A 115,343-nucleotide genomic window follows, 5' to 3' on the forward strand; every position below is an offset into this window, starting at 1 on the left:
AGCTTTACCTGCCGTCCACCATTGAACACAGGTGCACCTCATCTGATCTGCGTCTCGTGAATGTGCAGCACTCACAGGGATTATCGGTTGCCTGAGGGCTTCTCAGCGCCGATACTGTATATGAATACAGTATCGAAAGGAGACCCCACCCATGACCGTATCTGCCGCTCAACCGTCCCACGCCTCGCTGGCTCGCCCTCATCCAGCGCCGGAACCCTGTGCGCTGCCGCACCCTCACATCACGGGGCGCGCTGGCATTTCCGGCTTCCCCTCGCCGGCCGAGGATTACGCGGGGCGCACGCTGGACCTCAACGAGCGGCTGATCAAGCGTCCGGCAGCGACCTTCTTCATGACGGTGGCGGGTGACAGCATGGAAGGCTTCGGCATCTATGAGGGCGACACCCTGGTGGTAGACCGCTCCATCGATGCCCGTCCCGGGCATATCGTGGTGGCGCTGGTCGAGGGTGAGGTGGTGGTCAAGCGTTATGAACTGATCGGTCAGCGCCCCTACCTGAGTTCCGGCAATGCTCTGTATCCGCCGGTCGCGATCTTCGACCTCGAATGCCAGGTCTGGGGGGTGGTGCGTTCCGTCATCCACGAATACGCGGTATGAATACGCCGATGATCGGACTGGTGGACTGCAACAACTTCTACGCCAGCTGCGAGCGAGTGTTCGACCCGCGCCTGGAGGGCCGCCCTGTCGGCGTGATGTCCAATAATGACGGCTGCGTGATCGCGCGCTCCAACGAACTCAAGGCGCTGGGCGTGGAGATGGGCACCCCCGCCTTCCAGCTACAGCCACTCGTCCGTGAGGGGCGCATCCACCTGCTCTCCTCCAACTACGAGCTGTATGGCGACATGTCGGCGCGCGTGCGTGAGGTGCTGGAGGAATATTCCGCCGGGGTCGAGCCCTACTCCATCGATGAGATGTTCGTGCGTTTCGATGGCTTTGATCGCAACTCGATGCTGACATTGAGCCGCACCCTGCACCGCAATGTTCGCAAGTTCACCGGCATTCCCGTGTGTGTCGGGGTCGCACCAACTCGAACGCTGGCCAAGTTGGCCAATCGCGCTGCCAAGAAGCGTCCGGAATTCGGCGGTGTATGCGTGCTGGAACCCGATGAAGTCGGCACCCAGCGCCTGCTGGCCGATACGCCACTAGGCGATGTCTGGGGCGTGGGCCGACGACTGGTCGAACGCCTGGCACTGCAAGGCCTGCACACTGCCTGGGACCTGCGCTGCGCCGACCCGCGCGCCATCGGCCAGCGGTATTCCGTGGTACTGGAACGCACCGCGCGCGAACTGCAAGGCACGCCCTGCTTCGAGATGAATGATGCCGATGACGCCCGCCAGCGCATCATGACCTCGCGCTCCTTCGGACGCATGACCGGTGACTTGAATGAACTCAGAGATGCCATCCGCCAGCATGCCCAACGCGGCGCCGAGAAGCTGCGCCATCAAGGCAGCCTGACACGCGCCGTGCTGGTCTTCCTCAAGAGCAATCGCCACCGACCCGACCTGCCGCAATACTCACCCAGCACCATCATCGAGCTGCCCGCCCCCACCAATGACAGCCGCGAGATACTCGCCGCCGCGCAACAGGCGCTGGAGCATATCTACCTGCGCGGCTATCGCTTCATGAAGGCTGGCGTGATGCTGCTCGACCTCATCGACCAGCCACGCGAGCAACTCTCATTGCTCGACAACGAAGCGGATATCGCCAAGCGTGAACGCAGTCAGCAGCTGATGGCGACACTGGACGCCATGAATCAGAAGATGGGCCGCGGTACCGTGCGCCTCGGCGTCGCACGCCCCGACGCCGCCTGGCAACTGCGCTGCGCCCACCGCAGCGCCCGCTACACCACCAACTGGCAGGAATTGAAGCAGTTGCGTTAGTGAGCTTGGCCGAAAGCTCTGAGCGCAATTCCGACCGCCACAACCATCAGCAATACAATCCCTTTCCTGGGTGCTCATACCGCAGAAGGCATGAAGGGAGTGAATGCGTAGATATCGCGCGCAATCTGATCGGATTGTTGCACCCACAGCAAAGGTGTTTTACGCCAGCGCCGCTTTATCAATGACTTGCGAACGCTCATGCTGTGCGCCATTGCTGAAAAGCCAACAGTTGTGGAGTACCCGGCATGAAGATTCTACTGATCAACGGCGGCAAGGCCTTTGCCCATTCCAATGGCGAGCTGAACGCGACGCTGCATGAACTGGCGCGCGGTGAGCTGGCCGAGCTGGGTCATGAGGTGCGTGAAACCGTCATCGAGGAAGGCTTCGAGGCTAAGGCAGAAATCGAGAAGCAGCTGTGGGCGGACCTGATCATCTATCAGACCCCTGGTTGGTGGATGGGCCTGCCGTGGACCGTGAAGAAGTATCTCGATGACATCCTGACTGAGGGCCACGGCTCGCTGTACGCCAGCGATGGCCGTCATCGCACCAGTCCGACCCAGGGCTACGGCACTGGCGGCTTGATGCAGGGCCGCCAGTACATGCTGTCACTGACCTGGAATGCGCCACTTGAGGCCTTTGATGAAGAAGGCAACTTCTTCGAGGGTAAGGGCATCGATGGCGTCTACTTCCCGGTGCACAAGGCGATGGAATTCCTCGGCATGACGGCCCTGCCGACCTACCTGGCCACTGATGTGATCAAGAACCCTGACCTGGCAGCCTACACCCAGGCCTACCGCACGCACCTACGCGAGCACGTCGGCCGCGCCTGAAGGTTCGAGAGATGAGTTGCGAGCGCTGAAAGCACTCGAGCTCGCTCGTAATACAAGAAGCCCGCCACCGGTGACATGACCGATGGCGGGCTTCTTGCGTTCTAACGAATAACGGCGAACAGCGCTCACTATTGAGAGGGTGCGGGTCTTAGAAACTCCAGCTGGCGTGCGTCCAGAAAATACGCCCCGGCTCATTGACCTGTACATCGCCCTGCAACGGATCGTCGTAGAAGCGATTGACGTGGTAAGCGTAGGCCTTGTCGAACGACCGGTGCGAGCATGGCAGGCCCACTGGCGAAGACGGTAAACGTGCCCGCCAGTGGAGAGGTGTGCCCGTTTACACCTTGGCCTCCTGCAGGTCATCCCCACGCTTGTGCGTGGCGCGAATCCACAGCCAATCCAGCAGCCCCATCACGATCAGCGAGAGGCCGACCAGCGGGAAGATGACACCGATTATCATCATCAAGCCCCAGACACCGGCGATACGCTTGCGCTCCTTGGGCAGCGGCGGGATACCGATACCGCCCACCGGACGACGCTTCCACCACATCACGCCCGCACCGACGCTCATCATCACCATCGCGATACAGGCCAGTACCAGCACCAGCTGGTTGATCAGCCCGTACTGCTGCCCCAGGTGGACATTGATACCCCACTCCAGCGCTCGGCCCAGCGGGCCGTAATCGGCGTAATGCATGTCCAGCAGCACATCGCCGGAATAGCGATCCACATGCACCACCTGCTGACGCTCCAGCGCATCCGGATAGATGGAGCCGGTGTAGACGCCTTGCGGCGAGCCCGGCAGATTGATGGCATAGCCCGGTGCCAGGCCTTCGCGAGCGAAGATGCGCTCAGCCTGATCGAGGCCGATATCGGCATGGGCAATCGCGGCGGCGCTCAGCGGCACGCCCGCAGCGCCGGATGACTTCTCGGCACCAGACTTGGTGCCCCCATCGCCATGCCCGGCATGCTCTCCCTCGTCCACGACGTGGCTTGTCGCTGCAGCCGGCAAGGAAGATAACGGGATAACGGCCTGTTCGAGCGACCAGGTCGTCCGCTCCTGGTCCACCAGACGGGTATCCGACATCGGCGTATTCACGCGCACGCCATCGGGATACCCGAAGTTATGCCCGTTGGCCAACTCGTTGACCTTGGCACCCCACACCATTGACCACGGCATGCCAGTCACGGCGAGAAACAGGATGAAACCAGCGGCGAAGATGCCACACACGGCATGCAGGTCGCGCCACCACAGACGGCGCGCAGGCGTGGTACGCAGCGTGACGACGCCACCCTTCTGGCCCCGCGGCCACCACAGATACAGGCCGCTGAGTACCAGCAGGATGCTCCAGCCGGCGGCGATCTCGATCGCGGCATTGCCGATGGGGCCGGTGATGGCGAGGCTGTGCAGATTGCGCACCGTCCACATGATGCTGTCACGGTAGGCCATCTGCCCCTGCACTTCACCGCTGTAGGGATTGACGTAGACCGCCTGCTTGCCACTGCCATCGGCTGCCACGATATCGACTTCCGTGGTCAAGTCACTGGCCGCAGGCGGCACGACACGCACGGCCTTGCCGGGCAGACTTTGCACGGCGACACGCACCTGCTCGCTCAGCGGGACACTCGCCTGTGCCTGGCCATTGGCCTGTTGCACCACCGGCGTGTTGACCTTCATCAGGTCGGCATGCACGAAGTGGTCGATCTCTTCACGGAACAGATAAAGACCGCCGGTGACGGCCAGCAAGGTCAGGAAAGGCAGCACCAGCAGGCCGGCATAAAAATGCCAGCGCCACACGGCACGGTAGATATCGCTGAAACCGCGAGCGGCGCGACCCGCGGTGTCGGTATTGGTCGTTGAACTCATCTCGATTACCCATCGACAGGTGCCACGACGCTCGACGGATACTTTGTCCGCCGGTCAACGTGAGGTCACCGAACACTATGGAGAGCCACTGCGAGGTGGCCCAGCAATTCATGGCGCGAGGGAATCGTGAGGTGGCGCGCGCCCGGGCGGACGCAGATAGACATTGATGTCGCGAAACGCGACAAGGCAGGGACGCGGGGCCGCGTCGCGAGACAACCGCCCCAACGCCAGCAACAGGGCAACGGCGACCAATGCCAGCGTGAAGGCCGCCATGCTGGCCAACGGACAATCCGAGGCAGCGGAACTGTGGGTGATCTGCGCCTGCGAACCGCTTTCGCGAGCGGTACGCGTTATCCAGTCGCTATCGGCACTCACCCAACGCCCGGCACCGACGCTCTCGAAGACGGCATGGTCGTTGACCATCACCACACGCGGGGCCGCCAGCGGCATGACCAGCATGGCGGCCAACGCGATCAGCATCACGAAGACGACATGCCCATTGGCCGCGGTCAGTCGCGACAGGGCGCGATGATAGGAGACGGATTGACGCCTGGCGTGGCGAGTCGAGGGACAAGTCACTGTCATGCGCCCCCCGTGACCGGAGCATCAGCGTTCGTATCTGCGCTCGTGTTGACGGTCGCAACACCGGCAGAGGACGGCGCTGCGGCCACGGACTGGAGCAGGAACGTCAGGCGATCAGCAAGCTGCGCAGGCGTCTGACTGAGCGGCAGGGTGTCACGCAGCCGGCCCTGCTCGTCGATCACGAAGATCGCCACGCTGTGGTCGATCATGTAATCGGCCTCACCGACCGACGCCTGCGCTTGCGCGTGTTCAGGGGGATGACTCTGCTCGGGTTCTCGCCGCTGAAACTGGATACCGAGGCGCTGGGTAAATTCCTCCAGACGCGTGTCGTCCTGTGACGAGAGGCGAAGGCCGGTCACCGGCAGGCTGAAGGCAGACAGATAACGTGACAGCACGGGCAGGGTGTCGCGCGCCGGATCCAGCGTCAGAAACATCGGATGCAGATGCGCGCGTGAAGTCTCGTCAAGGCGTTGCCAGGCCATCTGCAGCCGGGCAAGCGACAACGGACAGATATCCGGACAATGCGTAAAGCCGGGGATCAGCACGCTCAGGTGACCCGCTTCCCCCCGAGACAGGGTGTCCGCGTGCAGCAGCCCCCGCGTGGAAGGCAGCTCGAGGGTCGTCGGCCACGCATCACGCGGTTGATGCGAGGCAGAAAGCCCCGTGATCAACGCGATAATGACGAGGGCAAAAGCACTGAGTCCCATCAGGATCAGCTTGCGCGGCGACATGAACACTCCAGCGTGGCGTGCAGAGAAGGTAAAGGCAGCAGGGTCAATGACAGGGATGCTAACCATTCACACCCGTGAAACCACTAATGCGACAAGTTGCCACAGCGATTGCCCCGGGCCTTCGCGAGCGCGACAAGGCCCCAGATAGCGTAAAGCCATCACCACCATCATCAGATTCAAAGTGCGTCTCACCCGGACGGACACGACACTGTCTCCATGCTCACGCAATTGAGCCAGTCCCCCATCCCTTCTTCCCCTCACGCCATGAGGCTTCGCCATGATTCAGCGCCTTTCCCTGCACCCAGCCATCCTTGAAGTGCGCGACCTCGATGCCGCTTGCCGTTTCTTCACCGAAACACTCGCCCTGCCCATCCTGTTGCGCAACGCCACCAGCGCGACCCTGGAGCTGAACCATCGCCGAGACAAGCAGACCAGCGTATTGCTGTTGCAGCGCAGTGCCGAGCAACCCGACAGCCGCCAGCTGACGCTTGAGATCGAGCGAACGGACTTTGCCCGCTTCCGCGAACAATGGCAGGCCCAGGGAGCGCATCTGATCGAGAGTCACGGCAGCAGCGCCCCCGGCTGTGCCTGGCAGGTGCTCGATTGCGTGCTCCCCGATGGGCATCGCCTACGCGTGGTCAGCATCAACCCCGAGCGCTGCGCCCCGACGATCAGCCGAGGCATGGGCATGGCACCCTGAGATTCCAGCACACCAGATGGCTCGAGAGTCTCCGCAGGGGCCGGCGCATGATAAAAGCGCCGGCCCCGCTATCAAGTGCGCCATCATGGCGAGAAATGACGTACCGATGAGGCGTGCAAGGAGATGGCTTGAATGCCCATCACGGCAGACACGTCAGTAATTGACCAGCAAGTCATCGATGACCGGGTTCATCTTGGTTTCGACTCCGGCAAACTTGGAGAACGTCAGGCCACCCCCTGCGACAAGATGATATTGCGCATAGGCAATTTCATCGCCATACGGATCATTGAGCCAGAGCTCTGCGTGTGACAGATAAGTCGTGACGTCCCAGGAGCGCAAAGCGGTATACGTCAATATCACTTCACAATGGCCGGGGACCGGAGCGTCATAGACTCGCGTATTCAAGCCATTGCGACTGAAGCCCCGTTTGATCACACTCAGGAACCCCGGCACGATCACGGCCTCATTGCGCTCGATGCACACGGTATCCAGATAGGACATGCGCTCCAGAGGCTGAACCTGCACCGAGGTACAGCCTGCCATCACGAAGGTGATGGAAGCTGCCAATAACGCCTTCGTCATCCCTGTCATTCTTGACTCCCTGTCATTGAACAAGAGGCTTTATCGCGAGATATGCCATAGAAGGCATTCTTGCCCGCAGGGTATTAGTGAAAACAAATAAATGCGAGGAATCTGCCCGTGATCAAGCGTAATTCCCCATGCAAGCGCGAGTCTCCTTCAGCGACACCGACATATGATGACAGGCGTGGCAAACATGAGTCCCCTTTATCACGCCGAGCCAATAATGACCCACTGACAGCGTGCGCGGATGTCCGCATTGCCGCACTCTTGCCCGACGCAGCATTAAGTATTGCTCAGCGACAGAATCGCCAGCCCCGCGTGCCGAGGTGGAAGTGATCACGATGGGCGGCGTTGTAATCCGGCCCCAGCACGGTACCGAAACTCTCACAGGCGGCGTCCTGCACTGCACGCAGGAAGCGGCCCGGGGCATCTTCATCCTCGGGCGCCGTCCAGTCGCGCGGCAGGCGAACCTGACGGCCGTCCGCCAGCGTGAAGCCTGTGACATCCAGCGCATCCGCAGTGGCATGTTCACTGCGACGTGCGTTCTCTCGTCCGTAGATGTTGCGGCAGGCGTAGCTGCCCACATGGGACACTTGCGTCACTTCGCTCCCCATGACCTCCTGCGCCGCTGACTTGAGCCCATGGCGCTCGAAGCGCAGCCAGCTCACCGCCAGCGGGCAGCTGGCAATGAAGGACTGGTTGAAGCGAACACCCTGCTCGCCACTCGCGCCTGACGCCGAATGCATGCGTACGCTGTTGATGAGGTCACAGCCGTTGTTGCTGGGGCGGTCCGGCAGGAAGGTCACCCGTTGCGGGGCTTCCCGCTCGAGAAATGCGCGACAGGCGGCCGGGTTCTCGTTCAAGCGTGAGAGCTTCCAGCCGGTCACCATGCCGGGCGGGTCCTCCAATTGCAGTGGCTCCCACGGGAGATAGTGAGCGGGTATCCAGCGGTCCAGCACGATGATGTCGCGCTGGACCGCAACGCCCAGGCCGATGAGCACCAGGCATATCAACATGAGCCCCATGCCTTTGCGGCGCTGCTTGTGCTGCAAACCGTTCATGTCCGCCTCCTGTACACGTTGCAGACCCTCACCTGCCCCGGGCTTCGCCTGCATTGGACTTCACCTGCCCTGGGCTTCACCTGCCCCAGGGTGACTGACCACCGTGAATGGCATGACACATCGACCGCCTCATATATGCCATATCAGAAACAGTGAAATGAAGGGGCGAGGCGCTGTCAGAGACGCGGCTGTCCACTATGCTGGACGCCATTCAGCAGACCAGCCACATGCCTATAGGGGCCACGCCCCAGCTGCTCTCTGCACGCCAATCCGCTATCAGGAGCGCACATGACGACAGCCCCTACCTCACGCCTGGGCACGATCCCGCTCTCGGTGCTGGACCTTGCCCCCATCCGCGATACCGGCAGTGTTGCTGAAACCTTCCACAATAGCGTCAGTCTCGCCCAGCATGTCGAAGCTCTGGGCTTTCATCGCCTGTGGCTGGCCGAGCATCACAACATCGATGGCATCGCCAGTGCCGCGACCTCGGTGCTGATCGGCCATGTGGCGGGCAAGACCTCCCGCCTGCGGGTCGGCTCGGGCGGCATCATGCTGCCCAACCATCCCCCGCTGGTGGTGGCGGAACAGTTCGGCACCCTGGCCACGCTCTACCCGGACAGGATCGATCTCGGACTTGGCCGCGCGCCGGGCTCCGATGGCATCACCATGCAGGCGATGCGCCGCGACCCTTCCGCCGGCGTGAATGACTTCCCTCAGCGCCTGGCCGAACTCGAGCAGTATCTGGGCGAGGCTTCACCCGGTCAGCGCGTCAAGGCCATGCCGGGGCAAGGTACTCATGTCCCCCTGTGGCTATTGGGTTCCAGCGACTACAGCGCACGCCTGGCAGCGAAAAAAGGCCTGCCCTTCGCCTTCGCCGGCCAGTTCGCCCCCGGCTACATGCTGGAGGCCATCAAGCTCTATCGCGAGAACTTCATGCCCTCCGAGGTGCTGGATGCGCCCTACGTGATGCTCGGACTGCCACTGATCGCCGCCGACAGCGATGAACGCGCCCGTTTCCTGGCCAGCACCCAGCAACAGAAATTCCTCAATCTGATCCGCGGCAAGAGCACGCGCGCCCTGCCCCCACGCGAGACACTGGACTGGTCAGCACGCGAGGAAGCCATGGTCGGTCAGAATCTGGCCGCTGCCATCATCGGCGGGCCTGAGCGCATTCGCAGCGAGCTCGAGCATCTGCTGGAGGTGACCCAGGCCGACGAATTGATGTTCAACTCGGATTTCTATGAGCATGCCGACCGCCTGAAGAGCTACGAGATACTCGCCGAGGTCGCCGGCCGCCAGTCAATGACGTGAGCCCCTTCACGCTGACTGGCTTGCCAAGACAAGACGCCGCTCACATCTCCTGTGAGCGGCGTCTTGTCGTTCTGAGCCTGCCGTGAAGACACGCATTGACGTCATGAGCTGAAGGCAATGAGCTCAAGTCGATAAGTTCATGCCTCGACTCGGCTCAATGATGATCGCGCGGGTTCACGCGACGATTCTTGACGTCCGGCGCACGGCGGATGCGATCTTCCTCGGCCAGGCTGTCAGCCTCGAAGATATCCGCACCGACCGGTGTCTCACCATGACGGCGATACAGCTGACTGAGCATCTGGCGACGATCAGCCCGCAGCTCCTTCACCAGTACCACGATCATGCCGTAGATGATGAAGGTGAACGGCAAGGCCGAGAGTACCGAGGCTGACTGCAAGCCCTTGAGACCGCCCGTCGAGATCAGCGTCAAGCAAATGGCCGCGATCAGCACGCCCCAGGCGATACGCTTGTAGAGCGGCGGATTGATCGAGCCGCCGTCGGTCATCTGTGCCACGATGTAGGACGCCGAATCGGCGGAGGTCACCAGGAAGATGAAGATCAGCATGATCGCGACCACCGACAGCACGCTGCTGAAGGGCATCAGGTCGAACATCTCGAACAAGGCAGACGTGATGTTGGCATCCGTCGCGGCCGCCAGACCGACATCACTGGCCAGCTCCATGTTGATCGCCGCGCCACCGAAGACACCGATCCACAGGCACGCCAGCAGCGGCGGCACGATCAGCACGCCCACCACATACTCCTTGATGGTGCGGCCACGCGAGACACGCGCGACGAAGGTGCCGACGAACGGCGACCAGGCGATGACCCATGCCCAGTAGAAGACGGTCCAGGAGCTGTTCCAGTCATTGCCGTCATAGGGCGACATGCGCAGGCTCATGCCGATGAAGTTCTGCAGATAATCGCCGATGCCCAGGGTGATCGTCTTGAGAATGTCCAGCGTCGGGCCGGTGAACAGCACATACAGCATCAGCGCGATGCAGATGCTCATGTTGAGGTTGGACAGGCGCTTGATGCCCTTGTCGAGCCCGGACCAGGTCGAGGCCATGTAGGCACAGAACATCACGCCCATGATGATGAACTGCCATTGCCAGCCTTCTTCCACGCCGAAGACGAAGTGCAGCCCCCCATTCATCTGCAACACGCCCAGGCCCAGCGATGTCGCGACCCCCATCACGGTCGCCACCACCGCAAAGACATCCAGCACCGGGCCGTAGCGGCGCACCTTGGGATGCTTGGCCGTCACGGAAGACAGCACCGAGGACACCAGACCCGCCTGTCCCTTGCGGAACTGGAAATAGGCAATGATCAGGCCGACCACCGAGAAGGCAGCCCATTGATGGACGCCCCAATTGAAGAAGGCATACTGAATGGCATAGCGCGCAGACTCGGGCGTCTCGCCCGGCATATCGGCGAACGGCGGCTTCAGATAGTGCTGCATGGGTTCCGCCATGCCATAGAACACCAGCCCGACGCCAAACCCTGCTGCCAACAGCATGCTGACCCAGGAAAAGAAGGTATAGGAAGGCCGGCTATCCTGCGGGCCGAGCCGGATCTTGCCATACTTGCTCAACGCGAGACTGATGAGAAAGATCACGAAACCAAATACGGATATCAGATAGAACCAGCCGAACATGCTGGTCACGGCGCCGAGCGCCTGATCTGCCAATTCACCGAAACGGGTGGGGAATCCTGCCCCCAATGCGACCAGCCCCAGAATGATGATGACCGACGCGCTGAATACGCGCTTTCCTCCAGATGTCATAAATCGCTACTCCCTGTGAGCTGTGACAGCGGTGAGGTGGATCGCGCACCAGCGAGAAACGAGTAGCGTATCGCCAACGAATATTCGCAGTGCCTTCTAGACATGAACCTGATTCCCCAGAACTTCAAGGGCAGACGACGCCAGCAGCACAGGAAAATTTGTCACTGTCTGTACAGGTAAGCGTTTGCCCCAGCCGGGCCACAGCCTCCGCGTGGAAGGAGAAAGCCGGTTTTGAAAGGTCAGTGCAGGCTTTGAAAGGACAGTGCAGACCTTAGAGAGACAGCGCAGGCCTTGGAAGGACAGTAACGAAGGAGCAGAGAGACGGGAAGTCCCGGGCAAGCTGGCCAGTCACGATGGCGAGATCGCCAGATAACCTCTACATTACTTGTACGATAGTTATAAAACGCGATTCACCGCCGACATGACATCCCACTGAGGACATTCCCGATGCCTGCCCCCACTACTGCAACACACCCGCCACGCACCGCTGTGACCCCCACCCACGCGTCGCCTGCTACCCCACTACCCCCAAGCCAGCTCGCCGATCAGCCGCTCGCCCACCAGGACGAGACCAGCATGACACTCGAGTCGCTGGCACGCGCACTGCAGCACGGCATGGTGCCGGTGGTCGAGGTCATGTCACTGGATGGCATCTACAAGGTGAGAATCCATCATTGCCACGGCATCTCGGACCTGACGCGCAATGATCACAGCGCGCTTTGGTTCAAGGGTACCGGTGAGATACGCGACTTGATGGGCGCACGCGGCATCAGCCACGGCGTGCTGACCTGGGCGGATCAATGGGGAGATGAAATGATCGGGGTCGAATCGCGCAGCCTCAATCAGGAAGAACTGCTCGCCTGGGGCACGCGTATCTGTTTCAAGTGAGGAATAGCCTCACGATGCCAGGGAAGATACCAGAGCCTGCGACTTCACGGACACAGGCACCTTGGCGAGAGCCCACCAGGCTGAGGGCCTTCAAATGATGGGGGGGCGGATGACAAGCCAAAAGAGCCTGCAGCCAATGGCCACAGGCTCTTGTTCTTTTACCCTATTCAGTACTCACTCTATCCAGAATTTACTCTAACCAGAATTTTAACCAGCCAAGTTTCACGCTGAAGCAGAGCTCACGCTGACACGAGGCTCAGCCTCTTTGGTGTCAGCCAGCAGGGACAGAAGGTAGTCTTTGCGCTTCAGAAATACGGGACGCTGTTGGTAATCTCTTTTATAGGTCTGCTTGGATACCAGCGCCTCCTGGAATGCTTCAAACTCCTCTCCATTCCCTACGTAGCGATTCTCGAGCGACATGAAGCGCTCTATATCCGCCGAGGTCAGGTATTCCCGCAAGCTGTCATTGAGATAATAGCTGAACGAAAAATACGGCATGAAGCCAAAGCGCTCGGCACGGCGGACAAAATCCGCATAGAGCAGCTCAGGATGCTGGCGCCCGACCCCCAGCTTCGCGTGATTCTTGGCACGATTGGAAATGAAGATCGCACTGCGCCGGTGCAAGAAAAGATGTTCCAGAAACAGGCCCAATGTATGGGTCACGATTTCCCGTCCTTGCACCGCCGCAATGAACCAGACCTCCATCGGCCTGGCGGGCGCCTTGCTTTGACGAAAGGTGAAAAAGCCCAGTTCACTCATTGCCACAGGCAACCACTCCGACAATGGCGTCAGGCAGAACGTCGTGCTGTCAGCCCAGACTCCCCCGTAGCGACTCAATAGATACAGCCGCAATACGTCCGCCTTGATGGCAGGGTTCAACCTGACCGTCGACAGCTCGAAGGCAGCAAGGAAATCAAAGCCAAGTACCTGCTGGATATTGTCATCACTGAGCAGTCGCACTTCGTAGTCTGGATTCAGCGCCTGCCAAGACCTGACGCTCAGACGTACGACTTCCGGTGCTGATTCCAGCGGAGCATCCCAGTACATCCAGATTATCTTGGGTTGGACTTGTGACTGAGTCGCCGCCCCCGGGTTGGGCCCCAATGACGCCGCACGCTGCAATTCTGCGAGTGAATCCCGTGCTACCTGGTAACGTGGACTCTGTGGCGACAGCTGCGCGATTCCATAATGCGCATTGTAGCGATGGCTGAACCACGCAACATGCTTGCGCAGCCAATAGCCCTTATTCTCGAAAGTATCGCTTCGAATGAATGCATTGATCATCAGGCAACCCAGGTATTAGTTACCCATGACAGCGCATAGGTAACGATAAATAACGCGAATCGCGTAAAAATACCGATAGTTTGCAGAATTGTCTAACAGAAGGGAAAACTCGAGGAAATGTGCAAGGCCGGATGAGTCGAGGACAAGTCTTGGCCTTGTGACAGGGCTTGCAACAGAGAATGAAGACTTGTCATCGATGAAGCTGTTCACCGATGACAAGAATCAGGAAACCACGTAAGCAGCATTCGTCTTTCAAGACATGCCAGCTGAGCGGTCAGCGCACATATCAGTGCAACACCTCACTGGCTGATGGCTTCTTCATTGGCCACGAAACCGGCATCAGCGCACAGGCGGCTGAATTCATCCCAGTGTTGCATGACCTGCCAGGCGCCCGTGGTCCGCAGCACCTCGGCGTGACCCGGCGGGATGTGGCTGGCACCCAGATGGCCGACGACCTTGAGGCCCGCGGCCACGGCTGCCTGCATTCCCGTGCGGCTGTCTTCCACCACCAGACATTCCTCGGCGGAGCGTCCCAGCGTCTTGAGGGCGAGCAGATAGAGGTCCGGCGCCGGCTTGGGATTCATGACCTCATCGGAGGTGAAGATCGGCAGCTGCTCGTCGCCATTGGCCGCGGCAATCTCATCGAGAATGCCACGAAGCCCCGAGCTCTCGAGATTGATCTTCATGCGCTGCTCAGAGCTGTTGGACACGATCGCCAACGGCAGACGCTGATCGCGAATCCACTCCAGCGTCTCGCGCACCCCGGGCATGGCCTTGAGCGAGTCGGCCAGGCGGGCATCGACGAGATGGCGTACCTGGTCGAGCGCATCCATGGGCAGCGTGTGCTGACTGCGGGCTTCCAGGTCCAGCAGGATATCGCGCGTCATCATGCCCAGACAGCGGTCCAGCTCATGCTCGATCTGCTCTGCACTCCCCAGGTCTGGCAGCCAGACGGGAAGTTTTTCCTTGAGCACGCCATCAGCGATGATCTCGCTATCCACCAATACACCGTCACAATCAAAGATAAGTTGCTTCATGCGAGCTCCAATTCGAGAAAAGATGGCCGAAACACGTGATGAACAAGACACCTTGTCGCGCAAGGCATTGAGCGGCCACAAGAAGTGATATCCCTCATTGATGAGGGCAGAAAACTGAAAAGCAATCCCGACACTCTGCAGCAGACCTGGGCGAGGATTTTCCGAGGCAAGGCTGTCGGTAGGTGACTTGACGCGCTCAAGGGTAATGCACTGCAATGGCAACGTCATGACAGGAATTCTTGCCTTATCAAGACACCCATGCAGGAGGAAGTATGCGTCATCGCCATTCCCGCACATGCTCACATCCCTCACACTCGTCCGGCTTCGGCACGGGCCTTCTGGCCGGCGCCGCCGCGGCAACCGCCTTCTTTCTGGGCCGACGCCTCAACAGTGCTCGCAAGGTCAGTAGCGGCCATCCGCTGAAGCATCAGGTGCTCGATGCGGCCTCGCAGGTCATGCAGCGCAAGTATCCGATGGAAGCGATGAGTACCTATCTCAATGGCTTCCACCATTACGCCGATGACATGGGGCGTCAGGTGGAGGCCAGCCACTTCTGCATCCACCTGGAACATGATCTGCACCAATGCGTGATCTTCGATTCCAATCGCAGTGATGCCCGCTTGATCGGGATCGAATACATCATCAGCGCCGAGCGCTACGAGCAGCTGCCCGAGGAAGAGAAGCCGCTCTGGCACAGTCATCACTATGAAGTGAAGTCCGGCATCCTGGTGGCCCCGGGGATTCCGGAACTGGCGGAGCGCAGCTACTTCGAGGACCTCGTCACCACCTACGGCAAGACCTTCCACACCTGGCAGATCGACCGCGACGACTTCCCCTACGGTATCCCGCAGCTGATGATGGCCTTCACCCGTGACGGTCAGATCGACGAGGAGCTGATGAAGCGCCGTGATGAGCGCCTGGGCATCAGCACTGAGGAGCGCCGCCGGAAGCGCGCCGAGATTCCGCTGCCCGATGTCAGCCCCAAGGCCAACGGTGGCCCGACCCCGCCCGACAGCGAGTCCCACCAGCCGCCGCATGAGAGCCTGAACGACAGCCGCTGAGGCCAGCGGCGAATCAGCGACACAAGCCACGACACGCACCAACGACATGCATCTACGACAAGGCCTGGCAATCAATTGCCAGGCCTTGTCGTTTCAGCTATCGCGTCAGGAAGCCGCAATGGGCATCCCGCAGGGCTCAGCTCTGATTGTCGTGTCGCGGCTTGTCTTCACGTGGTGTCGAGGCCATCTTCTCGAGCTCCTCCTCACTCATGGAGTCATACATCGAGCGGGCGGCCCCATCCAGTTCGCTGACCTTCTGCTCGCCACGACGTGCTGACAGTGCTGCCCCGGCTGCCATCTGCTGTGCCTTGGACTTGGCTGGCATGATTATCCTCCCTCTGGGCGAATATCGTGAACCATGGTCGGCTGCCATGAGCTCGACCATGCCGCTTGTTGTCACTCTCCATAGGCCATGCGGCCCTCCTTCGCCCTTTTCAAGCCTCGCGATGCCTTGAGTTCCCCCTCTCTGACCCAAGGCCATGCAGGAGAGACAGATGACTGTCCTCAACAATAATATCGCCATCCAGCAGCAGGAGAGCCGCCATGCGTGACGTCGAATTTCCTCAACATCTTTCGCCCCATACTGCCAAGGATGACCTGACGGCGCTGGACGCCGAGCAACTGGCACGCGGGTATCAACGCGGTGAGTTCGACCCGCTACAGGTGACCCGAGCGGTGCTCGATCGTATCGAGCGACTCAACCCGCTCGTCAATGCCTATGTGCATGTCGCGCATGACACGGCGCTGGAGGAGGCGCGTGAATCCACGCAGCGCTGGCAGACCGGCAAGCCATTGAGTCCGCTCGATGGCATTCCTACCTCACTGAAAGGCCTGACCGATGTTGCCGGCATGCCAGCGAGAGCTGGCTCTCTGATCACGACGGCCGCGCCATGCCAGCAGGATGCGCCGCCGGTCAGGCGCTTGCGTGAGGCAGGCGCGATTCTATTGGGCAAGACCAACACCCCCGAGTTCGGCTGGAAGGCCGTCACCGACAACCTCGTGCATGGCGCCACCAGCAATGCCTGGAATACCGAACTGACTCCCGGTGGCTCTTCCGGTGGCGCGGCTACCGCCGCCGCCCTCAATCTTGGCGTGCTGCATCAGGGCGGAGACTCCGGTGGGTCGATCCGTATCCCTGCCGCCTTCAGTGGCATCTTCGGCTTCAAGCCCACCTTCGGCTGGACACCGCAGTGGCCACCCTCCAAGGCTGCCTTTCTGTCCAGCATCGGGCCCATGACCCGCAGTCCCCGTGACGCCGCCGCCATGCTCAATGTCATCGGCCGTCACGATGCACGGGACCCTTACGCCAATCGCGGCCAACCCGAGGATTGGGGCGCAGATATCGGCAAGTCGCTGGCAGGACTGCGCATCACCTACTCGCCATGTTTCGGGTCTGTCGAGGTCGACCCCGAGATCGCAAGCCTGGTGGAGCGCGCCGCACAGCGTCTGACGAACCTTGGCGCGGACATCGTGACAGTCGATCCCCCGGTCGAGGCAAGCCTCGAGACGTTTCGCAAGATCTGGTTCACCGCCTCGCTGGGGCTCTGGGATGACTGCGATGCCCAGCAGCGTGAACAGCTCGATCCCGGGCTGGTCGAGAATGCCATGTGTGCACGCGAATGGTCGTCGCTGGATCTCTTCAAGGCGCTTGAGGAGCGCTACCGGATCACCCAGGCGCTGGAGCAATTCAATCAGGATTACCACCTGTTGCTGACACCCAGCGTCGCCGTCACCCCCTTCGCCCTGAATCATCAGGTACCCCCGGATAGCCAGATGCATGACTGGGAGGAATGGGCACCGTTCTCGTACCCCTTCAACCTGAGCGGCCAACCTGCGGCGTCAGTGCCCTGTGGCTTCACGTCTCAGGGGCTGCCCGTCGGCTTTCAGCTGGCAGGCGGCAAGCACGATGACGTGCGACTGCTGCGGGCAGCCGCTGCCTATATGGATGCCTACCCTACCGCGCATCCCGCCGAGCCCTACCGCGCGAGGTGAGATCGCGGCCGCACTGGCTGACCGGCGACCTTCACATACGACAACGCCCGCCACTGCCCCTTCATCAGGGCGGTGGCGGGCGTTGGCTGTGATGCCTGTCATCCAGGCAACAGGCTATTTCCAGGAACTATTTCCAAGGACTATTTCAAAAAGCTATCAAAGGGGCTATTTCAATACGCCTTGCAAAAGGCGATTCATATGAACGCGGCCCCGTGAGCCGGCCCCGTTACTTGAGCGAATCCTGATTGCCGATACGCGCCATCATCTCGGTGAACATCTGGATGTCGAGCATCAGGTTATCGACCCGCTTGAACTCCTCGGAGGTATGCCCGGTATAGGTCTCGCCCGGCATGGACGGGCCGAAGTTGATCGCATTGGGCAACAGCTTGGCGGTCGTGCTGCCCGCGGAGGAGCGCGGCTCGGCCTTCATGCCGGTGGTATCCCCGAAGATATTGAGCAGCGTCTGCAGCCAGGCACCGCTGGGATCACGCAGCATCCAGTCGCGAATCTCGACGTTCAGCGTCATGTCCATGCCCTGCTCGCTGGCATAGGCGCTCAGCTTGTCCTGAATCGTCTGGCTCAATTCCTCAGGTGATTTCTCACCGGCGGGCGCGCGCACATTGACCGCGACCCGCAGCGCATCCTCCTCCTTGGCGAAGAAGGTCGGCGTCACCTTGAGCGGCCCCATGAAATCATGGGAATACGCGATGCCCAGCTGCTTGCCGTGATAGTCCAGCCCGTAGTTGTCGTTCAGGTAATGGATGGCATCTTCATAGGCATTGTCATGGAAATCGATGCCGGAGGTGGCAAGCAGGCCCGCCAGCCGTGTGACAGGATTGATGCCGTTGGCCGGCGCCGAGGAGTGGGCCGACTTGCCGGTCACTGTCACGCTGACCTCTTCGCCTTCCACCTCACTGGCGACGCTGAAGTCCTGGCCATGCTCCTTGACGTAGCGGCTGCCGAGCGTTTCAAGCTTGTGACTGAGCGCCTTGGCGCCCGCTGCGTCAGCCGCGTGCAGCGTGGCGGTGGAGCGCTCCGGAATCTGGTTGGTCGCCAGGCCGCCCTTGAAGTCGGTGATCGTCGGCAGAGCGTCGACTGCCTGATCAGATGAGACCTCGCCCGCCTTGGGCGTCAAGGGGAAGCGCGCATCGATGGTGCCGAAACCATTCTCGGCCGTGATCGCCGGATAACCGCTATCGAGCACGATGTTGTATTCCGGCAGGTCATTTCTGGCCTTGTAGTACTCGAAGCCATCACCACCGGTCTCTTCCGTGGTCTCGATCATCAGGCGAATGGTGCGCTTGAGCGGCACCTCATTCTCCTTGAGCGACTTCATGGCATACAGCGCCGCGGCGATAGAGGCCTTGTCATCTTCGGTGCCGCGCCCGTAGAGCTTGCCGTCGATCTCGGTCATCGCGAACGGGTCAAGATGGGTGCCGTCGTCGAGTGTCCAGCCCTCCTCGCCTGCCGGCACCACATCGCCGTGGGTCAGAATGCCGAACACGTCATCGCCAGTTCCCTCGAGCTCAACCTCGAAGACGCGATTGTCGACGTTACGGAATGTCAGGCCAAACGCCTCGGCGCGCGCCTTGATCAACTCACCGAAGCGCGCGATTTCCGGGTTCTCGAATTGCGGCTTCTCCCCCACCTTGGCGGTCGGGATCGCGACCATTTCCTTGAGCAGCGCCTGGACGTCATCGCCATACTGCAGACGGTTGTAGACCCCCAGCAGACGATAGATGTTGACGAAGGCATCGCCCTCAAGCGTCTCACCGGCCTGATACTGCTCGATGGCAGCCCTGACGGCCGTGTCCTGGGAATTGCGTTCGGCAACCTGGGTCAGAAAGCCATTGAAGTCCGGCGCCAGCTCCTGCCGGCCCTGTTCGATCAAGCTGACCAGCTGGGCACGCTTGAGCGTATGTTCACCCTGCGGCGCGCGCTTGCCCGTATCATCGGCCGCCATCGGCTCGTCTGCGCTGACAGTCAGCGCGCTGCCGAGCCCGAGTGCCAGGCCCAGCGCGAGGGCCGTCTGACGAGAGGTAGCGTGAGTGGCTGTGCGGGTACTCATGGGCATGTACATCCTTGTGTTAGGCAAGACGCTACATCGTCAATGGCCGCAGAGACAAGCGATGAAGAGAAGACCCTCACCGCCACCCGACGGCAGCTGACCACGCGACATCAAGACGGTTTCATCGGCCTTGCCGTGAAACATGAATGTCTTATACACAACCATCTTATGTACTAGGCCACGCCACGCCAACCCTGGCGAGAGGTACCTGCCACTCTGCTCTCCATTGTGGCCTTGGCCCCCTCACCCTAGACGAGCGACTCAGTTCCAGCGCTTGAGCAGAATCTCGATGAACAGTTCCGCGATCGGCGACAGGGATTCACCGCGCCGCCGCAGCAGGCCAATGGTGCGGTCAATGCGCGGTTCGGGCAGTTCACGCTGACACAGCACCTCGTGTTCCGGCCCCGGCATGGCCATCGACGGCAGGATGGCGACGCCCAGCCCGCTCTCGACCAGACCCAGTGACGTCGAAAGATGCTGCACTTCGTAGAAGCCATCCAGATGCAGGCCGGCGGACAGCAGGGTGTTGTCGAGCAGAATGCGGTTGCCGCTGTCACGCGAGACCGTGATCAGGCGCACATCATCCAGGTCGCTCCATTCCACGTGCTGTTTCTGTGCAAGAGGATGGTCTCGACGCAGGGCCAGCACGAAGGGATCACGATAGATGGAAGTGAAATCCACCGCCGGATGGTGGGCACTGACCATGTTGATACCAAAGTCTGCCTCTCCCGAAACCACCCTTTCGACCCCTTCATTGGCGCTGACATCCAGGATGCGAATCCGGATACCGGGATAGGCGGTATTGAATTCGCGCACCACGCTGGGCAGGAAGTAGAAGGCTGCCGTGGGCAGGCAGGCGATGGTCAGCACCCCCTTGCGGTGGGTGGCAAGCTCGCGGACGCCGACCAGCGACGACTCATAATCTTCGAGCAACTTGCGGGCTTTTGGCAGGAAATCACGCCCAACGGGCGTCAAACGACTTCTTCGCGTGGTGCGCTCGAGCACCTTGGCGCCCAGAATTTCCTCCAGTTTCTGGATGCGGCGCGACAACGCCGGCTGCGAAATATGCAGCCGTTCTGCCGCCTCATTGAAGGAATGATTCTCGGCGACCTCGACGAACGCCGACAGATCCAGAAACTCCAATCTATGCATGCAACTACCTTATTGTTTCAGTTTTCGGATTAATGCGCACAATGATGACAGTATAGGTTTTATTTGCATTTGATGCATAGATCATCGGCTGTGATGCTTCATGAAGGCGCAAACAGACAGGAGCGCGTTCCAACATGATGCATTCACTTCCTTGCATGATCCTTCGTGGCGGCACCTCTCGGGGTCCCTTCCTGCGTCTGGATCACCTCCCCGCCGATGACGAAGGGCGTCGCGAAGTTCTGCGTCAGGTCATGGGCTCCGGCCACGTACTGCAGATCGATGGCCTGGGCGGCGGCAATTCGTTGACCAGCAAGGTCGCCCTCGTCGGGCCGCCCAGTCATCCTGAAGCTGATGTCGATTACCTGTTCGCTCAGGTCGACGTAGAAGGCGACAAGGTCGACTTCTCGCCCAACTGCGGCAACATGCTGGCCGCCGTCGGCCCCTACGCCATCGAGACCGGCATGATTGCGCCGCAGGGCGACCTGACGCGTCTGCGGATTCACAACCTCAACACCCGCACGCTGATCGACAGCCAGGTGCCAACGCCCGGCGGCGCGGTGGCCTACCAGGGTGACACGCGCATCAGTGGCGTGCCCGGCGCCGGCAGCGCCATCAAGCTGGGCTTCCTCGGCGCGGTGGGCGCCAAGACCGGCAAGATGCTGCCCAGCGGCCAGGTCATCGACGTGATTGATGGCGTCGAGGTGACCTGTCTCGACTCCGCCACGCCGGTGGTGCTGATCGAAGCGGCAAGTCTGGGCTGGGCGGGCAACGAAGCGCCGGCCGAGATGGATGCCAACCGCGAGGCGATGGCACGTCTCGAGCAGATTCGCCTCAAGGCGGGAGAATTGATGGGCATGGGCGACGTCAGCGGCTCGGTGCTGCCCAAGCCGGTGATTCTCTCCGCCCCGCGCACCCAGGACGGCACTCTATGCGCCCGTTACTTCGTGCCGCATCGCTGCCATGGCGCCCTGGCCGTCACGGGGGCCATCACGCTGGCCGTTGCGACCAGCATCCCGGGCACCTTGGCCAATCGTGTGGCACTCGCAGCCGGCACTCTGGCACCGGATAGCCTGGCGGTAAACGTTCATCTGGAACATCCCGCCGGATTTCTGGATGTCGAGGTCGAGCATGCCAATGCCGACCCGATGACCCCCAGCCGCGCGTCTCTGCTGCGCACGGCACGCAAGATCATGAGTGGTGAGGTGTTCTTGAACCTCCCCGACTCGGTGGAAATGCCTGAGCGTGCATGACACGCCAGACGACCGCGCTGGCAAGTGCCAGAAGCGAAGAGTTCGTCGACAGGCAACGAGCTGGCACTGCAGCATATTGATTTACAATGAATTTTCGCTAAACGAAATAGTCTGACTGCGCCGCCATGCAGATAGCGCATCACTGATCGACAACGCATTCCAACAATAATCAGGAGTCAGACCATGTCCATCATCGTGTCTACCCCCAAGCGCCAGACCCTCAAGCGTCATGCCCGTACCACCGCATTGGCCTTCATGCTGCCCGTCATGGGCCTGATGCCACTGTCCTCAGCCGTTCACGCCGCGGCGGAAGTCCCTGACACCCTGACCTGGACCGTCCCGTTCGGTGTCGGGGGCGGCACAGACGTCTGGGCACGCTTCATGTCCAACTGGGTGACCAAGGACCTGCCGGGCAACCCGGCTGTCGTCATCGACAACGTCCCGGGCGGTGGTTCCATCACCGGCGTCAACTTGTTCAGCAAGCGTGCCGGCGATGACGGCGACGAGATGGTCGTCACCTCGGCCTCTACCCAGTACCCGGCCATGCTGCGCGACCGTCGCGTGCGCTATGACTATGCCGACTGGGAGCCGATCTTCGCCGCACCGACAGGGGGTGTCGTCTACGCCTCAAGCTCGCTGGGCAAGGACAGCGCCAGTGCGCTCGAGGCCCTCGCCTCCCAGGAAGTGAAGTTCGCCGGCCAGAACCCGACCGGGCTCGAGATGCCGGTACTGATGGCCTTCGATCTGCTCGACTTCCAGGTCGACCCGGTCTTCGGCATGAAGAGCCGTGGTGAAGGCCGTCTGGCCTTCGAACGTGGCGAAGTCGCCCTCGACTTCCAGACCACCTCCGCCTACAAGAGCAACGTCACGCCGCTGGTCGACGCCGGCCAGGCCGTACCGCTGTTCAGCCTTGGCGTGATGGATGACGAAGGCCATATCGAGCGCGATCCGTCCTTCCCGGACCTGCCGACCTTCTCCGAGCTGTATCTGGCCCAGGAGGGGCATTCACGTGACGACGAGGCCTACCAGATCTTCCACAAGTTCTTCGCCTCCGGTTACGCCATGCAGAAGATGCTGCTGGTGCCGAAGAACGTGGACCCGGAGCTGCTGGAGCTTTATCGCCAGGCCGCGCGTGATCTGGCCAAGGACCCCGAGTTCCTCAAGGATGCCGCCGAGAAGGTCGGGCCCTATGGCCTGATGGTCGGCAAGGCCGCCGCGACCCAGCTACAGGAAGCCATGCAGCTGAGCGAAGCCGAGCACGAATGGGTCAAGAACTGGCTGATGGAACGCCACAATATCCGCCTGCAATCTCGTTGAGGCGCGCAATCACACCCGTAACGGCCTGATCCCCGGGTGTGATGGGGACCCACTCACGGGGCTGCCGACCAGCAGCCCCGTGAGCCTTTCACTCCCTGCCTCACCATGCTCTCCCCGGCACCGCCTCTGAGTGTTAGAGAAGCATCTAGAGAAGAACAAGAGGTTGAGTAACGCCATGATCGACACTCTCCTGTCCAGCATTGGACACGTCTTCACGCTGACGCATCTGCTGTTCATGATGATCGGCATCTTCGTCGGCCTGCTGGTCGGTATCATTCCCGGCCTAGGCGGCATCGCCGGCATGGCCCTGCTGCTGCCCTTCCTTTATGGACTGGACCCGGGCTACGCCCTGGGCATGCTGATGGGCATGGTCGCGGTCATTCCTACCGGTGATACCTTCGCCTCTGTCCTGATGGGCATTCCCGGTTCCAGCGCGTCGCAAGCCACGGTGCTGGATGGCTTCCCGCTGGCCAAGAAGGGCCAGGCAGCCCGCGCGCTGACCAGTGCCTTCCTGTCTTCTCTGTGTGGTGGAGTGATCGGCGCCATCATCCTGACCGGCTTCATCCTCGTCGCACGCCCCCTCGTACTGGCCTTCTCGTCAGCCGAATTGTTCGTGTTGACCTTGCTGGGCCTGACGATGGTGGCGGTGTTGTCCGGCAAGAACCTGTTCAAGGGCACCGCAGCCTGCGGCCTCGGCCTGCTGGTCGGTGCCATCGGCGCCGCACCGGCGACCGGCGAGTACCGCATGAACCTGGATATCGACTATCTGTACGACGGCGTGCCACTGATCGTGCTGGGTCTGGGCATCTTCGCCCTGCCGGAAATCGTCGAGCTGCTGCTGGGACGTGGCAGTATCGCCAAGAACGGGAACACCGACCTGGGCAAGGGCTGGTCTGCCGGCATCAAGGATGTGGTCAAGAACAAGTGGCTGGTCGCGCGCTGTGCCGGTATCGGCAGCCTGATCGGGACCATTCCGGGTCTGGCGGGTTCCGTGGTCGACTGGATCACCTACGGCTTCGCGGTCAAGACCGCCAAGGACCCGAGCCAGTTCGGCAAGGGTGACATCCGCGGCGTCATCGCGCCGGAATCCGCCAACAATGCCTGCGCCTGCGGTGCCATGGTGCCGACACTGCTGTTCGGGGTGCCAGGCTCCGGCACGGCGGCGGTCTTCCTGGGTGGGCTGTTGCTGCTGGGTCTGGAACCCGGTGTGTCGATGATCACCACCAATCTGGACATGACCTACACCATCATCTGGTCACTGGCGCTGGCCAATATCCTGGGCGCGGGCCTGTGTCTGATGCTGGCGCGTCCGGTCGCGCAGCTGACGCGTGTGCCCTTCGCCATTCTGGCCCCTGCCATCACCGTGCTGATCCTGTTCGCTGCCTATCAGGCCAGCCGCTCGCTGGGTGACTGGGCCGCGCTGGGCATGATCGGCATGATCGGTGTGCTGTTCAAGAGTGCTGGCTGGTCGCGTCCGGCCTTCCTGATCGGCTTCGTGCTGGCCCCGGGTGCCGAGAACTACTTCTACCAGAGCATGCAGTTCCACGGCGCCGAAGCCTTCCTGCGTCCGGGCGTACTGATCATCCTCGGCCTGATCCTGCTGGCCTTCTTCCTGCCGGTGATCCGCAAGGCGATCATGCGTCGTCGCCAGACCCATGAAGTGGTCGAGACTGCGCCGTCGCCGGAAGAGGATGTGCTGGAATCGCGTGGCTTCGGTGGCGTCGACTTCCTGCTGCTGTTGATGATGGGCGCAGCCGCCCTGTGGGCTCTCTACGACGTCAAGGACCTGATGCCACTGGGCAAGGCCTTCCCGACGTTGGCCGCCTTCATCACGTTGCTCTCGGTGATCGCCGTGGTCTTCAATGGCTGGCGTCGTGGCATGATTCGCGTCCAGCAACCGGCCTTCAAGGCAGTGGGTGTGGTACTTGGCTTCTTCGGACTGATCGGTATCAGTGCGCTGCTGGGCTTCGTCTCCACCGCCGTGCTGTTCTGCCTGGGCTTCCAGCTCACCATTGCACGCAAGTCGCCGCTGTTCGCAGGACTCTTCGCGCTGGGCGTGGCAGTCTTCCTGCTCGGCATGCAGGCGGCAATGAACCTGTACTACCCGACAGGTTTGCTGGATGACGTGGTACTGCCGATGATTCCCTTCCTGTAAGACCAGCTTGCATCACCAGCAAGATGCAGCACTGAACCTTCGAGTACGACATACGCAAGCGGGCACCCATGAGGTGCCCGCTTGCGTATTGTGACAATCTCAAGCTCGCTTTCAGGTGCTCGTCACCATTGCGGCTCAATCGACGCGATGAAACCTGGCGCGGGCCTCCTGTGGCGACACCCCGAAATGACGCCGGAAGGCCGTGGCGAAGTTGCAGGCATGGGCATACCCCACTTGATGCGCCACCTGCTGAATGCTCACTCCACGTCGCAGAGCCTGCTCGGCACACCGCATGCGACACTCACGCTGATAACTGCCCAGCGACTGCCCGAAGGCCTGGCGAAACTTCTGGCGCAAGCCGGAGGGGCTCATGCAGGCCACCCGTGCCAGCTCCTCCAGCGAGTACGCGCCATGCGGCACGGCGGCAAGACGCTGGCGTACCGCCTCCAGGTGTCGACAGACGCTGTGGGGTCGCGATGGGGACACTAATGACGATGCGGGAGACGCCGGTACATCCTGCGCCTCACCAGCGCGGCGCTTGAGCGCCGCGCCCAACAACTGCAGCGCAATCCCCTGCCATTCCAGCATATCGCCCTCACAGGCGGTGAACGCCGGCGTATCGGAATCTCCTCGCGGTCCCTCACCATCAGGGGCTCTGACACGTTCATCCAGTTGCTGATGAAGCCAGCGCCCCGGTGTCCAGCCCAGCGGCTGAGAATGACGCGCGCACGGCAATGCATCCCAGTTCGCCAGACCCCGCCGCACCTGTAGGGACTGACTGGCCTCATCCTCCAGGTACAAACTGATACAACGCAGGCGGCCTTGAGGATGGTAGCTTTTCAGCGTCGCTGGTGCAGACTGCGTACTCGGCGGGCGGAAGATCCCCCCTTGCCCCGCGAACAAGTCGATCCCCACGCCGTCCAGGCCTGATAGCGTCAATCGTCCTTCCAGCACCAGGCAGAGATAGAGGCCCTCATGAAACTGATGCTGGCCGTGATAGGCGCGTGACACCTCTAGATCACACCGCGTCAGATGCGCGTCCCGCCAGGGATGCAGGTCATTCACCTGCCCCTCGCAATGCGGATATTTCGCTGCCCGCCAGCCTTGCCGCTCGCTGAGCGATGAAGGGCGCTGTTGAGGCGAGACCATGACGCGGCGAGTGGTCTGACTGTCGGCTATGTCTCCAAGTGGCTCTGCCATGTCGCTGCAAATCCCTGCATTGTGAATCCTGGTGAAGGCCTACCGCCTGCTGCGGGCCGCACTGACGGCTGAATTTACGCACGTTGCCACTCAGCGGCCATGCTCGGCCGCGGCTTGCGAATATAGCGGGCGCCACAAAATATAATGAATGTCGAAAGCAAAACAATCTCATTATCATCTAAAAATTAGTTCTTGTCTCATATAAAGTCTTGCCCACCTTCTGTACTTCTCGAGTCAACGGCACTTTTCCAGACAGACTGGCAAGCTTGGCCAGCAGGCAGAAAACTCTGCGATAATTCACGGGTTTGACAGTACTGCGTCGTATGTCACTAATAGATGCCTTTCCCCCTAGGAGCACGCCTCATGTTTCTGTTGATCCTGTTTGCTGCCGTCGCGATCGGCATCTCATTCATCTGCTCCGTGCTCGAGGCGGCGCTGCTGTCGCTCTCCCCCAGCTATGTGGCAAGCCTGAGAGACCAGCACCCCAAGCGCCACGCCGCACTGGCCAAGCTCAAGGACAATATCGACAAGCCGCTGGCCGCCATCCTGACGCTCAACACCATCGCGCATACCGTCGGTGCCACGGGGGTGGGCGCACAGGTATCGGTCGTCTTCGGGGAAGCCTGGGTCGGCGTGGCCTCGGCAGTGATGACGCTGCTGATCCTGGTGGCCTCGGAAATCATTCCCAAGACCATCGGTGCCACCTACTGGCGTCAGCTGTCGCCGATGCTGCCCGGCGTGCTCAATGTCATGGTCGTCGCGCTCAAGCCGCTGATCTGGCTATCGGAGTTGATCACCTCGCGCATTGGCAAGGATGCGCATGACATCGACGTACGTGGCGAGATCAAGGCATTGGCGCAGATGGGATTGGAGAAGAAGGCGCTGGAAAATGACGAACAGCGCGTCATCACCAACATCCTCAATCTGCATGAGATGAAGGTGCGTGACGTACTGACGCCACGCCCGGTCTGTCAGACGGTCAGCCCCGAGATGAGCGTGGCCGAATTCAATGACCAGCTGGCGACCTGGCCCTTCAGCCGCTACCCGGTGATGACCGCCGATGAACGCACGCTGGGCATGATCCACCGTGCCGACGCCCATCAGGCAGAGCCCACCACTCCCCTGAAGGACCTGATGCGCCCGATCAGCGAACTGCATGCCGAGGACAACGTCGAGCAGGCCTTCGGGCTGATGCAACGCGAGCGCCAGCACCTGTGCGTTGTCTATGACAACCTCGGTAACTGGCTGGGCGTGATCACGCTGGAAGATGTGATGGAAACGATTCTCGGCGAGGACATCATCGACGAGACGGACAACGTGGCCAATCTGCGCCGCTTCGCCCGCCAGCGCTGGACCAAGCGTATCGGCGCCAACCACGCCGAGAGCCACCAGGACTAGGATCTCTCTACTTTTCTGCCCCCTCCCTTTGAGGCGAGAGTCCCGCGAAGGTCGCTGCCAGCCACGACCATCGCGGGACTTTTTTATTGTCGTCGCTTGATACCGCCTGATAACCGACTGATTTCTCTTGAGAATGCCCAGTCTCAACCAATCGAATAATGTCTTTCCACACGTCTCTCGGTAATCAATCCCCCAGCTCGGTGCTAACGTTAGTCATACACGACGGGCAGTGAACGAACTGAGATAACATAATGATATACAAGAAATTTACGACGTTCCGTGCTGAACAGAAAGGCGCCATTCTGTATGTGACCTTCGATTATCCGCCGGTCAATATTCAGGACATTCCCATGCTGGCCGACCTGACCATGCTGTCGCAGAAGCTCGAGCGAGACAGCGACACCAAGGTGGTGGTCTTCCAGTCAGCGCATCCGGAGATCTTCATTGCCCACGCCGATGTGGACTTCCTCAAGGACATGTCGACGCATGCGGTCCACCAGAGCGAGGTCAAGCTGTTGGACCTGCAGGTGGTCCTCGAGCGCATCAGCCGCCTGCCCCAGGCGACCATCGCCAAGATCGAGGGTTTCGCCCGCGGGGGTGGTCACGAATTTGCCCTGGCATGTGACATGCGATTCGCCGCACGGGGCAAGGCCCGTTTCATGCAAATGGAAGTCGCGATGGGCATTCTGCCCTGCGGGGGCGGTGCCTCACGCATGGCACGTCAGGCAGGCCTTGGCAGAGCGCTGGAAATCATCCTCAGCGCCAAGGACTTCGATGCCGATCAGGCCGCCGAATACGGCACCATCAATCGTGCGCTGGACCCGCAGGAGATCGGCCCCTTCGTCGACTCGCTGGCCGAGCGAATCTCCTTGTGGCCATCAGCCGCCATCAACGCCTGCAAGCAGGCCATCTACGCCTCCATCGACAAGCCAATCGAAGATGCCTTGAAGGAAGAGGCCTATTGGCTCTATCAGGCCACCAGTCAGACCGCCGCCATCAAGCGCTTCCAGAATGCCTATGACAGCGATGTCGAGAACGACATGAACGCCCAGCGCAACTGGGATCAGATCGTGATCGATGTCCAGTCCATCGTCTGAGAATACGTCCTGCAACGTAAGCAAGGATGCCCTTTAGGGGAGTGGCAACACTCCCTCTTTTTGGATTCTTCCACCCTGTTCCGGAGCTACACCATGCATATCGATGACCACTCCCTGTGCAACGACTTCCCTCAGCAACGTGAACTCATTCTGCGCCTGATCAATGGCAATGAAGAATTCGCCCGCATCGCGGAAGCCTATACCCGGATAGATACCGAGATTCACGCCCTGGAAGTCGATGAATCACCGATCGGCGACGACGCCATGCACCAACTCAAGCACCAGCGCAGCCTGCTCAAGGATGGGCTGTACGAGCGAATGAGGGCGGCTGAGTAAAGCGACGACTGCTCATTATCTGGAAAGACCCGCAGATTGTTATCCATCGGCTTGTGTGACTGACTAGCTCTAGAGATTGCCTGATCAGCTGGCCTTTGCAGGCCGGCTAACCTTTTTTCGGATATAGAAATGCATACTTCCCCCTTTCACAGGCCTACGGCATACATCTAGATAATCCAGTTTCTGAATCATCGCTCCAAGCTTGCTGGCACCATGATCAGACGGTTTGAAGTCAGGCATCTTCTTCTTTAGATATCCACCAACTGCTGACAGGGGAGCCCAACCATCAACCTGTTGCAGTTCATTCACCGCATTCAGAATATGCGACCTCAACTGCCGCTGTGTCTTTGTCGGCTTGACGAGCGCTACCGGCTCAGCGGCCGGTTTGCTGACTGGCATGGCCGGGACAGGCTTCTCAGCTACCTTTCGCAGTCCTTCGCTGTAGATGAACGTGTCACACGCAGACACGAATGGCTGAGGCGTCTTGTCTTCGCCGAAGCCATACACCAGCATGCCGCTCTCTCTCAAACGAGCCGCGAGGCGCGTAAAGTCGCTGTCCGAAGAGATAAGGCAGAACCCCTCCACGTTCCCCGAGTACAGCAAGTCCATGGCATCGATGATCAACGCAGAGTCAGTTGCATTCTTGCCCTGGGTATAGCTGAACTGCTGAACCGGATGAATGGCATGACGCAGAAGATGCTCTTTCCATGGCGCAAGATTCGGCGTCGTCCAGTCTCCGTAAGCCCGCTTGATGGTGCTGACCCCCAGCTTTGAAATCTCTGCCAGCAGCGCTTCGCAGATAGCAGCCTGCGCATTGTCAGCATCAATAAGTACCGCCAATCTATTGCGTCCTATCTGTGACATGTATCACTCCATGATGTACGTCACTGAAATCCTGTTATCTCTCCTGGAGATAATATGTCATGTAATGACCCTGATGATCACCAGATACGTCATGGTCTTGGCAATTGCCTTCTAGCCGGTTTCAAAGCCCTCTATCAAGGCATCCATCAGCCCCCTCACTCGCCGAGGAAGAATCTGCGTCTCCGGGCGGACGATGTAGATGCTGGTATCTGCGCTGCCCCACGTATATCTTCCAGCAGCGGGATCAAGCGTCCGGAAGCTAGGTCATCGGCGATCAGGTACTACGGCAGACAGGCAATGCCGCGGCTGCCCAGACAGGCGGCGTGCAGGGTTTCCAGAGAATTGGAGAGGAATCCACAGTTCCTGAAATGTCAGGTTCAGTGCCACATTCTGTATCAGGTAAAGTGCCCAACCCATGCAAAAAGAGACATCTCCCATGCCAGATCAGCCGACAGCCTCCGCCCTGTTCACGCCCTTCACGTTGCCAAGCGGCCGGGTGCTCGCCAACCGAATCGTCAAGGCGGCGATGTCAGATTCTCTCGGCGATGGCACGGGACACCCCAGCGAGGCACAGCTGCGCCTTTACGAGCGCTGGGCAGAGGGTGGCGTGGCGGCGTCGCTGGTCGGTGAGGTACAGCCTGACCACCAGCATGCCGAGAAACCGGGCAACCTGGTGCTCAACGCGCAGTCCGATCTCGCAGCCTTCACGCAACTGGCCCAGCGCGGTCAACAGCACGGTGCAGACCTCTGGCTGCAGCTCGGCCACGCCGGTGCGATGGCCTACCCACCGACCAGCACGGCGCACGGCCCCAGTGCCCTGGATATTCCCGGGCTACGTTGCGAGGCCTTGAGCCTGGAGGCCATCAAGGCACTACCTGGCGCCATGGCAACGACGGCGCGCCTGGCCCGTGACGCCGGGTTTGGCGGAGTACAGGTGCATGCGGCACACGGCTTCCTGCTCAGCCAGTTTCTGTCTCCCCTCTTCAATCAGCGCACGGATGACTACGGCGGCAGCCTCGACAACCGCATGCGCCTGATGCGTGAGGTGATCCTTGCCGTGCGCGAGGCCGTCGGCCACGACTTCCCGGTCATGGTGAAGCTCAACTCCAGTGATCAACTGCAAGGCGGTTTCGAGGAAGCCGAAGCGCTGCAGGTGATAGCAGCGCTCGATGAACTGCCCATTGATCTGATCGACATCAGTGGCGGTACCTACTTCCCCGGCGCCAGCTCCGCGTCAGATGCCAGTGCCAGCGGCCCCTACTTCGTCGAATTCGCCAAGCGTGCACGCGAGATGACGACCCTGCCCCTGATGGCAACCGGCGGCTTCAAGACACTCGCCCAGGCCGAAGACGCCGTGGTACAGGGAACCGTCGACCTTGTCGGCCTGGCCCGCCCGTTGGCGCTACACCCGTCACTGCCCGCCCTCTGGCAGGCCGGAGAATGCCCCGCACCAGAATTTCCGCGTTTCAGCGCGCCGCCGGAAGGCGGGGTGACAGCCTGGTATACCTTGCGCCTGACGCAGCTGGGTGAGGATCGTGAGCATGAATCACTGGGCGAACTGGAGACGGTGCTGGCCGACTATGAAGCCCGCGACGCCGCGCGCGCCGACACCTGGAATGCGCACTTCTCGAGCTGAGTCGCTCTCAGTAGGTCAGACGAAAAAATAGAACAGACGCAAAACGCCGCAGCGCTGACGCTGCGGCGTTCATGTTTCAGTCCCTTGCAGAGATGCAAGTCAGGTCGTGGGAAACCACACCAATGAAGCGTCTTCAGGCAGCGTTGTGCACACTGACTGAAGGCGCTTCACTGCCGCCCCTGTTTCCCTGCGACTTGCCTTGGCGCTGATAGCTGCCCTTGCCTTTGCGCGCCTTGACCACGCGTTGCTTGAACATCGGGGTACGCAGCATCGCCTTGAGCGCGTTGTCCCGCACCTTTCGCTTGTGGGTCATCGTGATGATCTCCTGTCGTCGATGAATCAACACCGCGACTATAGACCTCGCCAAGCACAAATCAATCCTTGGCGAGGGGCGGAGCACTGAAAATGCAGCGTCGCCAACTCAACGCCATGGGTCGTGTTTCCAGCGACTCAAACGTGAGTCAATGACGGGGTTATGCTCGGGTCACTCAGCATCATCAGCGCCTGAGGCTGCGTGATGACCCGCTCCGGCGCCATGCTGGCCAGGCGCTCGGGGCTCTGCCATCCCCAGCTGACCGCAGCGGCACGACACCCTGCCTCCTGCGCAGCGCGAATGTCGCTGACGGCGTCGCCTACCATCCAGCTGCGCTCCATCGCCACTTGCGGCGCTGCCAGCAGTCGCGCCAGCTTGGCCCCCTTGCTGCCCGTGATCTCACCGCCCAGCACCTGTGACACGCAGTCCGACAGGCCGGCGGCGGCCAGCGTGGCACGAATCATCTCACTGTGATTGGCCGACAACACCATGACGTCACCCTGCTCGGCGAGTGCCGACAAGGCCTCGCGCATGCCAGTGAAGACCGCCGGCGGCGTCGCCTGGCGGGTGTAGGCAAAGACATGCGCGGCAAAGCGCGCGACGGCCTCGCCCGTGAAGCCCTGCACACGCGCCATCTCCTCGAAGGTCACGTTGTCCAGCGACTCCCAGCTACCGCGTTCCAGCACGATCGTCCGCCCTTCCAGGTGCGCCGCATGTTCACAGGCCTTGAGGCACAGTGTCAGGCTGTCGGCAATCACACCATCAAAATCAAAGACATATAACGCCTTGTTCATTCTTTTGCTGCCTCAGCTGCCTGCAAGGTATTGCTCAACGGCTCGCGCTCGCGAGTCGGAATCCACTCATCGCGCTGCAGAGCGATCAATTCATCAAGCGCCTCCAGCGACTGGGCGGCCTCGAGCGTGTCGTGGAAGAAATAGCGGCGACTGTCATCCATGTAGAGATGCAGGTGATTGACGATCTGCTCCTCGCCTATCATCAGCACGCCATAGGCCGGAGGCTCATGACTGCCGGCGAGACAATCCGCCGCGGAGACCAGATCCAGCCCGACCTGGTGATTGACGCCCGGCAGGGTCGAGAACGAGAGCCCTCGCCAGACACCGCTGGCCGGACGATGCACATGCCCGAACAGCAAGTGCTCGACGTTGCCATACCGCTGGATCACGTCATGCAGCGCCTGTGAATTCTGCAAGCGGATGTCGTCCATGTAACGGATGCCGAGGGCCATGGGCGGATGATGCAGCGCCAGCAGGATACGGCGATCGTGATGCGCGGCCAGACAGGTATCCAGCCACGCCAGGCGAGACTCACACAGCAGACCGCCATGCTCCCCCGCGACAGCCGAATCAAGCATCACCAGCACGCAATCATCGGTGTCGGGGCCGAAGGCATGCGCATACTGCACGAAGCCTCCGTCATCACAGGGAAGCTCCGGGAAGGCGGCCTGCAGTGTCTCACGCGCATCGTGATTGCCCATGCCGAGGAAATACGGCATCGACAGTTCTTCCAGCACCTCACGCAGTGCCTGGAAGGCGGCCGGCTCACCGCGATCGGTCAGGTCACCGCTGATGATCACGCCCTGAGCATCGCCGTGGTGCAGATTGATATCAGCGACGGCAGCCGCCAGCCGTGCACGTGGGTCCAGCCCGTAAAGTCGCTTGTCAGGAGCGACCAGATGGGTGTCGGTCAGATGAATCAGTTTCATGTCACATGACTCCAGAGACTAAGTTCAGCAAGGGACCAGGGCATCATGCTGGTCGATACCCTGGCATTCCACTCAACAGGCAGGCAATTCAGTGAGCCACTCAATGCGGCAACAGTGCCTGCACCTCTTCTGCCATCTCTGCCAGCACCGCATCACTTTCCCCGGCGCGCTTGCCGGTCACGATGCTTTCCATGTGATTCTTGATGATGTCCGTAATTTTGAGACCATTGGCCCCGGGGAAGGCATACCAGGGTCGCATCAGCGGCAGCTGCTGGACCATCACCGCTCGGTTGGGGTGACGCGTATAGAAGTCGCTCAACTGCTCTTCATTGACCTTCTGGTTCGGCGGCGCATAGCCGGTCTCTTCAGCGACGATGATCGCCCCCTCCCCCTGAGTCGCAAATTTCATGAAGCGCCAGGCGGCCTGCTGCTTGTCAGCATCACGCGCCAACATCACCATCGCCGTGCCACCGGCCGGCAGGCCGCCCTGCGACTGAACCCCCGGGAAAGGCCCGGTCTTGAGGGTGAACTTGTCACCAATCTGGTCACTCAGGCTCTGCAGACTGCCGACAGAGGTAATCAGGATGCCCGTATTGCCAGCCGCGAAGGAGGCATACGCAGACTGCCACCCCATGTTGCTCATGCCGGCGTCGGTGACCATCCGCGACAATGTCTTGAGCGCGAAGCGACCGGAGTCATCATTGAAGGCAACCTCCTGCTCGCCATTGCGGGTCATCTGACCGCCGCGCGCAAAGACCGGCGCCTGGAACAGCCAGTTACCCGTGATATCCCATTCGTAGTACAGGCCATTGCTGGCCTCAGGTAACGCGCGAATGTCGCTGGCGACCTTCAGCACCTCATCCCAGTCACCTGGCAATGCATCGCCCTGCCAGCCGGCCTTCTCCATAAGCTCCGTGTTGTAGTAGGCAATCGGCAGTGACACGGCATACGGCAGACTGTAGACACCACCATCGAAACGGCCCAGATCCAACATCGGCCCGCGATAACCTGCCGCTGCGAAATCAGTCTCACTTTCGATGAAGGCCGTGAGATCAACGGCAATCTCTCGACTCGCCAGCGAACGCACCTGATTCAGCCCTTGTAACGAGATATCAGGCATACGCTTGATGATCGACTCGCGCATCACCTTCTGACTGCCCTCTTCGTAGCTTTCATACGGCGCACGATAGCGGATGCTGATGTCGGGATTGGCCTGCTCGAACTCAGTTTTGAGGCGCTCCATGGCCGGGTTGAACGTCGAACCATAGGCATACTGCACAACCAGCTCGACCGATTCGTCGCCAGCCTGTGCCGGAGCAATGAATGCCGAACTGAGCAACGCCACGCGACTCAACGCCAGACCAGTTCGCAGGGGCAATGCTGAAGCCGTCTTCAGGGCAGACTTCGTGAGACTCAACGTGGGGCTTTTCATCTAAAACTCCAAAGTGTGATGCGGTTCAGAGACAGGTAGAACAACGTGTGCAAAGCAGGTTCATTCAACGTCGCGTGATGCGCGCTATTTCATTCCGCTCATCGAGATACCTTCGATAAAGCGCCGCTGGGCAAGCAGGAAAGCCGCCATCAATGGCACGACTACCAGCGTTGCCGCTGCCATCAGAGCGCCGTAATCAGTGCCTGATTCCGCATTGCGGAAGTCGACCACGCCGAGCGTCGGGGTATAAAACTCCTGACTGTTGAGCACGATCAGCGGCCAGAAATAATCATTCCAGTGAGCGACCACCGAGAAGATGCCAAAGGACACCACCGCCGGAATCGCATTGGGAAAGACCACGCACCAGACGATGCGCCATTCGCTCATGCCATCCATGCGAGCGGCATCGATCAGCTCATCCGGGATACCGACGAAGAACTGACGCAGCAGGAAGATGCCGAACACTGACAGCGAGAACGGCAACACCAATGACCAGAAGCTGTCGAGCAGCCCCAGATAGTGCAATTCCAGATACCAGGGGATTGCCACAGCCTGGGTGGGCACCATCAGGCACAGCAGCACGGAGGCAAAAAAGCTCTTGCGACCGGGGAAATCGAGTTTTGCCAGCGCATAGGCTGCCGGCACCGAGACCACCACCTGAATGACGAAGATCGCGACCACGACCATTGCGCCGGTGCCCATGTAACCGAGCAGGGATGATTCCGTCAGCGCCTTGGTATAGTTGTCGACCAATGCCCAGTTTTCGGGCAGCCAACGCAACTGGTTGGTGAATATCTCATCAGCAGGTTTGAAGGAGGTCAGCAGCATCCATACGAAAGGCAACAGCATCACCAACGCCAGACTGATCAGCAGCGTATGGCGCAGCAACGTGCCCAATATCATCGGCCAATCGACAGCGACGCGAGCAGGCTGAGCCACCGCACTGGCAACGTGCTGATGTGCCGTTGAAGGAGAATTCAGGGGGGTCATTTGCATGGGGGTCACCATCTTCACGAGTAGTGCACTCGCTTTTCCAGGAAGCGTGTCTTGAGCAATGTGATCAGCATCACTGCCCCGAGGAAGACAACCGTCATGGCGGCGGCATAGCCGGTGCGGAAGAACTCGAAGCCTTCGCGATAAAGTGTCAGCAGCAATACCTCGGTGGTATGACTCGGCCCGCCCTGAGTCAGAATCTGCACCGTATCGAACACCTGAAATGCATTGATTGCCGTCATCACCACCACGAACAGCGTGACCGGCCCCAGCAATGGCCAGGTGATCCGTCTGAAGCGCGAGAATCCGCGGGGTATTCCATCGATATCGGCAGCCTCATAGAGCGTGCGCGGCACCGCCGTCAGACCGGCCATGAACAGCACCATGTTGAAACCCGCCTGATGCCAGATGCCGATCACGCACAGCGCCACCAGTGCCCAGTCTTCATCGCGCAACCAGCTACGTGGTTCGCCACCCACCATCATCAAGAGCTGATTGATCAACCCGAATTCGGGATGCAGCAGGAATTCCCACACGATGGTCATCGCCACCAACGAGGCCATCACTGGCAGGAAGAAAAGGGTGCGATAGATCGCCTTGCCTCGTGTACAGCCTTCAATCAACAGCGCCAGCAGAAGTCCCAGACCCACCGCGCCGACCATCACCACCAGCACATAGACGGCGGTATTGCGCACCGCTTGCCAGAAGACATCATCGGCTGCCAGCTGGCGATAATTGTCGAGGCCGACCCAGCCCATCGCCGGCATGCCCAGCTGCCAGTCGCTGAACGAAAGCAGCGTGATAGCCAACAGCGGCCCGATCAATAACACCAGCATCAGCAGCATGGCCGGCCCGCTCAGCGCCAGTCCCCAGAGCGCCTCTGCTCTATCCCCCCAGTGACGACTTAGGTAGCGCTGCATTGCGTCAGGCAAAGCCATGCTTCACCTCCCCACCCATCAAGGTACTGAGACTCATGGCGCTGGAGGCTTTCGCGGAACTGTCATCCGCTTGCGGTTGATCGATACGCAGCCCCAGGTGGTCGAAGATATGCAGTGCATCCGCGGCGATCCTGACACCCAGTGGCTGCCCGATTGTCAGCTCGCGACCCTCCTGTGGCGTCGCCCGAACGCTAAGCACCTGGCCGTTTTCGCAGCTCATCTGCACCAGAACCTCGGCTCCCAGGTTTTCCATGTAACTCACCTGCCCCTGCACATGTCCCTTGCCAGCAGGCACGCAGCTCAGTCCTTCCGGCCGCACGGCCAGTGTCACGTGAGTGCCTTTGGCCACTGGTAACCAGCAGCCCAGCGGCGCACTTTGCGTGATGTCACTCAGACACAGCCGTCCATCAAGCGCGACGGTGGCTTGCAGTTCATTGATCGCTGGCGTGCCGATGAAGCGCGCGACGCGAATATCGGCCGGACGCCGGTACAGCTCATCCGGACTCGCGACCTGCACCAACGCTCCCTCCATCAGCACCGCAACCCGGTCTGACATCGTCATGGCCTCGACCTGGTCGTGGGTGACATAGATGAAGGTACTGCCCAGCGCGCGATGCATCTGCACCAGCTCCTGACGCATGCGTACCCGCAGGCTGGCATCCAGGTTCGATAGCGGCTCATCCATCAGGAAGGCGCGTGGCTTGCGTACCATCGCGCGACCCAATGCGACGCGCTGGCGCTGCCCTCCTGAAAGCTGGCCGGGCTTGCGCGATAGCAACGATGTGATTTGGAGATTCTCCGCAACTTGCAGGACCTGAGCACGAATCTCGGCTTCACGCCTTGAGGCTCCCGGCAGATGACGCCCGACTAGCGGCAACCTATGTAATCGATTACATCGCATACGCAGCGGCATGGCGATATTGTCGAAGACACTCAAGTGCGGGTAGAGCGCGTAGGACTGGAATACCATTGCCAGATCGCGTTCAGCAGGCTTGAGGTGCAACGCTGGCTCGCCATCGATGGTCATCTCACCAGCACTATGTTGCTCGAGGCCCGCGATGGTGCGCAGCAAGGTAGATTTTCCGCAACCGGACGCGCCTACCAGGCTGATGAATTCACCGTCACGCACGCTCAGGTCGATGCCCTTGAGGATTCTCTGCTCCCCGTAGTGCTTCTCGAGCGCTTTCAATTCAATGGACGCCATTGCCATCATCTCCGCAATAAAAAGAGGAATTGCGCTTATGTAATCGATTACATAACATGGTTGTCATTATTGACGCGTAAAGTGACAGCCATGTGACGGTGAGATAACACTTAGGAAAAACATGACATGAAACGACGTGCGACCATTGCTCAAGTCGCCAAGGAGGCCGGTGTCTCCACTGCGACAGTCTCCCGACATCTCAATCAGACCGCACTGGTCAACGACGATACCGCTGAGCGGATCCGTGCTGCCATCGAGAAGCTGAGCTATATCCCGAGCTTCGTCGGTAAGTCGCTCAAGGAAAATCGCTCACGCACCATCGGCGTGGTCATCCCCAGCATCATTCCGCAGAGCTACTCCTGGGCGGTCGAGAGCCTGCAGCGTGCCTGTCGTGCGCGCGGATATGCCGCGCTAGTGATGACGACGGCCTATGAGCCAGCCGATGAAAGGCTCGCCCTCGAGACACTGATCGCACGTGGTGTGGACGGGCTGGTCGTCAATCTCGGTTCTTCGCACCTGGAGGAGCATCTGGCTCTGCTCGAGAGACTGGAAGTACCCTTCGTGCTGCTATTCAATGAAGAGGAACACAGCCAGCACCCTTTCGTGGCAGCAGAAAACCGTCTTGCAATGCAACAGCTCGTCGAGCATGTGATTGCTCTTGGACATCAGCGCATCACGCTTCTGGCTGGCGACTTCAAGGACGCCCAGCGCTATGCCTTGCGCGCGCAAGGCTACCGTGAAGCCATGACGGCGGCGGGGCTGGCGCAACACATCGACGTCAAGGAGCTCCCCCTGTCCCTCAAGGGCAGCGAGGCACTGGTCACAGAGCTTTTGAAGACCCCGCAGCGTCCCAGCGTACTGCTGACGACACACAACTCCCTCGCCTTTCATGTGCTTGGACTTCTTCACCGCCATGGAATCCAGGTACCCGCCGAGATATCGCTTGCCACCTTCAATGGCCATGATATCGCGCAGATACTCTCCCCCTCGCTGTGCTCCATCGAGCAACCCTTCGATGCCATGGGCAAGGCTGCCGTGGATATCGTGCTCGGCATGATCGAAGGCGAAAGCCGCGATATTCAGCAACGCTTCTCCTGCACGCTGCAAGGCGGCCAGAGCCTGGGCAACGGTCACTGAAACGCCATGCATGACAACGGTGCCGTACAACGAAAAACGCCGCAGCGCTGAGCGCTGCGGCGTTTTTGATATGTCGTTGGCAAGCACCGTTGGCAAGCACAGAGTGCTCACCTCAAGGTCACGGCGTCTTCTTGCTCTCGAAAGACGCTTTCTCGTGGCGCAGGATGTTGGCGCTCAGCGCAATGCAGACGCCAGCGGCAACCAGCAGGCACACCGCCACGGCACCAGAGTTGCTGAAGAAGAAGGCGTAGTTGCCAGCGTGTACCACAGTATCGACAGTTTCCATTGCAAGACTCCTTGCGAAAGCGGATATCGGTTGGGTCTACCAGTACTGCAATAACGGGGCCAGTCCCCACTTATCTCGACATCATCTCGACAGACTGGCCCCTTCAGGATGTGCGCCGAGGCTCAGCTACCAGGGCTCAGCTGATGTCCGGGCGCTTGTCCATCGGCGCTGCCACCACCCCACCGGAACGTGCCGGCACACTCGAAGATGACTCAGTTGCCATACTCTCCGGGTAGGCCTTGGCCGGGACTTCGAACAGGTCCAGCCCCAGTACCTCGACATGCGGCGGTACGCGCAGCAGGTTGAACTTCTTGAGCAGATAGGCCACGCCCCAGCCCGGAATGAAGCCCGTCAGTGCCATCACCACCGCGCCGGTCAGCTGGCCGGTGAAAGAAACGTCCGGCACGCCTTCGCCGACATTCGGGAAGCCGGCCGCGAAGATGCCCACCAGTACCACGCCGTAGAAGCCGCAGAAGCCATGCACCGCGAAGGCGCCGACGGAGTCATCCAGGCCACGCTTCTCGAGCAGTGCGCCTATCTTCGGCATCAGGGCGCCACCGGTGACCGCCAGCACGAAGGCCAGGCCCGGGTTATAGAGATCCAGCCCCGCCGCGACGGTGATGATGCCGCCCAGCGCACCGGACATGGTCCAGAACGGGTCACGCGAGGACAGATAGGCACCGATCACGCCGCCACCGAAGCCCATCAGGGTATTGAAGGCGAAGGCAGAAAGGTTGGTGCGATTGCCGTAGATGGTGGTCCAGCCGATGTCACCGGTGTTGAAGATGATGCAACCGCCGAGGAAGCCGAAGAAACCGACGATGATCAGCATCAGGCCGATCAACGTCATCGGCATGTTGTGCGGCGCGATCACCTGCGGCTTGCCATCGTCACTGTACTTGCCGATGCGCGCGCCCAGATTGAGCAGCACGCCCAGCGCGAAGAAGCCGGCCACGGCGTGCACCACACCGGCGGCGCCGACATCGTGGTAGCCCAGCTTGTGCAGCATCCAGCCATCCGGATGCCAGCCCCAGGCGCCCGCCATGATCCAGACACCGGCGCCGAGAATCACCGCCAGAATCAGGAAGGCCCCCAAGCGGATGCGTTCGATCACCGCCCCCGACAGGATGGAGCCGGTGGTCGCGCCGAACAGCGCAAAGGCGGCGAAGAAGATGCCGGTGCCCATGTCATCGGCGTCCGGACGCATGCTCGCGCTCCACGGCAGAGCGGCGGACGCTTCGATGGGGATCAGCCCGTTGGGGAAGGCGTTGTAGATCCACCAGCCCACGAAATAGAAGGCGGGGATGATCGAGGCCAGCGTCAGTACGTTCTTCATGCCGGATGCCAAGGCATTCTTGGAACGCGAGGCACCGATCTCATAGGCCAGAAAACCTGCATGGATCAGGAACATGATGGCGGTACACCACCAATAGAACACCTCGATGTTCATCGCCTGATGCATATCCAATATGCTTTGCAACGTCTTTTCATCCATCGTCTTTTCTCCTTTACCGGAGCCTGTGGATCAGCGCGCTTCACTGTGCAAGCGGCACTGCCCGTCCGGGGGTTGTTGTTGTTTTTCAAGGGGACCTGCTGGATAAAGCAAGCGACATGCCAGATGACCCTGATTGGCCACCCTCAGCAATTCGTTGTTTTTACTGACACATTCTTGAAACCGAGGACTTCTCTTCAGATATGAAGCCCGCAAAGCCTTCCCTGCGAGGAGGATGGGCGTTATTGAGGCATGCCGGCCACGGCATGCACCGTGAGATGACTTGCAGGGCGCTGCATATACGCAAGTCATTGCTCGCGACTCACCTCTCATGCTTCCCCTCCTGGCAGTGGGATCAGCTACGCACCTTGAGGCGCTCCGGGTCATGGAATGGCAATGTCACCACCTCGGCGGCGAGGCGCTTCTGATGGCCATCCAGCTGGCCGATTTCGAGCTGGGTTCCCGGGCTTGCGAAGTCCGGTGCCAGGCGGCACATCGCGATGGAGCGATCGAGCAGCGGCGACTGGGTGGCACTGGTGACCACGCCCACCGGATAGCGGCCGTGATAGACGAGATCGCCGTGGCTGACCAACTCGCTGCTGTGCATCTTCAGACCCATCACGCGATGCCGTGATTCCGGCGCCTCGCGTTGCAGCGCTGCCCGCCCGACGAAATCATCCTCCTTGCTCTTCATGGGCACGGTGAAGCCGATACCCGCTTCATAGGGGGAGGTCTGCGGACAGAATTCATGGCCGGCGAAGATCAGCCCCGCTTCGATTCTCAGCATGTCCAGGGCATCCAGTCCCAGCGGCGCGATGCCATGCGGCTCACCCGCCGCCCACATCGCCTCCCACACGGCCGGGGCGTCCTTGGGATGACACCAGACTTCATAGCCGAGCTCACCGGTATAGCCGGTGCGCGACACCATCAGCGGGATGCCATCCGGTCCCGACAGGCGACCGATCATGAAGCGGAACCAGCCCAGCGTTTCCACCTCCGGCTGGGTGCGCGCATTCCAGATCAACGGCGCCAGCACCTCACGACTCTTCGGTCCCTGCAGCGCGATGTTGTGCAGCTGATGGGTGGAGTCACGCACCGTGACGCGATAGCCCTGGCGCGCGGCGAGATCTCGCAGCCACTGGCCGCTGGCCGGGTCACCACAGATCCAGCGGAAGGTCTGCTCGCCCATGCGGAACAAGGTGCCGTCATCGAGCATTCCACCGGTTTCCTGACACATGGCCGAGTACACCACCTCACCGATGGAAAGCCGGCGCACATTGCGGGTCAGTGCGTACTGAAGCAGACGTTCGGCGTCCGGTCCGGCGACCTCGAACTTGCGCAGTGCCGAGAGATCCATCATCGCGACCCGTTCACGGCAGGCCAGATACTCGGCCCGCGCGCCCCACCCTTCATAATGGGTGGCCAGCCAGTAGCCGTGGTAGTCGATGAACTGCTTGGTCAAGGCGGACGTGCAGGGATGGAAGGCGGTGGGCAGTGTCATGCGCGGCAATTCCTCGGGCCGGTTGCGATAGGCGATACCGCGGGGGAAGTCATGTTTAGCGGCGTAGATACGCACATGGATATCGGTCGGCACCCAGCCATTCGCGGCGTCGATGTCGTCCGGGCAGGCCGATGAGGCACAGATGAGGTCACGGTCGGCGCGCAAAAGCACATAGTCACCTGGGCGCGACCAGGGCTCATCCACCGCCAGGGTGCCGCAGGGCTCGACATAGGCATTGAAGAAGAAGTTGATCGCCGGCCAGCTGGCACGCTGCCGAATGCCATGCGACTTGGATAGGCCGTTGTTGAAGTTGATCGTGCAGCTATCGTGACCGAAGTAGCCGTGGTGTTCGTAGTACTGCGGCGAACAGGCGAGCATGAAGCTGTCATGGCGCCCTACCGTGTCTTGCACCACTTCCAGCATCGGATGCATGTGCTGATCAAAGAACACCGAGTAAAGCCCCGGATTGGGCATGCAGTACCCGGACAGACTGCGCGTGGCGCCGCCATCCAGCCCCAGCTCCTCGCCCTGTGCCCAGGCATTGGCATCGAAGGCCACGAAGTCGGAACACTGACGACCCGCCACGTCGATGATCTGGATCCACTCGCCCTGCTTGACCTCATAGACCTCGACCGTGCCCGCCGCGACTCGCCGCTCCTGCTTGATCGGCGCTAGGGGGACGGGTAACTGCTCCTGATCGGGCACGCTCTGGAAGTGCGCGACCTCAAGCTCGGTGGCCAGATGCTCACCATCGATCGACATGTCATCACCGGGGGCCAACAGAATCAGGCGCGCGGCAGGCGCTTCCAGCGGCCAGCGAATCTCGGCCGGCAATCCGGCAACTGACAAGCGCTGCCACTGCGACAGGGGCACCTGCGCGACTCCCAGCGCTGCCAGACACTGCTGGGTGAAAGGGCTTCGTGGCTGCTCGGCCTTGGCTGCTCCGCCCTCTTGCGGATGGCTGGCGAAGGCATGTTCTTCCAGACAGGAGATGCTGGCGTAGCGCGCGAGTGTCAGCCCATCACCTGCGCCTGCCTTCGGGGCCTCTCCCTGCCTGTCCTCTGACGACAACAGCAGCCACTCGCAGGCCTGGGCACCATCGACGGATGACACCTGCACGCGGTCTCCCGGTGACAGCTCCAGCGCCAGCGCATCCAGCCCGGGTATTCGATAACGATACGGCTGGCACGGTGTGGCAGCGGGTATCTCGACTGCAAGCTCCATCGTGGTGATACCTCTAGTTGTCATGGCAAGTAGGTTCGGCGTTGCACACGTGATGGGGTAAGCAGCTCCCCGATGTACTCGGATGGTGCATGCCCCCTTCTGTAACGCACCACGTTCTTCATGGTTAATTAAATTTACTCACAGTGGAGATACCGACAATCCATCAAGAGAGGTACCCATGAAGGGGTAATCCATTCACTGGCATGAAGCTTGCTGGTGTGACATCTGAATCATGGCGCGTCGCAGGGGCGGCGAAACGACAGAGGAACTCGCATGGCACTCAGTCTCGGCGCATCGAAAGCAGGCAAGGCGTCTGCGTTGCAAGGGATAGCCCATCGCCTTGATGTCCAGCGCGCACGGGGCTGTCCCACCGGTGTGGAGGCTCCCGTTCGCCCTGCTGCCACCCCGCCGCCTGATCTGCATGACAAAGAGCATTGCGATGCCATCACCTTGCACATCGCGACCTGCGCTGATCTCAAGGAGGCGTTGCCATCCGTGCTGAGAGATCTGCTGGACAGGCTGAACGGCTATCCAGCAAGCGGTGCGGACCACTTCGCGACTGGCGAGCTCTGTGTCATGCATCGCGCCCCCGCTCAGGCGACCCATGAGGTGATTTCCCCTCCCGGCCTCGCCCTGCCAGCCGCGACGCGTCAGAGATTGCAGCAAGCCGTCAGGGGTATAGGGCGCGATCCAGGCGCCCGACAGCAGGTGTCTGGCATGAGCGGCACGCCAGATGGCGTGCTGATCGCCCTCACCCCCCTCCCTGACAGAGGGATGATGGACAGAGAGGAAACGGGCAGAGCGACGACGGGCGATGACTGGTTATGGCTCGGCGAGTCGACAGCCGTCGCACTCGAATCGCGGCAGGCGAGCGCCGTCATCGACGCCCTGAGCCGTGGCCTGGCACTGCATCAGCAGCAACAGGCGCGTCACGCCGAAGACAGGAAGGCAGCGGTGGCAGAGGCGCTGAAGAACGAGCGCCGACATCTGGTAGCGGAGCTGCACGATACCCTCGCCCAGGAATTGAGTTATCTGCAGCTGCAGAGCGCACGCCTGAATCGCGCCGCCCGCCATGCGCCACAGGAGGTGCAGGCACTGGCCGAGGACGTGCATACCCAGGCCCGGCGCGCCTTGCGCCAGACCCGGGAGCTGATCAACGGCGCGCACGCCACCTGGGGTGACGCGCCGCTGGCCCGCGTGCTGGATGACTTGATCGAGGAATTCGAGACACGCTCAGGGATGGTGTTCGAGCTCGACAACCGCATCCAGTCACTGCACCTCCCCGATGCCCAGGCCCTGCAGGTAATGTTCATCGTGCGTGAAGCGATGACCAACAGCGTGCGCCATGCACGAGCCACCCACCTGCGCCTGCAATTGCTCTACCAGTCTTCAGGGCCTCATCAATCTTCAGGGCCTCAGCCGGCGGAGCGGGTGTTGCTGACCATCGAGGACAACGGCTGCGGATTTGATCTCGCCGATATTCCCCCTGCGCACTTCGGGCTGGGCATCATGCAGGATCGCGCACGCCAGCTCGAGGCCGACTTTGCCATCACCCATCCCCGTCAGGGCGGTACCCGCGTGACACTGAGCTGGGAGCGCCGCGACACATGACCGTGACTCGCCAGATGCCTGCGACAACCAAGACATCCTCGACATCCCGGACACGCCCGACCAGAGTCGTGCTCGTCGACGACCATCCGCTGTTTCGGCGCGGGCTGGCCGAACTGTTGAGTGAAAGTGGTCTGTTCGAGGTCGTGGCCGACTTCGATGAGGGCAATGACCTGCTGGAGGCCCTGCCTACCCTTGCCCCAGAGCTGGTGATCGTCGACTGGCAGATGCCACAGCTCGATGGCCTGACCCTGATGCGCCATCTCAAACAGCGTGATGCCATCCTCAAGGTAGTGCTGCTGACCGCCTCCGATGACAGCCGCCACCTGCTGGATGCCATCCAGCAAGGGGCGGATGGTTACCTGATGAAGGACACCGACCCAGAGCGCATTCTCGAGCGCCTGCAGGCCGTGGTCGACGGCAAGCTGGGGCTGGAGGAAGAGACCCTGCTGCTGCTCGCCCGGCGCCTGCAGCAGGACCACCGCCAGCGCGAACGACACTCCCACGCACCTACACATATACATCAACAGGAACAGGAGCAGGAGCGGAAGCAGGCTGAGGCGCTGCCCGCCGCGGCGAATCCCTTAGCTGACTCCACGCATGACGGGCCCCTGGCACTCGACCGGGCCACGTCTGTTGACCGGCCCAGGGCTGTTGACCGGCCCACGGCAACCGACTGGTACGAAGGCTTGACCGAGCGTGAACGCGATACCCTCAAATGGATCGGGCGCGGCCTCAGCAACAAGCTGATTGCCCGCGAGCTGGGTATCAGTGACAGCACGGTGAAGGTCTACGTCAAGAATCTGCTGCGCAAGCTGAACCTGCATTCGCGCCTGGAGCTGGCCGCCTGGGTCTACGCTCATCCGCTGACGCCAGCGAGTGATGCCAGCCGCGAGGCCGCCGAGGAAGCGACAGACCCCGCACAGGGTACGACCCGGGCCGAACAGGAGAGCCTGCGATGATGCGATTTCTCGAACAGTTCGCCGGCGACTCGACTGCCTCCCCCCTCAGCGCACAGGCGATTCTCGATGGCCTGAGTGATGCCGTGCTGGTGGTGGATGCCGACAGTACCCTGCTGTATGCCTCGCGCGGCTGGCAGGCCCTGAGCGGACACGAATCGGGCGGCCCACGCGAAGACACGCCAACCGCCACTCGGGCAGACGGACACGGCACGCAAGCGCAGCGCCTGCGCGATGCCCTGCACCCCGCGGATCAATCGCGCTGGGACATGCTCGCCCGCCACGTTTCGCGCCGCGAACGCCCTGACTGCTGGCGATTGCGCATCCTGGGGGCTGACCACCACTATCGCTGGTGTGAAGTGCGCAGTCAGTCGCTCTCGCTGGCCTCGCCCTGGCCCGCCACGCTCACCCTGCATGACATCAGCGAGCGCGTGCAGCAGGAGCAGATCGACGCCGCCAACCTGCGCAGCCTGACACGGCTGATCAAGGGGCTGCCCGCGATGGTCTATCGCGCGCGCAACAACCGCCACTGGTCGATGGAATACATCAGTGACGGTTGCCTGGCCATCACCGGCCTCAGCCCTCGGGAGCTGCTTGATCATCCCTCTCTCACCTACGGCGAGATGATCCACACCGAGGATGCCGACCGCGTGTGGGACCAGGTACAGGCAGCGCTTGACGCCCACACACCCTTCACCCTTGCCTACCGCCTTCGTCATCGCGACGGCGAGGTCATCCGGGTGCAGGAAAAGGGCCATGGCATCTACTCCCCTGACGGCACGCCCTTGGCGGTGGAAGGCATCATCTTTGCCGTCGACACCTCGGATATGGCAGAGAATTGTGCATGATCCGCCGAGCAAGGCAGCAGCGTCGCATACCCCTTTATGGCTACCCTTTCCGAGCAATGTGCAGACTGAGCACATCTCGCTAGCCTGTTTCGTTGTCAGTGTTTCACGACATCACCACGTCCTGAAGCCTCGGATAACGCATGAAGACACAACAAGAACAGGAAGGTATCCATGACCCAACGTATCGCGATCATCGGTGCAGGACCCAGTGGCCTGGCTCAGTTGCGTGCCTTTCAATCCGCCGCCGACAAGGGCATCGAGATTCCCGAGATTGTCTGTTACGAAAAGCAGGATGACTGGGGCGGTCTGTGGAATTACAGCTGGCGTACCGGATTGGATGCCCACGGCGAGCCGGTCCACGGCAGCATGTATCGCTACCTGTGGTCGAATGGCCCCAAGGAATGTCTCGAATTCGCCGACTACTCCTTTGAAGAACATTTCGGGCGCCCCATCGCCTCCTATCCGCCGCGTGCGGTGCTGTTCGACTACATCAAGGGACGTGTCGAGAAGGCCGGCGTGCGCAAGTACATCCGCTTCGGCTGCCCGGTGCGCCAGGTCACCTTCGATGATGCCAGCCAGCAATTCACGGTCAGTGTGCATGACCAGGCACTCGATCAAGTGACCAGCGAAGAGTTCGACCATGTCATCGTGGCCTCCGGACATTTCTCGACACCCAATGTGCCGGAATTTCCCGGTTTCTCGGGCTTCAATGGCCGTATCCTGCATGCGCATGATTTCCGCGATGCACTGGAATTCAAGGGCAAGGACCTGCTGTTGCTCGGCAGCAGCTATTCCGCCGAGGACATCGGCTCACAGTGCTACAAGTATGGTGCGCGCAGCATCACCACCAGCTATCGCACCGCCCCGATGGGCTTCAAGTGGCCGGACAACTGGGAAGAGAAGCCGCTGCTGGTGAAGGTCGATCGTGATACCGCCTATTTCAGTGACGGCAGCCACAAGCGTGTCGATGCCATCATCCTGTGTACCGGCTATCTGCACCACTTCCCGTTCCTCGAGGAGTCGCTGCGCCTCAAGACTGCCAACCGCATGTGGCCGCTGGGGCTCTACAAGGGCGTCGTGTGGGAAGAGAACCCGCGCCTGTTCTATCTGGGCATGCAGGACCAGTGGTACACCTTCAACATGTTCGATGCCCAGGCCTGGTGGGTGCGTGACGCGATTCTCGGTACTCAGACACCGCCTACGAAAGAAGCGATGCAAGCCGATAGCCAGGCGTGGCGCGCGCGTGAGGAAACGCTGGACAGTGACGAGGCGATGATCGTCTTCCAGGGTGACTATGTGAAGTCGCTGATCGAAGAGACCGACTACCCGAGCTTCGATATCGATGGCGTGAATCGCACCTTCCTCGAGTGGGAGCACCACAAGCACGAGAACATCATGACCTTCCGCGATCACGGTTATCGCTCCTTGATGACCGGCACCATGGCGCCCAGGCACCACACTCCGTGGCTTGAGGCGATGGATGACTCGCTGGAAGCCTATCTGGCCCAGCCGACCGAGACCGCGACGTCATCCGATGCGGAATCGGACATCCAGGCGACGACCACGCCGCTGGCCTCATGAGGCCAGGCCAGATCATGACGCCAAGTCAGGCCACGAGGCCAGGCCAGATCACTAAGCCAGGTCAGACGAGGCTGCACGGACGCCCTGCCTGATACCAGCCGCGGTGGAATCACAGACAGAGGAATCACAGACAGAGGAATACAAGGCGAGGAATACAAGGCGAGGAATACAAGGCGGAGGGGCTCCCTTCACCTTTTCCTGCCTCAAAACATCAACAAAGACTTATATAGGCTCGCGATGGCGCCTCACCGCTTCCCAGCAGCCGACAACTCACGACCCACGATTTACGATCCACGACCCACAAGGACATCCGATCATCATGCGTATCACGCTCTACTTCCTGATCTCGACCCTGTGCGAAATCGGCTGGGCCACCGGCCTCAAGGTCGCCGACCGCCCACAGGAATGGGCGCTGACGGTGCTGCTGGTGATCATCAGCCTGAGTCTGGTCACCCAGATCGCCAAGACACTGCCCGCCAGCACCACCTACGCCATCTTCGTCGGTCTGGGCACGGTCGGCACCGTCGTCGCTGACCTGCTGTTCTTCGATCTCGAATTCCAGTGGTCCACGCTGGGCTTCGTGGTGCTGATGCTGATCGGCATCATCGTGCTCAAGACGGCCCCCAGCGCGCCTGCCGACAAGCGGGCTCAGATGAATGCCACACCACAGCCCACCCTCAGTGAATGACCAGGAGTGACAGCATGGATTGGGTCTATCTGATCGCCGCCGGCTGCTGCGAGGTCGTCGGCGTGACCGGTTTCAACCAGTACGCCAATCAGCATCGCCGCATGGGCGTGTTGCTGGTCGCGCTGGGCTTCAGCTCCTCCTTGAGCCTGCTGTACCTGGCCATGGACACCATCAGTCTGGGCATTGCCTACGCCGTGTTCTCCGGCATCGGCACCGTGGTCAGCGCCATCATCGGGGTGCTGTTCTGGCGCGAGCACTTCTCGTTTCGCCGCATGGCCTGCATCGGCGTCATCGTGCTGTCCATCGCCGGCCTGCATCTGTCCGGCGAGCACTGAGCGTCTGTCGGCGCTGGATTATTGCCATTCGTGCAATGACCAATTGCCGACAGGCGTCTTTTTCCGTGAGCACCAGTGCACTAGCCTCTCGGGCACTCTTCCGAAACCTGCCCGTCAGGAGCCTTGCCATGAGCCTGTCTTTCCATGTCGTCCGCCACGAACGCGGCTTCTCTCCCACGCCCCTGCCCATCTGGACCGACAACGGCGACGTGTCTGATCTCTTCGAGGCCGACGCGATACCAGAGGTGGTCCGTCAGGAAGTCGAGGGTGTCCCGGGTGCCTTCCAGCTGCTCAATGTGCTGACACCCGCAGAGGCCGACCACTTCGTCGCCGCGCTTGAGGAAATGGGCTTCGAGGAAGATGCGCCGGTTTCCCTGCCGCGTTCGGTACGCCACAACCACAACGTCAACTGGGTCGTCAGTGAAGCGGTTGATCAGGTCATCTGGCAGCGCTCGGCGCCGCTGGTGACCGAGCAGATCCAGGGCGAAGGCGCCAAGGGCATCAATGCGCGCTTTCGTACCTATCGCTACGAGGCCGGCGACTTCTTCAAGCCGCACACCGATGGTGCCTGGCCAGGCAGTCGCGTCATCAATGGCGAGATCGTCCAGGACGCCTATCCGGGCCTGATGAGCCAGTACACCTTCCTCATCTTCCTCAGCGATGGCTATAGCGGCGGGCGCACCGAGTTTCTGGTCAGCCGTCGCGACCCCACCCAGCCGGCCCGCTCGCAGGATGATATCCAGAAGGTCTCGGTCTCAACGCCCAAGGGAGGCGTACTGTGCTTCCCGCATGGCTCGCACCCGCAGCATTGCGTGCATGCCGGCGAGCCGATTCGCGACGGTGCCAAGTACATCATCCGCAGCGACATTCTGTTCTGACAGAGCAGGACTGACTGGCCGAGATGATGCCCCTGCAGAGGGTATCAGGGCCCGACCTCTCTCGAGATCGGGCCCTTCGTGTTGCTGACATTTCTGACATTGCTGTCATTGCAGGCCTGCGGGCTCAACGGCAGGATAGCCGCTCGCGACGGGCAAGCAGGAAGTCGACCCAGGCACGTACGCGCGGGTTGTGCTGTTTCTCGCGCGCGAAGACGACGTGGATACCGGTGTCGAAATCTGATGAGGTGACCTGAAAGTCCTCCAGCACCGCCAGCAGGCGGCCGCTTGAAAGCTCTTCCCGAATCGCCCACAGCGGCTGCACCACCACGCCGGCGCCCCCAAGCGCCGCCTGGGTGAGAATGTCGGCGTTATTGGTACGCAGCGCGCGAGCGCGCACCGAGATGCGATGCTCCCGCTCGCCTTGTACCAGCCGCCAGTGATGATTGGCGGTGGTATAGCTGAAGGTCAGCAGACGGTGCTGTTCCAGATCCTCAGGCTGCTGGATAGGGGGCTGGGCGGCGAGGTAGGACGGCGCGGCCGCCAGCACGAAGCGCTGGTCACTGATATGGCGCGCGATCAGGCTGGAGTCTTCCAGATGGCCGATGCGCAGGGCCACGTCGAAGTGGTCCTCGACCAGGTCCACCCGCTGGTCGCTGCTGACGATATCCAGCGCCACCTCGGGATAGCACTGCATGAACTCGCTCACCAGCGGTGCCAGATAGAGACGCGAATAGCGCCACGGCACCGAAATGCGCAGCGGCCCCGCGACCCGCTCACTCAGCGTTTCCAGCTCATCCTCCAGTTGGTCCACCTCGGCCAGAATGGCGCGAAAGCGAATCAAGGCGCGCTCGCCGGCCGGCGACAGCCGGACATGGCGCGTGGTGCGCACCAGCAGCGGCTCGCCCAGTTGGCGCTCCAGATGATTGACGTGACGCGTCGCCGTGGAACTGGCGATATCCAGCTCACGCGCCGCCACATTGAAGCTCTGATGCTCCGCCACCTTGAGAAAGGTGCGCAGCCGTTGGGTCAGTTCGTTCATGGTGCTCCTGCGGTGCTCTTCTGCAGTACTCCCCATCGAGAGGACGGCGTCCTTGTCCTACAGCCGATCGGCCATACAGCCGGTTGGCGCTCACCAGCCGCGAGCATATCATCGACGCACCGCAGGATGACCGCGACACGAGGACGAACGACATGGACATGATAAGCAGCATGAAAGGACTCGCCGGCGGCGTCCTGATCGGACTCTCGGCAGTGATGCTGATGGCCTTGCTGGGACGTATCGCCGGTATCAGTGGCATCACGCGGGGCGCGCTGCTGGAATCCGGCCCGGACCGCAGTTGGCGTGTCGCCTTTGTGCTCGGATTGATCAGCGGCCCACTGCTGCTTTTGCTGCTCAACCTTGACTGGGGCAACGTGGCCGCAAGCACGGATGCGCTGATCGGCAATCCCGCCAGCGGGGTGCTGAGCATGATGTTCGCCGGTCTGCTGGTGGGTATCGGAACAGGCATCGGCGGCGGCTGTACCAGTGGTCATGGTGTCTGCGGTATCGCGCGCCTCTCCCCTCGCTCGCTGGTGGCCACGGTGGTGTTCGTGGCTGTGGCCATGCTGACGGTGTTCGTGAACCAACATCTGCTGGGGGAGTCACCATGAAAACGGTCATCGGCTTTCTCACCGGGCTGGTCTTCAGCCTCGGACTGACACTCAGCGGCATGACCGACCCCGCGCGCGTGGTCGGCTTTCTCGACGTGACCGGAGACTGGGACCCCACGCTGATCTTCGTGCTGGGCGGTGCCGTCATCACCACCTTCCTCGGCTATCGACTCGTCTGGCGGCGTGGCACTCCCCTGCTGGGCGAGCGCTTCCAACTACCCAAGCGTCGCGATATCGATGGCCGCCTGCTGCTCGGCGCGACGCTGTTCGGTGTCGGCTGGGGGCTGAGCGGTTACTGCCCCGGGCCTGCCATCGTCTCGAGCAGCGCCATGAGTCTGCCATTGGCGGGCTTTCTGGTGACGATGCTGCTGGGCTGGTGGCTGGCCACTCGCCTGACGCGCAATAGCTGATCTGACAGTCCCGACTTGAAACGCAAACGCCCGCCAAATGGCGGGCGTTTGCGTCTTCCTGCAAGGGAAATCGTCACGACTAGACGACGCCCTTGGCCTTCATTTCGCGCAGCACGGCGGCGACATAGTGCATCTCCTCGGGCGTACCGAGTGACATGCGGCACCAACCATCTGCCGGCGGGAAGGCGCGCCCGATCAGCACATGGCGTTCCTTCATCGCGGTCTGGAATTCCTTCAGCGGCCTGGAGATACGATGGAAGACGAAGTTGGTCTGACTCGGCAGATACTCCCAACCCAGCTCGTCGAGCGTCGCTGTGAAGATGGCGCGTGCTTCATCGTTGCTCTGCTTGCTGTGGACCAGAAACTCCGGTGACTGCATGGAGGCCGTCGCCGCCATCACGCCGGGGTATGACAGCGTCATGGCATCGTCTTCGACATAGTGGGAAACGTGCTCGAGACGATCGACATCGCCGACGGCGTAGCCGACACGCAGGCCTGCCATGGCGTGAATCTTGGAGAAGGTCTTCAGCAGCAGGACGTTCTTCGCGCCACCGGCAATCAGATGATCGGCGGAGCGGAAGGCCGGGTCATTGACGAATTCGGCGTAGGCTTCATCGATGATGAACAGCGTATCGTCGCGGCTGTCGTTGACCCAGGCCTCCAGTTCATCACTGGAAATGATGGTCGAGGTCGGATTGTTGGGGTTCACCAGATAGACGATGGAGGGGCCAGAGTGGTCGGCCACGGCCTGCTGCATGTCGGAAATCTTGAATGACCAGTCCTCGCGCGAGGACGGCACCTTGCGAATGGCGAGGTCATAGAAGCCGGCATACAGGGCGCCATCGCCATAAGTCAGCTCGGGAATCACCAGCTGGGTATCGGGAGTCGCATGGGCCAGCACACTGGCACGGATCGCATCCGAGGAACCCGGCGTGAACAAAATGCTCTCGCTCGGCACCTTGTGGTGAGTCGCCACCAATGACTGCAATTTTCCCAGATGGGCGAAGGGGTACCGATTGGAATGCGGGATGGATGCCGCTGCGGCGCGCTGTGCAGACGGTGCCATGCCAAGCGCATTCTCGTTGTAGTTGAGTCGCACCGGTGACTTGGCGGAAGGCTTGAGCACCGCCGCCGCTGGTGCTGTCTCCTTGGCCAGGGCACTGGGGATACCCGGCAGGAACTGACCCAATGCCGCCCCGGCGATTGCCGCCCCACTCATGCCCAGGAAACCACGACGCGAACGCGATGATGGAGAGCCCTTCTCAACCGCCTGAACCTCAGAAGACTCCTGCAGATCCTTCTCGACTACGTCTGTCATCGTGTGTCCTTTGTCTGTCGCTGCTGCCCTTCCCCCTCGTGTGAAACCACACGGGCCATCGGGAGCAAGCCGTTGTTTTTGTATGTGCTAATAAAGCACCACCAACGTATAAGACTTTGGTGAGAGGCACAACGAAACGACGAGCCGGATCTCGCAACCATGCGCCGCGGCAAGGGCAACCCCGTGGAAGGCCATACGACGTATCGAGGGAGGCCAATTGGCAAAGGAACACTTGCCAGTGATTCGTGAAGACACCGGCCATTGGGCCGGTATAATAAGAACGAAAATGCGGTATCAGCGAGAGGATTCCTGAGCAATCTCTCTGATGACGATGCTACCCAACTGGCGGGTGTTATGCAGATTACCGTTGCTACCTAATAGGGCTAGGCCAATCCTAACGATCTGGCTAAGTTACCCACAAAAATTCTACACTGCTGAATATATCAAACTTAGCATTAGCCCCCAAAATATCTCCAATTAAAAAACTAGTCTTTTAGTCATATCCACACTGTTAAAAATTTAGTGAAAGTGCAAAAATAGGTCAGCACTAAAGGTAAAATTCATCCCCTTACACACCAAACAGGCATATTAATGACAGTTACACCATCCAGTCCTACATTTTATAGAGAATCAATAATGGCAGCTGTGCATCACATGCATCGAGGAGATGTGATGGAAGTAGGCAACTCCGTATTTAGTTTATTTTCAGGGAAGGAATATGTACCTGGAGAAAAAGCAGAATTAAATACGGTTCATTTAGAGTGGTCGATATCCTCTCATGAAAACAAGAGCTGGGCGAGAGAAAATCCAGAAATAATTCTAGACTGGATAACCGCTAGCTTTTGGTATTTCAGAAGCATGAGCGCTATACCCTCTATTGCAGACGCCATTTGGGGTTTATGCGAAATTTTCGTCGATTACTTTAAAGAAATACAGCCTAACGCTCTATCTGCAGCTATCCAACTTGCACTTTGGGATTACCAATACAATCGAAAAAGACACCCAAGGTACCTTGAATACATCAAAGGACTAAACATTGAAGATCGTAGATTAAAAGCATACAGGAGTCTTTTCAAAACCACTTCCATTAACAAAGAACAATCTGACTATCAAGCCAGCATATCGGAAGCTTATCGTGAAAGAGAACATCACAACAAGATCAACAAAGCGTCAGCAATCATTAGCTATTACTGTAATATAGATAGCAATGAAGAAATTTTTCACGAGCTATTAGATGTGCTCGGCGATTCTGATTTAATCGATACAATTAGCACTGGACAGTGTGATTTTTTAAACCCTATGATTGTCCATCTTTATGATACTAACAACTATAGTTATCTTCTCAAGTTAATAAAAAACCTAAAAGGCATTCGCCCTATCGCTGAAGACATTCAACCTCATGCATTTCTACTAACAAATGGGGTTAATTTAACACTACTAAAAAACTTTGAAAAAATCACTATAACGGAAGACGATAACCAAGCCAACTACAGCGCATTAATACACAGCTTAAATATTTCCAATTCAGTTGCTATAAGCCTATTAGGGGAAAAAGATCCTGACGTTAGCTATTATGAAGAATCTAGAAAAGGCACCCCACCTATACAAGATAACTTAGATGGCTTAGCTGAGGCAGTGACAAACCACTTCAAGCTTGATGATGGCCTCTACGACGAACTGAGCGCACTCACATTATGTCCATCACATAGCTTCCCAATACAGCGTGCTTATTCAGATTAAAAAAATCGGCTCCAATTATTTCCGTAAGTCTAGAAAAAGTGATAGACGACCCCGAAGAAAAAAGATTTTTATTCTTGCTATCTAGCTGCACTCATTCTTACAACTCAGAGAGAAATTTCATAATTAAAGAATTTGGGGAAGGCAGCACTATAATAACAGACCCTAATGCAACTGAGTTCGCCCATTACTTATCCAACGATTTATATAACACCATATACATATCGGCTCACGGCGAATATGACCACTGGGGGAGAAGTCGATATGATGAAATATATTTTTCCGAAACATCAAAAATACCCATGGAAACTATAGAAGCCTGCACATCACACCTTTCTAACAAAAAGAATATTATTCTAAATATATGTGATGGTGCTACCTCAGAGATAAGCAGCAATCCATATAGTAGAGGATTCGCCAGTGCTATGGCCAGAGGTAATCAAACTATTATTTCTCATCTATGGCCGGTGAACCCAATCTATGCTTGTAGTTTCGGGATGCTAGCTCTTTATTTCATAAAAACCAATGATGCTATTAATACAGCCAAACTTACTTATGATTTTCTTAACAAAGAAAATCATGAAATAATAAACGATTCCAATCGACTATCTCCTGCATTCGATGAGCTAAGGAACCACCTTAAAAGCACTACTTTCAGAGTTTGTGAATTTAAAAACATAGGAAGCATAGCAGTCTACTCATAGACCAAAAATTCATACAATTAATTAAAAATCAACTTTTTACTCCCCACTTTGCATCAATTTAGCGCTTACGTTGCACTAAGTTGGTGCTTTTGGTGACTTATCCAATTCCAAAGCTCATCTTAAAATTAATTTAAAATACTATTTTTGAATGATATTTATATCATGTGGCACACTTCCTGCTAGACATTCACCGAGGCACCGATAGGCATACAACAATCGAAAATCTACACCAATGGAGCGCTAGGGTTCCGGTGACTGGCTGATGGCCGTCATGACTGGTCCGAGAGCACTCGACCTCCAAGCTGGGGGTTACACGGCGGGACAAAAGCCCGGGAGACGCAAAGCCTGTAAAGGTCGGCGCCTCTCACTTTTTCCGCCGGAGATAACGACAATGACCCAGCTCACTCGCCTTTCCCAGTCCGCGACTTCCCCCTCGGATGCCAGCGCCCAGGTGTCATCCGCTGCTGTCTCATCTGCTTCAGCTACCGTTTCCAGAAACGCTTCCAGACGTGCTGCGCTGGCCGGCGCCCTGCTGCTTGGCGCATCGCTGAGCCCGCAGGCCATGGCGCAGGATTCCTTCAGCGTGTGCTGGTCGGTCTATGCCGGCTGGATGCCGTGGGAATACGCGGACACCCAGGGCATCGTCGACAAGTGGGCCAGGAAGTACGACATCAACATCGATGTGGTGCAGGTCAACGATTACGTCGAGTCCATCAATCAGTACACCTCCGGCAATGTCGATGGCTGCGCCATGACCAACATGGACGCCCTCACCCTGCCCGCCGCCAGCGGCGTGGATTCCACCGCGCTGATTCTGGGCGACTACTCCGATGGCAATGACGGCGTGATGGTCCGCGACGGCGATTCCATCGAGTCCCTGAAGGGTCGTGAGGTCAATCTGGTGCAGTTCAGTGTCTCCCACTACCTGCTGGCACGTGCGCTGGACAGCATCGGCATGAGCGAGCGCGACCTGACCACCACCAATACCGGCGATGCCGACATCGTGGCGCTGGCCAGCAACCCCGACACCCAGGCGGTGGTGACCTGGAACCCGCAGCTGGCCACCCTCAAGGACATGCCCGGCTACACCGAAGTCTTCAATTCCAGCGACATTCCCGGCGAGATTCTCGACCTGTTGGTCGTCAATACCCAGACCCTGAAGGACAACCCGGACTTCGGCCATGCGCTGGTCGGCGCCTGGTATGAGGTGATGGAGAAGATGAAGGCCGGTGACGAGGCTGCGCTGACCCAGATGGCAGATGCCGCCGGCACCGATCTCGCCGGCTATCAGTCCCAGCTGGCCGCGACCCACATGTACTACACCCCCGCCGAGTCGGTGGCCGCCTTCAATGCGCCGGGCCTCAAGGACACCATGCAGCACATCGCCGACTTCAGCTTCGCGCAGGGGCTGCTGGGCGAAGGTGCGCCGGATTCCGGCTTCATCGGTATCGAGACCCCCGCCGGGGTCATCGGCGATGAGGGCAACGTGATGCTGCGCTTCGACCCGAGCTACACCGCCGCACTGGCCGACAGCCAGTAACGCCACGCGGTGGATGTCGCAAACGCTCCGCGGGACAGTCTGCCCCGCGGAACGTGAACCAAGCGCCTCCCTCGACCGCATCTTTGTTCGCACCTTCGTACGCACCCGTGGAGCCCGCGCATGAAACGTCTGATCAACCTGACACCCTCCCGTGGTGGCCGCTGGCTGCTCGGTGGCCTGCCCTTCGCGCTGCTGGCCATCCTTTACATCGTGCAGTCCAACCAGCGACTGCTCGACAACCCGAATGACCGCCTGCTGCCGTCCTTCGCCGCCATGGGCGAGTCGTTCTCGCGTCTGGCCACCGAGGTCAACGTACGCACCGGCGACCTGCCGCTGTGGACCGACACCTTCGCCAGTCTCGAACGCCTGCTGGCCGGCGTGCTGATCAGTGCGCTGATCGGCCTGAGCGTCGGCCTGCTCACCGGCGGCCTGCCGCTGCTGCGCGCCAAGCTGTCACCGCTGATCACCGTGCTGTCCCTGATTCCGCCGATGGCGATTCTGCCGATCCTGTTCATCGCCTTCGGTACCGGCGAGCTGGCCAAGATCGCGCTGATCGTCATCGGCATCACGCCCTTCCTGATTCGCGACCTGCAGAATCAGGCCCTGCGCCTGCCCGATGAGCAGCTTATCAAGGCCCAGACGCTGGGCGCCAGCTCCTGGCAGGTGCTGACCCGCGTACTGCTGCCTCAGCTGACCCCGCGCCTTCTGAGCGCCACGCGCCTGGCACTCGGCAGCGCCTGGCTGTTCCTGATCGCCGCGGAAGCCATCGCCGCCCAGGACGGCCTCGGCTACCGCATCTTCCTGGTGCGTCGCTATCTGGCGATGGACGTCATCCTGCCCTACGTGGCCTGGATCACGCTGCTGGCCTTCCTGCTCGACCGTCTGCTGGTGCTCGTCTCGACTCGCGCCTTCCCCTGGTACCACGCTGAGGAGAGCCAATCATGAGCCTGATCCACGCCAAGGGCCTCGAGAAGCACTACGGTGAGCAGGTCGTGCTGGAACGCATGAACCTGACCGTCGAGGCCGGAGAATTCATCACCCTGGTCGGCGCCTCCGGTTGCGGCAAGACCACCTTCCTCAAGCTGCTGCTGGGCACCGAGGGCGTCTCGCGCGGTGAGTTGCTGCTCGACGGCAAGCCCATTCCCGGCGAGCCGGGCCCGGACCGCGGCATCGTCTTCCAGAAGTATTCCGTCTTCCCGCACCTCACGGTGCTGGGCAACGTGATCATGGCCGAGGAGCTGGCACGCGCCCCGCTGACCGGCAAGCTGTTCGGTGCCAAGCGTCGCGAGGCACGGGTCGCCGCCGAGAAACGTCTGGCAGAAGTCGGCCTGTCCCACGCACTGGACAAGTACCCGCATGAGCTGTCCGGTGGCATGCAGCAGCGTCTCGCCATCGCCCAGGCGCTGATGATGAAGCCGCGCATCCTCCTGCTGGATGAGCCCTTCGGCGCGCTGGACCCGGGCATCCGCAAGGACATGCATCAGCTGATCCTGCGCCTGTGGGAAGAACAGCAACTGACCATTTTCATGATCACCCATGACCTCAAGGAAGCCTTCGAGCTGGGCTCACGCGTCTGGGTGTTCGACAAGGTGCGTGTCGACCCGCAGGCCCCGCAGGCCTATGGCTCGACCATCACCTATGACCTGCCCACCGAGCGCAGCAAGCGATCCGCCAGTGCACCAGGCGATGACTCGGCCATCAGCTCCGGCTCCGCCGCCACGCCGGCCGCCGAGGCACCGGCCACGGACGCCGCGACTTGCTCCCGAACGAACGCCCCTTCCAGCGCTCATGCCAGCGCACACGCCAACACCACTGGAGGCCACCTCAATGAACGCACCGCTTGAAACCGCCAATAGCGTCACACCTGCCAGCTTTACTGCAAAGTACAAGACGCACCTGCCCGGCGGCCATCACTGGTCGATGCGCATGCCGCGTGGCAGCGCGCTCAAGCTGACCGCCAGCCAGGCCAACGCCAATGTCGGCCTGGTGATGTACAACCCGCTGGATCTGCTTGAGCGCCTCAACCTGCCGGATACCCTCAAGGGTCAGCACACCTTCCGCCTCACCGAGGGGCACTGCCTGTATTCCGACATGGGCCGTATCTTCGCCTCCATCATCCAGGACGACCTCGGCTGGCATGACAGCGCCAGCGGCAACCTGATGGAGCATCATTTCGCCGCCAAGGGCTGGCACAAGAAGGCCTATCAGCAAGCCTTCAATGACTTCACGCCCAGCGGCCACGACAGCCTGTTGATCGAGATGGCCAAGTACGGCCTGGGCGAGCGCGACCTGTGCGCCAACCTCAACCTGTTCTCCCGCGTGCGCGCCGATGAAGACGCCAACCTGCACTACGTCGCGGACCACTGCGCCGCCGGCGACAGCGTCACCCTGCGCTTCGAGATGGACACCCTCGTCATGCTGCACACCTGCCCGCATCCGCTGGACCCCGCGGAGGAATATCCGCTGCGCGGCGTGGACATGACCTTCGGCACCGCGACAGCGATGGATGAGCACGACGCCTGCTATCTGTCACGCCCCGAGAATGCCCGCGCCTACGCCAACAACCAGCTCTATCACCTGGCAGGTTGAGACGTTTCCCGAACAGAGACCGACGCCACGCCGACTGGCAAATGGCGACGACGCCTTAGATGACAAGGACAAAGGACAACCCCATGTGCACCTCGACGCTTGAACACCCCCAGGCCCACACCTCGACCACCACCGATGGCGCACCGCTGAGCTACGCCGACCCCGCCGAGCAGCCGCGCGAGCTTGAGCGCACCATCGAGGCCGGCGATCACTTCATCGGCCTGGTGCGTGCCGGTCAGCACCTGCGCATCACTGACCTCTACGGCAATCAGGCCGCCGATACTCTCTTCTACGCTGCCGATGACACGGCCGAGCGTTACAGCGCGATGGATACCGTGCGCGAGCAGGGCAAGGTCTACCTGACCACCGGCAGCGTGCTCTATTCCACCCGTGGCCGTCCGCTGCTGACCATCACCGGCGATACCTGTGGCCGCCACGACACCCTGGGCGGCGCCTGCTCCAGCGAGTCCAACACCGTGCGTTACGACCTGGAGAAGCGCCACATGCACTCCTGCCGTGACAACTGGATGCTGGCCATCGCCCGCTACCCGAAATACGACCTGACCAAGCGCGACATCGGCCACAACATCAACTTCTTCATGAACGTGCCGGTCACCGCCGATGGCGGCCTGAGCTTCGAGGATGGCCTGTCCGCCCCGGGCAAGTACGTCGAGATGGTCGCCGAGCGTGACGCCTACGTGCTGCTCTCCAACTGCCCGCAGCTCAACAACCCCTGCAATGGCTACGACCCGACACCGGTTGCCATCTGCATCAGCGACTCGCCGCTGGGCTGATCCACTGAGCTGAGCCGCCGAGCTGAGCCGTAAAGCTGCACCGAAGCATTCGAATACGACAAGACACGGCCGAGCCACACCTGACGATGTCATCTCTTCTGCATCACTCGTCAGCCCTCAAGGCTCCGCCCGGCTACCGGACGACCGGCAGCTCACAGTTTGAAGGCGGGACGACCCGCCGCCGGAAGGATGACTCCGTCATGTTCCACAAGGTCCTGATTGCCAACCGTGGCGCCATCGCCACCCGAATCCAGCGCACACTGCGTGCCCTCGGTGTCCAGAGCGTCGCCGTCCACGCAGAAGCCGATCGTGAATCCCCCTTCGTGCGCGACGCCGATGAAGCCTACTGCCTCGGCGAAGGTGCCGCCGCCGAGACCTATCTCGACATCGACAAGCTGATCGCCATCGCCCACGAGAGCGGCGCCCAGGCCGTCCATCCGGGCTACGGATTCCTGTCCGAGAACACCCGCTTCATTCAGGCCTGTGACGCCGCCGGCCTGGTCTTCCTCGGCCCGACCGTCGAGCAGATCCACGCCTTCGGCCTCAAGCACGAGGCGCGTACCATCGCCGAGAATGCCGGCGTACCGCTGGTACCCGGTACCGGCCTGCTCGACGACGTCGAGAGCGCACTGAGCGAGGCCGCACGTATCGGCTATCCGGTGATGCTCAAGTCCACCGCCGGCGGCGGCGGCATCGGCATGCAGGTCTGTGACGACGAAGCCTCCCTCAGCCGCGCCTTCGATTCGGTCAAGGGGCTGGGCGAGCGCAACTTCGGGGATGGCGGCGTCTTCCTCGAGGCGTATATTGCCCGCGCCCGCCATCTGGAGGTGCAGCTGTTCGGTGATGGTGAAGGCACGGTGATCGCGCTGGGGGAGCGCGACTGCTCCAGTCAGCGCCGCCACCAGAAGGTCATCGAGGAATGCCCGGCCCCCGACCTGCCAAAGCGCGTTCGCGAAGACATGATCGCCACCGCCATCCGCCTGGGCGAAGCCGTCAATTACCGCAGCGCCGGTACCGTAGAATTCATCTATGACGCCGAGCGTCAGGCCTTCTACTTCCTGGAGGTCAATACCCGCCTGCAGGTCGAGCACGGCGTCACCGAGCTTGTATGGGGCGTGGACATCGTCGCCTGGATGCTCAAGCTGGGCGCCGGTGAACTGGGCAGTCTGCGCGAGCTGGTCGCCCCGCTCACGCCGCGTGGCCACGCCATGCAGGCACGCGTCTATGCCGAGAATCCACAGCACGACTTCCGCCCCTCAAGCGGCCTGCTCACCGAGGTGGAGTTCGCCAATGACGCCGTGACCGCCGCCCTCACCGAGGGCAGCCAGCTGCGAGTGGATCACTCCATCGAGGCCGGTTTCGAGGTCCCCGCCTGGTTCGACCCGATGCTGGCCAAGGTGATGGTGCACGCCCCGACCCGCGAGCAGGCGCGTGGCGATCTCTCCAATGCGCTTGCGGCCTCTCGCCTCTATGGCATCGAGACCAACCGCCAGTGGCTGTCGCACCTGCTGGAAGACCCGCGCTTTTTCAATGTCGAGATCTACACCCGCTGGCTGGAAGGCCTCGAATGGGACGCGCCGACCTTTGAAGTGATCGCTCCCGGTACCCTGACCACCGTGCAGGACATGCCGGGTCGCCAGGGCCACTGGGATGTGGGCGTGCCGCCCTCCGGCCCCTTCGATGACTACGCCTTCCGACTCGGCAATGCGCTGCTGGGCAACGCCGCCGATGCCGCAGGTCTCGAGATCACCCTCAATGGCCCGACGCTGCACTTCAATCGTGCCACGCGCGTGGTGCTGGCCGGTGCGCCCATGCCCGCCACGCTGTCCGTTTCAGCATCTGACGCCAGCTCCGCTAACTTGGCGACTCACGAGCTTGCCCTGTGGCAGGTGCACGAGATCGCCGCTGGCAGCACCCTGAGCCTGGGCAAGGTCGCCGCCGGCGCGCGCAGCTATCTGCTGATCGCCGGTGGCATCGACTGCCCGCAGTATCTGGGCTCGCGTGCGACCTTCACCCTCGGTCAGTTCGGCGGCCATGCCGGACGTGCGCTGCGCAGTGGCGACACCCTGCCGCTGGCGGATCTCGCCGAGTGCCACAAGCCCGCCCTGACCCAGCTGCCCGAGGCGCTGATTCCGCAGGGCGCCAGCATCATCGATGATGATCAAGGCAAGAAGGAACAAGGCAAGACAACGGGCCGCGAATGGCAGATCGGCGTGCTCTACGGTCCGCACGGTGCGCCGGACTTCTTCACCGAAGACGACATCAGCACCTTCTTCGGCCACCGCTGGGAAGTGCACTACAACTCCAGCCGCACCGGCGTGCGCCTGATCGGTCCGCGTCCGCAGTGGGCACGCGCCGACGGCGGCGAGGCCGGTCTGCATCCCTCCAACATCCACGACAACGCCTATGCCTTCGGCACCATCGACTTCACCGGCGACATGCCGGTCATCCTCGGCCCGGACGGCCCGTCACTGGGCGGCTTCGTGTGCCCGGCCACCGTGGTGCGCGCCGAACGCTGGAAGCTGGGCCAGCTAGCCGCCGGCGATCGCATCCGCTTCGTCGCGCTGACTCTGGAGGAAGCCCGCACAATCGAGGTGCAGCAGGATGCCGTGATCGCGGCCCTCGCCAATGGCCAGCTCGACGCACTTGAGTCACCTCTGGCGGCGACCAGCAACACACTGAGCGGCATTGCCACGCTGAGCGATATCGCCGAGCAACGTCCGCGTCCCGATGACTCGCCGGTGCTCAAGCGCCTCAGCGCCGAGCAAGGCGGCGAGCAGATCGTCTATCGCCGCGCCGGCGATGACTTCCTGCTGATCGAATTCGGCCAGATGGAACTGGATATCGCGCTGCGCTTCCGCGCCCATGCCTGGATGCTGTGGCTCAAGGAGCATCCGCTGCCCGGGCTGATGGAGATGACCCCGGGCATCCGCTCGCTGCAACTGCACTACGACCCGCGCAGCCTGACGCTCGCCACGCTGATGACGCACCTCGAACAGGCCGAGGTCGCGCTCAAGGATGTCGAGGACATCGAGATCGAGGCACGCACCGTGCATCTGCCGCTGTCCTGGGATGACCCGGCGTGTCAGCAGGCCATCGACAAGTACCAGCGCTCGGTGCGCCCGGACGCGCCCTGGTGCCCGAGCAACCTGGAGTTCATCCGCCGCATCAACGGCCTCGCCGATGAGGCCGCGGTGCGCGAGATCGTGCTCAATGCGCGCTATCTGGTGATGGGCCTCGGCGATGTCTATCTCGGCGCGCCGGTGGCAACGCCACTGGACCCGCGCCAGCGTCTGGTGACCACCAAGTACAACCCGGCACGCACCTGGACCGCCGAGAACTCGGTGGGCATCGGCGGCGCCTATCTGTGCGTGTACGGCATGGAAGGCCCCGGCGGCTATCAGTTCGTCGGTCGCACGCTGCAGATGTGGAATCGCTATCGCCGTACCGAACACTTCACCAGCCCGTGGCTGCTGCGCGTGTTCGATCAGCTGCGCTTCCACCCAGTCAGCCACGAGGCGCTCGAACAGATCCGTCGTGACCATCCCCAGGGACGCTACGACCTCAAGATCGAGAAGACCCGCTTCCGTCTCGCCGATTATCAGGCCCAGATCGCCGAGCATCAGGCCGAGACCGATGCCTTCCGTGAACGCCGTCAGGCGGCCTTCCAGCAGGAAATCGACGACTGGCATGCGCGCGGCCAGTTCACCTTCGAGGACCAGATCAACGAGGTGCAGGAAGCCGATAGCCTGAGCGATGACGAGCTGGGCATCGACACGCCGGTCACCGGCAGCCTGTGGAAACTGGAAGTCGCCGAGGGCGATATCGTCGAGGCCGGCCAGGTGGTGGCGCTGGTCGAGTCGATGAAGATGGAAGTCGAGATTCGCTCCCACGCTGCAGGCCGCGTCGTGCGCCTGCCGATCAAGGAAGGCAGTGGCGTCGCCCCCGGCCAGCCGCTGATCGTGCTGTCGACCGCCGTGGAAGCCACTGACACAGCTGATGCCAGCGCACCAGACAACGCCCAATCGACCCTGTCCTCCGAGGAGACGCTGTGATGATGACCCATACCCCGCACAATCTGAGCATCACGGCGCTGAGCAAGGCCTATCAGTCCGGTGAACTGACGCCGCGCCAACTGGTGAATGAACTGCTGGCCGCGCAATTTGAGCAGGACGCCGCCTGGATCACTCGCCTGAGCGTGGATGAGCTGGAGCCCTATCTGGCGCGTCTGGACGCCGTGGCGCCCGAGTCGCTGCCGCTCTACGGCATTCCCTTCGCGATCAAGGACAACATCGATCTCGCCGGCGTGACCACCACCGCCGGTTGCCCGGAATTCGCCTATACGCCAGACGATGACGCCTTCGTGGTCAAGCAGCTGATCGCGGCCGGCGCCATCCCGATGGGCAAGACCAATCTGGACCAGTTCGCCACCGGGCTGGTCGGTGAGCGCGCCCTGCCGGTCTACGGCACCCCGGCCAACGCCTTCGACCCCGCCTATGTGCCGGGTGGCTCCAGCAGTGGCTCCGCCGTCGTCACCGCCCAGGGCCAGGTCAGCTTCGCGCTGGGCACGGACACGGCGGGCTCCGGTCGGGTGCCGGCCTGTTTCAACAATCTGGTGGGCGTGAAGCCGACGCTCGGCCTGCTCAGCGCGGGCGGTGTGGTACCGGCCTGCGCCACCCTGGATACCATCTCCATCTTCGCGCTGGGCTGCGATGATGCCGCGCAGGTGCTGTCAGTCACCGCACAGTTCGATGCCGACAACCGCTGGGCGCGCGAGCATGACTTCGCCGTTCACGGCCAGGCCTATGGTGTGCTGCCGGACCTTGCCGGCCTGCGTATCGGCGTGCCGCCGCGTACCCAGTGGCACACCGATGCCGATTACAGCGGCTACATGGAAGCGGCAATTCGTCAGTGCAAGGCACTGGGAGCCGAGCTGGTCGAGCTGGATTGCAGCCCGCTGCTGGCCGCCGCGCGACTGCTGTATGAAGGCCCCTGGGTGGCGGAGCGTTATCACGCGGTGCGCGAGCTGATCGAGCGCAATCCCGAGGCGCTGCATCCGGTGACCCGCGAGATCACCCTCGGCGGCGCCTCGCCGCTGGCGGTGGATGCCTTCGATGCCCGCTATCAGCTGGCCGAATACCGCCGTCAGGCCGAGGCGCTGCTGGCGCAGGTGGACGTGATGCTGGCGCCGACTACCCCGCGTCTGCCCACCAAGGCGGAACTGGCCGAGGCGCCGATCGCGGTCAATTCGGAGCTGGGCACCTGGACCAACTTCATGAACCTGCTGGACCTGAGCGCACTGGCCGTGCCGGTCGGCTTCAACAGCCAAGGCCTGCCCGGCGGCGTGACGCTGTTCGCGCCCGCCTTCGAAGACCTGCAACTGCTCAGCATCGCCCGGCTGCTCGAGAAGGAATTCGCGCTGCCGCTGGGGGCCAGCGCGGTCGCCCGCCCCCAGGCACGTCTCGCCGACAGCGATCTGCCGATGGCGCAGAATGGCCGCCTCGAGATCGCCGTCTGCGGCGCACATCTCACTGGCATGCCGCTCAATCACCAGCTCACCCAGCGCGATGCACGCCTGGTCGCGCGCACTCACAGCGCCCCCCGCTACCGCCTCTATCAGCTGGACGATGCGACACCCGCCAAACCGGCCATGCTACGCGCCCCGCAAGACGGTACCAGCATCGCGCTGGAGGTCTGGTCGCTGCCCATCGCCAGTGTCGGCAGCTTCCTCGCTGGCATCCCCTTCCCGCTGGGCCTGGGCCAGATCGAACTCGAAGATGGCCGCTGGGTCGCGGGCTTCATCTGCTCGGTCTCCGCTGACAGCGGCGTACCGATGACGGACATCAGCGAATACGGCGGCTGGAAGGCGTGGGTGGAGCGCGAGTGAGCGCGCCGTAACCCCTGATCCAAAACCCTCAGCTGCCCTGCACCACAAGCTAAAGAGCGATAGCCCAGGAGCAACAGGCCTGAAACCAAACGCCCCGCGACCGGATGAACGGTCGCGGGGCGTTTCAGTATGACGCTTGCATGCGTGGAACGCGTGGCCTGTATGAGTGGCCCCGTAGCTGTCTCTGGCCTGCCGCATGACCAGCCCCATCACCCGATAGCATCACGCCGGGCTCATGAAGTTCCCCGAAATTTTCATTCTTGGCATCCCGCAAAGCGTGTCTGGCATTTCGCAAAACAAAAGTGCCGCCAGCGGGTAAATAATAATGATTATTATAAACAATCAGGGAACACAGTCTTGGCTCACTCACTCCGCCGTCCAGGTTTCACCCGCTCACCACTCGCCCTCTCCATTGCGCTCGCGACCTCCTCACTGCTCAGTGCCACCGCCTTCGCGGATGAGACTCGCACGCTTGAGTCGATGACCATCGTCGGCGAAGCACAAACCGGCACTACAGAAGAGACACAGGCGTACACGGTCGGCTCCAGCACCAGTGCCAATGGCCTGACGCTGTCGCCGCGCGAGACACCGCAGTCTGTCAGCTTTCTGACCCGCCAACAGCTGGACGACGAGGCGCTGACCAGCACCACTGAAGCCGTCAAGCGCCTGCCGGGCGTATCCTCCAATCGCCTCGATGGCACACGCGCCAGCTTCCAGTCGCGCGGCTATACCATCCGCAATTTCCAGTTCGATGGCCAACAGAGCAACACCAGCGGCTTCTGGCCGTTCGGCGACGCCGAGTGGGACACCGCCATCTATGATCGCGTCGAGGTGGTCCGCGGGGCCACCGGCCTGATGACAGGCGTCGGCGACCCCTCCGCCACCGTCAACTTCGTGCGCAAGAAGCCGCTGGACGAAGCCGCGGCCAGCGTGACAGGCGCTGTCGGCAGCTGGGACCGACGACGTGGCGTGGTGGATGTCAGCACGCCGCTGGATGATGCCGGCAAGGTCGGCGTGCGCTTCGTGGCCGCCAAGGACCGCTCCGACAGCTTCATGGATGATGTCGAGAATGACCGCGAGACCCTCTACGGCGTGATCGCCGCTGAATTGACGCCGGACACCGAGCTGAACGTCGGGGTCGAGTATCAGCGCTACGACCAGGACGGTGCCTATCTGGGCGTGCCGCTCTACTACACCGACGGCACGCGCACCGACTTCGATCAGTCGACCGCCAACAACACCGAGTGGGCGCACTTCTTCACCGAGAATACGCGCGGCTTCGCCGACCTGACCCACTACTTCTCCAACGGCTGGAAGGCGACCGCCGCCTATAGTCATGGCGATGCCAACTACGGCCTGACCTACAACTACCGTGGCGGCTATGTGGATCGTGACAACGGCATCCTCTACTACGACACCAATCGCCAGGTGCCAACGGCCTCCTATCTGGTCGACTACCGCGGGGACCGCACCCAGAAGAATCTCAACCTGAGTGCCGAGGGCCCCTTCGAGCTGTTTGGCCGTGAGCACCAGCTGGGCTTCGGCTACATGCAGCTCAAGGAAGAGTACGAGATCTGGAGCCGCACCCCGGCGGGCAGCGTACCGGCGCTGGGCAGCTTCACTGATCGTGACGACCCGGCACTGGCCGAGCCCGAATGGGGCGAGTGGGGCCTGACGGACGACACCGAGACCCAGCAGGAAGGCTTCTACGCCGTCACGCGTTTCTCGCTGGCAGACCCCGTGCACTTGATCCTCGGTGCCCGCCTGACGGATTGGGAGATCGACCAGGACTATCGCGGTGAGCGCAGCTACGAGTACAACGACGAGTTCACGCCCTATGCCGGCCTGATCGTCGATATCACCGACAACCTCACCGCCTACACGAGCTATACGCAGATCTTCAACACCCAGAGTGAGCGTGCCCCCGATGGCGCCCTGCTCGACCCGCTGGAAGGCACCAGCTATGAAGCGGGCCTGAAGGCCGAGCTGTTCGATGACCGCGCCGACGTGTCCTTCGCCGTCTTCCGCAGCGAGCAGGACAATCTGGCCGTCGAGATTCCGGGCGTCTATGTCGAAGGCACCACCGATCAGGCCTATACCGAGTCAGACGGTGCCGTGGTCGAAGGCTTCGAGCTGGAAGTGGCCGGTGAAGTCGCGCCGGGCATCAACCTCTCCGCCAGCTACGCACTGGTGGATGCCGAGGACTCCGATGGCACCCAGCTCAATACCAGCTATCCGCGCCAGCAGGCCAAGGTCTATGCCACCTGGCAGCTGCCCGGCGACTGGTCACGCCTGACCCTGGGCGCCGGCGGCACCTGGCAGGGGGATACCTACAAGGAGACCGACACGCCCACCGGTACCGCCAAGGTCGGCCAAGGCGATGTCTTCCTCGCCAACGCCATGGCGCGCTATCGCTTCAATGACAACTTCAGCACCCAGCTCAACGTGTCCAACCTCTTCGATGAGGAGTACTACACGCAGCAGGGCTTCTACAGCCAGTACCTGTACGGCGCGCCGCGTAGTGCGTTGCTAAGCATGACCTACGACTTCTGAGTCGAGCATTCCCTGTAGGAACCTTCTCTGTATCCGACGACCAGACAGGCCCTCACCGACAGGGTCTGTCTGGTCTCATCTTGATGGCGGTATTCACCGCGACACGATCACAAAAGGATTCTCCCTTGCGACGCACGCGACTTTCCTGCGCCATTGGCCTGGCCGTCATGGCCACTTGTTTCATGCCTGCCGCCCAGGCACACGAGTCACACTCTTCACAGGCTGACACCCACACCTCCTCGCCTGCCCGAGATGTCACCGAGACAACGGCTCAGTATCCACTCACGATCCAGCATGCTTTCGGCACCACCGTCATCGAGAATAAGCCCCAACGTATCGCCACCGTCGCCTGGGCCAATCATGAAGTGCCGTTGGCACTGGGCGTCGTGCCGGTGGGCTTCCCCCGCCAGGGGTTCGGAGATGATGATGGCGACGGCATGATGCCGTGGGTCAAGACACGTCTCGAGGCCTTGGGCGGGGATGCCTCTGTGTTGCGTGAGGATGGCAGAACCCCCGATATCGAGGCACTGGCAGCGAGCAAACCGGATGTCATTCTCGCTGCCTACTCAGGATTGAGCGAAGACGATTATGCAAGACTCAGCGAGATAGCCCCCGTGGTGGCTCGCCCGGGCCCGCGCTGGTCTTCCAGCTGGCGTGACATGATTCGCCTCGACAGTGCCGGCATGGGCATGGCTGCCGAGGGCGAAGCGCTGATCGAGCGTCTCGAGGCGCAGGTCGCCGAGAATGTCGCAAGCCATCCGGAGATCCAGGGCAAATCGGCGATCATTCTGCGCTATATCGATCCCGAAGATCCGACCCGGATCGCCTTCTACAACGACAACGATACTCGGCTGCGCTTCCTTGCCGAGCTGGGGCTGACCTCCCCGTCCTTCGTGTCGGCAAGTGCCAGCGACGGCAAGATCGGCGGGCGGGTGCCCCCGCAGCAACTGGCGGAACTGGCCGACGTCGATATCCTCCTGACCTATGGCGGCCAGGCGCTGATCGAGCGCCTCAACCAGCACCTCGCGGACAATGACCTGCCTACCTTCAGCAATGACAGGGTCATCCTGCTGGAGAATGACCCGATGGGCACGGCGGCCAACCCGACACCGCTCTCGATGCCGGCAGTGCTGGATGCCTATATCGCCGAGCTGTCACGTGCCGCAGAAGCCGCGAAGGGCTGATGACGGCTGGCTCGTTCTGCTGGCTCGCTGCAATGGCTCATTTCAAGAGCTCATTCCAATGGCCCGGACAGCTGGACCGGACGAGCGCAGATGAGTCCCGCCTGATAGACAAAAACCCCGCGACCGGTGACCCGGTCGCGGGGTTTTTCATGGAGCCTGCACTCGCCGACTTACTTCTTGAGGCTGTCGATCAGCAACTCGGCGACACCTTCGGAAGACATCGGATTCTGACCGGTGATGATCAGGCCATCCTGGATCGCGAAGGAGGTGAAATCGGCCTTCTTCTCATAGATGCCGCCTTTCTGCTGCAAGGCATCTTCGACCAGGAACGGCACGACATTGGTGAGACCGACGCTTTCTTCTTCGCCATTGGTGAAGCCGGTGACACGCACGCCATCCACGAAGGGAGTGCCATCAGGCTTGCGGGCGTTCAGCAGCACTGCCGGGGCGTGGCAGACGGAGCTGACCGGCTTGCCAGCCGCATGGAACTGCTCGATCAGACGGATGGAATCCGCGTCGTTGGTCAGGTCCCACAGCGGACCGTGGCCGCCCGGGTAGAAGATGGCGTCGAAGTCTTCGACCTTCATGTCTGCCAGTACGGCGGTGGTGGCGAGATCCTGCTGAGCAGCGGCATCCTTGTCGAAGCGACGCGTGGCATCCGTCTGGAAATCCTCGCCTTGGCTTGCCGGGTCCAGCGGCGGCTGACCGCCCTTGGGAGAGGCCAGCGTCACCTCGATGCCGGCGTCCTTCATGACGTAGTAGGGAGCCGCCAGCTCTTCCAGCCAGAAGCCCGTCTTCTTGCCCGTGTCACCCAGCGTATCGTGGGAGGTCACTACTACCAGAACCTTGCTCATGTTGCTCTCCTCTACGTGCGGGATAGCCCGCAATGGTCACTTCACGAAAGATGTCGGCGACGTGATGGTCACCACGTGATGGTCACTAAATGGTGCTTGCCCTGTGTTGAATCAAGCCTACTGCTCTAATCATCATCGTCATAATCGATAGTCCGGATAGCCACTATCATTGAGATAAATAGTGTGCATGTCGCTCAGCTCAAGATGGCCATGCTCATCCGTTGTAGCAGATCAGCTGTGAAAGGCCTGGCTTGCCAGATCAGTAAGTTGGCATCAGATGCACTTCGCGGATATTGGCACGCGGCGAGGCGCTGATGGCGTAGAGCACGGCATCCGCCACATCCTGCGGGTCCAGCTTGTCCGGCTTGGGCTGGTCGAAGAAGGCGGTATTGACCATGCCCGGGGTGATGGTGGTGCAGCGGCCTTGCCACTCGGCCATTTCCATTGCCAGGTTCTGCCCGAAGCCGTAGGCGAACCACTTGCTGGAGCTGTAGATGGAGCCCGCATGGTTGGCGCGGCCGGCCACGGAGCTGGTGAGGATGAAGTGACCTTTGCTCTCTCTCAGATGCGGCAGGGTCGCGTGGGCGGTCCACAGCAGCGCATTGATATTGATGTCGACGACTCGCTTCCACTCTTCGGGATCGCCATTCTCGGTGCCTGGCTGGCTGACGCCGGTGCCGGCATTGGCGAATGCCACATCCAGACGCCCATGATGAGCGACGGCCTGCTCGACGACCTTGGCGAGCTGATCGTAGTCCGTCGCATCGGCGGCGATCGCCAGCACCTTGTCGTTGCCCAGTTCATCAACGAGCGCATCGAGGCGCTCCTTGCGACGGGCAGTCGCGACGACCTTGTGCCCGGCCTTGACCAGTGTACGTGCGGTGGCCTCACCGATACCGCTGGAGGCACCGGTGATCAGCACGATCTTTTCCCCTTCGACTTGTGTCCGCTTCACATCATTCATGGCTCACTCCTGAGGGTCGCTTGGATCACTCGACGTGTTCTGATCACTCGTCATGCTTGATCACTACCCTACCGCCTGAGCTCGCCATCGTGATAATCGATAGTGCAGATAGCTGCTATCATCCAGACAAATAGTGCTCACTCGCCCGAGTGCAGCCGAGATACTCCGCCTGCTCTGGTAGTCATCATGAAGCTCAACTACGACCTCAACCTCCTGCGCACCTTCCATGCGCTGTATCTCGAGCAGAACGTCACCCGCGCCGGCGAGCGTCTGCACCTGAGTCAGCCCTCGGTGAGCGCGGCGCTTTCCAGGCTGCGCGAGCTGTTCAATGACCCGCTGTTCATCCGCGACCGCCAGCGCATGCGCCCTACCGAGAAGGCCGACCACCTGTTCCCGACCATCGAGGCGGCGCTGACCGACCTCGATGGTCTGATCAACAGCGAGCGGCACTTCGACCACACCACCGAAGGCCGTCATTTCGAGATCGCCGCCAACGATTACTTCGAGGTGCTGATACTGCCGCAACTGGCGACGATCCTGCGTGAACAGGCGCCGGGCATCACCCTTCAGGTACTCCGCCTCTCGCAGGACATGAGCGAGGCCGGCGTGATGAGCGGCACGACGGACCTCGCCTTCGGGCGTCAGGTCGATCCGCCCGAGAATCTGGTGGTCAGGGAGGTGATCACGGAAGGCATCGATTGTCTGGTCGGCAACGGCCATCCGCTATTGGAGCGTCTGGATGATGAAGGCCGCATGACAAAGGCGGACTTCGAGCAGCACGCCCATGTGCTGGTGCAACCCCATACCCGCCTGAAAAGCGGCATCTTCAAGCAGCTCGAGGGCCAGGGGCTCAAGCGTGAGGTAGCCCTGGCGGTCACCTACTTCATGGCCGTGCCCTCCCTGCTGGAGCGCTCGCCACTGATCGCGAGCCTGCCCACCGGGCTATGCCAGCACTTCTGTCGTCAGTTCGCCGTCACCCGTGTGGCGCCACCCGTCGCCTTCGCCTCCTTCCCCTTCCACTTGAGCTGGCATCGCCGCTATCAGAAGGACCCGGCGCACCGCTGGATCCGCGAGCAGATCATCGAATGCTGTCAGCGTCTGGCACAGGGATAGCAGGTCCTGGCCTGAGCCACTGGTACGCGCACCCAAACACCCGGAAACGAAAACGGCCCCTCACCATTCGGTGAGGGGCCGTTCTTTTCATGCCGCAGGTCGTGCCACGGGTCGTGCCACAGGACTCAGCAAGCGAGCATCAGGCCTGTTTGGCCGCCAGGGCAGCACGATGGGCGTGCAGCTTCTGGCAGCTTTCGATCAGACGCAGATGGCGATCCAGCCCTTCCAGCTGCATGTTGGTGGGCTCCAGACCATGGAAGCGCACCTCACCCTGCACGGAGCCGACCACGGCAGCCATGGTGTCTTCACCGAACATGCGGCGGAAGTTGTAGAGGTAGTCCTCAAGCTCCAGCTCATCGTCGAGGGTAATCTCCAGCACCGCCTTCATGGCCTGATAATAGAGGCCGCGCACGACGGTATTGTCGTTGTACTGCAGGAACATCTCGACACGATCCAGCGCATCCTCGTGCTGACCCAGCGCGAGATTGATCATCAGTTTCAGCTCGAGAATCGTCAGCTGACCCCAGATGGTGTTCTCGTCGAACTCGATGCCGATCAGCGTCTTGATGTCCATGTGCTCATCAAGCTGGCTCTCTTCGAGACGCTCGCCCAGGTCCGCCAGCTGATCGTCGTCGAGACGATGCAGATTGAGGATGTCCTCGCGGTAATCCAGCGCCATGTTGGTGTTGTCCCACACCAGGTCCTCGACCGGATAGACCTCGGAATAGCCCGGCACCAGGATACGGCACACCGGCGCGCCAAGATCCTCGTGCACCGCCATGTAGGACTCCTTGCCGATCTCATCGAGGATACCGAACAGGTTGGCGACTTCTTCTTCATTGCTGCCGGAGAAGTCCCACTCGACGAACTCGATGTCGGTCTTCGAGCTGAAGAAGCGCCAGGAAACGAGGCCCGAGGAGTCGATGAAGTGCTCGACGAAGTTGTTCGGCTCGGAGACGGCCAGCGAATTGAAGGTCGGCGGCATGAAGTCGTTGAGCCCTTCGAAGCTGCGGCCCTGCATCAGCTCGGTCAGGCTGCGCTCGACGGCGACTTCAAAGCTCGGGTGCGCACCGAAGGAGGCGAAGACACCGCCGGTCTTGGGGTTCATCAGCGTGACGCAGGCCACCGGGAATTGGCCGCCCAGCGAGGCATCCTTGACCAGAATCGGGAAGCCCTGGGCTTCCAGCGCCTCGATGCCCTCGACGATCTGCGGGTACTTGGCCAGCACCTCCTGCGGCACGTCCGGCAGCGTCAGTTCCTGCTCGAGAATCTCGCGCTTCACCGCGCGCTCGAAGATTTCGGACAGACACTGCACCTGGGCTTCCGGCAGTGTGTTGCCGGCGCTCATGCCGTTGCTGAGATACAGGTTCTCGATCAGGTTGGACGGGAAGTAGATCGTCTCACCGTCCGAGCGACGAGTGAACGGCAGGGACACGATGCCACGGTCCGCACGGCCGGAATTGGTGTCGATCAGGTTGGAACCACCCAGCTCGCCGTCCGGATTGAAGATCTCGAGACAGTAATCGTCCAGCACGCCTTCCGGGATCTCGTCGTTCGGGCCCGGCTGGAACCACTTCTCGTTCGGGTAGTGCACGAACTCGCTGTCAGCGATGGCTTCGCCGAAGAACTGATCGTTGTAGAAGAAGTTGCAGCTCAGACGCTCGATGAACTCACCCAGGGCCGAGCACAGTGCGCTCTCCTTGGTCGAGCCCTTGCCGTTGGTGAAGCACATCGGCGAGGCGGCATCACGAATGTGCAGCGACCAGACGTGCGGCACAATGTTGCGCCAGGAGGCGATCTCGATCTTCATGCCGAGATCATTCAGCAGGCCCGTCATGTTGGCGATGGTCTGCTCCAGCGGCAGGTCCTTGCCTTCGATCCAGGTGCTCTGCCCTTCCGGCGGCTCCGCCATCAGCAATGCCTGAGCATCCTCGTCGAGGTTGTCGACCGTCTCGATCTCGAAGCCCGGGCCGGTCTGGACGACCTTCTTCACCGTGCAACGCTCGATGGAGCGCAGGATGCCCTGGCGGTCCTTGTCGGAGAGGTCTTCCGGCAGCTCCACCTGGATCTTGAAGATCTGGTTGTAGCGGTTCTCCGGGTCGACGATGTTGTTCTGCGACAGGCGGATGTTCTCGGTCGGGATGTCCCGCGCCACGCAGTACACCTTCACGAAGTACGCCGCGCACAGCGCCGACGACGCCAGGAAGTAGTCGAACGGGCTCGGCGCCGACCCATCACCCTTGTAGCGGATGGGCTGATCGGTGATGACCGTGAAGTCGTCGAATTTCGCCTCGAGCCTCAGGTTGTCGAGAAAGTTGACCTTGATTTCCATGAACGATGCACCGCTGTGAAGAGTGTGGGCGCCAGCACGCCAGTCTGACGGCTACGCGATGGCCGCCATTATCCAGATTTTGGGGGCCTGCGTCGCGGGTGAGGAGAAAAGCGAAGCCAGCAACCTCCTGTAGCGTGGCGCATCGCTCACTGAGGTGAGGGCCCAGTGGTTTCGCAAAGGTACGACATGCCTAAAACTAGAAAATACAACTATTGACTATTCAATCCAGTTACCTCAGGTAATTCCCCCGAGGAATCAAGGCACATAATGAAGCTGCACACCCAAGTCTAGATTTGACTAGCACCCTTTCATATGCCAATGCTAACATCCTTATAGACCAGCGACTGGTCTTGAAATTCATAGATGCTGTAAACATAAAAAACATTACAAGGGAATTGAGATGTACAAGGCAATACTAGGTATTTCTGCTCTAGCTTTTCTTGCTGGCTGTGCGGGCCCTTCTGTCACACCACCCTCACCATTGACTGATGATCAGTCAAAGTCCTATAGCGCAAGCTATGATAGCGTCTGGGAAAGTACTGTAGACTGGTTTGCAATGAACAACATCCCCATTAAAAATATTGAAAAAGCGTCAGGCATAATCGGCTCTGAATATTCACTTGGCGCCAATTACTCTCAAGTAAATTGTGGCATCATCGATGGCGGTGATATGCACGTCGTCAAGGATGTCTCTGTTGTTGCCAACATAAACGTCATTGTCCGTAAAAGTGGGAACTTTACTACTGTACGCCCCAACGTATTCGGACATGGGAATGCTTCATTGATGGATGTTTGGAACGGTTATCCAACTAATATGAAGCTGGAAAACTGTGTGTCAACCGGTGAGCTGGAGAGAAGCCTGCAAACATATCTCTCTCAGCATTCTGGCTAAGGAACCATACACTTAATCCTAAAAAGGCACTGTCAATAACAGTGCCTTTTTCACATCTACTGCAATCTTGATGGGTACTGCCGGATCATCAGACCGCGGTATAACCACAGTCGGGTTGCGCGATGGAAAACTGCTGAACCTGAGCCCTTATGGGCGCTCTCAGGTCGCTGAGCATGTCGATTGGAGTGTCTGGTTATCCATTCACAATGTCGATATTGAAGATCTCACCATTGATAGCCAGCAGTATTTCAATTCCAACGACTACAATATGCTGGTGCAAATGGTACTGGACGACCAAGGTATCGCATTGAGCTGGCATCACCTTGTCGGACCACTGGTCGAAAAGGGGCGATTGGTCAAACCCGTTGCGCGGGATGTCGTGCTTGAAGAGACTCGCCACTACCTCGCCTATCGTGAAGACAAGCGCGACGATGAAGCTCTCAACCTCTTTCTCGAATGGTTCTATCGCGAAAGTGACACACATGCTCTCCAAGCCGTCGGGGATGTTGGCTCTTGAACCATGAACCTCCTAACAACAATTACTCGCTATCCCCGATTTTTGAGAGAAAACGGGCTCATGAGAATCCTGCCTCATTCAGCCATTGCGTCAGGCATTCGCTGAGATATCGCCTCAGTTCAACAATGGCAGGGCTCTGCATGCGTCGCTGGGGCACCAGGAAATGCAAAGGAGCATTCTCACCTTCCAGATGTGGCATGACCCTGATCAGGCGACCACTCGCAAGATCTTCGGCGGTGTCCAACCGCGAACGATAGATGATCCCCCTTCCCGCCAAAGCCCAGTGACGGGCGACCTCGCCATCATTGGCAATTCGCCGCCCGGTAATGCGCACTTCCCTGGGCTTGTCGTTTTCGTAGAGCCGCCAACGATCATGTACCCGCTCCCCCACCATGTAGGGAATGCAATCATGCTCGTGAAGCGCTTCCAGGTGATCGGGAGTTCCATGGCGCGACAGATAATCCGGGGCGGCACATAGTACTCGAGGATTGGATTTCACCAATGGCATGGCGATCAAGGAAGAGTTTTCCAATTCACCATAACGGATGACGGCATCGACATTCTCACGGTGAAGGTCAGTGCGCGCATCACTGAATAGAAGCCGCAGCTTCAGTGCGGTGTGGCACTCCATGAAGGTATCCAGCCAAGGGAGCAACCGATTACGGCCAAGATCCTCGGGTAGCGAGATCATCAGCGTTCCCTCCAACTTTCTCTCGCGATCCTGGATGAGGTGTACGCCCTCCTCTATCAGCGCAAGCGCTTGCTGACAGCGTTCATGAAAGACTGCGCCATTGCTCGTCAGGCGTAGATTACGCGTCGAGCGTACCAACAGAGGTGTCCCAACCTCTTTTTCAAGTCGCTGGAGCGCAGCACTGATAGCGGCAGGTGTGAGATGCAATTGCCGTGCAGCCTGACTCATGCTTCCCAGGCGCACGGTAACGACGAATATTCGAATGTCATGCATTGGTTTCATGAAGAGAGTCTTTCTTACAATTTTTTTTGAAAGTGCATACGCAATGCTAGGCATTCAAGCCAGTTCTGCCGGCAGCTAGACTACTGTGACTCCCCGTTGTTTCATCGGCAACGGCCACCCTGAACTTCCTGACGTGGGCTTCTCATGAATGCATCCCTCTCTCTTTCTCGCATGATACGCCGTACATTGCTGGGCACTAGCCTGGTCATCGCGACGACTGGCCTGACGACTCATGCCATGGCTGCAACCCAGGACCTCGCCAAATCACAAGGAGCCGACCACCAGTACGTCAAGGTGGCCCCATACAAAGGAGAGATTCGAAATGTGGCCACGCTTGATATCCGCCCGGGCAATGTCACCGTAACCCCAGAAGGCCGGATATTCTCAAGCATCCACTCAATGGACGGTGATCACGATGTCCAGCTGATCGAGATCACGGGGCAAAACAGCTATCGTGCCTGGCCCTCCGTGGCTCTGCAGACGCATGGCGGCCAGTATGGGGATGACACCATTGATGCGCCTCTCGGCACGATTCACGATGGCAAAGGTGGCCTGTGGGTCATCGATATGGGGGACCACATCGGCAAGACACGCCTGTGGGGGTTTGATATCGACACCGGGAATGTCATCGCGAAGATCACACTGCCCAGTGATATTGCCCCCGCCGGAAGCTTCGTTCAGGACTTGGCGGTGGACCGTGAACGGGGTGTCGCTTACCTGGCCGACCTTGCAAAGCCCGGGATCCTGACGGTAGATATCGATAGTGGTAAGGTCACACGCTTCAGCGACCACCCCTCGCTTGACGCTGAGCCGGATGCCGTGATGCGTATTGACGGCAAGAATATCCAATTCAATGGCCAACCTGCGAGTGTCGGCATCAACCCGATCACGTTATCCGCCGATCAAGAGACCGTCTATTTTGGTGCCATGAACGGGCTGCACTGGTACTCCGTTCCTGCCAAGCTGTTAAGAGACGGCGCGGAGCACGACGAGATCGCTGCTGCCATCGAAGTCGTCGGCCCCAAACCTGTTTCAGATGGTGCGGATACTGGCCCCAATGGTAACCACTACTTCACCAACTCCAACGAACACGGCATTGATGTACTGGATTCCAAGGGCAACCTCACCCCGCTGGTGAGAGATGAACGTCTGGATTGGCCGGATAGCGTGCGCTTGGCGTCAGATGGATGGTTGTATATCTCGGTCAATCAACTGGACAAGACACCTCCCTTCACCGGGGGAGCTGATGAGGGGAATGCACCCTATCACATCATGAAAGTCTGGGCCGGCAAACAACCATAATCGTCTATCAATCAGACTCTCACTCCCCACACATGATGCCCCGTTCGAAACATCGAGCGGGGCATCATTGCTTCATCAGGTAGATCGTTGCTTGAGAACTGTCACCGTTATCGATGGATTTACCGAAAGGGTATCTTCACAGACCTCCAGACACGACGCCCCGCCCACGCTGAGAGATCAGCATGAGCGGGGCGTCATATTGCAGCGTGACAACGGTTCGCGGTGCCCTTCAGCCCGCCATAGAGCCGAGCGTCTTCTCCATCGTCGCGACCACTTCACGGCACAGCGCATCATCGAGTGCGTCGGCGTGCGGCGGTGCGAATCGCTGGGCGTCGTTGTCGAAGTACTGACCATTGGCGCCGGCGAACTCCTCGTCCAATGCCGCACGCACCAGGATATCGGCACCGATGCCCAGGTCCTTGCCCGGCACGCCGAAGCCTTCCTTGACCATCTTGCTGGCCAGCAGAGAGCCCGGGTTGACCGCAATCAGGATAGGCCCCTGACCTCCCCAGTCCTGGGCAAGCGTGCGCGTCCACATGGTGATCGCGAGCTTGCTCTGGGCATAGGCCGCGTAGTGGTCATTGAACGCGACCTCGCCGGTCAAGGCCTTCAGGTCCACGGAGGATTGAGCCGCCGAGGACAGATTGACGACCCGTCCGGCCGGACGTAGTGCCGGCGCCAGTTTCTGGGTGAGCAGATAGGGGGCAAGGGTATTGACCACGAAACGCAGGTCGAGACCGTCAGCCGTCACGACGCTGGGGGCCTGGAAGACACCGGCATTGTTGATCAGGACATCCAGACTGGCGTTGGCCGCCAGCACGTCGCTTGCCAGTGAATCGATGGCGGCCAGGTCGGACAGGTCGGCCACGAACCCGGCGACACGCTCAGCCCCTGCCAGCGCCGCAAGTTCGGCGACGACGCCATTGACCTTCTGCTCGCTGCGCCCGTGGATCAGCACGCGATGGCCGCGCTCCAGCAGGACCTTGGCCGTGACCAGGCCGATGCCATCGGTAGAACCGGTGATAAGGATGGTTTTCATGCGCTCTCTCCTTGAAATGTCACACGACGCTTGAGACGCGAACGACAGGGTGTGCCGTAAGGCCACACCCTGTCGTTCATCTGTGCCAGCGCAGTGTCAGGATGATCCTGCCAATGGGGCTTTCGGTCTCGGTATCAGACCTCGACGATGACCTTGCCGGTGGCCTGGCCGCTACCCAGACGGGCATGCGCCTGGCCCACTTCCGCAAGCGGGAAGACCTTGTCGTCGATGATCGGCTTGAGTGCACCCGCATCGGCGATACGCGCCATGTCGGCCAGAATCTCGTGATGCTCCTGACGACGGAAGTCATGCAGCATCGGGATCAACATGAAGACGACATGCAGTGACAGGCCCTTGAAGTGCGCGGTGGTCAGGTCGATTTCCATGAAGGACACGGTCGTCGAGACATGGCCGTTGAGTGCCGCAGCCTCGAAGGAGGTCGGCAGGTTGGCGCCACCGACGGAGTCGAACACGATGTCGAAGCCCTTGCCGTCGGTGTACTTGGCCACATAGTCGGCGACCTGCTCATTGCGATAATTGATGGCACTGGCACCCAGCCCTTCGACCAGCGTCTCGTGATCATCACGACCGACGGTAGAGGCGACGTCGGCGCCGAAGTGACGAGCCAGCTGGATGGCGATGTGGCCCACACCGCCCGCACCACCGTGAACCAGCACCTTCTGACCGGCCTCGATGTTGGCGCGCATGAGACCTTCATAGGCCGTGATGCCGACCAGCGGCAGCGCCGCGGCTTCCACCATGCTCAGGGACTTCGGCTTGTGGGCGATCAGGCGGACATCGGCGGCGATATACTCGGCCAGCGTGCCCGGCAGGTCGGCCAGGCCACCAGCACAGCCATAGACTTCATCTCCGATGGCGTAGCCTTCGACGCCCTCGCCCACAGCTTCGACGGTACCGGCGAAGTCCATGCCCAGCAGCGCCGGCAGTGCCGGAGACAGCGGCAGCTCAGGGCCCATCTCGCGAATCATGGTGTCGACGGTGTTGATGCTGGTAGCGGCGATGCGCACCAGTACCTGACCTGTTACCGCTTGGGGCTTGGCGATTTCCGCCGCTTCGAACACCTCGGGACCACCGAATGATTTGACGAGCATCGCTTTCATGAGTCTGTCTCCTGCGTGGATGTGGAGCCAGCATAATTGTCATGGGCCTGAATGATAAACGGCGATAAACTACAATCAGTTTATTGGTTTTATTGAAAATATTGGATGTATTGGGCGTATTGAGCTTGTTGGATGTATTGGGCGTAGTGGACGTCACGAACGTTGCGCCAAGCCGTTGCTGGCGTGCCTTTCGCCATCGGGAGCCACGCGAGTCGACGCAAATGAGGACACCCGCATGAATCTTGAGCACCTGAAGCTGTTCGTCCGTCTCGCCGCCGTGAACAGTATCAGCCAGGCCGGCGAGGACCTGGGACTGTCACCAGCCGTCGCCAGCTCTCACCTGCGCAAGCTTGAGGACAGCCTGGGGGTGCGCCTGTTGCATCGCACCACGCGTCATGTAGCGCTGAGCGAAGAAGGTCGCGCCTTTCTCCCCCACGCAGAGGAGGTGCTGATCAGCGCCGAGGCCGCGCGGGCTGCCGTCGGCGTCGGCACGAGCTCCCCCAGCGGCACCTTGCGCATCACCGCTTCCGCCTCCTTCGGGCGCATGCACCTGGTGCCGGGTCTGGCCGGCTTTCTCGAACGCTACCCTGATCTGGAGCTGGACCTGCGCCTGACCGACACCATCGTCGATCTGGTCGAGGGCGGCTTTGACATCGCCATCCGCAACTCCGCCCTCAAGGATTCCAGTCTGATCGCGCGGCGCCTGGCACCGGACAAGCGCATTCTGTGCGCCTCGCCGGACTATCTCGCGCGCCATGGCACACCGACGCATCCCTCGAGGCTGCACGAACACGAATGCCTGACCCTGATCGGCATGGACCAGTGGTGCTTTCAGTGCGAGAACGGCGTCGAGCCGATTCGCGTCAAGGGGCGTATCCGCACCGACAATGGCGAAGCCGTGCGTGACGCCTGCGCCGCAGGTCTGGGCATCACCCTGTCCTCGACATGGAGCATTTACCGCCACCTGGCCGAAGGCAGCCTGGTAGAGGTGCTACCCGAGACGCCCTTGATCAGCGAGACGGGCATCTGGGCGGTCTATCCCAGCAACCGCCAGCTGGCCCCCAAGGTGCGCGCCTTCCTGGACTACTTCTCCGAATACTTCGGCAGCCCGCCCTATTGGGATGTCCAACAGGACTGAGACATGGGAAAGCCCGTCATCCCACCGCCAGCACCCAGCGCTGAAGCATCGGCTTGTAGTGAGCGAAGTCCGGCGTCTGCATGCCGGCCACCTTGGCGGCATCATCCAGGCGTCGCACCTTGAGAATGGCCGCAAGCTGGGGCAGCTGGGCAAAGGCCGCGGCCTCGTGCGGCTCCATCGCCCCGCCCTGCAGGGCCAGGCTATCCAGCGAGGCCTGTGACAGACAGGCACGATAGCTCGGTTCCACCGCGACCAGATAACGCTTGGCCGCCACGTGCTGGCGTACCGGCTCGACGATCTCGGCCGGGAAGAAGCGCGCCAACCAGTCGGCACCGCTGACCTGATGACGATTGTCCTGGCCGTTCATCAAGACCTCCGGCGGCAGCGCATTGGCGTAATGCCCCACGTCATGCAGCAAGGCGGCCAGAATCACCGACTCGGATTCCCCTTGCTGCTCGGCCAGATGCGCCGCCTGCAGCATGTGCTCGGCCATGGTCACCTCCTCACCCAGATAGGAGTCCGCACCGTGCAGGGCGAAGATGTCCTCGATCAGGCCGACGATCCCCTCGGCGTTGGCGGGCTGAGTGATCATCGGGCGTTCTCCAGCAGGTTGAGAGTGGAATACAGGCTGTCGAGATCGGCGTAGGCGCCCTGCAGATGACGATTGCCGCCGGCCACGAAGGCGGTACGGGCATGCATCACGCGACTGTTGTCGAACAGCAGGCAGTCCCCCGGGGCAAGGCGCAGGCGCGTGGCCTGCTCCGGCTGACCGATCACGCGCGCCCAGTCGTGGTAGGCACGATAGAAGGCGCGTTGCGCCTCGAGCGGCAGCGGCAACGAGGCGATGGAGCGGTTGTTGTAACGCACCTGGCGGATGTTGCCCTTGTGGTCGGTCTCGATGAACGGCACCCAGCTTCTGAGATCGGCATGGTCCGCGTCATGAAAGCGGAACGGTACCCGCGTGCGCGTCAGCAGCGCGAAACTCTCGGGCGCCAGTTCGCGCAGGCGCTCGGCGGCGGCGAAGCCATCCACCAGCAAGGTCTGGCCGCCTTCCACCTCGTTGCTCAGGCAATGCAGCAGCTGAATGCTCGGCGCCGGATCACGATAGGGATTGTCGGTATGCGCCCCGAGCCCAAGATTGCTGAAGGCGAGATTGCTCGGCGAGACCTCGGTGCGGACATCGAACAGCTTGCCGTAATTGGTTTCGCGCACATACCCGAACTGCTCGATCACCTCGAGCACCTTGCCCGGCTCGACGGGCACGCCACGCAGGCACACCACCCCGGTGTCACGGACCCAGGCCAGTGCCTTGCGACGTGCCTCTCCCTCCGCGATGACATCGGCCCACTCAACCCGGGCGACCGAGAACTCGCTGCCCTGCCACAGCGTCTTGTGCGCACTGCTGCGCTCATCGGGGAAGCCGGTGCTCAAGGCGGCCAGCTCATCGACGCCGTAGCGAATCTCGCGCGCATTGCTCAGTGTCACTCGCAGGACGTCGCCCTCCTCAAGCGCCGCCTCGCTGATGGCGGCGTCCCAGTCGAGGTCAAGCACACTGTCCAGACGCTGGCCATTGGCATGGCGACGGGCGGGGTCGTGGTCTTGCAGCCACAGCACATGCTGGGCAAGAGTCTGGCCATCATCCAGAGTCAGGTGAAGCTGTTCGGCGTCAAACGCGAGGCGAGGCATGCAGAGTCTTCCTGTCTGTCGAGTGCGATCACAAGCCGCAAGGCACGGCATGACGAACGGGTGTGGCAAAGGCTCATGTCAAACGAGCGATCCGCCAGTGGATGCCCGCCATGCTAGTGAACGCGGCCCCGTGACCATAGCGAGACTTTCTGGCGGCGAGCCTTAGTTTTTATGCGCACAGACTGTCACGTCATCGTCATGCACGGCTGCAAGAATGAGCGTCCGGCCGCGTGCCGCGGCAGGATCTGCAGTCATGGCTTCAGCACCAGCCGCCGATGCGGCGACTGGCTCAGTCAAGCTGGAGTTCTGCATGTCGCGTCCTGCCTATCACCCTTCCCAGCGCCTCGCTCAGCGCCTGCCCCCCTTCAATGCCCTGACCGCCTTCGAGGCCACCGCCCGTCTCGGCAGCCTGACCCGCGCCGCAGCCGAACTGTGCATTACCCAAGGCGCCGTCAGTCAGCGCGTCAAGCAGCTGGAAGACTTCCTCGCGGTCAGCCTGTTCGTGCGCCGCGGCAATCGCATCGAGCTGACCGATGAGGCGCATGCCTATCTGCCGCTGGTCAGTGGCGTGTTCGAGACCCTCAAGCGCGGTACCGCCACCCTCTTCCAGCACGATGAGCAACAGAGCCTGACGCTGCGCTCCAATCACAGCTTCGTCGAATACTGGCTGATCCCCAGGCTCAAGGACTTCCAGCGGCTGCATCCGAACATCCAGGTCACGGTGCTGCCACACAATCAGGTACTCCCGGACGAGCAGCCCGATGTCGATATCGAGATCATCAATGGCTACGGCGGCTGGTGCGGGCGCGAGTACGAGAAACTGGCCGATGAGCAGTGGGTCGTCGTGGCAAGCCCCACCTTCCTGCACTCCTCCCTCGCCCCCAACGCCTCACCCGCGAGTCCACTCGACGATCTGGCCCGTGCGCCCAGAATCGAGTGCATCGGCTACCGGGAAAGCTGGCTGGACTGGTTCCGTCTGCAGAAGTTTCGCGGCCACATCCCGCCGGCCGGCCTCAAGTTCGGCAATGCCAGTCTGGCGATTGCCGCGGCGCTCGAGGGGCACGGCTTCCTGCTCGTCCGCCAGTCCTTCGTGATGGACCTGATCAAGAACGGACGACTGCAACTGGCGCACGCCTTGCGCATGCCCAGCACCAGCAGTCAGTACCTGCTGGTGTCTCCAGAACGCCGTCATGCCCCGGCGGTCAACGATTTCTGTGCCTGGTTGCGCAGCACCATGCACACCTCTCAGGCCAATCCTGTCACCAGCGAGATGCCCTCTCAGCCCCGCTAGCACGGGCAGCAAGACGCGAGCCTCAGAATTTCTAAGGCACAGTCGCAGTTTTTGTTGCGGCCAACGGCTGGCATCTGTCACGGAAACGTCATCATCTGCGCCAAATATGACGCCTCAAGACGACAGCGTTGACGCAGTTCGACCGTCCCGGCGGGCTGCGCCATGAGCCATCCAACGGCCTGCCTGTCGGCCTGACCCGGTCTTGCGGAACCTGCTTGCTATCACTGATGACCGTACCTGACCACCGCCCCTGACCACTGTCCCTGACGACCGTCCCTGACCGTTGCCCTTGCCTGGAGCCTGACATGAAGAAGCCCTTGATCGCCGCCATCGGCCTTGCCGCGCTTGCCCAACTGGCCGTCCCCCAGCTGGCCCATGCCGAGACACTGCGCACCCCGCATTGGGTCGAGTTCAGTGGCAAGGAGTCACTGGACCCCATCTCCCCGACGCGCTTCTACTCGGCCAACCAGCTGATCTACAGCCGCCTGGTCCGTCAGGGCAGCAAGGGCGAGCCGGTGTCGGACCTGGCCTCCGAGTGGCAGGCCAACCCCGCTGCCGATGAGTGGACCTTCACGCTGCGTGACGGGGTCAGTTTCCACAATGGCAAGGCGCTGAGCGCGGATGACGTCATCTACAGTTTCACGCGTCTGCTCGACCCCGAGCGCGATGCTCCGGCACGTGCCGCGCTGTCGGTCATCGAGGACGTCAGCGTCAATGAGGCCGGCCAGATCGTGTTCCGTCTCAGCCAGTCCCATGCTGACCTGCCGATTCTGCTGATGGATTACCGCGCGAAGATCGTGCCGGTCGGGTTTGATGACGACACTTCACTGCAGGGCATCGGCACCGGCCCCTTCAAGCTGGTCGAATTCGATCCGCAGGGCACCACCACCTTCGAAGCCTTCGCTGACTACTGGGAAGGCGCACCGAAGCTGGATGGCATGGACCTGATCGGCATTCCCGATGACAACGCCCGCACCCAGGCATTGCTGGCCGGCCAGATTGACTGGTCGGGCTGGAATGGCGTCAACGCCCAGCAGCTGCGCCTGTTCTCCAGCAACCCGGCCTACCACTACGACTCCATCGCCACCGGCGACTGGCGTGGCATGGTGTTCCGCGCCAACGACGAGGTCTTCCAGGATGTGCGCGTGCGCCGTGCGCTGCGTCTGGTGGCCGACCGTGAAGAGATGGTCAACCTGCTGTTCGGCAAGGGCGGCGCCACCATTACCTGTGACAACCCGGTCTGGAATGGCGATCAGTACAAGCTGGCACAGCAATGCCCGCAGGACCTCGACACCGCCCGCAGCCTGTTGAGCGACGCGGGGTATGCCGATGGGCTGGAGATCGACGTCTACACCAGCGGCGTCGACAACTACTTCCGCCCGATGACGGAGCTCTACCAGCGTCAGGCAGCCGAGGCCGGCATCACCGTCAACGTGCACAACGTGCCCGCGGCGGATTACTGGAACACCGCCTGGATGAAGAAGCCGGCCTTCACCACAGCCTGGGGCCAGCGCCCGACCGATCAGGTGCTCAACGAGATCTTCCAGAGCGAGGCCAACTGGAACGAGTCGGCCTACCAGAATCCCGAATTCGATGCCCTGCTCGCCAAGGCGCGCGCCACCCTGGATGACGAAGCGCGCACCGAGCTCTATCACCAGGCCCAGGCGCTGCTGACCGAGACCGGCGCGACGCTGATTCCCTTCCACCTCAACAACAACCGCGTCATGAAGCGTGAGGTGCATATCCCGGCAGTCGAACACTTCGCGATTCGCTGGCACCAGGTCGACAAGCAGGGAGAGAGCTGATGTCCCGCCCTGGCTTGATCCTGATTCTGATGGATGGCATCAGCAGTCAGCGCTTCGCCGAGACGCGGGCGCGTCTGCCGCATCTCGACGCCCTGGCCAGAGACGGCCTGCTGATCGAGCGCCTGGGTGCCGATACCAATGCCAATTCGATGCCCGCGCGAGCGGGTGTCCTGACCGGGCAACCGGCTCAGGTGCACGGCATCTACTCAAACGGTATCTATTCCAACGGCATCCATTGCCCCGGTTCTGAGGTGGAGTTTGCGTCTGTTACAGGGGCTGAGACCGATAGCGACCGTCACGCCACAGGCGCCAGCGCCACTGCAGAGCATTTTCGTCCAGCAAGGGTCGAGGACCTGCGTGGCGAGACCCTGCTCGAGGCCGCGCGCGCGGCAGGACTGCGGGTGGCCAGCCTCGGCTTCGGGCTGGCCCGCCCCGAGAGCTGCGACTGGTATCTGTCGCCCTGGTGGGAGGAAGGTGACCTGCGCGCCAAGGGCATGACCGCGCCGCGCCTGAATCACTGGGATGCCCGCAATGACGCCCTGATGCGCGCGATGAGCAATGACCAGCAACTGCTCAACGAGGCGCTGTCGCTGATCGAGCGCGAAACGCCTGAGCTGGTGCTGCTCGAACTCAACACCCCCGATTACTGCCTGCATGTGCATGGCAATGATGACGCCCTGGTCGATGGTGCCCTGATGATGGTCGATGCCCAGCTCGGCAGCCTGCTGGCCGGCCTTGAAGCCATCAACAAGCGCGAGACCTACCACCTGTGTGTCTTCAGTGATCATGGTCATGCCCCGGTACAGCGGGCACTGGTGGCAGACCGCCTTCTACCGGATGTCGCGCTGCAATGTGATGGTGGCCTGCTGCTGGTGGCCTGTGACGATGACGAACGCCAACGCGATCAGGCCGCGCGCCTGGCCGAGTTCGGCGTCACGCCGCTCGAGTCGGCCGACTTCCTGCCCCCGGACGTGAGGCATATCCAGCTCTATCAGGCACCGCCGGGCATGAGCTTCGAACCCGCCTGCAAGCATGCCCATCACGCGGAGCTGGTGGCGGCGCCCGGCTATGTCTCCACGCACGGTTTCGGCCCCGGCGCCACGTCGGACCAGCGCTTCGCCGTTTTGCACGGCCCGTCAATCACTGCGGGCGAGCGCCTTGAGCTCGAGTCACTGGCCCTCCACCCGCGCCTGCGTCAGGTGCTGGACCTGCCGCCCCTCGATGAGGCTTCGACGCCACAGCGGGCACGCGATCTTCAAGAGGTGAACTGAGATGTGGGCAATGCTGTTGCAGCGCTGCCTGTATGGCGGCTTCACGCTGGTCTTCGTGGCCTGCGTGGTGTTCTGGGTGATCGAGATGCTGCCGGGCGACTTCTGCGTCAACTATCTGGGACGCAGCATGACCCCGATCAATCTCGCCCAATGTCGCGCCGAGCTTGGCCTGGACACGCCGGTGACGACACGCTTCGTCAGCTGGTGGGGGCAGTTGCTGAGTGGTGATTTCGGCACCTCGCTGACCAGTCGTGCACCGGTCAGCGATACCCTGATGCCGCGCCTGGCCAACACCTTGCTGCTGGGCGGCATCGCGACCGTGATGGCCATCCCGCTGGCCATCCTGCTGGGGCTGATCGCGGCGCTCAAGCGCGACAGCTGGCTCGACTCCAGCCTCTCCAGCCTGGTGCTGATCGCCATGACGGTGCCGGAATTCATCAGCGCCACCCTGCTGACCCTGGCCTTCGCTATCTGGCTGCCGTGGTTCCCTGCCATCACCGTGGCCGGTGCCAACGAGAGCCTGTGGAACCTGCTGCCCGGTGTCTGGCTACCCGCCATCACGCTGGCGCTGGTGGCCATGGCACACATGATGCGCATGACCCGCTCCAACACCATCAGCGTGATGGACAGCGACTTCATGAACATGGCGCGTATCCGCCAGCTGCCGCGCTGGCGTCTGGTGATCCGTCATCTGGCGCCGGCCGCCCTGCTGCCGACCATCAGTCTGGCCGCCATGACCATCGCCTGGCTGCTGGGCGGCGTGGTAATTGTCGAACAGGTCTTCAACTATCCGGGGCTGGGGCGCCTGATGATCTCGGCCATCAATGACCGCGACATGCCGGTGGTGCAGGCCTGCGCACTGGTGCTCTCCGTCACCTATGTGCTGTGCAATCTGGTCGCCGACATGCTGGTCATCGTGCTCAATCCCAAACTCAAGACAGCCTGAGTCACTCATGAACGCTTCCTCCTCGACGACCGCGCGCGGCCCGCGGCTGGCCCTGGCCAGCCTGCCGGGTCAACACACCCTGGCGCTGCTGTGGGCCAATCGCCAGGGCCGCCTGGGCCTGGTGCTGATCGGCCTGCATCTTCTGCTGGCCGTCGCTGGCCGCTGGCTGGCGCCCCATGACATCTCCGCGGGTGACAGTCTCGCCTCGCTGCTGCCCCCCAGTGCCGAACATTGGCTGGGCACCGACCAGCTCGGCCGCGATGTCCTCAGCCGCACCCTGGCCGGGGGCCGCGAGGCCATCTACACCTCGCTGCCGGCCGCCGTGCTGGCCGTGGTATGGGGCAGCGCCTGCGGCATGCTGCTGGCCATCATCGGTGGGCGGGTCGAGAACATTGCCATGCGTCTGGTGGACGCCCTGCTGTCGATTCCCTGGCTACTGTTCCTCTTGCTGGTCATCGGCGTGATGGGCCCCGGCCCGCTGGTCTTCATCCTGACTCTGGGCATCTTCTATGGCGTGGCGGTGGTGCGCGTGATGGTCACGGCGTGCCGCGAAGTGCTGTGCCTTGACTATATACAGGCCGCACGACTGCGCGGCGACAGCCTGATGCGTCTGCTGTGGCGCGAGATCAAACCCAACGTGCTCGACACCATCCTCGTCGAGCTGGCGATGCGCTGGTCCTGGGCATTGCTGGCCTTCAGCTCGCTGTCGTTTCTCGGCTTCGGCGTCTCCCCGCCGACCCCGGACTGGGGACTGATGGTCGCCGATGGCCGCGGCTTCATGTCGTTTGCGCCCTGGGTCGTGCTGCCGCCCATCGTGGCGCTGTCCAGCCTGATCATCGCCATCAATCTGGTCGCCGACACCCTAGCCAAGACACTGGGCATCGACCGTGCGGGGCGCCCCGAATGATTCCGAACTCCAAAGGTGACGCCATGACGGACAACACCGTGATCCGCGTTCGCGATCTCAACATCGGCTTTCATGATCGCCAGCAGACCTGGCGACCCGTGCTGCGCGGTATCGACCTGAGCCTGGGCCAGGGCGAGATTCTGGGTCTGGTGGGCGAGTCCGGCAGCGGCAAGAGCACCTTGGCCACCGCCATGCTGGGTCTGTTGCGTCGGGGCAGCCTGGTGCGCACCGGCGAGGTGAGTGTCGCCTTACCTGCGCCCGCCTCTGCCTCTGCCTCTGCCTCTACTTCTACTTCTACTTCTACGAGTCATGCCCCTCTTCACGACGAGCACCAACAGCTGAGCTTTCATCATCAACCGGGGCGCTGGCTGGGCGAACTCAGGCTCGGGCTGGTGTCCCAGCATGCCGAAAAGGCCATGACGCCTCACCTCACGCTCGGCAGCCTGCTGTGCGAGACGCTGTTGTCACAGGGCGTGAAAGGCAAGGCGGCACGCGAACAGCAGGCCGTGGCGTGGCTGCGACGCGTCCACCTCCCTCATCCCGAAGTGCTGATGCAGCGTTATCCGCACCAGCTTTCCGGCGGACAGCAGCAACGCGCCAGTCTGGCGCTGGCCCTGGCGCAACGCCCACGAGTGCTGGTGATGGATGAGCCGACCACCGGACTGGATGCCAGCACCCAGAATGAGATTCTGGCGCTGTTGGCTTCGCTGCGCGCTGAGCTGGGAATGAGCATCGTCTTCGTCAGCCATGATCTGGGCGCGGTATCTCACCTGTGTGACCGCGTCGCGGTGATGTACGCCGGTCAACTGGTGGAGGTCGCCGCGACTCGCGACTTCCTGAATGGCCCGCGCCACCCCTATGGTCACGCGCTGCTGGCCGCGACGCCGGGCAGTCAGTGCTATCGACCTGACGCCGCGCTGGAAGGCACGCCGCCCCTGGTGGGAAGCGCCATCAAGGGCTGTGCCTTTGCACCGCGCTGCCCGCGCGCAAGTGTAACGTGCCGTGACAGCGTGCCGAGCTGGCAAGGCCGCTACGCCTGTCATCATGCGCTGGAAGGTCACGCAATGGCGGCAAAGGCGAGCGGGAAAAGTGCGGAAAGACCCCAAAGTACGAAAAGTGACGCAGCAACCGATGAGCGGGCCGATCGCGTAAAGAACGACTCGCAGTCAGCCACGTCGCTGGACATCGCGCCGCTGCTGGCCGTGGAATCGCTGAACCTGTGCTATCGCATGCCCGGTTGGCTGGCGCGCCTGCGCGGTGAAACGCCGGCACCAACCGTCAGCGATGTGGCATTCTCGCTCCAGCAAGGCGAGACGCTGGCCTTGATCGGAGAATCCGGCAGCGGCAAGACCTCGATCCTCAAGGCGCTGGCCGGCCTGCTCTCCCCCGTCTCCGGGCAGCTCAGTCTGCGTCAGGAGTCCTTGGCGGGATTGGTCGCCGAGCGGCGTCCGGTGCAGCGTCAGAAGATCCAGTACATCTTCCAGCATGCCAGCACGGCACTGAATCCTCGTCTGACCGTGTTCGAATCTCTCGCACCGGTGCTGTCTCGCTGGTTCGATCTCAAGGGCGATGGCGCCCGCCAGCGTGCCCAGTCGCTGCTGGAAGAGGTGCGCCTGCCCGCGCTCTATCTCGACCGTCTGCCCAGCCAGCTGTCGGGGGGCGAGCAGCAGCGCGTCGCCATCGCCCGCGCGCTGGCCGCCGAGCCCGACATCCTGCTGTGTGACGAGATCACCTCGGCGCTGGATGTCTCGGTTCAGGCCGCCATCATTCGCCTGCTGCAACGCCTCAAGCGTGAGCGCGGCCTGAGCCTGGTCTTCGTCACCCATGACCTGGGGCTGGTCAGTCATTTCGCGGACCGCGTACTGGTGCTGCGCAATGGCCGCACCGAGCATCTGGGAGATGTCGCAAGCCTCGCCACAGGGGATCTGCCGCCCTATGTGCAAACCCTGATGGAGGCCAAGCTGGTTGCGGCATGACCCGGCTTTCTGTCTCAACGTTCTGTCTCAACATTCTGTCCCACCTGCCTTTCCCTGCTGCCGCTCGCCGCTGCTGATTACCTTCATGCAACGAAAAAAGCCCGCCAATGGCGGGCAGGGAATGTCGGGACAGGACATTCAGGACAGGAAAGCGTTTGAGCAAGGGCTCTGCAGTTGACGATGAGTGCGCACTTCCACACTGGCTTCCACTCAGCCAAAACACTTGCTCAAGCGTTCTTCTCTCTCACGTATTCTTCTCTAGGACACTGACCATCATGACGCGACACGATGGTCAGTGGGTCCATTCAGCAACTGACAGGGGCAAGTCGATGGCATATCGGCATCCTTGGCTGTCTTGCAGAGTCGGAGGATGTTCATCCGCCGACGAGAGATCATGCGCTTTCGTTCAAGGCATGCTCGACGCGTGTGGCAGAGACACTCTTGCCAGCATCGTTGACGTAAACCGCCGAATCGCTCGCCAGTGCACGGGTAGTGCCCTGGATGCCAGCGTTGCTGATGGACTTCTGGACGCGGCTGGCAGCGACACTCATGCCGGTTTCCACGACATCATCGTGATGCAGTGCGGCTTGCTGAGTCACCGGCTGTGCCTGACCCATGATCACGCGATCACTGAGGGTGGCACGGACACGGGCATCAGCTTCGCTGTCATTGGCGGAGGCCACGCCAGTGGCGGCAACGGACAATGCGGCAATGGCAAATAGAGACTTGAGGGATTGCATGGGGGTTCTCCTGTCGAAAAAGGTCATGTCAGTGCAGACACCTGGCCTGCAAGCGCCTGACGCAGACGTCGGGCGTCTCAGACGTTGACGTCGCTCACGGCGTGACGAACACGGGTGCCGGCAACGCTATCGCCGGAATCATTGGCGACATCGAATTCCTGCAGATGGATGGAGCGATCATGGCCACGGATCTCGTCGTCACCGGATGCCACCTGGAAACGGCCAGCAGCGGTGCTCATGCCGGTTTCCGCGAAGGTCGTCTGGGCGGTCGGAGCTTGCTGGGCAGAGCCATGGATGACGCTGTCACTGACATTCTGCTGGACGCGCTGGGCGGCCGGGCTATCGTCGGCGGCGAAGGACGCAGTGCTGACGGTGGCGAGTGCGGCAGCGGCGATCAGAGTCTTGAGAGTGTTCATGGTGTATCTCCTCGATAGAAGCAAAGCGATGATCAGACCCGGCAATCCAGGTCAGGCTTGACGATGGTTTAGACGTTGCTGTCGTTTAGGGCGTGCTGGACGCGAGTCGCTGCGACACTCTTGCCGGCATCGTTATCGAATGCCTGGCTTGCCGTGGCCATGGTGTGCGACTGACCCTGGATGCGATCGGCACTGATGGACTGCTGAATGCGACCTGCCGCGACGCTCATGCCGGTTTCCGCGAAGCTGGCTTGCTGGATAGCGGCTGACTGAGCGGTGCCGACGACGACGTCCTGGCTGAGGGACTGCTGGACACGCTGGGCGGCCGGGCTGTCATCCGCGGCGAAGGTGGCGGTGCTGACGGTAGCGAGAGCGGCGGCGGCGATCAGAGTCTTGATGGTTTTCATGATGAATCTCCTCGATGAACAAAGTGGTCAGTGGGCGTGAGTGCCCGGGCAAGACGACTGAATGGCTCAAGCGTTGCTGTCGTTCAGGGCGTGCTGAACACGGGTGGCAGCAACACTCTTGCCGGCATCATTGTCGAAGGCCTGCTCGCGGCTGACGGTGGCCACACCCTTGCCTTCGATGGCGGACTGATTGAGGGCTGTCTCGACACGGCCCGCGGCAACGCTCATGCCGGTATCGGCGAAGGTGGCCTGGGCAGTCGGTGCCGGCTGGGCAGTGCCGACGACGACGTCCTGACTGATGGACTGCTGAACACGCTGTGCGGCCGGGCTGTCATCCGCGGCGAAGGAGGCAGTGCTCACGGTGGCAAGAGCGGCGGCGGCGATCAGAGTCTTGAGGTTCAGAGTTTTCATGATGATTTTCCTTTGCTTGTCCTGGGCGATGTTGCCCTTGTGATGTCGTGTGCAGTCTCGGCTGCACCCGTCTAACTTATTAACAGGCTAATGATTATTGCGCTATCACACTAGCCGTGTCGCTGGCAGCTCACTGTTTCCATCAAAGAACCAGATTGCGATGCCTTGTCATTGCCTCAGTACCCGCAAGTGATGAGAACCCTCACTACGCAAAACTCTTGCAAGCTTTTTGCATCACTTCTGTACAATTATGAAGGTGCATATCGCCAGTGATCGAATGTCGATCAGTCACTCAGGTCTGCTCCGGTACCGCTGCCTGACACTTCAACTTTTGTAGCGATCATGAGGAAGGCATTCGTCAGCAGTATGTCTCTCTACCCTGCTGAAACCCTCACCGTTGTGCCTGTAGAGTCTTACGCTTGCGCCAACGGGTTGGATGCATACCATCTTCAAAAAAGTGGTGGCGTCTTGACAGACGCCTGCCATCGACCGAATCCAGACTGCCGTTTCGTGCAATGTGGAATGAGCGCATTGTGGACGAAACCCGCCACGCGAGATATCCCTCCACCGGAACAGCATTGATTCCAATCACGAACCAATGCATCGCCCACCTGAACGGCTGAACAGACACCCATCTACGACTTTGGTAATAAGCATAGGATTATCAACCGCTTACGGGGTTCGTGAACGCCCTCTCAAGTCACCTGTTCCAAGCGCTCCCTGCGCCTCTGCGCTGCCCTTGCATCGCCGCGGGCGATGAAAATGTGGTCCAGACACGAAAACGCGGAGCCATTGGAAGATGGCTCCGCGCTTTTCATGCTGCTGCATCGCGATTCAATAACCCGGGTATTTCTCCCAGACCCACCGTTCATCCTTGCCACCACCGTTGGTGTAGAGCTCCCAGCGCGGACAATCGTGGAGATCCTGCCCGATCTCACCGATGACATCTCGCAGTTCAAGTGGGGCCAGCCAGTCACTCGGTATCACTTCTTCTCCCCATTGCGCCCCGAGCAGATTGCCCGTGATGGCGCCCGTAGAATCAGAATCCCCATCATGATTGACCGCCAGCTGAATCGCGGAGCGGAAATCCCGCGCCGTGAGTGCGCAATACACGGACATCGCCAGGGCCTCTTCCGCGATCCAGCCCAGTCCCAGCATTGCGACAGCCACCTGCGGCGCAGTGCCGGACTCGGCAAGCTCGCGGGCTTGCTGCAGAGCCTGCATGGTCTCTTCGCAGCCCGGCTTGCGCTCGAGAATGCGCATGGCGTGCGCAAGTGCCTGTGCCATCGAATCCCCCGCCACCAGACATTGGATCATCACCGCCAGCACGCCGCCCGTCAGCTGGCCGGTCACATGCCCATGGGTCAGCGCGCAGACCTCTTCCCCGAGTGCGAAGCACATCTCATGGGAGGCTCCCATCACATGCGCGAACAAACCAATCGGCGCGACGCGCATCACGCCGCCACAGCCCTTGCTGTCATTCTGCGCAGTGTCACTGTAGCGACGCACCTGCTTTAACGCTGCCAGACATGTCATGCCCGGGGCGCGGCGCGAATGGAGCTCGCCTTGCTTGATCAGCCAGCCACTGTCCAGCCATTCCTGCTCGGTATCCTGCCGCGAGCGTTCACCCTGGGTGTAAAGCCAGCGTTCATAGGCACTGTTGACCTGACTGCCTTGCGTCGTCGTGATGCCTCTCAGACAGCCACGCACATGACTGAGCAACAGCCCCTCAGCGGTAAACAGCGTCATCTGCGTATCATCGGTAATCCGCCCCAGCCCACCGTAGGCTGGGGCATAGTCACGTATGCCTCACTTCCAAAGCGTGCCTGGATCTCCTCGTGTGACAGGAATTCCACCGGCGCCCCTAAGGCGTCACCCACCGCACCACCCAACAGGCAACCACGAAACCGCGATGTCATCTCAAGCGTCATGTGCCTCTCCCCTGCGTGACCTTCAGGTGACGTCAGCCACCCTCACGACACCTTACGCTATCAGCATCTGCGCATTTGCTGAAAAGCAGGCTCAACCAGTGGTGCGCATAATCAGGCAGAACTGGATGAGCGCTCAGTATTGGCAGGCGTGAGGTTGGCAGCACCGAAGACAACACCGATGACAGAAACTCTCATACAGGAACGGCCGCACAAGGGCGGCCGTTCTTTTTCATGCAATTTGACTCTTCGAGGTGTGCTCTCAGCGATCACTCTACTGCTCGGTCTACACGGAGGTTCATGAGGCCAGCTTTAGAATATCTCCATACAAGGCTCTCGAAAGCGTGACGCCCTGTTCTTGATGCTTCTGGCGAGCCTTGAAGCGACGCTCGGAGGAGAGCCTTGCGCCCTGCTGCTTCACGAGTTCGAACAGCCTTTCAGAGCGCAGCATGTTCTGCTGGGTGCTGCCGCCCGTGAGGCGCGCGGGATCTATCGCGATGATCAGCTCACCATGATACGGCAGGCTGCCCTTGCCCTGATCGTGCTCGCTGGACTCGATACTCAGCATGTCACCGATCAGCGGCCCTGCGATCAACTCGATCATGATCGCCAGCGCAGAGCCCTTGTGATCCCCGAAGGGCAACATCGCCCCATGATCCAGCACTTCTGCAGGGTCCTGTGACGGCGTACCCTCTCGATCGACTCCCCAGCCCAGCGGGATCTCATCTCCCTGACGACAATGCAGCTCGATATCGCCACGTGCGATGGCGCTGGTCGCGAAGTCGAACACGTAAGGGTTGCCATCCCCGCGCGGCCAGCCGAAGGCAATGGGATTGGTGCCCAGCAGGGGCTGGCTGCCTCCATAGGGTGCCATATACGACTGGGTCGGGTTGCAGGCGATGGCGACCAGTCCTTCCCGCGTCAACCTCTCGATCTCGACCCACAATGCCGTGCCATGCACGCAATGATTGATGGCCAGAATGGCAATGCCGTTGGCTCGCGCCTTGCTGAGCATTTCAGGTACGCCCTGCTGGAAGGCCAGCGACGAGAAGCCACCCTTGGCATCCACCTTGACGATGGAAGGCGCCGTATCCTCGACCACCGGCACGGCGTCCGGCACCACTCCGCCATTGTTCAGCGTCGCGACGAACCCCATCAGGCGATAGAGCCCATGGGAGCGACAACCGTCCATTTCCGCCGCCACCAGCGCATCACTCATGGCAGCGACGTGTGGCTCACTGAAGCCATGATGGCTCAACACCTTGTGACATAGCGCCTTGAGCGCTGCCCGATCGAGATTGACGTCCATTCCTGCCGCTTCCTTCATTGCATCGCTCATGAGAATTCGTTCCTTAAGGTGTCCATCATTTCCATGACGGTCCGCTGATGGCATCAGGCAGCCACAGCGCCAGCCCCGGGAAGACCAGGATCAGCGCCAACACCACCAGCTGCAGGAAGATGAAGGGCATCACCCCCTTGTACATGTGCTTCAGCGTCACTTCAGGAGGCGTGATGGCACGCAGATAGAAGATGGAGGGCGCCAACGGCGGTGTCAGATAACTCGTCTGCATCACGATCAGGAAGGCCACGCAGAACCAGATCTCATCGAACCCGAGCAGGCCGATGACCGGCATCGCCACAGGGATGACGATCAGGACCACCGAGATCATGTCGAGCACGAAACCGGCCAGGAAGGCGATCAGCAGGATGGCGCCAAGAATCAGCCACGGGCTCAAGCCGGTATCCAGCAGCAGCGACTGAACGGTGGCCATCCCGCCGGAGGCGAAGAAGACGCCCGCGAACATGTTGCCGCCCAGCACGATCAGCAGAATCATCGCGGTGATGTTGAGTGTGCGTATCGCCGCGTTCCACAGGATGGACAGCGTGAGATTGCGATACCCCAGTGCCAGCAATACGGAGCCGAGCGCCCCGCAGGCTGCCGCTTCCGTCGGCGTGGCGATGCCCATCAGAATCGTGCCCAGCACCACCAGAATCAGACTCATGGTCGGCAGCAGCGCACTCAGAGTAATGGTGAGCAGCTTGCCCCACCCCGGATGCTGCTCATCTTCCTTGAGTCGCGGCGCAAGGGCTGGCTTCAGCGCACAGACCACGACGATATAGAGGAGGAACAGCAGCGCCATCAGCAGGCCCGGGATCAGCAGACCACTGAACAGTGATCCGACGGAGACACCCGCGACAGGCCCGAGAATGACCACGGTAATGGAAGGCGGAATCGCCGTGCCCAATGAGCCACTGGCACAGATAGTGCCGGAGATCAGCGACTTGTCATATTGGTGCTTGAGCATGACAGGCACCGCCAGCATGCCGATCACGGCCTCGGTGGCCCCGACGACACCACTGGCAGCGGCGAAGATGGTGCCCATGATGACCGCGCCGACGCCCAGTCCGCCGGGCATCCGGCGTGTCCACAGATGGATAGCCCCGAACAGTCGCTCGGCAATGCCGGAATTCTCGAGCATCGCGCCCATGAAGATGAACAGGGGCACGGCAGCCAGAATGGAGTTGGACGCCGTGTCCTCGATCTTGGTCAGCAGTTGATAGGCCGCGGCATCCCCGAACTGGGCAACACCAAAGACGGTAGCGACGACGATCATCGAGAAGGCAATCGGGAAACCGAGCACGATCAGCGCGATGAGCGCAGGGAACATGATAAGGGCAATGAAGTCGCTCATGAGGACACCTCCGCGCCATGATCATGGCCCAGCAGTGTGCTCCAGAGTTTCAATATCTCCGCGATCACCTGCAGCGTCAGATAGACAAAGCCCAACCACCACACGCCGAAGACCGGCCAGATCACCGGATTCCAGGCAGAACGTCCGGAGCGCTCATTGCTGGAGAACGCCTCGAGCGCATAGAACCAAAGCTCCCAGACAAGCCACATCAATACCGGCAGCAATACCGCATAACAGGCCAGATGAACTCCCGCCCTGAGACGCGGTGCAAAATTCTGGCTCAACACATCCACACTGACGTGCTGGCCGACACGCAGGGCATTGGCCATGCCAAGCATGAAGATGGCACCCATCACCATGTAGCTGACTTCATACGCCCACAAGGTGGGCCTTCCCAGCACATAACGACTGAAGACTTCATAGACCAACGCAAGCACCAGCGGCAGTATCAAGACTGCCCCCAGATACCCGGCCCAGCGGGTCTGGCGCTCAATGACAGCGACGATTTTCATGGCAACTCACCAAGCTGACGACGAGGAAAGAGCCCGGGCGATACAGGTATCGCCCGGGCCAGGGACATCATTCAGGAGGACTCAGCGCCCCATTTCCCCGATCGGCAAACGGTAGTCCTGCCAGGTCGTCATGTTCTGCTTGAAGGTACGTTGCGACTCGAGCACACGTGCGAACCACTCGTTCTCGCCCGCCTTCTCGTCTTCCCAGGCGCGCGTCTCTTCGTAGATGGCATCGATGAAGGATTGGTCCAGCTGCACGATTTCGTTGGGGCCTTCCTCCAGCTCCTTGAAGGCCTTGAGATCGGCAAAGGAGCTATCCAGCCAGGACTCGAACACGCTCAGCTTGCCCGCGAGGCGCAACTGGCTCTGCTGGGCTTCGCTCAGGCCGTCCCAGGCCTCGACATTCACTTCACACTCAAGAATGCCGCCCGACTGATGGATGCCGGGCAAGATGACGTACTGCGCCACATTCTGGAAACCGGTCGGCTTGTTGAGCTCAGGACTTCCCCACTCCGCCGCATCGATCACCCCCCGATCCAGCGCCGTATAGATGTCACTGCCGGCCATCACCACGGTGGAGGCACCCAGCCGCGAGGCGATCTCCGCCCAGGCACCGGAGGTTCTCAGGCGCAGGCCCTGGAAGTCTTCAAGCGTCTGCACCTTCTTGCTCGAGTGCAGGAATATCTCGGTGCCCAGAGTCGAGCACGGGAAGGCCACGACGCCGAATACCTCGCGACGGAAGGCTTCATAGAGCTCGACGCCGCCGCCTTCGTACATCCACAGCATGAATTCTTCCGGCGTCAGGCCGCTGGAGTGCCCGGCCAGCAGCGCTGCCGTCGGGTCAGTTCCGTAGTCATAGTTGATGTAGTTATGGCTGATCTGTGCGACACCGGACTTCACGGTATTGGTGACACGCAGCGCGCCGCCCAAGGTGCCGCCGGGGAACACCTGGATGCTCACATCACCATTGGTCAATTCGTTTGCATAGTCCGCGAAGGTTTTGGCATCCCGTTCAAGCCAGGGCCCACCGCCCCACGGTGTCGCCATCTTCCACTCGATGTCCGCCGCCTGAGTCGTGGCAGTCGCCAACAGGCTGGCAGCGATACCCATGCCGAGGAGCTGTTTCTTGAAGTTGTACATTATTGTTTTCCCGTAATTATTTTAATTAGCGCGCAATGCCATGCGCACCTGCAGGCGAATGCCTGATGCAGGCTGAGGACGGATACACGCCCAGTGGGCGGCCACTGTCGATTGCGCATTCGCCTTCACAATTGCATATATGCAATATTGGGTCAAATATGGATATCAGGCTCGACATTTTTCTCATGGGAGCCCTAAATGGACGCCATCATGGCGTTCATGCCTCTCCCTGCCGCAGCATGACCTGAAAGCTCGTGCTCTTGCGCTACACCGGCATAGGCAGCGACAGACGCCACCCCAGCAGATGAACACGATGGAGCACGCTGACATGACACCCCACCAGGAAACGCCGATCGCCCTGAAGCACCGAGAACGCAAGGCAGGCGCCATTGGTGACAATCTAAAGGCACTACGCAAGGAGAAGGGGCTGACCATCGCGGCCGTGGCCAGCGCGTCAGGTATCTCGGCGGCCAGCGTGTCGAGAATCGAGAATGGACGCATCTCACCGACCTTCGAGGCGATCGTGAACCTCGCCAAAGGCCTGAAGGTGGATGTCAGCGAGCTGTTCTATCACACGGAGGACACGTCATTTCGGGGTTGGCTCGCCTTGACGCGAGCGCAGGAGGGAGACGTCATCGAGACGCCCAACTACCGCTATCGACCGCTTTGCAACAATGTGGCGTCCAAGGAATACATGGTATTGGAAACCACCGTGCTCAATCGCAGTCTCGAGGAGTTCGGCGGCCTGCAAAAACATTCCGGCCAGGAACAGATCATCGTGACCAGCGGCGAGGTGACGGTCTGGACCGAACTCTACGACCCCATCCTGCTCAAGGTCGGTGACAGCCTGGCCTTCGACAGCACCCTCGGACACGCCATCACCTACAACGGTGACACCCCGGCGACCATGACCTGGGTTTGCAGCGCCTACGCCTGAGAATGCTGCCCGAGCCTGACCTGCGTCGGCAGCCTCGCCATGTCATAACGTGGACGACAAGCACAAGAAAGGGCCTCACTGGAGGCCCTTGTCTTTGGTCTTGCTGTCTGACGTCTGACGTCTGACGTCTGACCATGCGGCAGAAATCAGCGATTGAGAATGATGGCCGTGATCGCGCCATCTGCTACGGCGGCCAGCACATAGCGTCCATCGATGTTCAGCCATCGATGCCCGCGCGGCGGCTTGGAGAGGTGGCGATGGTGCCAGTCCTTCACCCAGTAGCGGCTGTCGGAATAGTAATGACGCGGCAGATGATCGCCACGGCGCCACTGGTGGTGGCGTCGCGCCTCATGACGGTGGCGTTCATGGTGACGCTTCTGCTTGTAGTGCTTCTTATGATGTTTTCCGTGATGATGGCCGCGGTCGTGGTGGCCATGCCCACGGTCATGATGCCCATGGCCTCTATCGTGCGGTCCTGCCTGAGCCAGCGGGGCTCCCAGCAGCGCGAATATCATCATCAGAATGGTCAGTGTGCGCGTTCGCATGGCTGGCCTCTTCGCCGTGCCCCGCCGCCAATCACAGCGTCGGGAATCATGTTGGGGCTTCCTGGTTAGGAAACAGTGTTGCGCAACCTTAGCGAGAACCGGGGAACGCCGCAAGATGTCTCATTTTCCTCGTTATTTGTCGTTATTTCATGCACTTGCCGTCGCATTGTGCCGAAACTGATGTCGTCACTGACCAACACCTACCTTTATATGTCGCCACCTCTATAGCGCTCTCTATAGTGCTCGCTCGCAGCGACCCGACTTTCGCTGCCCTCCCCGCTTCCCTTGCCGTTACTCCTTTTCCTCTCTCGACTCTCGAGCCTCGATCAGGAGACTGCTGAGGCATGGCAAGAAAGAGACGATGCCTGGTACGCCGGTCGCACCACATCGGTGCAAGACCACCCTCAAAGATGGGGGATATCTGACCCTGGATCGTTGTCCGTTTAGCCAGGACACAATGCTTCAGACACCGAACGAGGTGTGAGAACGGAAAAATTCACATTGCTGAATCGTGTCATTGAACCGAGACACTCCCGCGCAATCCCAGATTTCATGCGGCCTTCAGCGCATTCCTGAGGTCAATAGCCAGGATCACTCAAAGGCATAGCCCAAAGTTCAAGCACGCGGGCTTTGCGTTTTGATGACCATTAACCGATCATTTGCACCAAACCTGAGTCATTTGATCGATAATAGACGATCTACCCTCGTCATCGCCGACAGGGTCGCCAAGGCGGCTGCGTGACATCTCGGGTAGGAGCAGCAAGACAAGCCGTAAAAAAACAGGAGCCAATCATGGCCAGTACTGCGCCAGATTTGGATCGGCAGATCGCCCATATGGACGATGAGCTACTGCCGGTGCCACGTCACAAACTGCATCGGTGGCCGCACTTTGCCGGTCTCTATGCCGCCGAGCACGTTGCCGCGACCGAATTTGTCATCGGTGCCACCTTCGTGGCGCTCGGTGCGGGTATCTGGGATATCCTGCTTGGCCTGCTGATCGGTAATGGCCTCGCAGTGCTCAGCTTCTGGTTGATCACGACGCCAATCGCGATCGAGACCCGTCTGAGCCTCTTCACCTACCTTCACCGTATTGCCGGTGATTCGATGTCACGGCTCTACAACTGGGCCAACGTGATCATATTCACCGCCATCTCGGCGGCCATGATCACCGTTTCCGCCACGGCGGTCAGGCTGCTGTTCGACATTCCGGCCCAGACCCAGTCCTACCCCACCAGCTTCGAGTTCATCCTGCTGGCACTGGCCGTTGCCGCCATCGTGGTACTGGTCGCGGTCTATGGCTTCAACGCCCTGACCGAATTTGCCAGCATCTGCGCCCCGTGGCTGATGCTGATGTTCACCGTCGGCGGCATGGTACTGCTGCCGGAACTGACCGAATCCGTCACCGGCGAGACCACTCTTGACAGCTTCGCTACCTTGATCGAAGTCGGTGGCAGTACGGTATTCACCGGAGTCAACTCGCAAGGTGAAGCCGGCATCGGCATCTGGGAAGTCATCGGCTTCGCCTGGGCGGCCAACACCTTCTCTCACTTCGGTCTGATCGACATGGCGCTGCTGCGCTATGCCAAGGGCATGCGCTCCGGTCTCGCCACCAGCACCGGCATGATGTTCGGCCACTACGTCGCCTGGATCTCCGCCGGCCTGATGGGCGCGGCCACCGCTGCCGTCGCCGGCATCAGCATCGATGTGCTGGAACCGGGTGAAGTGGCACTGCACGCCTTGGGCGCCGCTGGCTTCGTGATCGTGGTGGTCGCAGGCTGGACAACCGCCAACGCCAACCTGTACCGCGCGGGCCTTGCCGCACAGTCGGCGATGCCGAACCTGTCGCGCAACAAGGCGACGCTGGCCGTGGGCATCTGCGTTGCCGTGCTCAGCTGCTTCCCGTTCGTCTACCGCAGCATGCTGCCACTGCTCACCTATGCGGGTCTGGTGCTGGTGCCGGTCGGCGGGATCATCTTCGCTGAGCATCACCTGTTCCCGAAACTCGGCTTCAGCCGTTACTGGGCACGCTACAAGGGCGTGAAGCACAACACGCCGGCGCTGGCGACCTGGGCGCTGTCTCTGATCTTCGGTTTCGGCCTCGAGATGGTCGATGTGATCCCGTTCTACTACCTGTTCCTGCCGACCTGGTTCGTCTCCATCATTCTCTACACCCTGATGGCCAGATCTGCCGGTGCTGCAGCGTCCTACCCGAAAGCCGAAGCGGCCGAGCGGGAATTCCAGGAGCGTGTCGAAGTCCTGCACGCCAAGCAGGCCGAGACCATCAACCAAGCACCGGTCAAGGACACTTCGGGCTTGACCAAGGTCATCAAGGCCATCTGGATGGTGCTGGGCCTGGCGGTACCGTTGGTCCTCGCGCTGCGCGTGCTGTTCGGCAGCCCCGACCTGGCCAGCTACGAAGCGAATCGCGAGCTGTTCTATGACGTGACCATCTGGTCGACGATCATCTACTTCATCTTCGCGTACTGGGAACTGCAGCGCAGCAAGGCGCTGTTCAACAAGCAGTCCCCGAAGCAAGCGGCCACCGCTAGCTGAGTCGGCAGGGGCCAGCCCCTGCCATGCCAGCGGCGAAGGAAGCCTGAATCACGCGGGTGACCTTCGCCGCTGGCCGTTACGACCTACCCTTTCTCTACCCATCTCGACTCGACCGCGACACGCGGCAGGAGACCTCCCATGACCCGTCTCTCCAATGCCAGTCTGACTCAGCTGGACGCCAAGGTAGCCACTCCGAACTATGATCGCACTGCAGTCAGCGCCGGTATCGTCCACTTCGGCGTGGGCGGTTTCCATCGTGCGCACCAGGCCATGTACCTCGACGAGCTGATGAATCAGGGCAAGGCGCTGGACTGGGGCATCGTCGGCGTCGGCGTGATGCCGGGCGACCGCCGCATGCAGGAAGCCCTGGCCTCGCAGGACCACCTCTACACCGTGGTACTCAAGCACCCGGACGGCAACTATGAGCCGCGCGTGGTGGGTTCCATCATCGATTACCGCTTTGCCCCGGACTCCCCGGATGCCGTCATCGAGCTGATGGCCGACCCGGCGATCCGCATCGTCTCGCTGACCGTCACCGAAGGTGGCTACAACTTCCACCCGGTCAGCGGCGAATTCAATCTCGAGAACGCCGACGTCCAGCACGACCTGGCCAACCCGGGGGAAGCCAAGACCAGCTTCGGCCTGATCACCGAAGCCCTGGCACGTCGTCGCGAGCGTGGCGTCACCCCGTTCACCGTGATGTCCTGTGACAACATCGAAGGCAACGGCAACGTCGCTCACAAGATGTTCACTGCCTACGCGCGTGCACGTGATGCCGAGCTGGCGGCATGGATCGAAGCTGAAGTGCCCTTCCCCAACTCCATGGTCGACCGCATCACGCCGGTGACCACGCAGGCTGACATCGAAGAGCTGTCCTCACGTTTCGGCGTGGAAGACGCCTGGCCGGTGGTCTGCGAGCCCTTCACCCAGTGGGTGCTGGAAGACCACTTCGCCAATGGCCGCCCGGCCTTTGAAGATGCCGGCGTGCAGCCGGTGGAAGATGTCGAGCCCTATGAGCTGATGAAGCTGCGTCTGCTCAATGCCGGTCACCAGGCGCTGTGCTACTTCGGCTATCTGGCCGGCTATCGCTACGCCCATGAAGCCTGCAACGACCCGCTGATCGTCGATTTCCTGCTCGGCTACATGAACGAGGAAGCCCGTCCGACGCTGGCTCAGCTGCCGGGTATCGATCTCGACGCTCATTGCCGCACGCTGATCGAGCGTTTCGCCAACCCGGAAGTCAAGGACACCCTCGCGCGTCTGTGCGCCGAGACCTCCGACCGCATTCCGAAGTTCCTGATCCCGGTGGCTCACGCACAGCTCAAGACCGACGGCGAACTGCGTCGTACTGCAGCCGTCGTGGCCAGCTGGGCACGTTATGCAGAAGGCGTGGACGAGCAAGGCGAGACCATCGACGTGGTCGACCCGCTGAAGGACGAGCTGATGGAGCGCGCCAGCCGTCAGCGCGAAGAGCCGACTGCCTTCCTGGACAACCGTGAACTGTTCGGTGATCTGGTCGATCAGCCGCGCTTCCGCGATGCCTATCTCAAGGCCCTGAAGAGCCTGCACGACAACGGCGCACGCGCCACGCTGGAAATGCTGGTGGCAGACGCCAAGTAAGTATGGCGGTGAAGGGGCTCACGACAGCGTGATGCCCCGCCAGCGCCCGCAGAAAGACCAAAAGCGAGACAGGCAGCCGCCTGTCTCGCTTTTTTTGTGCCTCATGCCACGCCCTTCCTTATATCAGCGCAACGGTCCACAGCCCCGCCAGCATGATGACGATACCGATCCACTTGGCGATGGCCGCTCGCTCGCGCAACCAGACCACGCCGAGCACTACTCCCAGAGGGATCGACAGTTGACGCATCGCCACGACGAGGCTGACCTCCGCCGTCAGCGTCATGGCAACCAGCACCAGTCCGTAGGTCGCCATCACCATCACGCCGGTCAGCACCATGCTGCCCCGCTCCCCCCGCCATAGCGCGGGCAGACGGCGACGCTCTGTCGGCAGCAACATCACCAGCAGCGCGCCCCAGGCGACGGTCATGATGGCCTGCAACACCAGGAAGACAGCGCCCGCCGAGGTGGGCGAGTAACCGACACTCACCATGATATCGAGCGCCTGCTTGTCGATCAGCGAATAGCCGGTGGTGCCGACTGCTGCCAGCAGCGCGAACCCCAACGCTGGCGTCAGGTAGGTCGAGGGGCGCAGGCCCTGCGGACTGCTCAAGGGCAGCACCAACGCGCCGAGCACGATCAGCCCCATACTGACCAGATCCAACGCCGTGAGCGCCTGACTGCCCAGCAGACTCAGCGACACCAGCGGCACCAGCACTACCGGCAAGGCCCGCGCGATGGGATACAGCACACTGACCTCTCCCCGCGCATAGGCCCAGGCAAGTCCGCCCATGTAGAGCACCTGACAGAGTCCGGTGGCCACCAGCCAGCCCCAGAATTCACCGGGCAGCACGGCAAACGATGGCCCCAGTCCCAGCAGCGGCGCAAAGATCAGCGCACCACTGGCCATGGCCAGCATGAAGAAGGCCAGCGACGGTGCTCGCCCCTTGCCGAGCAGATTCCAGCCGGCATGCAGACAGACCGAGATCAGGATGAGTCCCAGCGCCAGTGGGCTCAAGGGGCGCTCACGGCAATCGTGTGGGCTTGAGCTTGAGCTTGAGCTTGAGATTGAGCCTGAGCATGAAATTGGGCGTGAGACTGAGCTTGCGCGTGCATGGGGACAGGCATGCGGACGGGCATGAGGAAATTACGGGCTTTCAGGGCAACCAGGCGGCAATCGCCAATGAGCATATGTCCTTACCTTTCGCGAGAAGACGCCAGCCTCAAGGCCTGGTACAAGGGCCCGAGGCTGGCGCCTGAAGGGGTGAAGTGAAGTGGTGGGGTGAAATGGTAGATCAAGGTGGGCGAGCGAGGTGACAGGCAGTGCAGCGTCAGGCCTGGTGTCACCGCCCCATCACCAGGCTGTCAGGGGCGCTCACCGCGCGCCAGACGCGCCTCGATCTCGCGGATCACCTCTGGCAGCTGCGCGATCGTATCGATCATGAAGTGTGGCCCGGACGGCGCGAACTGGGCTTCGATGGCGATGCGCCTTTCGTTGAGCTCTGCCTCTGACAGGGCCATGAACGCCGCGTGATCCAGCCCCATGGCGTTGCCGGAGCAGGTCAGCGCGACCGTCCACATGCCGGCACTGCGACCTTCCAGCAGCCCCGGCGCCGTGTCATCCACCTTCACACAGGCCGCCACGTCAGTGATGCCCAGCGCGATGACATTGGCCAGAGACTGCGCCGGCGAGGGTCGCCCCTTGGGCACCTCATCGGTGGCCACGACATGGTCCACCACCAGCCCATTGCCCTTGCCCCGTGCGACCACCTGCTCGAGCACCTCGCGGGGGTAGCCGGAGCAGGAGCCGATCTTGATGCCCTTGTCGCGCAACCCGTTGATGACCTCGAGCGCGCCGGGAATCAGTGCGGAGTGCGCCCCAATCTTGTCGATCTGCAGCGGCATGAAGCGCTCATAAAGCGCCGTGACATCGGCATCACTCGGGGCGTGGCCACAGGCCGCCTCGAAACGGGCCGCGATCGCAGGGTCATCACACAGGGTGCGGATGTGTTCCCATTTGCCCATGCCCATCGGGCCGCGCGCCTCTTCCAGACTGATGGCCACGCCGATTTCCGCGAAGGCCTCGACGAAGATCTGGGTCGGCGCGAAGGAGCCGAAATCCACCAGGGTGCCGGCCCAATCGAAGATGGCAGCCTGCAGACGATCCGGGGTGTGATATTGCATGTCAGTTCTCCAGTCAGTTGAGTGCGACAGCGTCAGCGCACGGGCGGGCATCGTCGACACCCAGGGTGGCCAGCGCGTCATCCACGGCGGCCAGAAGTTGATCCATCACGCGGACATCCAGCTGCCCGATGCTGCCGATGCGGAAGCTCTCCACGTCGGTGAGCTTGCCCGGGTAGATGATGAAGCCACGTGCCTTGAGCTCGGCGTAGAAACGTGAAAAGTCGAAGTCCGGGTGTGCCGGGCTCAGGAAGGTGGTGATGATCGGCGACAGCCAGGCATCGTCGAGCAGAGTCGTGAAGCCGCGCTGACGCATGCCTGCCACCAGTCGCTGCATGTTGGCGTGATACCGGGCGTGGCGACCCGCGACGCCGCCCTCCTCGGCGTGTTCCTTCAGCGCCTGGTGAAACGCCGCCACCACGTGAGTCGGCGGGGTATAACGCCATTGCCCAGTGCGCTTGAGGTACTGCCATTGATCGTGCAGGTCCAGCGACAATGAGTGGCTACGCCCCTGTGCCGCCTGCAGCGCATCGCGCCGGGCAATCACGAAGCCGAACCCCGGCGCCCCTTCGAAGCATTTGTTGGCCGAGGAGATCAGCGCCAGAAATGGGGTACGTTGCGCGTCGATCTCCAACGCACCGAAGCCACTCATCGAATCGAGGATCAGCTCACGACCATGTGCTGCCACCACCTCGGCGATGGCCGCCACCGGATTGAGCATCCCGGAGCTTGTCTCACAGTGAATCATGGCGACATGACCGATCTCGGGTCTTGCCGCGAGTCTGTCGGCCACGGCCTTGGCACACGGCGCCTCGGCATCGCCCCACACCAGTACGTCGCAGTCGCGCCCCATGCGGGTCAGCAGACTGACCAGCCGCTTGCCATAGGCGCCATTGACCAGCACCAGCGTCTTACTCGTTGGCTCGATCAGACTGCCCAGCGCCGCCTCGACCGCGAAGGTACCGCTGCCCTGCATCGGCACGCACTCATGGTGCCCACTGGCATTGGCACAGCGGAGCAACTGCTGGCAGATCTCGGCGGTCTTGGTGTTGAAGTCCTGATCCCAGGAGCCCCAATCCTTCATCATGGCGGCCTTGACGCTCGCACTGGTGGTCAAGGGACCGGGAGTCAGCAGGTACGGATGTTGAATGCTCATTGGTATATACCAGTTAACTTGCACAAAAAAAAGACGGCCAACGGCGTAATCAGGTCGCCTGTCGCCAGCGTTGGGCACGGGTCAACAGCAGATAACTGACCACCGCATGCAGCAGCTTGACGCCCAGACAGGTGAAGAAGATCAGCACTGCCATGGCAGCCGCGCTGGCGAAGTGCCCGGCTTCGTCGAGATGCATCACCGCGATGGAGGCCAGTCGGGTATCGCTGTTATAGAGAAATACCACCGCCGAGACGGTCGTCATCGCGTTCATGAACAGATAGGCCGAGATATCCAGCACTGACGGCAGAGACACCGGCAAGGTGATGCGGCAGAAGGTCTTCCAGAACGGCACCTTGAGTGAGGCACCGACCGCCTCGAATTCCGGATCAAGCTGCTTGAGCGCAGTCACCGAGGTCAGGTGGCAGACGGTATAGAAATGCACCAGGGTGTTGAGCACCAGAATCGCGAAGGTGCCGTAGATCCAGTTCAGCGGGTTGTCGGCCTGGTTGAAGTAGAAGATGTAGGACAGTCCCAGCACCATGCCCGGCACGGCCATCGGCATCATCGCCATGAAGTGCAGTCCCTGGCGCAGCGGGCGATAGCCCTGACTCTTCTCGGTCAGCCAGGCGTTGAAGAAGATGACCAGCGTGCCGATCAAGGTGACCCAGAAGGCCAGCGTCAGCGAGTTGAGCCACGCGTCCCAGCCACCGCCCGCCAACGCCTTGAAGGCGTAGTGATCGAGGGTCAGGCTCAGGTTGTAGGGCCAGAACTGCACGAGCGAGGCGTAGATGGCGGTGCCGATCACGGCCAGAATCGCGGCGGCCACGCCATAGCAGAGCAGCGCGAAGATCCAGTCACGCAGCGGGCTTGGCGTCGGCTGCCAGGGCACGGCGCGCGCCGAGAGCTGCGCGACCTGACGGCGCTGGATCCAGCGGTCCACCGCGAAGGACAGCAAGGCCGGCAACAGCAGAATGACGCTGACCACCGCGCCCATCTGGAAGTTCTGCTGCCCCACCACCTGACGATAGACATCGGTGGCCAGCACACTGAACTGCCCGCCGATGATCTTCGGCACGCCGAAATCGGTGATCGCCAGCGTGAAGGCCACGAAGGCACAGGAGATGATGCCGTAGCGCGCCCCCGGCAAGGTGATGGTCAGAAAGCTGCGCCATTTGGGCGTTCCCAGCGCATCCGCGGCTTCGTAGAGACGGGCATCGCTGTTGCTGAGCGCCGTCATCATGATCATCAGCGCATGCGGGAAGATCCAGAAGGTCATGCCCATCACGATGCCGATGGGGCCGTAGATGCTCTCCCCCAGCAGCACATCCTTGAACCAGCCCTGATTGCCGAACAGATACACCAGACTGATGGCTGGCAGCAGTGACGGTGCCAGTAGCGGCAGGATGGACAGCATGCGGAAGACGCGCTTGCCCGGCATGCAGGTGCGGGTGATGCCGTACGCGCACAGGAAGGCCAGACTCACCACCGTCAGGGTACTGATCAACGCGATGCTGACGGAATTGATGATCGAGCCGACCAGCGCCGGCGTCTGCACATAGCGCGCGAAGTTGGCCAGGCCGACGAAGTCGCCGCTGCGGTCCTGCACGCTCTTGATCAGCATGGTGGCCAGCGGCAACAGCAGCCCGATGACCAGCAGCGCCAGGGCCAGCAGCAACATCAACAGACGCAAGCCGGACTCGCCTGACAGCCGACCCGACAAGGGCAATGCGCGCGCCATCATGCCTGCGCCTCCATCAACGGATACAGGCGGATCGCCTCGGACGGCAGACGCACACCCACTCGAGCGCCGACCCGCACGCCCAGTGACTCGCTGTTCTGTAGCGCCACATCCGCCGACAGTGTCTGCCCACAGCCCTCAAGCGTCAGAGTGATGCGCAGGAAGGCGCCGAGAAACTCGACGTGCTCCACCTGCGCCGACAGCCCCTCCCCCACTGCGCACAGCGAGACGGCTTCCGGACGAATGGCCAGACGTGCCTGATCCAGCCTCTCAAGGCCATGCGCCGCGCATTCCAGTCGCTGCTGGCCCAGACGCAGGGTACTGGCGTTCTCGGGACAGCATTGCAGGAAGTTCATGCTGCCGATGAATTCGGCCACGAAGGCGCTCGCCGGCTGACGGTAGATCTCGGCGGGGGTGCCGATCTGCTCGATCACGCCATGGTTCATCACCACGATGCGGTCCGCCATGGCCAGGGCCTCTTCCTGGTCGTGGGTCACCATGATGGTGGTGACGCCCAGCCGTGCCTGCAGTGCCTTGATCTGACTGCGCAGATGCAGACGTACGCGCGCATCCAGTGCCGACAGTGGCTCATCGAGCAACAGCAGCCCCGGCTCGGTCGCCAGCGCCCGCGCCAGTGCCACGCGTTGCTGCTGGCCCCCGGACAGGGCCGCCGGATACTTGCCTTCACTGCCGGCCAGGTCCACCAGGGTGAGCAGCTCCGTCACGCGCCGGCGCATCGCATCACGCGCATCGCGCCGATTGCGCAGCCCATAGGCCACGTTGTCGAACACGGTGAGATTGGGGAACAGCGCATAGGACTGGAAGACGATGCCGAAGTCGCGCGCCTGGGGCGGCAGCCACGAGATGTCCCGGTCGCGCTGGTGGATGGTGCCTTCGCTCTGCGGCGCAAGACCGGCGATGGCGCGCAGCAAGGTGGTCTTGCCACAGCCGGAGGGGCCGAGGAAGCACACGAATTCGCCTTCGCGGATCGCGAGGTCGATCTCGCTCAGGGCCGTGAACTGGCCATAGCGCTTGGTGAGGCCGCTGATCTTGAGGTGGATGCTGCCTGACGACGCAGAACGCGAGATGGGTGCCTGAGGCGCTGCGTCACGCGCAGGTGCCCGGGCTGCAGGGCCGGAGGCCGCGCGAGGCGAGGCGCCGGCAGTCGCTGGCGGCGCTTGACGCGAGGCGTGATGACGCGGGGATGCGGTCACAAGAGACATGCGAGAAACTCCCGACCCCGGCGCAAGGCGCCGGGGCAATGACGAAGGTGGCTGGGCGTGACTTACTGACTGTCGGACTTGCCGTCGTAACGGCGCTGCCATTCGGCGAGCACTTCATCCCGCTGGTTGGCCGCCTTGGCAAAGTCAGCCTCGATCATCATCTCGGTGATATTGGCCGGATAATGCTCGATCGGCTTGGCCACCCCCGGATAGGCCACGACCGCATAGCCTTCGTTGTAGAGTTCATTGGCCGGCTTGGAGACTGCCCAATCCATCAGTGTCTGCGCCGCCTCACGCTTGTCGGTGCCCTTCATGATCGCCGCGGCTTCCATGTCCCAGCCCAGCCCTTCCTCGGGGAAGACCAGGTCCACCGGTGCGCCCTGCGCCTTGAGACGTGCGCCTCGGAAGGCGAAGGATACACCGACCACGGCCTCGCCGGAACCGGCCAGATTGCAGGGCGCGGAGCCTGAGTGGGTATAGCGGGCAATGTTGTCGTGCAGTCGGTCCATGTACTCCCAGCCGCCCTCGTCACCCCACAGCTGCAACCAGCTGGCGACATCCAGATAGCCGGTACCGGAAGAACTCGGGTTGGGCATGATCACGTGGCCCTTGAACTCGGGACGCGTGAGGTCTTCCCAGGACGTCGGCTTGGGCACTCCCAGTCGCTCACCTTCGACGGTGTTGTAGCAGAGCGAGGCGACCCAGGCGTCCATCCCGACCCAGGACGGGTCCTGGCCATCACGGTAGGCGGGATCGACGAACTTGCTATCCAGCGCCTCGACTCCCTTGGGGGCATAGCGTGCCAGCATGCCTTCCTTCTCGAGCACCAGCAGGCTGGTCGCGGCCAGGCCCCACACCACATCCGCCTGCGGGTTGTCCTTCTCGGCCAGCAATCGTGCGGTGATCACGCCCGTGGAGTCGCGCACCCATTTGATGTCGATATCCGGATGCGCCTGCTGAAAGCGCTCGGCATATTTCTGCAGATCATCGGACTCCACCGCGGTATAGACGGTGAGCTCGGTGGCCGCTTGGGCATTGAGGGAAACGACCAGACCAACGGCACTGGCCAGCAAGGAACGGGTGAGGAAGGAACGGGGCAAGAAGGACATCGGGACTCTCCAACGCTTGGTATGAATGGCTCTCGCCATCTGGTATATACCAAGAGTATGGGCGGGCCGAATGACACCCCCGTGACAGTCAGTTGAAGGCCCGGTGAAACAGAGCTACCTCATATAATGTCCCTGCAGCGCGGGCTCAGGGCTTGTTCTTGAGCGAGACGGTGATGCACAGCGCATTGTGCAGCCAGCGCTCTTCGTCATAGCCGATGGGACGATGCTGCTCATCGAAGGTAGCGCGACGCACGGTCAGACCGGGGCTACCCATGGCGACCCCCAGCTCCCGGGCGGCCTGCTCTCCCAGCGACTCGGAGTAG

100 protein-coding genes and 1 riboswitch (1 of these 101 only partly in view) are annotated in these 115,343 nt (G+C 61.1%); of the genes, 49 read left to right on the top strand and 51 right to left on the bottom strand.

Translation table 11 applies throughout. From position 1 onward, the window contains the following. The first annotated feature begins 151 nt into the window (after positions 1 to 151). The 3 genes from umuD (at position 152) to NH396_RS03605 (ending at position 2,726) form a co-directional block, all read left to right on the top strand. Positions 152 to 613 (top strand): translesion error-prone DNA polymerase V autoproteolytic subunit, encoded by a 462-nt coding sequence (gene umuD, locus NH396_RS03595; RefSeq protein ID WP_043332158.1) that lies wholly within the window; start codon positions 152 to 154, stop codon positions 611 to 613. Positions 614 to 621: 8 nt separating this feature from the next. Then, complete coding sequence (locus NH396_RS03600; protein WP_253062188.1) at positions 622 to 1,896, top strand: Y-family DNA polymerase; 1,275 nt, start codon at positions 622 to 624, stop codon at positions 1,894 to 1,896. 245 nt (positions 1,897 to 2,141) lie between these two features. Further along, the gene (locus tag NH396_RS03605) at positions 2,142 to 2,726 is read left to right on the top strand and encodes an NAD(P)H-dependent oxidoreductase (protein ID WP_043332160.1); all 585 of its coding nucleotides are present in this window, start codon (positions 2,142 to 2,144) and stop codon (positions 2,724 to 2,726) included. Between the two features lie 337 nt (positions 2,727 to 3,063). Here the strand turns inward: NH396_RS03605 and NH396_RS03610 are convergent, their stop codons facing one another. The 3 genes from NH396_RS03610 to NH396_RS03620 all read right to left on the bottom strand — a co-directional run bounded on the left by NH396_RS03610 (position 3,064) and on the right by NH396_RS03620 (position 5,906). Beyond that, positions 3,064 to 4,593: a PepSY domain-containing protein gene (locus NH396_RS03610; RefSeq protein ID WP_253061735.1), complete on the bottom strand. Its 1,530-nt coding sequence runs from the start codon at positions 4,591 to 4,593 to the stop codon at positions 3,064 to 3,066. 108 nt (positions 4,594 to 4,701) lie between these two features. Continuing rightward, positions 4,702 to 5,178, bottom strand: coding sequence for a hypothetical protein (locus tag NH396_RS03615; protein ID WP_253061737.1), 477 nt, complete (start codon positions 5,176 to 5,178; stop codon positions 4,702 to 4,704). After that, positions 5,175 to 5,906: an SCO family protein gene (locus NH396_RS03620; RefSeq protein WP_253061739.1), complete on the bottom strand. Its 732-nt coding sequence runs from the start codon at positions 5,904 to 5,906 to the stop codon at positions 5,175 to 5,177. The genes NH396_RS03615 and NH396_RS03620 overlap by 4 nt, the downstream gene beginning before the upstream one ends. A gap of 277 nt (positions 5,907 to 6,183) precedes the next feature. Between NH396_RS03620 and NH396_RS03625 the strand changes: the two genes are divergently transcribed. Continuing rightward, the gene (locus tag NH396_RS03625) at positions 6,184 to 6,606 is read left to right on the top strand and encodes a glyoxalase/bleomycin resistance/dioxygenase family protein (RefSeq protein WP_043332174.1); all 423 of its coding nucleotides are present in this window, start codon (positions 6,184 to 6,186) and stop codon (positions 6,604 to 6,606) included. 153 nt (positions 6,607 to 6,759) lie between these two features. Here the strand turns inward: NH396_RS03625 and NH396_RS03630 are convergent, their stop codons facing one another. Together NH396_RS03630 and NH396_RS03635 are read right to left on the bottom strand one after the other, a co-directional pair. Then, a complete protein-coding gene (locus NH396_RS03630) occupies positions 6,760 to 7,197 on the bottom strand; it encodes an Sbal_3080 family lipoprotein (protein ID WP_131431883.1) in 438 nt (145 codons plus the stop codon). 284 nt (positions 7,198 to 7,481) lie between these two features. Beyond that, positions 7,482 to 8,249, bottom strand: a complete 768-nt coding sequence (locus NH396_RS03635; RefSeq protein WP_253061741.1) for an extensin family protein — start codon at positions 8,247 to 8,249, stop codon at positions 7,482 to 7,484. Positions 8,250 to 8,537: 288 nt separating this feature from the next. Between NH396_RS03635 and NH396_RS03640 the strand changes: the two genes are divergently transcribed. After that, entirely contained in the window at positions 8,538 to 9,560 is a 1,023-nt protein-coding gene (locus NH396_RS03640; RefSeq protein WP_253061743.1) for an LLM class flavin-dependent oxidoreductase, read from the top strand. Positions 9,561 to 9,714: 154 nt separating this feature from the next. Here NH396_RS03640 and NH396_RS03645 read toward each other — a convergent pair whose 3' ends face one another. After that, positions 9,715 to 11,346: a BCCT family transporter gene (locus NH396_RS03645; RefSeq protein ID WP_054555939.1), complete on the bottom strand. Its 1,632-nt coding sequence runs from the start codon at positions 11,344 to 11,346 to the stop codon at positions 9,715 to 9,717. Positions 11,347 to 11,922: 576 nt separating this feature from the next. Between NH396_RS03645 and NH396_RS03650 the strand changes: the two genes are divergently transcribed. Beyond that, positions 11,923 to 12,234, top strand: a complete 312-nt coding sequence (locus NH396_RS03650; protein WP_043332181.1) for a hypothetical protein — start codon at positions 11,923 to 11,925, stop codon at positions 12,232 to 12,234. 222 nt (positions 12,235 to 12,456) lie between these two features. Here the strand turns inward: NH396_RS03650 and NH396_RS03655 are convergent, their stop codons facing one another. Continuing rightward, positions 12,457 to 13,518, bottom strand: a complete 1,062-nt coding sequence (locus NH396_RS03655; protein WP_253061745.1) for a capsular polysaccharide synthesis protein — start codon at positions 13,516 to 13,518, stop codon at positions 12,457 to 12,459. A 299-nt stretch (positions 13,519 to 13,817) separates the two neighbouring features. Next, positions 13,818 to 14,555 (bottom strand): HAD family phosphatase, encoded by a 738-nt coding sequence (locus NH396_RS03660; protein ID WP_253061747.1) that lies wholly within the window; start codon positions 14,553 to 14,555, stop codon positions 13,818 to 13,820. Positions 14,556 to 14,827: 272 nt separating this feature from the next. Between NH396_RS03660 and NH396_RS03665 the strand changes: the two genes are divergently transcribed. Further along, positions 14,828 to 15,616 (top strand): OBAP family protein, encoded by a 789-nt coding sequence (locus tag NH396_RS03665; RefSeq protein WP_054555938.1) that lies wholly within the window; start codon positions 14,828 to 14,830, stop codon positions 15,614 to 15,616. 136 nt (positions 15,617 to 15,752) lie between these two features. Here NH396_RS03665 and NH396_RS03670 read toward each other — a convergent pair whose 3' ends face one another. Continuing rightward, positions 15,753 to 15,941: a DUF3008 family protein gene (locus tag NH396_RS03670; RefSeq protein ID WP_131431876.1), complete on the bottom strand. Its 189-nt coding sequence runs from the start codon at positions 15,939 to 15,941 to the stop codon at positions 15,753 to 15,755. A gap of 218 nt (positions 15,942 to 16,159) precedes the next feature. On the opposite strand from NH396_RS03670, the gene NH396_RS03675 reads away from it, so the two are divergent. Then, entirely contained in the window at positions 16,160 to 17,608 is a 1,449-nt protein-coding gene (locus NH396_RS03675) for an amidase (protein ID WP_253061749.1), read from the top strand. A gap of 226 nt (positions 17,609 to 17,834) precedes the next feature. On the opposite strand, the gene NH396_RS03680 is transcribed toward NH396_RS03675, so the two are convergent. Continuing rightward, positions 17,835 to 19,676: a dipeptidase gene (locus NH396_RS03680; protein WP_253061751.1), complete on the bottom strand. Its 1,842-nt coding sequence runs from the start codon at positions 19,674 to 19,676 to the stop codon at positions 17,835 to 17,837. A gap of 261 nt (positions 19,677 to 19,937) precedes the next feature. Next, positions 19,938 to 20,828 (bottom strand): LysR family transcriptional regulator, encoded by an 891-nt coding sequence (locus tag NH396_RS03685; RefSeq protein ID WP_253061753.1) that lies wholly within the window; start codon positions 20,826 to 20,828, stop codon positions 19,938 to 19,940. Between the two features lie 134 nt (positions 20,829 to 20,962). On the opposite strand from NH396_RS03685, the gene NH396_RS03690 reads away from it, so the two are divergent. The 3 genes from NH396_RS03690 to NH396_RS03700 all read left to right on the top strand — a co-directional run bounded on the left by NH396_RS03690 (position 20,963) and on the right by NH396_RS03700 (position 25,550). Continuing rightward, complete coding sequence (locus NH396_RS03690; RefSeq protein WP_253061755.1) at positions 20,963 to 22,078, top strand: 4-oxalomesaconate tautomerase; 1,116 nt, start codon at positions 20,963 to 20,965, stop codon at positions 22,076 to 22,078. Positions 22,079 to 22,261: 183 nt separating this feature from the next. Beyond that, positions 22,262 to 23,395 carry a tricarboxylate transporter gene (locus NH396_RS03695; protein WP_253061757.1) on the top strand — a complete coding sequence of 378 codons (1,134 nt, stop codon included), beginning with the start codon at positions 22,262 to 22,264 and terminating at the stop codon, positions 23,393 to 23,395. A gap of 175 nt (positions 23,396 to 23,570) precedes the next feature. Continuing rightward, positions 23,571 to 25,550, top strand: a complete 1,980-nt coding sequence (locus tag NH396_RS03700; RefSeq protein WP_253061759.1) for a tripartite tricarboxylate transporter permease — start codon at positions 23,571 to 23,573, stop codon at positions 25,548 to 25,550. A gap of 135 nt (positions 25,551 to 25,685) precedes the next feature. Here the strand turns inward: NH396_RS03700 and NH396_RS03705 are convergent, their stop codons facing one another. Beyond that, the gene (locus tag NH396_RS03705; protein WP_253061761.1) at positions 25,686 to 26,750 is read right to left on the bottom strand and encodes an AraC family transcriptional regulator; all 1,065 of its coding nucleotides are present in this window, start codon (positions 26,748 to 26,750) and stop codon (positions 25,686 to 25,688) included. Positions 26,751 to 27,113: 363 nt separating this feature from the next. Between NH396_RS03705 and NH396_RS03710 the strand changes: the two genes are divergently transcribed. The 3 genes from NH396_RS03710 (at position 27,114) to NH396_RS03720 (ending at position 29,581) form a co-directional block, all read left to right on the top strand. Next, positions 27,114 to 28,148: a CNNM domain-containing protein gene (locus NH396_RS03710; protein ID WP_253061763.1), complete on the top strand. Its 1,035-nt coding sequence runs from the start codon at positions 27,114 to 27,116 to the stop codon at positions 28,146 to 28,148. Positions 28,149 to 28,399: 251 nt separating this feature from the next. Continuing rightward, entirely contained in the window at positions 28,400 to 29,245 is an 846-nt protein-coding gene (locus NH396_RS03715; protein ID WP_253061765.1) for an enoyl-CoA hydratase/isomerase family protein, read from the top strand. Positions 29,246 to 29,338: 93 nt separating this feature from the next. Further along, positions 29,339 to 29,581: a YdcH family protein gene (locus NH396_RS03720; protein WP_253061767.1), complete on the top strand. Its 243-nt coding sequence runs from the start codon at positions 29,339 to 29,341 to the stop codon at positions 29,579 to 29,581. Positions 29,582 to 29,665: 84 nt separating this feature from the next. Here the strand turns inward: NH396_RS03720 and NH396_RS03725 are convergent, their stop codons facing one another. Next, positions 29,666 to 30,445 carry an NYN domain-containing protein gene (locus NH396_RS03725; protein ID WP_253061769.1) on the bottom strand — a complete coding sequence of 260 codons (780 nt, stop codon included), beginning with the start codon at positions 30,443 to 30,445 and terminating at the stop codon, positions 29,666 to 29,668. A 436-nt stretch (positions 30,446 to 30,881) separates the two neighbouring features. Here NH396_RS03725 and NH396_RS03730 point away from each other — a divergent pair, with 436 nt between their 5' ends. Then, complete coding sequence (locus NH396_RS03730; RefSeq protein WP_253061771.1) at positions 30,882 to 32,081, top strand: oxidoreductase; 1,200 nt, start codon at positions 30,882 to 30,884, stop codon at positions 32,079 to 32,081. 133 nt (positions 32,082 to 32,214) lie between these two features. Here NH396_RS03730 and arfA read toward each other — a convergent pair whose 3' ends face one another. The 7 genes from arfA to NH396_RS03765 all read right to left on the bottom strand — a co-directional run bounded on the left by arfA (position 32,215) and on the right by NH396_RS03765 (position 38,684). Further along, complete coding sequence (gene arfA / locus NH396_RS03735; protein ID WP_253061773.1) at positions 32,215 to 32,394, bottom strand: alternative ribosome rescue factor ArfA; 180 nt, start codon at positions 32,392 to 32,394, stop codon at positions 32,215 to 32,217. 137 nt (positions 32,395 to 32,531) lie between these two features. Next, positions 32,532 to 33,188 (bottom strand): HAD hydrolase-like protein, encoded by a 657-nt coding sequence (locus NH396_RS03740; protein ID WP_253061775.1) that lies wholly within the window; start codon positions 33,186 to 33,188, stop codon positions 32,532 to 32,534. Further along, positions 33,185 to 34,117, bottom strand: a complete 933-nt coding sequence (locus tag NH396_RS03745) for a phosphodiesterase (protein WP_253061777.1) — start codon at positions 34,115 to 34,117, stop codon at positions 33,185 to 33,187. Before NH396_RS03745 ends, NH396_RS03740 begins: the two co-directional genes overlap by 4 nt. A 100-nt stretch (positions 34,118 to 34,217) precedes the next feature. Beyond that, positions 34,218 to 35,549 (bottom strand): ABC transporter substrate-binding protein, encoded by a 1,332-nt coding sequence (locus tag NH396_RS03750; protein ID WP_253061779.1) that lies wholly within the window; start codon positions 35,547 to 35,549, stop codon positions 34,218 to 34,220. A gap of 84 nt (positions 35,550 to 35,633) precedes the next feature. After that, complete coding sequence (locus NH396_RS03755) at positions 35,634 to 36,545, bottom strand: carbohydrate ABC transporter permease (protein WP_253061781.1); 912 nt, start codon at positions 36,543 to 36,545, stop codon at positions 35,634 to 35,636. Between the two features lie 14 nt (positions 36,546 to 36,559). Further along, the gene (locus tag NH396_RS03760; protein WP_253061783.1) at positions 36,560 to 37,480 is read right to left on the bottom strand and encodes a sugar ABC transporter permease; all 921 of its coding nucleotides are present in this window, start codon (positions 37,478 to 37,480) and stop codon (positions 36,560 to 36,562) included. Then, positions 37,467 to 38,684: an ABC transporter ATP-binding protein gene (locus NH396_RS03765; protein WP_253061785.1), complete on the bottom strand. Its 1,218-nt coding sequence runs from the start codon at positions 38,682 to 38,684 to the stop codon at positions 37,467 to 37,469. The genes NH396_RS03760 and NH396_RS03765 overlap by 14 nt, the downstream gene beginning before the upstream one ends. 126 nt (positions 38,685 to 38,810) lie before the next feature. On the opposite strand from NH396_RS03765, the gene NH396_RS03770 reads away from it, so the two are divergent. Then, complete coding sequence (locus tag NH396_RS03770; RefSeq protein ID WP_253061787.1) at positions 38,811 to 39,821, top strand: LacI family DNA-binding transcriptional regulator; 1,011 nt, start codon at positions 38,811 to 38,813, stop codon at positions 39,819 to 39,821. A 118-nt stretch (positions 39,822 to 39,939) separates the two neighbouring features. Here the strand turns inward: NH396_RS03770 and NH396_RS03775 are convergent, their stop codons facing one another. The 3 genes from NH396_RS03775 to NH396_RS03785 form a co-directional block, all read right to left on the bottom strand. Beyond that, the gene (locus NH396_RS03775) at positions 39,940 to 40,107 is read right to left on the bottom strand and encodes a hypothetical protein (protein ID WP_153635554.1); all 168 of its coding nucleotides are present in this window, start codon (positions 40,105 to 40,107) and stop codon (positions 39,940 to 39,942) included. Between the two features lie 136 nt (positions 40,108 to 40,243). Beyond that, positions 40,244 to 41,602, bottom strand: a complete 1,359-nt coding sequence (locus tag NH396_RS03780) for an ammonium transporter (RefSeq protein ID WP_253061789.1) — start codon at positions 41,600 to 41,602, stop codon at positions 40,244 to 40,246. A 352-nt stretch (positions 41,603 to 41,954) separates the two neighbouring features. Beyond that, complete coding sequence (locus tag NH396_RS03785) at positions 41,955 to 44,348, bottom strand: aminomethyltransferase family protein (RefSeq protein WP_253061791.1); 2,394 nt, start codon at positions 44,346 to 44,348, stop codon at positions 41,955 to 41,957. A gap of 693 nt (positions 44,349 to 45,041) precedes the next feature. On the opposite strand from NH396_RS03785, the gene NH396_RS03790 reads away from it, so the two are divergent. From NH396_RS03790 to NH396_RS03825, 7 genes are all read left to right on the top strand, one after another. Continuing rightward, the gene (locus NH396_RS03790) at positions 45,042 to 45,935 is read left to right on the top strand and encodes a histidine kinase (protein WP_253061793.1); all 894 of its coding nucleotides are present in this window, start codon (positions 45,042 to 45,044) and stop codon (positions 45,933 to 45,935) included. Next, positions 45,932 to 46,894: a response regulator gene (locus NH396_RS17125; RefSeq protein ID WP_366071383.1), complete on the top strand. Its 963-nt coding sequence runs from the start codon at positions 45,932 to 45,934 to the stop codon at positions 46,892 to 46,894. Before NH396_RS03790 ends, NH396_RS17125 begins: the two co-directional genes overlap by 4 nt. Next, entirely contained in the window at positions 46,891 to 47,739 is an 849-nt protein-coding gene (locus NH396_RS03805; protein WP_253061795.1) for a PAS domain-containing protein, read from the top strand. The genes NH396_RS17125 and NH396_RS03805 overlap by 4 nt, the downstream gene beginning before the upstream one ends. Positions 47,740 to 47,910: 171 nt before the next feature. Continuing rightward, the gene (locus tag NH396_RS03810; protein WP_253061797.1) at positions 47,911 to 49,320 is read left to right on the top strand and encodes an NAD(P)/FAD-dependent oxidoreductase; all 1,410 of its coding nucleotides are present in this window, start codon (positions 47,911 to 47,913) and stop codon (positions 49,318 to 49,320) included. 319 nt (positions 49,321 to 49,639) lie between these two features. Further along, positions 49,640 to 50,008 carry an SMR family transporter gene (locus tag NH396_RS03815; RefSeq protein WP_253061799.1) on the top strand — a complete coding sequence of 123 codons (369 nt, stop codon included), beginning with the start codon at positions 49,640 to 49,642 and terminating at the stop codon, positions 50,006 to 50,008. 14 nt (positions 50,009 to 50,022) lie between these two features. Beyond that, positions 50,023 to 50,343, top strand: a complete 321-nt coding sequence (locus NH396_RS03820; protein ID WP_253061801.1) for a multidrug efflux SMR transporter — start codon at positions 50,023 to 50,025, stop codon at positions 50,341 to 50,343. A 128-nt stretch (positions 50,344 to 50,471) separates the two neighbouring features. After that, a complete protein-coding gene (locus NH396_RS03825) occupies positions 50,472 to 51,221 on the top strand; it encodes an oxidoreductase (protein WP_253061803.1) in 750 nt (249 codons plus the stop codon). A 124-nt stretch (positions 51,222 to 51,345) separates the two neighbouring features. On the opposite strand, the gene NH396_RS03830 is transcribed toward NH396_RS03825, so the two are convergent. Further along, on the bottom strand, positions 51,346 to 52,260 hold the full coding sequence (locus NH396_RS03830) for a LysR family transcriptional regulator (RefSeq protein WP_253061805.1): 915 nt from the start codon (positions 52,258 to 52,260) through the stop codon (positions 51,346 to 51,348). 110 nt (positions 52,261 to 52,370) lie between these two features. Here NH396_RS03830 and NH396_RS03835 point away from each other — a divergent pair, with 110 nt between their 5' ends. Continuing rightward, complete coding sequence (locus NH396_RS03835; RefSeq protein WP_366071491.1) at positions 52,371 to 52,871, top strand: YeeE/YedE family protein; 501 nt, start codon at positions 52,371 to 52,373, stop codon at positions 52,869 to 52,871. Next, on the top strand, positions 52,868 to 53,281 hold the full coding sequence (locus NH396_RS03840; RefSeq protein ID WP_253061809.1) for a DUF6691 family protein: 414 nt from the start codon (positions 52,868 to 52,870) through the stop codon (positions 53,279 to 53,281). The genes NH396_RS03835 and NH396_RS03840 overlap by 4 nt, the downstream gene beginning before the upstream one ends. A 79-nt stretch (positions 53,282 to 53,360) precedes the next feature. On the opposite strand, the gene NH396_RS03845 is transcribed toward NH396_RS03840, so the two are convergent. Next, positions 53,361 to 54,599: a histidinol-phosphate transaminase gene (locus NH396_RS03845; protein ID WP_253061811.1), complete on the bottom strand. Its 1,239-nt coding sequence runs from the start codon at positions 54,597 to 54,599 to the stop codon at positions 53,361 to 53,363. Positions 54,600 to 55,271: 672 nt separating this feature from the next. On the opposite strand from NH396_RS03845, the gene NH396_RS03850 reads away from it, so the two are divergent. The 10 genes from NH396_RS03850 to NH396_RS03895 all read left to right on the top strand — a co-directional run bounded on the left by NH396_RS03850 (position 55,272) and on the right by NH396_RS03895 (position 71,587). Next, entirely contained in the window at positions 55,272 to 56,339 is a 1,068-nt protein-coding gene (locus NH396_RS03850; protein ID WP_253061813.1) for a hypothetical protein, read from the top strand. Positions 56,340 to 57,269: 930 nt separating this feature from the next. After that, positions 57,270 to 57,378, top strand: a riboswitch (guanidine-I (ykkC/yxkD leader). Between the two features lie 53 nt (positions 57,379 to 57,431). Next, positions 57,432 to 58,580, top strand: a complete 1,149-nt coding sequence (locus NH396_RS03855; RefSeq protein ID WP_253061815.1) for a putative urea ABC transporter substrate-binding protein — start codon at positions 57,432 to 57,434, stop codon at positions 58,578 to 58,580. A gap of 120 nt (positions 58,581 to 58,700) precedes the next feature. Continuing rightward, the gene (locus tag NH396_RS03860; protein ID WP_253061817.1) at positions 58,701 to 59,525 is read left to right on the top strand and encodes an ABC transporter permease subunit; all 825 of its coding nucleotides are present in this window, start codon (positions 58,701 to 58,703) and stop codon (positions 59,523 to 59,525) included. Continuing rightward, on the top strand, positions 59,522 to 60,424 hold the full coding sequence (locus NH396_RS03865) for an ABC transporter ATP-binding protein (protein WP_253061819.1): 903 nt from the start codon (positions 59,522 to 59,524) through the stop codon (positions 60,422 to 60,424). Before NH396_RS03860 ends, NH396_RS03865 begins: the two co-directional genes overlap by 4 nt. Continuing rightward, positions 60,408 to 61,169 (top strand): urea amidolyase associated protein UAAP1, encoded by a 762-nt coding sequence (locus NH396_RS03870; RefSeq protein ID WP_253061821.1) that lies wholly within the window; start codon positions 60,408 to 60,410, stop codon positions 61,167 to 61,169. The genes NH396_RS03865 and NH396_RS03870 overlap by 17 nt, the downstream gene beginning before the upstream one ends. 83 nt (positions 61,170 to 61,252) lie before the next feature. Beyond that, positions 61,253 to 61,963, top strand: a complete 711-nt coding sequence (locus tag NH396_RS03875; RefSeq protein WP_253061823.1) for an urea amidolyase associated protein UAAP2 — start codon at positions 61,253 to 61,255, stop codon at positions 61,961 to 61,963. A 200-nt stretch (positions 61,964 to 62,163) separates the two neighbouring features. Beyond that, a complete protein-coding gene (gene uca / locus NH396_RS03880; protein WP_253061825.1) occupies positions 62,164 to 66,018 on the top strand; it encodes an urea carboxylase in 3,855 nt (1,284 codons plus the stop codon). Next, positions 66,018 to 67,850: an allophanate hydrolase gene (atzF, locus tag NH396_RS03885; RefSeq protein ID WP_253061827.1), complete on the top strand. Its 1,833-nt coding sequence runs from the start codon at positions 66,018 to 66,020 to the stop codon at positions 67,848 to 67,850. The genes uca and atzF overlap by 1 nt, the downstream gene beginning before the upstream one ends. Positions 67,851 to 68,207: 357 nt before the next feature. Continuing rightward, positions 68,208 to 70,403 carry a TonB-dependent siderophore receptor gene (locus NH396_RS03890; RefSeq protein WP_253061829.1) on the top strand — a complete coding sequence of 732 codons (2,196 nt, stop codon included), beginning with the start codon at positions 68,208 to 68,210 and terminating at the stop codon, positions 70,401 to 70,403. A gap of 182 nt (positions 70,404 to 70,585) precedes the next feature. Next, entirely contained in the window at positions 70,586 to 71,587 is a 1,002-nt protein-coding gene (locus NH396_RS03895; protein WP_253061831.1) for an ABC transporter substrate-binding protein, read from the top strand. A gap of 170 nt (positions 71,588 to 71,757) precedes the next feature. Here the strand turns inward: NH396_RS03895 and NH396_RS03900 are convergent, their stop codons facing one another. Further along, positions 71,758 to 72,441, bottom strand: coding sequence for a type 1 glutamine amidotransferase domain-containing protein (locus tag NH396_RS03900; RefSeq protein ID WP_176676848.1), 684 nt, complete (start codon positions 72,439 to 72,441; stop codon positions 71,758 to 71,760). Between the two features lie 259 nt (positions 72,442 to 72,700). Then, positions 72,701 to 73,405, bottom strand: a complete 705-nt coding sequence (locus tag NH396_RS03905; RefSeq protein ID WP_253061833.1) for an SDR family oxidoreductase — start codon at positions 73,403 to 73,405, stop codon at positions 72,701 to 72,703. Between the two features lie 186 nt (positions 73,406 to 73,591). On the opposite strand from NH396_RS03905, the gene NH396_RS03910 reads away from it, so the two are divergent. Then, on the top strand, positions 73,592 to 74,518 hold the full coding sequence (locus tag NH396_RS03910) for a LysR substrate-binding domain-containing protein (RefSeq protein ID WP_253061835.1): 927 nt from the start codon (positions 73,592 to 73,594) through the stop codon (positions 74,516 to 74,518). 139 nt (positions 74,519 to 74,657) lie between these two features. Here the strand turns inward: NH396_RS03910 and NH396_RS03915 are convergent, their stop codons facing one another. After that, positions 74,658 to 76,850 carry an OsmC domain/YcaO domain-containing protein gene (locus NH396_RS03915; protein ID WP_253061837.1) on the bottom strand — a complete coding sequence of 731 codons (2,193 nt, stop codon included), beginning with the start codon at positions 76,848 to 76,850 and terminating at the stop codon, positions 74,658 to 74,660. A 400-nt stretch (positions 76,851 to 77,250) separates the two neighbouring features. Between NH396_RS03915 and NH396_RS03920 the strand changes: the two genes are divergently transcribed. Both NH396_RS03920 and NH396_RS03925 read left to right on the top strand, forming a co-directional pair. Beyond that, on the top strand, positions 77,251 to 77,742 hold the full coding sequence (locus tag NH396_RS03920) for a hypothetical protein (protein ID WP_253061839.1): 492 nt from the start codon (positions 77,251 to 77,253) through the stop codon (positions 77,740 to 77,742). 70 nt (positions 77,743 to 77,812) lie between these two features. Then, on the top strand, positions 77,813 to 78,259 hold the full coding sequence (locus NH396_RS03925) for a LysR substrate-binding domain-containing protein (protein WP_253061841.1): 447 nt from the start codon (positions 77,813 to 77,815) through the stop codon (positions 78,257 to 78,259). Between the two features lie 58 nt (positions 78,260 to 78,317). Here NH396_RS03925 and NH396_RS03930 read toward each other — a convergent pair whose 3' ends face one another. Then, on the bottom strand, positions 78,318 to 79,232 hold the full coding sequence (locus tag NH396_RS03930; protein ID WP_253061843.1) for a LysR family transcriptional regulator: 915 nt from the start codon (positions 79,230 to 79,232) through the stop codon (positions 78,318 to 78,320). Between the two features lie 144 nt (positions 79,233 to 79,376). On the opposite strand from NH396_RS03930, the gene NH396_RS03935 reads away from it, so the two are divergent. Beyond that, a complete protein-coding gene (locus NH396_RS03935; protein ID WP_253061845.1) occupies positions 79,377 to 80,534 on the top strand; it encodes an L-dopachrome tautomerase-related protein in 1,158 nt (385 codons plus the stop codon). Between the two features lie 229 nt (positions 80,535 to 80,763). Here NH396_RS03935 and NH396_RS03940 read toward each other — a convergent pair whose 3' ends face one another. Beyond that, positions 80,764 to 81,573 (bottom strand): SDR family NAD(P)-dependent oxidoreductase, encoded by an 810-nt coding sequence (locus tag NH396_RS03940; protein WP_253061847.1) that lies wholly within the window; start codon positions 81,571 to 81,573, stop codon positions 80,764 to 80,766. Between the two features lie 134 nt (positions 81,574 to 81,707). After that, entirely contained in the window at positions 81,708 to 82,694 is a 987-nt protein-coding gene (locus NH396_RS03945; protein ID WP_253061849.1) for a zinc-dependent alcohol dehydrogenase family protein, read from the bottom strand. Positions 82,695 to 82,929: 235 nt separating this feature from the next. Between NH396_RS03945 and NH396_RS03950 the strand changes: the two genes are divergently transcribed. Further along, on the top strand, positions 82,930 to 83,832 hold the full coding sequence (locus NH396_RS03950) for a LysR family transcriptional regulator (protein WP_253061851.1): 903 nt from the start codon (positions 82,930 to 82,932) through the stop codon (positions 83,830 to 83,832). Between the two features lie 16 nt (positions 83,833 to 83,848). Here the strand turns inward: NH396_RS03950 and NH396_RS03955 are convergent, their stop codons facing one another. After that, on the bottom strand, positions 83,849 to 84,424 hold the full coding sequence (locus tag NH396_RS03955) for an HD domain-containing protein (RefSeq protein ID WP_253061853.1): 576 nt from the start codon (positions 84,422 to 84,424) through the stop codon (positions 83,849 to 83,851). Then, positions 84,421 to 85,518 (bottom strand): TauD/TfdA family dioxygenase, encoded by a 1,098-nt coding sequence (locus tag NH396_RS03960; RefSeq protein WP_253061855.1) that lies wholly within the window; start codon positions 85,516 to 85,518, stop codon positions 84,421 to 84,423. Before NH396_RS03960 ends, NH396_RS03955 begins: the two co-directional genes overlap by 4 nt. Positions 85,519 to 85,771: 253 nt before the next feature. On the opposite strand from NH396_RS03960, the gene NH396_RS03965 reads away from it, so the two are divergent. The 6 genes from NH396_RS03965 to NH396_RS03990 all read left to right on the top strand — a co-directional run bounded on the left by NH396_RS03965 (position 85,772) and on the right by NH396_RS03990 (position 93,714). Continuing rightward, positions 85,772 to 86,809: a LysR substrate-binding domain-containing protein gene (locus NH396_RS03965; protein WP_253061857.1), complete on the top strand. Its 1,038-nt coding sequence runs from the start codon at positions 85,772 to 85,774 to the stop codon at positions 86,807 to 86,809. A gap of 305 nt (positions 86,810 to 87,114) precedes the next feature. Next, entirely contained in the window at positions 87,115 to 88,614 is a 1,500-nt protein-coding gene (locus NH396_RS03970; protein ID WP_253061859.1) for an ABC transporter substrate-binding protein, read from the top strand. After that, positions 88,614 to 89,885, top strand: a complete 1,272-nt coding sequence (locus NH396_RS03975; protein WP_253061861.1) for an alkaline phosphatase family protein — start codon at positions 88,614 to 88,616, stop codon at positions 89,883 to 89,885. Before NH396_RS03970 ends, NH396_RS03975 begins: the two co-directional genes overlap by 1 nt. A 1-nt stretch (position 89,886) precedes the next feature. Continuing rightward, positions 89,887 to 90,831 (top strand): ABC transporter permease, encoded by a 945-nt coding sequence (locus NH396_RS03980; protein ID WP_176676833.1) that lies wholly within the window; start codon positions 89,887 to 89,889, stop codon positions 90,829 to 90,831. Positions 90,832 to 90,838: 7 nt separating this feature from the next. Further along, a complete protein-coding gene (locus NH396_RS03985) occupies positions 90,839 to 91,738 on the top strand; it encodes an ABC transporter permease (RefSeq protein WP_253061863.1) in 900 nt (299 codons plus the stop codon). A 23-nt stretch (positions 91,739 to 91,761) separates the two neighbouring features. Next, positions 91,762 to 93,714 (top strand): ABC transporter ATP-binding protein, encoded by a 1,953-nt coding sequence (locus tag NH396_RS03990; RefSeq protein ID WP_253061865.1) that lies wholly within the window; start codon positions 91,762 to 91,764, stop codon positions 93,712 to 93,714. Positions 93,715 to 94,106: 392 nt separating this feature from the next. On the opposite strand, the gene NH396_RS03995 is transcribed toward NH396_RS03990, so the two are convergent. The 10 genes from NH396_RS03995 to NH396_RS04035 all read right to left on the bottom strand — a co-directional run bounded on the left by NH396_RS03995 (position 94,107) and on the right by NH396_RS04035 (position 101,961). After that, complete coding sequence (locus tag NH396_RS03995) at positions 94,107 to 94,454, bottom strand: hypothetical protein (protein ID WP_253061867.1); 348 nt, start codon at positions 94,452 to 94,454, stop codon at positions 94,107 to 94,109. Between the two features lie 77 nt (positions 94,455 to 94,531). Next, positions 94,532 to 94,870, bottom strand: a complete 339-nt coding sequence (locus NH396_RS04000) for a hypothetical protein (protein WP_253061869.1) — start codon at positions 94,868 to 94,870, stop codon at positions 94,532 to 94,534. 68 nt (positions 94,871 to 94,938) lie between these two features. Then, positions 94,939 to 95,277 (bottom strand): hypothetical protein, encoded by a 339-nt coding sequence (locus NH396_RS04005; protein WP_253061871.1) that lies wholly within the window; start codon positions 95,275 to 95,277, stop codon positions 94,939 to 94,941. A 66-nt stretch (positions 95,278 to 95,343) separates the two neighbouring features. Beyond that, on the bottom strand, positions 95,344 to 95,688 hold the full coding sequence (locus NH396_RS04010; RefSeq protein ID WP_253061873.1) for a hypothetical protein: 345 nt from the start codon (positions 95,686 to 95,688) through the stop codon (positions 95,344 to 95,346). An 834-nt stretch (positions 95,689 to 96,522) separates the two neighbouring features. Continuing rightward, positions 96,523 to 97,437, bottom strand: a complete 915-nt coding sequence (locus NH396_RS04015; RefSeq protein ID WP_253061875.1) for an ADP-ribosylglycohydrolase family protein — start codon at positions 97,435 to 97,437, stop codon at positions 96,523 to 96,525. Next, a complete protein-coding gene (locus NH396_RS17130; RefSeq protein ID WP_366071400.1) occupies positions 97,434 to 97,619 on the bottom strand; it encodes an ADP-ribosylglycohydrolase family protein in 186 nt (61 codons plus the stop codon). The genes NH396_RS04015 and NH396_RS17130 overlap by 4 nt, the downstream gene beginning before the upstream one ends. Before the next feature lie 295 nt (positions 97,620 to 97,914). Beyond that, complete coding sequence (locus NH396_RS04020) at positions 97,915 to 98,955, bottom strand: Ldh family oxidoreductase (protein WP_253061877.1); 1,041 nt, start codon at positions 98,953 to 98,955, stop codon at positions 97,915 to 97,917. A gap of 25 nt (positions 98,956 to 98,980) precedes the next feature. Further along, positions 98,981 to 100,309 carry a TRAP transporter large permease subunit gene (locus NH396_RS04025; protein ID WP_253061879.1) on the bottom strand — a complete coding sequence of 443 codons (1,329 nt, stop codon included), beginning with the start codon at positions 100,307 to 100,309 and terminating at the stop codon, positions 98,981 to 98,983. Then, positions 100,306 to 100,821, bottom strand: a complete 516-nt coding sequence (locus NH396_RS04030) for a TRAP transporter small permease subunit (protein ID WP_176676826.1) — start codon at positions 100,819 to 100,821, stop codon at positions 100,306 to 100,308. Before NH396_RS04030 ends, NH396_RS04025 begins: the two co-directional genes overlap by 4 nt. A gap of 81 nt (positions 100,822 to 100,902) precedes the next feature. Beyond that, complete coding sequence (locus NH396_RS04035; protein WP_253061881.1) at positions 100,903 to 101,961, bottom strand: C4-dicarboxylate ABC transporter substrate-binding protein; 1,059 nt, start codon at positions 101,959 to 101,961, stop codon at positions 100,903 to 100,905. A 328-nt stretch (positions 101,962 to 102,289) separates the two neighbouring features. On the opposite strand from NH396_RS04035, the gene NH396_RS04040 reads away from it, so the two are divergent. Continuing rightward, positions 102,290 to 102,898 carry an XRE family transcriptional regulator gene (locus tag NH396_RS04040; RefSeq protein WP_253061883.1) on the top strand — a complete coding sequence of 203 codons (609 nt, stop codon included), beginning with the start codon at positions 102,290 to 102,292 and terminating at the stop codon, positions 102,896 to 102,898. Positions 102,899 to 103,044: 146 nt separating this feature from the next. Here the strand turns inward: NH396_RS04040 and NH396_RS04045 are convergent, their stop codons facing one another. After that, positions 103,045 to 103,443 carry an RcnB family protein gene (locus NH396_RS04045; RefSeq protein ID WP_253061885.1) on the bottom strand — a complete coding sequence of 133 codons (399 nt, stop codon included), beginning with the start codon at positions 103,441 to 103,443 and terminating at the stop codon, positions 103,045 to 103,047. A 792-nt stretch (positions 103,444 to 104,235) separates the two neighbouring features. Here NH396_RS04045 and NH396_RS04050 point away from each other — a divergent pair. Continuing rightward, complete coding sequence (locus tag NH396_RS04050) at positions 104,236 to 105,996, top strand: hypothetical protein (RefSeq protein WP_253061887.1); 1,761 nt, start codon at positions 104,236 to 104,238, stop codon at positions 105,994 to 105,996. A gap of 138 nt (positions 105,997 to 106,134) precedes the next feature. Beyond that, complete coding sequence (locus tag NH396_RS04055) at positions 106,135 to 107,616, top strand: mannitol dehydrogenase family protein (RefSeq protein ID WP_253061889.1); 1,482 nt, start codon at positions 106,135 to 106,137, stop codon at positions 107,614 to 107,616. Positions 107,617 to 107,734: 118 nt separating this feature from the next. Here NH396_RS04055 and NH396_RS04060 read toward each other — a convergent pair whose 3' ends face one another. The 7 genes from NH396_RS04060 to NH396_RS04090 form a co-directional block, all read right to left on the bottom strand. Further along, positions 107,735 to 108,631: a drug/metabolite transporter gene (locus NH396_RS04060; RefSeq protein ID WP_253061891.1), complete on the bottom strand. Its 897-nt coding sequence runs from the start codon at positions 108,629 to 108,631 to the stop codon at positions 107,735 to 107,737. Positions 108,632 to 108,978: 347 nt separating this feature from the next. Further along, positions 108,979 to 109,797, bottom strand: coding sequence for a phosphonoacetaldehyde hydrolase (gene phnX, locus NH396_RS04065; RefSeq protein ID WP_253061893.1), 819 nt, complete (start codon positions 109,795 to 109,797; stop codon positions 108,979 to 108,981). Positions 109,798 to 109,810: 13 nt separating this feature from the next. Further along, positions 109,811 to 110,950: a 2-aminoethylphosphonate--pyruvate transaminase gene (locus NH396_RS04070; protein ID WP_253061895.1), complete on the bottom strand. Its 1,140-nt coding sequence runs from the start codon at positions 110,948 to 110,950 to the stop codon at positions 109,811 to 109,813. A gap of 49 nt (positions 110,951 to 110,999) precedes the next feature. Further along, positions 111,000 to 112,691 carry a putative 2-aminoethylphosphonate ABC transporter permease subunit gene (locus tag NH396_RS04075; protein WP_253061897.1) on the bottom strand — a complete coding sequence of 564 codons (1,692 nt, stop codon included), beginning with the start codon at positions 112,689 to 112,691 and terminating at the stop codon, positions 111,000 to 111,002. Beyond that, entirely contained in the window at positions 112,688 to 113,911 is a 1,224-nt protein-coding gene (locus NH396_RS04080; RefSeq protein WP_253061899.1) for a putative 2-aminoethylphosphonate ABC transporter ATP-binding protein, read from the bottom strand. Before NH396_RS04080 ends, NH396_RS04075 begins: the two co-directional genes overlap by 4 nt. Before the next feature lie 62 nt (positions 113,912 to 113,973). Further along, the gene (locus NH396_RS04085; RefSeq protein ID WP_253061901.1) at positions 113,974 to 115,020 is read right to left on the bottom strand and encodes a putative 2-aminoethylphosphonate ABC transporter substrate-binding protein; all 1,047 of its coding nucleotides are present in this window, start codon (positions 115,018 to 115,020) and stop codon (positions 113,974 to 113,976) included. 145 nt (positions 115,021 to 115,165) lie between these two features. Then, positions 115,166 to 115,343, bottom strand: the 3' portion of a protein-coding gene (locus NH396_RS04090) for a UTRA domain-containing protein (protein WP_253061903.1). 536 nt of this gene lie beyond the right edge of the window; only the last 178 of its 714 coding nucleotides appear in the window; its start codon lies off the right edge, out of view — the gene reads right to left on this strand; its stop codon occupies positions 115,166 to 115,168.

It is taken from the genome of Cobetia sp. Dlab-2-AX, from assembly GCF_024124625.1.
In the GTDB taxonomy this organism is placed as follows: Bacteria; Pseudomonadota; Gammaproteobacteria; order Pseudomonadales; family Halomonadaceae; genus Cobetia.

Coding starts and splice junctions, on each gene's coding strand:
- NH396_RS03750 (WP_253061779.1), bottom strand. CDS start 35,549: ATGAAAAGCCCCACGTTGAGTCTCACGAAGTCTGCCCTGAAGACGGCT.
- NH396_RS04080 (WP_253061899.1), bottom strand. CDS start 113,911: ATGTCTCTTGTGACCGCATCCCCGCGTCATCACGCCTCGCGTCAAGCG.
- NH396_RS03665 (WP_054555938.1), top strand. CDS start 14,828: ATGCGTCATCGCCATTCCCGCACATGCTCACATCCCTCACACTCGTCC.
- NH396_RS03935 (WP_253061845.1), top strand. CDS start 79,377: ATGAATGCATCCCTCTCTCTTTCTCGCATGATACGCCGTACATTGCTG.
- NH396_RS03790 (WP_253061793.1), top strand. CDS start 45,042: ATGAGCGGCACGCCAGATGGCGTGCTGATCGCCCTCACCCCCCTCCCT.
- NH396_RS03980 (WP_176676833.1), top strand. CDS start 89,887: ATGTGGGCAATGCTGTTGCAGCGCTGCCTGTATGGCGGCTTCACGCTG.
- NH396_RS03965 (WP_253061857.1), top strand. CDS start 85,772: ATGGCTTCAGCACCAGCCGCCGATGCGGCGACTGGCTCAGTCAAGCTG.
- NH396_RS03700 (WP_253061759.1), top strand. CDS start 23,571: ATGATCGACACTCTCCTGTCCAGCATTGGACACGTCTTCACGCTGACG.
- NH396_RS03970 (WP_253061859.1), top strand. CDS start 87,115: ATGAAGAAGCCCTTGATCGCCGCCATCGGCCTTGCCGCGCTTGCCCAA.
- NH396_RS03605 (WP_043332160.1), top strand. CDS start 2,142: ATGAAGATTCTACTGATCAACGGCGGCAAGGCCTTTGCCCATTCCAAT.
- NH396_RS03815 (WP_253061799.1), top strand. CDS start 49,640: ATGCGTATCACGCTCTACTTCCTGATCTCGACCCTGTGCGAAATCGGC.
- NH396_RS03945 (WP_253061849.1), bottom strand. CDS start 82,694: ATGAAAGCGATGCTCGTCAAATCATTCGGTGGTCCCGAGGTGTTCGAA.
- NH396_RS03655 (WP_253061745.1), bottom strand. CDS start 13,518: ATGATCAATGCATTCATTCGAAGCGATACTTTCGAGAATAAGGGCTAT.
- NH396_RS04055 (WP_253061889.1), top strand. CDS start 106,135: ATGACCCGTCTCTCCAATGCCAGTCTGACTCAGCTGGACGCCAAGGTA.
- NH396_RS03990 (WP_253061865.1), top strand. CDS start 91,762: ATGACGGACAACACCGTGATCCGCGTTCGCGATCTCAACATCGGCTTT.
- NH396_RS03930 (WP_253061843.1), bottom strand. CDS start 79,232: ATGAAACCAATGCATGACATTCGAATATTCGTCGTTACCGTGCGCCTG.
- NH396_RS03925 (WP_253061841.1), top strand. CDS start 77,813: ATGGGTACTGCCGGATCATCAGACCGCGGTATAACCACAGTCGGGTTG.
- NH396_RS04070 (WP_253061895.1), bottom strand. CDS start 110,950: ATGAGCATTCAACATCCGTACCTGCTGACTCCCGGTCCCTTGACCACC.
- NH396_RS04085 (WP_253061901.1), bottom strand. CDS start 115,020: ATGTCCTTCTTGCCCCGTTCCTTCCTCACCCGTTCCTTGCTGGCCAGT.
- NH396_RS03850 (WP_253061813.1), top strand. CDS start 55,272: ATGGAAGTAGGCAACTCCGTATTTAGTTTATTTTCAGGGAAGGAATAT.
- NH396_RS03720 (WP_253061767.1), top strand. CDS start 29,339: ATGCATATCGATGACCACTCCCTGTGCAACGACTTCCCTCAGCAACGT.
- NH396_RS03740 (WP_253061775.1), bottom strand. CDS start 33,188: ATGAACAAGGCGTTATATGTCTTTGATTTTGATGGTGTGATTGCCGAC.
- NH396_RS03620 (WP_253061739.1), bottom strand. CDS start 5,906: ATGTCGCCGCGCAAGCTGATCCTGATGGGACTCAGTGCTTTTGCCCTC.
- NH396_RS03785 (WP_253061791.1), bottom strand. CDS start 44,348: ATGACAACTAGAGGTATCACCACGATGGAGCTTGCAGTCGAGATACCC.
- NH396_RS03670 (WP_131431876.1), bottom strand. CDS start 15,941: ATGCCAGCCAAGTCCAAGGCACAGCAGATGGCAGCCGGGGCAGCACTG.
- NH396_RS04010 (WP_253061873.1), bottom strand. CDS start 95,688: ATGAAAACTCTGAACCTCAAGACTCTGATCGCCGCCGCCGCTCTTGCC.
- NH396_RS04045 (WP_253061885.1), bottom strand. CDS start 103,443: ATGCGAACGCGCACACTGACCATTCTGATGATGATATTCGCGCTGCTG.
- uca (WP_253061825.1), top strand. CDS start 62,164: ATGTTCCACAAGGTCCTGATTGCCAACCGTGGCGCCATCGCCACCCGA.
- NH396_RS03775 (WP_153635554.1), bottom strand. CDS start 40,107: ATGGAAACTGTCGATACTGTGGTACACGCTGGCAACTACGCCTTCTTC.
- NH396_RS03690 (WP_253061755.1), top strand. CDS start 20,963: ATGATGCATTCACTTCCTTGCATGATCCTTCGTGGCGGCACCTCTCGG.
- NH396_RS03715 (WP_253061765.1), top strand. CDS start 28,400: ATGATATACAAGAAATTTACGACGTTCCGTGCTGAACAGAAAGGCGCC.
- NH396_RS17125 (WP_366071383.1), top strand. CDS start 45,932: ATGACCGTGACTCGCCAGATGCCTGCGACAACCAAGACATCCTCGACA.
- NH396_RS03600 (WP_253062188.1), top strand. CDS start 622: ATGATCGGACTGGTGGACTGCAACAACTTCTACGCCAGCTGCGAGCGA.
- NH396_RS03760 (WP_253061783.1), bottom strand. CDS start 37,480: ATGGCTTTGCCTGACGCAATGCAGCGCTACCTAAGTCGTCACTGGGGG.
- NH396_RS03910 (WP_253061835.1), top strand. CDS start 73,592: ATGAAGCTCAACTACGACCTCAACCTCCTGCGCACCTTCCATGCGCTG.
- NH396_RS03895 (WP_253061831.1), top strand. CDS start 70,586: ATGCCTGCCGCCCAGGCACACGAGTCACACTCTTCACAGGCTGACACC.
- NH396_RS03845 (WP_253061811.1), bottom strand. CDS start 54,599: ATGACAGACGTAGTCGAGAAGGATCTGCAGGAGTCTTCTGAGGTTCAG.
- NH396_RS04005 (WP_253061871.1), bottom strand. CDS start 95,277: ATGAAAACCATCAAGACTCTGATCGCCGCCGCCGCTCTCGCTACCGTC.
- NH396_RS03745 (WP_253061777.1), bottom strand. CDS start 34,117: ATGAAACTGATTCATCTGACCGACACCCATCTGGTCGCTCCTGACAAG.
- NH396_RS04035 (WP_253061881.1), bottom strand. CDS start 101,961: ATGTACAACTTCAAGAAACAGCTCCTCGGCATGGGTATCGCTGCCAGC.
- NH396_RS03905 (WP_253061833.1), bottom strand. CDS start 73,405: ATGAATGATGTGAAGCGGACACAAGTCGAAGGGGAAAAGATCGTGCTG.
- NH396_RS03645 (WP_054555939.1), bottom strand. CDS start 11,346: ATGACATCTGGAGGAAAGCGCGTATTCAGCGCGTCGGTCATCATCATT.
- phnX (WP_253061893.1), bottom strand. CDS start 109,797: ATGCAATATCACACCCCGGATCGTCTGCAGGCTGCCATCTTCGATTGG.
- NH396_RS03985 (WP_253061863.1), top strand. CDS start 90,839: ATGAACGCTTCCTCCTCGACGACCGCGCGCGGCCCGCGGCTGGCCCTG.
- NH396_RS04020 (WP_253061877.1), bottom strand. CDS start 98,955: ATGAGCGATGCAATGAAGGAAGCGGCAGGAATGGACGTCAATCTCGAT.
- NH396_RS03975 (WP_253061861.1), top strand. CDS start 88,614: ATGTCCCGCCCTGGCTTGATCCTGATTCTGATGGATGGCATCAGCAGT.
- NH396_RS03730 (WP_253061771.1), top strand. CDS start 30,882: ATGCCAGATCAGCCGACAGCCTCCGCCCTGTTCACGCCCTTCACGTTG.
- NH396_RS03870 (WP_253061821.1), top strand. CDS start 60,408: ATGAACGCACCGCTTGAAACCGCCAATAGCGTCACACCTGCCAGCTTT.
- NH396_RS03840 (WP_253061809.1), top strand. CDS start 52,868: ATGAAAACGGTCATCGGCTTTCTCACCGGGCTGGTCTTCAGCCTCGGA.
- NH396_RS03625 (WP_043332174.1), top strand. CDS start 6,184: ATGATTCAGCGCCTTTCCCTGCACCCAGCCATCCTTGAAGTGCGCGAC.
- NH396_RS03710 (WP_253061763.1), top strand. CDS start 27,114: ATGTTTCTGTTGATCCTGTTTGCTGCCGTCGCGATCGGCATCTCATTC.
- NH396_RS03780 (WP_253061789.1), bottom strand. CDS start 41,602: ATGGATGAAAAGACGTTGCAAAGCATATTGGATATGCATCAGGCGATG.
- NH396_RS03860 (WP_253061817.1), top strand. CDS start 58,701: ATGAAACGTCTGATCAACCTGACACCCTCCCGTGGTGGCCGCTGGCTG.
- NH396_RS03855 (WP_253061815.1), top strand. CDS start 57,432: ATGACCCAGCTCACTCGCCTTTCCCAGTCCGCGACTTCCCCCTCGGAT.
- NH396_RS03940 (WP_253061847.1), bottom strand. CDS start 81,573: ATGAAAACCATCCTTATCACCGGTTCTACCGATGGCATCGGCCTGGTC.
- NH396_RS04015 (WP_253061875.1), bottom strand. CDS start 97,437: ATGACGCTGTTTACCGCTGAGGGGCTGTTGCTCAGTCATGTGCGTGGC.
- arfA (WP_253061773.1), bottom strand. CDS start 32,394: ATGACCCACAAGCGAAAGGTGCGGGACAACGCGCTCAAGGCGATGCTG.
- NH396_RS04075 (WP_253061897.1), bottom strand. CDS start 112,691: ATGATGGCGCGCGCATTGCCCTTGTCGGGTCGGCTGTCAGGCGAGTCC.
- NH396_RS03660 (WP_253061747.1), bottom strand. CDS start 14,555: ATGAAGCAACTTATCTTTGATTGTGACGGTGTATTGGTGGATAGCGAG.
- NH396_RS03765 (WP_253061785.1), bottom strand. CDS start 38,684: ATGGCGTCCATTGAATTGAAAGCGCTCGAGAAGCACTACGGGGAGCAG.
- NH396_RS03755 (WP_253061781.1), bottom strand. CDS start 36,545: ATGCAAATGACCCCCCTGAATTCTCCTTCAACGGCACATCAGCACGTT.
- NH396_RS03960 (WP_253061855.1), bottom strand. CDS start 85,518: ATGCCTCGCCTCGCGTTTGACGCCGAACAGCTTCACCTGACTCTGGAT.
- NH396_RS03820 (WP_253061801.1), top strand. CDS start 50,023: ATGGATTGGGTCTATCTGATCGCCGCCGGCTGCTGCGAGGTCGTCGGC.
- NH396_RS03995 (WP_253061867.1), bottom strand. CDS start 94,454: ATGCAATCCCTCAAGTCTCTATTTGCCATTGCCGCATTGTCCGTTGCC.
- NH396_RS04025 (WP_253061879.1), bottom strand. CDS start 100,309: ATGAGCGACTTCATTGCCCTTATCATGTTCCCTGCGCTCATCGCGCTG.
- NH396_RS03915 (WP_253061837.1), bottom strand. CDS start 76,850: ATGGAAATCAAGGTCAACTTTCTCGACAACCTGAGGCTCGAGGCGAAA.
- NH396_RS03705 (WP_253061761.1), bottom strand. CDS start 26,750: ATGGCAGAGCCACTTGGAGACATAGCCGACAGTCAGACCACTCGCCGC.
- NH396_RS03875 (WP_253061823.1), top strand. CDS start 61,253: ATGTGCACCTCGACGCTTGAACACCCCCAGGCCCACACCTCGACCACC.
- NH396_RS03900 (WP_176676848.1), bottom strand. CDS start 72,441: ATGAGCAAGGTTCTGGTAGTAGTGACCTCCCACGATACGCTGGGTGAC.
- NH396_RS03955 (WP_253061853.1), bottom strand. CDS start 84,424: ATGATCACTCAGCCCGCCAACGCCGAGGGGATCGTCGGCCTGATCGAG.
- NH396_RS03675 (WP_253061749.1), top strand. CDS start 16,160: ATGCGTGACGTCGAATTTCCTCAACATCTTTCGCCCCATACTGCCAAG.
- NH396_RS04050 (WP_253061887.1), top strand. CDS start 104,236: ATGGCCAGTACTGCGCCAGATTTGGATCGGCAGATCGCCCATATGGAC.
- NH396_RS03695 (WP_253061757.1), top strand. CDS start 22,262: ATGTCCATCATCGTGTCTACCCCCAAGCGCCAGACCCTCAAGCGTCAT.
- NH396_RS03830 (WP_253061805.1), bottom strand. CDS start 52,260: ATGAACGAACTGACCCAACGGCTGCGCACCTTTCTCAAGGTGGCGGAG.
- atzF (WP_253061827.1), top strand. CDS start 66,018: ATGATGACCCATACCCCGCACAATCTGAGCATCACGGCGCTGAGCAAG.
- umuD (WP_043332158.1), top strand. CDS start 152: ATGACCGTATCTGCCGCTCAACCGTCCCACGCCTCGCTGGCTCGCCCT.
- NH396_RS03825 (WP_253061803.1), top strand. CDS start 50,472: ATGAGCCTGTCTTTCCATGTCGTCCGCCACGAACGCGGCTTCTCTCCC.
- NH396_RS03680 (WP_253061751.1), bottom strand. CDS start 19,676: ATGAGTACCCGCACAGCCACTCACGCTACCTCTCGTCAGACGGCCCTC.
- NH396_RS03610 (WP_253061735.1), bottom strand. CDS start 4,593: ATGAGTTCAACGACCAATACCGACACCGCGGGTCGCGCCGCTCGCGGT.
- NH396_RS03635 (WP_253061741.1), bottom strand. CDS start 8,249: ATGAACGGTTTGCAGCACAAGCAGCGCCGCAAAGGCATGGGGCTCATG.
- NH396_RS03950 (WP_253061851.1), top strand. CDS start 82,930: ATGAATCTTGAGCACCTGAAGCTGTTCGTCCGTCTCGCCGCCGTGAAC.
- NH396_RS03725 (WP_253061769.1), bottom strand. CDS start 30,445: ATGTCACAGATAGGACGCAATAGATTGGCGGTACTTATTGATGCTGAC.
- NH396_RS03810 (WP_253061797.1), top strand. CDS start 47,911: ATGACCCAACGTATCGCGATCATCGGTGCAGGACCCAGTGGCCTGGCT.
- NH396_RS03805 (WP_253061795.1), top strand. CDS start 46,891: ATGATGCGATTTCTCGAACAGTTCGCCGGCGACTCGACTGCCTCCCCC.
- NH396_RS04030 (WP_176676826.1), bottom strand. CDS start 100,821: ATGAAAATCGTCGCTGTCATTGAGCGCCAGACCCGCTGGGCCGGGTAT.
- NH396_RS17130 (WP_366071400.1), bottom strand. CDS start 97,619: ATGACGCTTGAGATGACATCGCGGTTTCGTGGTTGCCTGTTGGGTGGT.
- NH396_RS03615 (WP_253061737.1), bottom strand. CDS start 5,178: ATGACAGTGACTTGTCCCTCGACTCGCCACGCCAGGCGTCAATCCGTC.
- NH396_RS04000 (WP_253061869.1), bottom strand. CDS start 94,870: ATGAACACTCTCAAGACTCTGATCGCCGCTGCCGCACTCGCCACCGTC.
- NH396_RS04040 (WP_253061883.1), top strand. CDS start 102,290: ATGACACCCCACCAGGAAACGCCGATCGCCCTGAAGCACCGAGAACGC.
- NH396_RS03650 (WP_043332181.1), top strand. CDS start 11,923: ATGACACTCGAGTCGCTGGCACGCGCACTGCAGCACGGCATGGTGCCG.
- NH396_RS03865 (WP_253061819.1), top strand. CDS start 59,522: ATGAGCCTGATCCACGCCAAGGGCCTCGAGAAGCACTACGGTGAGCAG.
- NH396_RS03685 (WP_253061753.1), bottom strand. CDS start 20,828: ATGCATAGATTGGAGTTTCTGGATCTGTCGGCGTTCGTCGAGGTCGCC.
- NH396_RS03630 (WP_131431883.1), bottom strand. CDS start 7,197: ATGACAGGGATGACGAAGGCGTTATTGGCAGCTTCCATCACCTTCGTG.
- NH396_RS03920 (WP_253061839.1), top strand. CDS start 77,251: ATGTACAAGGCAATACTAGGTATTTCTGCTCTAGCTTTTCTTGCTGGC.
- NH396_RS03640 (WP_253061743.1), top strand. CDS start 8,538: ATGACGACAGCCCCTACCTCACGCCTGGGCACGATCCCGCTCTCGGTG.
- NH396_RS03770 (WP_253061787.1), top strand. CDS start 38,811: ATGAAACGACGTGCGACCATTGCTCAAGTCGCCAAGGAGGCCGGTGTC.